The 112,122-nt window shown below is 67.2% G+C and carries 106 protein-coding genes and 2 tRNA genes; 52 read left to right on the top strand and 56 right to left on the bottom strand.

Translation table 11 applies throughout. The features are described from left to right. Positions 1-136 precede the first annotated feature (136 nt). Together GOY17_RS13435 and GOY17_RS13440 are read left to right on the top strand one after the other, a co-directional pair. Positions 137-706 carry a HupB gene (locus tag GOY17_RS13435; RefSeq protein WP_157031731.1) on the top strand — a complete coding sequence of 190 codons (570 nt, stop codon included), beginning with the start codon at positions 137-139 and terminating at the stop codon, positions 704-706. Between the two features lie 190 nt (positions 707-896). Then, on the top strand, positions 897-1,922 hold the full coding sequence (locus GOY17_RS13440) for a peptidylprolyl isomerase (protein WP_157031732.1): 1,026 nt from the start codon (positions 897-899) through the stop codon (positions 1,920-1,922). Positions 1,923-2,446: 524 nt separating this feature from the next. Here the strand turns inward: GOY17_RS13440 and speG are convergent. After that, positions 2,447-3,031: a spermidine N1-acetyltransferase gene (gene speG, locus GOY17_RS13445; RefSeq protein ID WP_115844836.1), complete on the bottom strand. Its 585-nt coding sequence runs from the start codon at positions 3,029-3,031 to the stop codon at positions 2,447-2,449. Positions 3,032-3,145: 114 nt separating this feature from the next. On the opposite strand from speG, the gene GOY17_RS13450 reads away from it, so the two are divergent. Further along, on the top strand, positions 3,146-3,439 hold the full coding sequence (locus GOY17_RS13450; protein WP_115844834.1) for a hypothetical protein: 294 nt from the start codon (positions 3,146-3,148) through the stop codon (positions 3,437-3,439). 27 nt (positions 3,440-3,466) lie between these two features. Here the strand turns inward: GOY17_RS13450 and GOY17_RS13455 are convergent, their stop codons facing one another. Continuing rightward, positions 3,467-3,925 (bottom strand): hypothetical protein, encoded by a 459-nt coding sequence (locus GOY17_RS13455; RefSeq protein ID WP_157030778.1) that lies wholly within the window; start codon positions 3,923-3,925, stop codon positions 3,467-3,469. Positions 3,926-4,020: 95 nt separating this feature from the next. Next, complete coding sequence (locus GOY17_RS13460; RefSeq protein WP_157030779.1) at positions 4,021-4,920, bottom strand: DUF2785 domain-containing protein; 900 nt, start codon at positions 4,918-4,920, stop codon at positions 4,021-4,023. 169 nt (positions 4,921-5,089) lie between these two features. Between GOY17_RS13460 and GOY17_RS13465 the strand changes: the two genes are divergently transcribed. The 3 genes from GOY17_RS13465 to fdhD are packed head-to-tail and all read left to right on the top strand — an operon-like array spanning position 5,090 to position 8,357. Beyond that, positions 5,090-7,330 carry an FdhF/YdeP family oxidoreductase gene (locus GOY17_RS13465; protein ID WP_157030780.1) on the top strand — a complete coding sequence of 747 codons (2,241 nt, stop codon included), beginning with the start codon at positions 5,090-5,092 and terminating at the stop codon, positions 7,328-7,330. Beyond that, positions 7,327-7,563, top strand: a complete 237-nt coding sequence (locus GOY17_RS13470) for a helix-turn-helix domain-containing protein (protein ID WP_157030781.1) — start codon at positions 7,327-7,329, stop codon at positions 7,561-7,563. Before GOY17_RS13465 ends, GOY17_RS13470 begins: the two co-directional genes overlap by 4 nt. After that, positions 7,560-8,357, top strand: a complete 798-nt coding sequence (gene fdhD / locus GOY17_RS13475; RefSeq protein WP_157030782.1) for a formate dehydrogenase accessory sulfurtransferase FdhD — start codon at positions 7,560-7,562, stop codon at positions 8,355-8,357. The genes GOY17_RS13470 and fdhD overlap by 4 nt, the downstream gene beginning before the upstream one ends. On the opposite strand, the gene GOY17_RS13480 is transcribed toward fdhD, so the two are convergent. Then, positions 8,310-10,238 carry an alpha/beta hydrolase family protein gene (locus tag GOY17_RS13480; RefSeq protein WP_157030783.1) on the bottom strand — a complete coding sequence of 643 codons (1,929 nt, stop codon included), beginning with the start codon at positions 10,236-10,238 and terminating at the stop codon, positions 8,310-8,312. The genes fdhD and GOY17_RS13480 overlap by 48 nt on opposite strands. Before the next feature lie 186 nt (positions 10,239-10,424). Between GOY17_RS13480 and GOY17_RS13485 the strand changes: the two genes are divergently transcribed. Further along, complete coding sequence (locus GOY17_RS13485) at positions 10,425-12,239, top strand: DUF885 domain-containing protein (protein WP_157030784.1); 1,815 nt, start codon at positions 10,425-10,427, stop codon at positions 12,237-12,239. A 170-nt stretch (positions 12,240-12,409) separates the two neighbouring features. Here the strand turns inward: GOY17_RS13485 and GOY17_RS13490 are convergent, their stop codons facing one another. Next, entirely contained in the window at positions 12,410-12,760 is a 351-nt protein-coding gene (locus GOY17_RS13490; protein ID WP_115844822.1) for a GFA family protein, read from the bottom strand. A 146-nt stretch (positions 12,761-12,906) separates the two neighbouring features. Here GOY17_RS13490 and GOY17_RS13495 point away from each other — a divergent pair, with 146 nt between their 5' ends. The 4 genes from GOY17_RS13495 (at position 12,907) to GOY17_RS13510 (ending at position 16,822) form a co-directional block, all read left to right on the top strand. Next, a complete protein-coding gene (locus tag GOY17_RS13495) occupies positions 12,907-13,344 on the top strand; it encodes a VOC family protein (protein WP_115844820.1) in 438 nt (145 codons plus the stop codon). A gap of 2 nt (positions 13,345-13,346) precedes the next feature. Then, positions 13,347-14,162 (top strand): DUF72 domain-containing protein, encoded by an 816-nt coding sequence (locus tag GOY17_RS13500; RefSeq protein ID WP_157030785.1) that lies wholly within the window; start codon positions 13,347-13,349, stop codon positions 14,160-14,162. Between the two features lie 358 nt (positions 14,163-14,520). Further along, entirely contained in the window at positions 14,521-15,489 is a 969-nt protein-coding gene (locus GOY17_RS13505) for an aldo/keto reductase (protein WP_157030786.1), read from the top strand. 13 nt (positions 15,490-15,502) lie between these two features. Continuing rightward, positions 15,503-16,822, top strand: a complete 1,320-nt coding sequence (locus GOY17_RS13510; RefSeq protein ID WP_157030787.1) for an NTP/NDP exchange transporter — start codon at positions 15,503-15,505, stop codon at positions 16,820-16,822. 12 nt (positions 16,823-16,834) lie between these two features. Here GOY17_RS13510 and GOY17_RS13515 read toward each other — a convergent pair whose 3' ends face one another. The 3 genes from GOY17_RS13515 to GOY17_RS13525 form a co-directional block, all read right to left on the bottom strand. Further along, positions 16,835-17,740, bottom strand: coding sequence for a cyclase family protein (locus GOY17_RS13515; RefSeq protein ID WP_157030788.1), 906 nt, complete (start codon positions 17,738-17,740; stop codon positions 16,835-16,837). A gap of 186 nt (positions 17,741-17,926) precedes the next feature. Beyond that, positions 17,927-18,826 carry a DMT family transporter gene (locus GOY17_RS13520; RefSeq protein WP_157030789.1) on the bottom strand — a complete coding sequence of 300 codons (900 nt, stop codon included), beginning with the start codon at positions 18,824-18,826 and terminating at the stop codon, positions 17,927-17,929. A gap of 51 nt (positions 18,827-18,877) precedes the next feature. Then, complete coding sequence (locus GOY17_RS13525; protein ID WP_157030790.1) at positions 18,878-19,324, bottom strand: cupin domain-containing protein; 447 nt, start codon at positions 19,322-19,324, stop codon at positions 18,878-18,880. 114 nt (positions 19,325-19,438) lie between these two features. On the opposite strand from GOY17_RS13525, the gene GOY17_RS13530 reads away from it, so the two are divergent. The 7 genes from GOY17_RS13530 (at position 19,439) to GOY17_RS13560 (ending at position 24,453) form a co-directional block, all read left to right on the top strand. Next, on the top strand, positions 19,439-20,326 hold the full coding sequence (locus tag GOY17_RS13530; protein ID WP_157030791.1) for a LysR substrate-binding domain-containing protein: 888 nt from the start codon (positions 19,439-19,441) through the stop codon (positions 20,324-20,326). A 114-nt stretch (positions 20,327-20,440) separates the two neighbouring features. Continuing rightward, the gene (locus GOY17_RS13535; protein ID WP_157030792.1) at positions 20,441-20,869 is read left to right on the top strand and encodes a YciI family protein; all 429 of its coding nucleotides are present in this window, start codon (positions 20,441-20,443) and stop codon (positions 20,867-20,869) included. A 30-nt stretch (positions 20,870-20,899) separates the two neighbouring features. Further along, positions 20,900-21,310, top strand: coding sequence for a VOC family protein (locus GOY17_RS13540; protein ID WP_157030793.1), 411 nt, complete (start codon positions 20,900-20,902; stop codon positions 21,308-21,310). 51 nt (positions 21,311-21,361) lie between these two features. After that, a complete protein-coding gene (locus tag GOY17_RS13545; RefSeq protein WP_157030794.1) occupies positions 21,362-21,766 on the top strand; it encodes a VOC family protein in 405 nt (134 codons plus the stop codon). A 32-nt stretch (positions 21,767-21,798) separates the two neighbouring features. Then, complete coding sequence (locus GOY17_RS13550; protein WP_157030795.1) at positions 21,799-22,224, top strand: YciI family protein; 426 nt, start codon at positions 21,799-21,801, stop codon at positions 22,222-22,224. Between the two features lie 10 nt (positions 22,225-22,234). After that, complete coding sequence (locus GOY17_RS13555) at positions 22,235-22,768, top strand: SRPBCC family protein (RefSeq protein WP_157030796.1); 534 nt, start codon at positions 22,235-22,237, stop codon at positions 22,766-22,768. A 356-nt stretch (positions 22,769-23,124) separates the two neighbouring features. Then, positions 23,125-24,453: an RNA polymerase sigma factor gene (locus tag GOY17_RS13560; protein WP_157031733.1), complete on the top strand. Its 1,329-nt coding sequence runs from the start codon at positions 23,125-23,127 to the stop codon at positions 24,451-24,453. On the opposite strand, the gene GOY17_RS13565 is transcribed toward GOY17_RS13560, so the two are convergent. The 4 genes from GOY17_RS13565 to GOY17_RS13580 all read right to left on the bottom strand — a co-directional run bounded on the left by GOY17_RS13565 (position 24,422) and on the right by GOY17_RS13580 (position 28,906). Further along, on the bottom strand, positions 24,422-24,790 hold the full coding sequence (locus tag GOY17_RS13565; protein WP_157030797.1) for a DUF1428 domain-containing protein: 369 nt from the start codon (positions 24,788-24,790) through the stop codon (positions 24,422-24,424). The two genes, GOY17_RS13560 and GOY17_RS13565, sit on opposite strands and share 32 nt — an antisense overlap. Positions 24,791-24,858: 68 nt before the next feature. Further along, a complete protein-coding gene (locus GOY17_RS13570) occupies positions 24,859-25,449 on the bottom strand; it encodes a YceI family protein (protein ID WP_157030798.1) in 591 nt (196 codons plus the stop codon). 500 nt (positions 25,450-25,949) lie between these two features. Continuing rightward, positions 25,950-26,282, bottom strand: a complete 333-nt coding sequence (locus tag GOY17_RS13575) for a TfoX/Sxy family protein (RefSeq protein ID WP_157030799.1) — start codon at positions 26,280-26,282, stop codon at positions 25,950-25,952. 176 nt (positions 26,283-26,458) lie between these two features. Next, positions 26,459-28,906: a TonB-dependent receptor plug domain-containing protein gene (locus tag GOY17_RS13580; protein ID WP_157030800.1), complete on the bottom strand. Its 2,448-nt coding sequence runs from the start codon at positions 28,904-28,906 to the stop codon at positions 26,459-26,461. Between the two features lie 182 nt (positions 28,907-29,088). On the opposite strand from GOY17_RS13580, the gene GOY17_RS13585 reads away from it, so the two are divergent. The 5 genes from GOY17_RS13585 (at position 29,089) to GOY17_RS13605 (ending at position 33,926) form a co-directional block, all read left to right on the top strand. Next, positions 29,089-30,018, top strand: coding sequence for a DMT family transporter (locus GOY17_RS13585; protein WP_115844781.1), 930 nt, complete (start codon positions 29,089-29,091; stop codon positions 30,016-30,018). Positions 30,019-30,096: 78 nt separating this feature from the next. Further along, a complete protein-coding gene (locus GOY17_RS13590) occupies positions 30,097-31,398 on the top strand; it encodes an ExeA family protein (protein WP_157030801.1) in 1,302 nt (433 codons plus the stop codon). Positions 31,399-31,402: 4 nt separating this feature from the next. Beyond that, entirely contained in the window at positions 31,403-32,245 is an 843-nt protein-coding gene (locus GOY17_RS13595) for a general secretion pathway protein GspB (protein WP_157030802.1), read from the top strand. Positions 32,246-32,367: 122 nt separating this feature from the next. Beyond that, on the top strand, positions 32,368-32,763 hold the full coding sequence (locus GOY17_RS13600) for a DoxX family protein (protein WP_157030803.1): 396 nt from the start codon (positions 32,368-32,370) through the stop codon (positions 32,761-32,763). Between the two features lie 581 nt (positions 32,764-33,344). Further along, on the top strand, positions 33,345-33,926 hold the full coding sequence (locus tag GOY17_RS13605) for a hypothetical protein (RefSeq protein WP_157030804.1): 582 nt from the start codon (positions 33,345-33,347) through the stop codon (positions 33,924-33,926). 26 nt (positions 33,927-33,952) lie between these two features. On the opposite strand, the gene dbpA is transcribed toward GOY17_RS13605, so the two are convergent. Then, positions 33,953-35,359 (bottom strand): ATP-dependent RNA helicase DbpA, encoded by a 1,407-nt coding sequence (gene dbpA, locus GOY17_RS13610; RefSeq protein ID WP_157030805.1) that lies wholly within the window; start codon positions 35,357-35,359, stop codon positions 33,953-33,955. A gap of 89 nt (positions 35,360-35,448) precedes the next feature. On the opposite strand from dbpA, the gene GOY17_RS13615 reads away from it, so the two are divergent. Genes GOY17_RS13615 through GOY17_RS13625 form a run of 3 tightly spaced genes read left to right on the top strand, consistent with a single transcriptional unit; the run spans position 35,449 to position 36,569 of the window. Further along, positions 35,449-36,042, top strand: a complete 594-nt coding sequence (locus tag GOY17_RS13615) for a hypothetical protein (RefSeq protein WP_157030806.1) — start codon at positions 35,449-35,451, stop codon at positions 36,040-36,042. Continuing rightward, positions 36,039-36,308 carry a GIY-YIG nuclease family protein gene (locus GOY17_RS13620; protein ID WP_157030807.1) on the top strand — a complete coding sequence of 90 codons (270 nt, stop codon included), beginning with the start codon at positions 36,039-36,041 and terminating at the stop codon, positions 36,306-36,308. Before GOY17_RS13615 ends, GOY17_RS13620 begins: the two co-directional genes overlap by 4 nt. Before the next feature lie 36 nt (positions 36,309-36,344). After that, entirely contained in the window at positions 36,345-36,569 is a 225-nt protein-coding gene (locus tag GOY17_RS13625; RefSeq protein WP_157030808.1) for an RNA-binding S4 domain-containing protein, read from the top strand. On the opposite strand, the gene GOY17_RS13630 is transcribed toward GOY17_RS13625, so the two are convergent. Together GOY17_RS13630 and GOY17_RS13635 are read right to left on the bottom strand one after the other, a co-directional pair. After that, on the bottom strand, positions 36,570-37,715 hold the full coding sequence (locus tag GOY17_RS13630) for a hypothetical protein (RefSeq protein ID WP_157030809.1): 1,146 nt from the start codon (positions 37,713-37,715) through the stop codon (positions 36,570-36,572). A gap of 78 nt (positions 37,716-37,793) precedes the next feature. After that, complete coding sequence (locus GOY17_RS13635) at positions 37,794-38,243, bottom strand: CopD family protein (RefSeq protein ID WP_157030810.1); 450 nt, start codon at positions 38,241-38,243, stop codon at positions 37,794-37,796. A 102-nt stretch (positions 38,244-38,345) separates the two neighbouring features. Between GOY17_RS13635 and GOY17_RS13640 the strand changes: the two genes are divergently transcribed. From GOY17_RS13640 to GOY17_RS13650, 3 genes are all read left to right on the top strand, one after another. After that, positions 38,346-38,954, top strand: coding sequence for a class I SAM-dependent DNA methyltransferase (locus tag GOY17_RS13640; RefSeq protein ID WP_157030811.1), 609 nt, complete (start codon positions 38,346-38,348; stop codon positions 38,952-38,954). Positions 38,955-39,062: 108 nt separating this feature from the next. Beyond that, entirely contained in the window at positions 39,063-40,328 is a 1,266-nt protein-coding gene (locus GOY17_RS13645) for a polyhydroxyalkanoate depolymerase (protein ID WP_157030812.1), read from the top strand. A gap of 54 nt (positions 40,329-40,382) precedes the next feature. After that, the gene (locus GOY17_RS13650) at positions 40,383-40,685 is read left to right on the top strand and encodes a TFIIB-type zinc ribbon-containing protein (protein WP_157030813.1); all 303 of its coding nucleotides are present in this window, start codon (positions 40,383-40,385) and stop codon (positions 40,683-40,685) included. A gap of 758 nt (positions 40,686-41,443) precedes the next feature. On the opposite strand, the gene GOY17_RS13655 is transcribed toward GOY17_RS13650, so the two are convergent. From GOY17_RS13655 to GOY17_RS13665, 3 genes are all read right to left on the bottom strand, one after another. After that, the gene (locus tag GOY17_RS13655) at positions 41,444-43,570 is read right to left on the bottom strand and encodes a putative bifunctional diguanylate cyclase/phosphodiesterase (protein ID WP_115842373.1); all 2,127 of its coding nucleotides are present in this window, start codon (positions 43,568-43,570) and stop codon (positions 41,444-41,446) included. Further along, on the bottom strand, positions 43,567-44,454 hold the full coding sequence (locus tag GOY17_RS13660) for a phosphate/phosphite/phosphonate ABC transporter substrate-binding protein (RefSeq protein WP_425482271.1): 888 nt from the start codon (positions 44,452-44,454) through the stop codon (positions 43,567-43,569). The genes GOY17_RS13655 and GOY17_RS13660 overlap by 4 nt, the downstream gene beginning before the upstream one ends. 127 nt (positions 44,455-44,581) lie before the next feature. Further along, positions 44,582-45,376, bottom strand: a complete 795-nt coding sequence (locus tag GOY17_RS13665) for an RNA methyltransferase (protein WP_157030814.1) — start codon at positions 45,374-45,376, stop codon at positions 44,582-44,584. A 103-nt stretch (positions 45,377-45,479) separates the two neighbouring features. Here GOY17_RS13665 and GOY17_RS13670 point away from each other — a divergent pair, with 103 nt between their 5' ends. Continuing rightward, positions 45,480-46,298 carry an inositol monophosphatase family protein gene (locus GOY17_RS13670; RefSeq protein WP_157030815.1) on the top strand — a complete coding sequence of 273 codons (819 nt, stop codon included), beginning with the start codon at positions 45,480-45,482 and terminating at the stop codon, positions 46,296-46,298. A gap of 630 nt (positions 46,299-46,928) precedes the next feature. Then, on the top strand, positions 46,929-47,243 hold the full coding sequence (locus GOY17_RS18810; protein ID WP_198173686.1) for a hypothetical protein: 315 nt from the start codon (positions 46,929-46,931) through the stop codon (positions 47,241-47,243). A gap of 228 nt (positions 47,244-47,471) precedes the next feature. Here GOY17_RS18810 and GOY17_RS13680 read toward each other — a convergent pair whose 3' ends face one another. The 7 genes from GOY17_RS13680 to GOY17_RS13710 all read right to left on the bottom strand — a co-directional run bounded on the left by GOY17_RS13680 (position 47,472) and on the right by GOY17_RS13710 (position 56,485). Next, positions 47,472-50,057: a Cache 3/Cache 2 fusion domain-containing protein gene (locus GOY17_RS13680; RefSeq protein ID WP_198173687.1), complete on the bottom strand. Its 2,586-nt coding sequence runs from the start codon at positions 50,055-50,057 to the stop codon at positions 47,472-47,474. 238 nt (positions 50,058-50,295) lie between these two features. Beyond that, the gene (gene secF / locus GOY17_RS13685; RefSeq protein ID WP_157030817.1) at positions 50,296-51,270 is read right to left on the bottom strand and encodes a protein translocase subunit SecF; all 975 of its coding nucleotides are present in this window, start codon (positions 51,268-51,270) and stop codon (positions 50,296-50,298) included. A gap of 18 nt (positions 51,271-51,288) precedes the next feature. Beyond that, the gene (gene secD, locus GOY17_RS13690; RefSeq protein WP_157030818.1) at positions 51,289-53,133 is read right to left on the bottom strand and encodes a protein translocase subunit SecD; all 1,845 of its coding nucleotides are present in this window, start codon (positions 53,131-53,133) and stop codon (positions 51,289-51,291) included. A gap of 57 nt (positions 53,134-53,190) precedes the next feature. Then, on the bottom strand, positions 53,191-53,532 hold the full coding sequence (yajC, locus tag GOY17_RS13695; protein WP_115842381.1) for a preprotein translocase subunit YajC: 342 nt from the start codon (positions 53,530-53,532) through the stop codon (positions 53,191-53,193). Between the two features lie 145 nt (positions 53,533-53,677). Further along, positions 53,678-54,790, bottom strand: a complete 1,113-nt coding sequence (gene tgt, locus GOY17_RS13700; protein ID WP_157030819.1) for a tRNA guanosine(34) transglycosylase Tgt — start codon at positions 54,788-54,790, stop codon at positions 53,678-53,680. Beyond that, positions 54,787-55,869, bottom strand: a complete 1,083-nt coding sequence (queA, locus tag GOY17_RS13705; protein ID WP_115842383.1) for a tRNA preQ1(34) S-adenosylmethionine ribosyltransferase-isomerase QueA — start codon at positions 55,867-55,869, stop codon at positions 54,787-54,789. The genes tgt and queA overlap by 4 nt, the downstream gene beginning before the upstream one ends. A 184-nt stretch (positions 55,870-56,053) precedes the next feature. After that, on the bottom strand, positions 56,054-56,485 hold the full coding sequence (locus GOY17_RS13710) for an Lrp/AsnC family transcriptional regulator (RefSeq protein ID WP_115842384.1): 432 nt from the start codon (positions 56,483-56,485) through the stop codon (positions 56,054-56,056). A gap of 126 nt (positions 56,486-56,611) precedes the next feature. Here GOY17_RS13710 and GOY17_RS13715 point away from each other — a divergent pair, with 126 nt between their 5' ends. Further along, a complete protein-coding gene (locus tag GOY17_RS13715) occupies positions 56,612-58,108 on the top strand; it encodes an aminotransferase class III-fold pyridoxal phosphate-dependent enzyme (RefSeq protein WP_157030820.1) in 1,497 nt (498 codons plus the stop codon). 274 nt (positions 58,109-58,382) lie between these two features. Here GOY17_RS13715 and GOY17_RS13720 read toward each other — a convergent pair whose 3' ends face one another. Continuing rightward, on the bottom strand, positions 58,383-59,504 hold the full coding sequence (locus tag GOY17_RS13720; protein ID WP_157031735.1) for an NHL repeat-containing protein: 1,122 nt from the start codon (positions 59,502-59,504) through the stop codon (positions 58,383-58,385). A gap of 202 nt (positions 59,505-59,706) precedes the next feature. Between GOY17_RS13720 and GOY17_RS13725 the strand changes: the two genes are divergently transcribed. Continuing rightward, on the top strand, positions 59,707-62,052 hold the full coding sequence (locus GOY17_RS13725) for a TonB-dependent receptor plug domain-containing protein (protein WP_157030821.1): 2,346 nt from the start codon (positions 59,707-59,709) through the stop codon (positions 62,050-62,052). A gap of 99 nt (positions 62,053-62,151) precedes the next feature. After that, positions 62,152-62,784, top strand: coding sequence for a uracil phosphoribosyltransferase (gene upp / locus GOY17_RS13730; RefSeq protein ID WP_157030822.1), 633 nt, complete (start codon positions 62,152-62,154; stop codon positions 62,782-62,784). 480 nt (positions 62,785-63,264) lie between these two features. Here the strand turns inward: upp and GOY17_RS13735 are convergent, their stop codons facing one another. The 8 genes from GOY17_RS13735 to GOY17_RS13770 form a co-directional block, all read right to left on the bottom strand. Then, the gene (locus GOY17_RS13735) at positions 63,265-63,666 is read right to left on the bottom strand and encodes a GFA family protein (RefSeq protein WP_157030823.1); all 402 of its coding nucleotides are present in this window, start codon (positions 63,664-63,666) and stop codon (positions 63,265-63,267) included. A gap of 88 nt (positions 63,667-63,754) precedes the next feature. Beyond that, on the bottom strand, positions 63,755-65,359 hold the full coding sequence (locus GOY17_RS13740) for a serine hydrolase (protein WP_157030824.1): 1,605 nt from the start codon (positions 65,357-65,359) through the stop codon (positions 63,755-63,757). 20 nt (positions 65,360-65,379) lie between these two features. Further along, the gene (locus tag GOY17_RS13745) at positions 65,380-66,399 is read right to left on the bottom strand and encodes an N-acetyltransferase DgcN family protein (RefSeq protein WP_425482272.1); all 1,020 of its coding nucleotides are present in this window, start codon (positions 66,397-66,399) and stop codon (positions 65,380-65,382) included. An 80-nt stretch (positions 66,400-66,479) separates the two neighbouring features. Then, the gene (locus GOY17_RS13750) at positions 66,480-68,828 is read right to left on the bottom strand and encodes a TonB-dependent receptor (RefSeq protein ID WP_157030826.1); all 2,349 of its coding nucleotides are present in this window, start codon (positions 68,826-68,828) and stop codon (positions 66,480-66,482) included. A gap of 38 nt (positions 68,829-68,866) precedes the next feature. Then, positions 68,867-69,079 carry a hypothetical protein gene (locus tag GOY17_RS13755; RefSeq protein ID WP_157030827.1) on the bottom strand — a complete coding sequence of 71 codons (213 nt, stop codon included), beginning with the start codon at positions 69,077-69,079 and terminating at the stop codon, positions 68,867-68,869. Between the two features lie 52 nt (positions 69,080-69,131). Then, positions 69,132-70,472 (bottom strand): peptide MFS transporter, encoded by a 1,341-nt coding sequence (locus GOY17_RS13760; protein ID WP_198173688.1) that lies wholly within the window; start codon positions 70,470-70,472, stop codon positions 69,132-69,134. Continuing rightward, complete coding sequence (locus GOY17_RS13765; protein WP_332310572.1) at positions 70,469-71,488, bottom strand: dipeptide epimerase; 1,020 nt, start codon at positions 71,486-71,488, stop codon at positions 70,469-70,471. The genes GOY17_RS13760 and GOY17_RS13765 overlap by 4 nt, the downstream gene beginning before the upstream one ends. A gap of 54 nt (positions 71,489-71,542) precedes the next feature. Then, complete coding sequence (locus GOY17_RS13770) at positions 71,543-73,588, bottom strand: serine hydrolase domain-containing protein (protein ID WP_157030830.1); 2,046 nt, start codon at positions 73,586-73,588, stop codon at positions 71,543-71,545. Between the two features lie 195 nt (positions 73,589-73,783). Between GOY17_RS13770 and GOY17_RS13775 the strand changes: the two genes are divergently transcribed. Continuing rightward, the gene (locus GOY17_RS13775) at positions 73,784-74,428 is read left to right on the top strand and encodes a helix-turn-helix domain-containing protein (protein WP_115842395.1); all 645 of its coding nucleotides are present in this window, start codon (positions 73,784-73,786) and stop codon (positions 74,426-74,428) included. Between the two features lie 57 nt (positions 74,429-74,485). On the opposite strand, the gene GOY17_RS13780 is transcribed toward GOY17_RS13775, so the two are convergent. The 7 genes from GOY17_RS13780 to rsmD all read right to left on the bottom strand — a co-directional run bounded on the left by GOY17_RS13780 (position 74,486) and on the right by rsmD (position 80,280). Beyond that, complete coding sequence (locus GOY17_RS13780) at positions 74,486-75,217, bottom strand: TMEM43 family protein (RefSeq protein ID WP_157030831.1); 732 nt, start codon at positions 75,215-75,217, stop codon at positions 74,486-74,488. Beyond that, positions 75,214-76,104 carry an MBL fold metallo-hydrolase gene (locus tag GOY17_RS13785; protein WP_157030832.1) on the bottom strand — a complete coding sequence of 297 codons (891 nt, stop codon included), beginning with the start codon at positions 76,102-76,104 and terminating at the stop codon, positions 75,214-75,216. The genes GOY17_RS13780 and GOY17_RS13785 overlap by 4 nt, the downstream gene beginning before the upstream one ends. Positions 76,105-76,362: 258 nt before the next feature. After that, positions 76,363-78,096: a gamma-glutamyltransferase gene (gene ggt, locus GOY17_RS13790; protein ID WP_157030833.1), complete on the bottom strand. Its 1,734-nt coding sequence runs from the start codon at positions 78,094-78,096 to the stop codon at positions 76,363-76,365. Beyond that, positions 78,096-78,350: a YfhL family 4Fe-4S dicluster ferredoxin gene (locus GOY17_RS13795; RefSeq protein ID WP_115842399.1), complete on the bottom strand. Its 255-nt coding sequence runs from the start codon at positions 78,348-78,350 to the stop codon at positions 78,096-78,098. The genes ggt and GOY17_RS13795 overlap by 1 nt, the downstream gene beginning before the upstream one ends. A gap of 173 nt (positions 78,351-78,523) precedes the next feature. Next, complete coding sequence (locus GOY17_RS13800) at positions 78,524-79,015, bottom strand: hypothetical protein (RefSeq protein WP_115842400.1); 492 nt, start codon at positions 79,013-79,015, stop codon at positions 78,524-78,526. A 64-nt stretch (positions 79,016-79,079) separates the two neighbouring features. Beyond that, the gene (gene coaD, locus GOY17_RS13805; protein ID WP_115842401.1) at positions 79,080-79,583 is read right to left on the bottom strand and encodes a pantetheine-phosphate adenylyltransferase; all 504 of its coding nucleotides are present in this window, start codon (positions 79,581-79,583) and stop codon (positions 79,080-79,082) included. 7 nt (positions 79,584-79,590) lie between these two features. Then, the gene (rsmD, locus tag GOY17_RS13810) at positions 79,591-80,280 is read right to left on the bottom strand and encodes a 16S rRNA (guanine(966)-N(2))-methyltransferase RsmD (protein ID WP_157030834.1); all 690 of its coding nucleotides are present in this window, start codon (positions 80,278-80,280) and stop codon (positions 79,591-79,593) included. Between the two features lie 64 nt (positions 80,281-80,344). On the opposite strand from rsmD, the gene ftsY reads away from it, so the two are divergent. Genes ftsY through GOY17_RS13830 form a run of 4 tightly spaced genes read left to right on the top strand, consistent with a single transcriptional unit; the run spans position 80,345 to position 84,252 of the window. Then, positions 80,345-81,634, top strand: coding sequence for a signal recognition particle-docking protein FtsY (ftsY, locus tag GOY17_RS13815; RefSeq protein WP_157030835.1), 1,290 nt, complete (start codon positions 80,345-80,347; stop codon positions 81,632-81,634). A 17-nt stretch (positions 81,635-81,651) separates the two neighbouring features. Continuing rightward, positions 81,652-82,914, top strand: a complete 1,263-nt coding sequence (locus tag GOY17_RS13820; protein WP_157030836.1) for an AsmA family protein — start codon at positions 81,652-81,654, stop codon at positions 82,912-82,914. Next, a complete protein-coding gene (mutY, locus tag GOY17_RS13825; protein ID WP_157030837.1) occupies positions 82,911-83,981 on the top strand; it encodes an A/G-specific adenine glycosylase in 1,071 nt (356 codons plus the stop codon). The genes GOY17_RS13820 and mutY overlap by 4 nt, the downstream gene beginning before the upstream one ends. A 1-nt stretch (position 83,982) precedes the next feature. After that, positions 83,983-84,252, top strand: a complete 270-nt coding sequence (locus GOY17_RS13830; RefSeq protein ID WP_157030838.1) for an oxidative damage protection protein — start codon at positions 83,983-83,985, stop codon at positions 84,250-84,252. A gap of 8 nt (positions 84,253-84,260) precedes the next feature. Here the strand turns inward: GOY17_RS13830 and GOY17_RS13835 are convergent, their stop codons facing one another. Beyond that, positions 84,261-84,704, bottom strand: coding sequence for a DUF6491 family protein (locus GOY17_RS13835; RefSeq protein WP_157030839.1), 444 nt, complete (start codon positions 84,702-84,704; stop codon positions 84,261-84,263). 172 nt (positions 84,705-84,876) lie between these two features. On the opposite strand from GOY17_RS13835, the gene GOY17_RS13840 reads away from it, so the two are divergent. The 8 genes from GOY17_RS13840 (at position 84,877) to dxs (ending at position 93,399) form a co-directional block, all read left to right on the top strand. Next, positions 84,877-84,952: transfer RNA gene (locus tag GOY17_RS13840), tRNA-Phe, on the top strand. A gap of 342 nt (positions 84,953-85,294) precedes the next feature. After that, complete coding sequence (locus GOY17_RS13845) at positions 85,295-86,065, top strand: class I SAM-dependent methyltransferase (protein ID WP_157030840.1); 771 nt, start codon at positions 85,295-85,297, stop codon at positions 86,063-86,065. A 489-nt stretch (positions 86,066-86,554) separates the two neighbouring features. Then, positions 86,555-86,848, top strand: a complete 294-nt coding sequence (locus tag GOY17_RS13850) for a hypothetical protein (RefSeq protein WP_157030841.1) — start codon at positions 86,555-86,557, stop codon at positions 86,846-86,848. 155 nt (positions 86,849-87,003) lie between these two features. After that, positions 87,004-87,477, top strand: coding sequence for an LEA/WHy family protein (locus GOY17_RS13855; RefSeq protein ID WP_157031736.1), 474 nt, complete (start codon positions 87,004-87,006; stop codon positions 87,475-87,477). A gap of 56 nt (positions 87,478-87,533) precedes the next feature. Beyond that, positions 87,534-89,318: an acyl-CoA dehydrogenase C-terminal domain-containing protein gene (locus tag GOY17_RS13860; protein ID WP_157030842.1), complete on the top strand. Its 1,785-nt coding sequence runs from the start codon at positions 87,534-87,536 to the stop codon at positions 89,316-89,318. Positions 89,319-89,401: 83 nt separating this feature from the next. Beyond that, a complete protein-coding gene (locus GOY17_RS13865; protein ID WP_157030843.1) occupies positions 89,402-90,064 on the top strand; it encodes an HNH endonuclease in 663 nt (220 codons plus the stop codon). Between the two features lie 172 nt (positions 90,065-90,236). Then, positions 90,237-91,361 (top strand): hypothetical protein, encoded by a 1,125-nt coding sequence (locus GOY17_RS18815; protein ID WP_198173689.1) that lies wholly within the window; start codon positions 90,237-90,239, stop codon positions 91,359-91,361. A gap of 130 nt (positions 91,362-91,491) precedes the next feature. Further along, positions 91,492-93,399 carry a 1-deoxy-D-xylulose-5-phosphate synthase gene (dxs, locus tag GOY17_RS13875; RefSeq protein WP_157031737.1) on the top strand — a complete coding sequence of 636 codons (1,908 nt, stop codon included), beginning with the start codon at positions 91,492-91,494 and terminating at the stop codon, positions 93,397-93,399. A gap of 244 nt (positions 93,400-93,643) precedes the next feature. Here dxs and GOY17_RS13880 read toward each other — a convergent pair whose 3' ends face one another. Both GOY17_RS13880 and GOY17_RS13885 read right to left on the bottom strand, forming a co-directional pair. Beyond that, complete coding sequence (locus tag GOY17_RS13880) at positions 93,644-94,711, bottom strand: TraB/GumN family protein (protein ID WP_157030844.1); 1,068 nt, start codon at positions 94,709-94,711, stop codon at positions 93,644-93,646. 99 nt (positions 94,712-94,810) lie between these two features. After that, entirely contained in the window at positions 94,811-95,284 is a 474-nt protein-coding gene (locus tag GOY17_RS13885; protein ID WP_157030845.1) for a cupin domain-containing protein, read from the bottom strand. Between the two features lie 73 nt (positions 95,285-95,357). Between GOY17_RS13885 and GOY17_RS13890 the strand changes: the two genes are divergently transcribed. The 4 genes from GOY17_RS13890 (at position 95,358) to GOY17_RS13905 (ending at position 98,907) form a co-directional block, all read left to right on the top strand. After that, entirely contained in the window at positions 95,358-97,385 is a 2,028-nt protein-coding gene (locus GOY17_RS13890; RefSeq protein WP_157030846.1) for a PAS domain-containing sensor histidine kinase, read from the top strand. Between the two features lie 164 nt (positions 97,386-97,549). Further along, the gene (locus tag GOY17_RS13895; RefSeq protein ID WP_115842426.1) at positions 97,550-97,735 is read left to right on the top strand and encodes a hypothetical protein; all 186 of its coding nucleotides are present in this window, start codon (positions 97,550-97,552) and stop codon (positions 97,733-97,735) included. 158 nt (positions 97,736-97,893) lie between these two features. Beyond that, on the top strand, positions 97,894-98,433 hold the full coding sequence (locus GOY17_RS18970; protein WP_157030847.1) for a DUF1801 domain-containing protein: 540 nt from the start codon (positions 97,894-97,896) through the stop codon (positions 98,431-98,433). A 33-nt stretch (positions 98,434-98,466) separates the two neighbouring features. Then, complete coding sequence (locus tag GOY17_RS13905; RefSeq protein WP_157030848.1) at positions 98,467-98,907, top strand: DUF1801 domain-containing protein; 441 nt, start codon at positions 98,467-98,469, stop codon at positions 98,905-98,907. Between the two features lie 75 nt (positions 98,908-98,982). On the opposite strand, the gene GOY17_RS13910 is transcribed toward GOY17_RS13905, so the two are convergent. The 12 genes from GOY17_RS13910 to GOY17_RS13965 form a co-directional block, all read right to left on the bottom strand. Next, complete coding sequence (locus GOY17_RS13910; protein WP_157030849.1) at positions 98,983-100,152, bottom strand: right-handed parallel beta-helix repeat-containing protein; 1,170 nt, start codon at positions 100,150-100,152, stop codon at positions 98,983-98,985. A gap of 754 nt (positions 100,153-100,906) precedes the next feature. Then, positions 100,907-100,983, bottom strand: a tRNA-Pro gene (locus GOY17_RS13915). Positions 100,984-101,067: 84 nt separating this feature from the next. After that, positions 101,068-101,424, bottom strand: a complete 357-nt coding sequence (locus tag GOY17_RS13920; protein ID WP_115842430.1) for a MerR family transcriptional regulator — start codon at positions 101,422-101,424, stop codon at positions 101,068-101,070. Further along, positions 101,417-101,719, bottom strand: a complete 303-nt coding sequence (gene ihfA, locus GOY17_RS13925) for an integration host factor subunit alpha (protein ID WP_115842431.1) — start codon at positions 101,717-101,719, stop codon at positions 101,417-101,419. The genes GOY17_RS13920 and ihfA overlap by 8 nt, the downstream gene beginning before the upstream one ends. A 16-nt stretch (positions 101,720-101,735) precedes the next feature. After that, entirely contained in the window at positions 101,736-104,123 is a 2,388-nt protein-coding gene (pheT, locus tag GOY17_RS13930) for a phenylalanine--tRNA ligase subunit beta (protein ID WP_157030850.1), read from the bottom strand. Between the two features lie 25 nt (positions 104,124-104,148). After that, positions 104,149-105,144, bottom strand: coding sequence for a phenylalanine--tRNA ligase subunit alpha (pheS, locus tag GOY17_RS13935; protein WP_157030851.1), 996 nt, complete (start codon positions 105,142-105,144; stop codon positions 104,149-104,151). Between the two features lie 213 nt (positions 105,145-105,357). After that, the gene (gene rplT / locus GOY17_RS13940) at positions 105,358-105,717 is read right to left on the bottom strand and encodes a 50S ribosomal protein L20 (protein WP_115842434.1); all 360 of its coding nucleotides are present in this window, start codon (positions 105,715-105,717) and stop codon (positions 105,358-105,360) included. Between the two features lie 13 nt (positions 105,718-105,730). Continuing rightward, on the bottom strand, positions 105,731-105,928 hold the full coding sequence (gene rpmI / locus GOY17_RS13945; protein ID WP_027083463.1) for a 50S ribosomal protein L35: 198 nt from the start codon (positions 105,926-105,928) through the stop codon (positions 105,731-105,733). Between the two features lie 203 nt (positions 105,929-106,131). Further along, positions 106,132-106,830: a hypothetical protein gene (locus GOY17_RS13950; RefSeq protein ID WP_157030852.1), complete on the bottom strand. Its 699-nt coding sequence runs from the start codon at positions 106,828-106,830 to the stop codon at positions 106,132-106,134. 60 nt (positions 106,831-106,890) lie between these two features. Further along, positions 106,891-107,415, bottom strand: coding sequence for a translation initiation factor IF-3 (gene infC / locus GOY17_RS13955; RefSeq protein WP_232338614.1), 525 nt, complete (start codon positions 107,413-107,415; stop codon positions 106,891-106,893). A gap of 67 nt (positions 107,416-107,482) precedes the next feature. Further along, a complete protein-coding gene (gene thrS, locus GOY17_RS13960) occupies positions 107,483-109,384 on the bottom strand; it encodes a threonine--tRNA ligase (protein WP_115842436.1) in 1,902 nt (633 codons plus the stop codon). Between the two features lie 502 nt (positions 109,385-109,886). Continuing rightward, entirely contained in the window at positions 109,887-110,753 is an 867-nt protein-coding gene (locus GOY17_RS13965; RefSeq protein WP_157030853.1) for a DUF4760 domain-containing protein, read from the bottom strand. A 713-nt stretch (positions 110,754-111,466) separates the two neighbouring features. Between GOY17_RS13965 and GOY17_RS13970 the strand changes: the two genes are divergently transcribed. Further along, positions 111,467-111,649 (top strand): DUF3606 domain-containing protein, encoded by a 183-nt coding sequence (locus tag GOY17_RS13970; RefSeq protein ID WP_157030854.1) that lies wholly within the window; start codon positions 111,467-111,469, stop codon positions 111,647-111,649. Positions 111,650-112,122 lie beyond the last annotated feature (473 nt).

The following is a 112,122-nucleotide window of genomic DNA, read 5'->3' on the forward strand; positions in this document are numbered from 1 at the left end:
GTAGGCTGGACTCAACACTACTGTGAACTTCCATATACCGAACCTGCCATTAGTCACGCGCCTTGCCGGGATCTCCACCGCGCGGCTGCTATGACCGAATCCGGTGCCGCATGCCCCGCGGCCGAGGAGCGACGTGATGCCCAGAGGCGACAAATCCGCTTACACCGACAAACAGCAGCGACAGGCCGAGCACATCGAGGAGAGCGAGCGCAAGGAAGGCCGCTCCGAGGAAGCCGCCGAGCGCATCGCTTGGGCGACGGTCAACAAGCAGGACGGTGGTGGCAAGCGCAGCGGTTCGGGCCGCAAGAAGTCGGCGAAGAAAGCGACGAAGAAGGCCACCAAGAAGGCCGCGAAGAAGACTGCTCGCAAGAGTCCGGCGAAAAAGGCGACGAAGAAGGCTGCCAAGAAGACGGCGAAGAAGACCGCCAGGAAGGCTGCCAAGAAGACCGGCGCCCGCAAAACGGCGAAGAAAGCGACCAAGAAGGCCGCGAAGAAGACCGGCGCCCGCAAGGCGGCCAGGAAGACCAGCGGCAGGAAGACCACGGCAAGGAAGGCGACGAAGAAGGCTGCGAAGAAGACCGCCGGCCGCAAGACCGCGAAGAAGGCGGCGAAGAAGTCGACCCGCACCTCCGCCTCGCGCAGCGCCGCGGCGAAGAAGGCCGCCCGGACCCGCGCCCGCAAGGGCACGAACGGCGCTTCGTCCTGATGGCCCGTCACGATCCGCCTGACGGCGGGTCGTGATGTCCGGTCACGCAACGGCCATCACGTTCCCACGGCATGGGGCTGGCCGCCCGGAGGGGCGGTGAGCCAGAATCCGCGTGTTCAGCGATCCGGATCCAAGGGGGATTTCCGTCGTGCGCAAACCCGTTCTGTCGAAGCCTGTCGCGTTGGAATCCATGGCGTCCAAGCCCGGCGCGCGCCGCTGGCGCCCTGCCCTGCTCGTCGCCCTGCTCGCTGTCCTGCCCGTGGCGCAGGTCGCCGCCGAGGACGCCGTGCCCGGCAAGCCGCGGTCGATGCAGGAAATCCTCGACGCCTCCCAGCCGACGGACTGGCGCACGCCGGACAACAAGAACCTGCTGTACCTGGACCTGGATTCCGGTCGCGTGCTCATCGAACTGGCGCCCGCCTTCGCGCCGGCACACGTGGCCAACATCCGTGCGCTGGCGAAGAACGGCTACTGGAACGGCATGAGCATCAACCGCTCGCAGGACAACTTCGTCGTGCAATGGGGCGATCCGGCGCAGGAGGAGAAGGACCGCAAGCCGCTCGGTCGCGGCGCCAAGGCGAAGCTGCCGGCGGAATTCGCGCGCAAGACCAAGGGCCTGCCCTTCGACAAGCTGCCTGACGTCGACGGCTGGGCGCCGGAAGTGGGCTTCTCCAGCGGTTTCCCGGCCGGGCGCGATCCGGGCGCCGATGCCGCGTGGATGGCGCACTGCTACGGCACCGTGGGCGCTGGCCGCGACATGGCCGCCGATTCGAGCAACGGCACCGAGCTGTATGTCGTGATCGGCCAGTCGCCGCGCCAGCTCGACCGCAACATCACCGTGGTCGGTCGCGTGCTGCAGGGCATGGAGTTGCTGTCGGTCCTGCCGCGCGGCACCGGCCCGCTGGGTTTCTACGAACAGCCGTCGCAGCGCACGCCGATCAAGTCGATCCGTCTGGCGTCGGAAGTGCCGAAGAAGGAGCGCGTCGGCATCGAAGTGCTGCGCACCGACACGCCACTGTTCGCCGAACTCGTCGAAGCGCGGCGTAACCGTCGCGACGAGTGGTACAAGCACATGGCCGGCCACATCGACCTGTGCAACGTCCCGCTCCCGACGCGCGCACCGCCGCCGAAGCCGGTGGCCGAAAAGGCGAAGGCCAAGCCGCGTGCGAAGAAGCCGCGTTCGGGTGCGAAGCCGGCGGGTGCTACGAAGTCGTAGCGGTTTGTCGCGGGGCGATGAGCGACGTCGTTGCACCGAAAGCTGGATTTCGCATCTTCTAGGCACGAAGTAACGGCGCGGCGCTGTACGGCACGGTTCGTTCACCGGTACGGCTTCGTTACCCCTCACCCCAACCCCTCTCCCGATGGGAGAGGGGCTAAAGCGCGCACCGTCATCGAGCGGAAGCTGGGATCCATGTTGTGGTTGTTGCTGTCGAACAGCCGATCCGTCACTAGCCCCAACGGGCGCCGCACAGGATGTGCGGCGGTGAGCGCTGAGCCATGGATGGCGAATCGCGAACGCGCCCTTTCTCGCCCCGGTCGCAGGATTGGGTTGGACTTGTACGCACTTTCTTTGGGTTACTTTTCTTTGTGCGAGCAAAGAAAAGTGACCCGAGCGCCGCAGGCGATCGGAAGCTTGGATCGTGATTCTTCTTTGCTCTTACGGGTTGCCGGGAAAGCATGGAAAGTCCATGGATTCCCGCCTTCGCGGGAATGACGAGCAAGAGCCAGACGCTATCCGTACTACGGCGGCGCCGTGCGCTCCTCAACTCCGACGCCCGCCTCCCTGCGCCCCGCATCCTCACGCAGCACATCGCGCTGGAACAGGCACATCCGCACCACGTCGTGATAGCGACCGTCGCTGAAGAACTCGTCGACCAGCACGCCTTCGCGACGGAACCCCGCGTCCTCGTAGATCCGGATCGCACGCGTGTTGTCCACGTCGACCAGCAGATACAGCTTGTAGAGGTTGAGCACGCGGAACGCGTAGTTGATCGCCAGCCGCGTCGCCGCGCGCGCATAACCGCGGCCCTGCTGGTCGGGCGAGATCATGATCAGGAACTCCGCGCGCCGGTGCAGGTGGTCGATCTCCACCAGTTCGACCAGTCCCACGCGTTCGTGCGCCGTGTCCTCGACGATGAAACGCCGTTCGGACTGGTCGTGGATGTGCTTGCGGTACAGCTCTTCCAGCTCGACGAACGACTCGTACGGTTCCTCGAACCAATAGCCCATCACGCTGCGGTTGTTGTTGAGCACATGCACGAAATGCAGGTCGCCGCGTTCGAGCGGGCGAAGGGTGACGCCGGGCACGGGAAGCTTCGCATTCATGCGCCCAACCCTACTCCTCGCGCATGACACGCGCACGCCGGGCGCCATCACGCCGCCTTGCCCGGCCGCTCAATAGCCTGCCTCCAACGGCCACACCGACGAAGGTTCGACCCCATGCCCCTGATGCGCCTGCGCGTGACCGGCAGCGACGACGACGTCCGCGCCATCGCCAACCTCCTCACCAGCCTGGACGGCATCGAGCACATCGAGGAAGTCGACGACCTCATGCCGCACATGGACGACGACGATTCCAGTTCCGCCGGCCTGCCCGACGACCAGGGCCCGGGCCAGCACGCGCTGGAAATCGACGCGCCCAACCAGGCCACCGCCAACCGCGTGCGCGATGCGGTCGAAGCGCTCGCGTTCGACCTGGATGTGCTGGTGGAATTCGACAACGACGAAGGCTGACCCGCATCGTCGTTTGCGGCGGGAACGTCAGCCCAGCGCCACCGGACTCAGTCGCCGCACGGTGAAGCACACGCGCCATTGCCCCTGGTCGATGGCGACCAGATGCGACGTGAAGCGCTTCACGCGCTTGAGCAGCCACTGGTGCGCCGGCCACGCGAAATTGCGCAAGACCGACTCCGGCGCACCATGTTCGGCGACCAGTTCGGCGATCGAGCGCGACGTCAGTTCGATCCCGCCCATCATCGTGCCCGCGCCGAGGATCAGGAAGATCATGCCTTCCATGGCATCGCGATCGTCTTCCGGCAGGGCATCGATTCCAGCGAGGCCATCGAGTTTCCCCTGCTCGTCGTAGCCCTCGGGCACGTTCTCGTAGCGATAACCGCAGCCGGTGCACTGGTGATGCCGCACCGGCTTGCCGGCGAGCTGCAGCGTGCGCACGTTCGCGCCGCAGCGCGGGCAGGTTTCGCGAGGTTGGGTATGGCGCATCCGGCCGTCGTCCCTGTCCGAACAAACGGCCATGGTCGGCAGATCCCGGAGGCGCTTGAATCGGACGGGTCCGAATTACGCCGTCGCGCGATGCCTCAAGGCAGCGCTTTCAGCGCCGCGACGACGCCGGGAATGACCGTACGCGTCCGTTTGTCGGTGGACTGGTTGGCTTCCACGTACACGGCCTGCAGGAACGCGACCAGATCGTGCCGGCGTGCGAGCCACGCCGGATCCTTCCACGCCTGCGACGGATCGCCCAGGCGCGGCACCAGCGCGGCGAACCACGCCGTCCAGCCGGCCTCGTCGCGCACGCCGCGCTGCGCCGCGTACACGATGGGCGCCGCGAGCCGCTGCGGTTCACCGAACACGTACGCAACGCCGGTCGCCGGCACGACCTGCGCCGCCACCGCATCGACGATGCGATGCAGCTGCGGCGCATCCAGCGAGGGATTCAACGTGAGCTGCATCAGCCAGTCGGCGCCGTGCGCGACGCCGTGCCGCCAGCCTTCGCCCGGTTCGAAGCCGCGGTAGTCGCGCACCGATTCCAGGTACGTCACCGCGCGCAGCACCATCGCCGTGCGTTCGGCCGGCGTCATCCACGGCGAAATGCGGTCGGTGCGCGCCACTTCCGACAGCGCCAGCGCCGCGAACGGCCACGCGACGCCGTCCGGATCGGGCTCGCCGAGCATCGCGTAGAAGCGGTCCCGCAACGCGCGCAGCGTGTCGGGCGCAAGCTCGCCCTTGCGCATCCACGTCGACAGCGCTTCGTACGCCAGTTCGTCGCGCAGTTGCGGATCGCTCGCCGCGAGGCAGTTCGACAGCGCATACGCCAGCGTCGCGCGCTCGCCCGGATCGGCGACGACGAAACCGCTCTGGCGCAAGGCTTCCAGCCGTTCGAGCGGCCAGCCCTCCGGCGGGCAGGCCGGCGCCGCCAACGCGGGCGCGGCGAGGCCGAGGGTGAACAGCAACGCGAGCAAACGCAGCGAAAGGCGCATGTGGTGGGTCCGTGCGGAGGGCGACCCGCGAAAACGCGAATCCAGCCGGAAAGTGCGGTGACTATGCCACTGCTTCGCGCCCGCCGGCACCCGCCGGACGTCATCGCCGCCGCGAGCGCGCGGGCCTATGATGCTGGCGTGCGCCTTCGCGGCCCTTCTGCAGCATCCGATGTCAGACAAGAAATCCATCGAACTCTACGTGAAGCCCGCCGGCGGCTGGGATGCGCTGCGCAGCTCCTGGCAGGCGCTGCGCGACCAGCAGGTCGTGATGAAGGGCGCCAGCACGCTGCTGCGCGCCAACCAGCCCAGCGGCTTCGACTGCCCCGGCTGCGCGTGGCCGGACCGCAACGTGCATTCGACGTTCGAATTCTGCGAGAACGGCGTCAAGGCCGTGGCGAACGAGGCAACGTCCCGTCGCGTCACGCCCGGGTTCTTCGCGCAACACACGGTCGCGTGGTTGAACGAGCAGGACGACCGCTTCCTCGAAGCGCAGGGCCGCCTCACCGAACCGATGGCGTACGACGCCGCGAGCGACACCTATCGGCCGATCGCCTGGAGCGAGGCGTTCGCGACGATCGCACGCGCCCTGAATTCACTCGCGTCGCCGAACGAAGCGATCTTCTACACCTCCGGCCGCACGTCGAACGAGGCGGCGTTCCTGTACCAGCTGTTCGTGCGCGAATACGGCACCAACAACCTGCCCGACTGCTCGAACATGTGCCACGAAGCCTCGGGCGTGGCGCTCACCGAACAGCTCGGCAGCGGCAAGGGCTCGGTGACGCTGGAGGATTTCGAACACGCGCAGGCGATCTTCATCTTCGGGCAGAACCCCGGCACCAACCATCCGCGCATGCTCGGCGAACTGCGCAGTGCAGCGAAACGCGGGTGCCGAATCGTCGCGTTCAATCCGTTGCGCGAGCGCGGGTTGGAGCGTTTCGCCGATCCCAAGGCGCCAGCCGAAATGCTCGGCGCCAGCACGCGCATCGCCTCGGAGTATTACCAGCCGCGCATCGGTGGCGACCTCGCCGTCGCCACGGCGCTGTGCAAGGTGGTGATCGAATCGGGCGCGGTGGATCACACGTTCGTGGCGAGGCACACGCACGGTTACGACGACTTCGCCGACAGCGTGCGCGCGACGCCGTGGGCAGAGCTGGAACGCGAATCGGGCCTGTCGCGCGCGGACCTCGAACAGGCCGGCCGCACGTACCTCGACAGCAACGCGACCATCGTCTGCTGGGGCATGGGCATCACGCAGCACGCGCGGAGCGTGGCGACGATCCAGATGCTAGGCAACCTGCTGCTGTTGCGCGGCAACATCGGCAAGGCGGGCGCCGGACCGTGCCCGGTACGCGGGCATTCCAACGTGCAGGGCGACCGCACGATGGGCATCTACGAGCAGCCCTCGCCCGCCTTCCTCGATCGCCTCGGCGCGGCGTTCGATTTCCAGCCGCCGCGTGAACACGGCTACGACACCGTCGCCGCCATCGAGGCGATGTTCGACCGCCGCGCGAAGGTGTTCTTCGCGATGGGCGGCAACTTCGCCGCGGCCACGCCCGACACCGCGCATACGCACGAAGCGCTGCGTCGCTGCGAACTCACCGTGCACGTGAGCACCAAGCTCAACCGCTCGCACCTGGTGCACGGGCGCGACGCGCTCATCCTGCCGTGCCTGGGCCGCACCGAGATCGACGTACAGGCCAGCGGCCCGCAGGCGGTGACGGTGGAGGATTCGATGAGCATGGTGCATCTGTCGTCGGGCATGAATCCGCCGGCGTCTGAGCACCTGATGTCGGAGCCGGCCATCGTCGCGCACCTCGCGGCCGCCACGTTGCCGCGCAGTCGCACGCCATGGCTGGCGCTGATCGAGGATTACGACCGCATCCGCGACCGCGTCGCGCAGGTGGTCGACGGCTTCGCCGATTTCAACGCGCGCGTGCGCACCGACGGCGGGTTCCACCTTCACCATCCGGGGCGTGAGCGCGTGTTCCCGACCCGGCGCGGCAAGGCGGGCTTCTACGCGCACGCGCTGGATGATCGCAAGCCACAGGCCGACGTGCTGCAACTGATGACCGTGCGCTCGCACGACCAGTACAACACCACCGTGTACGGCATGGACGACCGCTACCGCGGCGTGCACGGCCTGCGTCGCGTGGTGTTCATCTCGCGCGACGATCTCGAACGATTGCAGCTGCGCGACGGCGAGCACGTCGACATCGCCTCCGTCTGGCACGACGGCGAACGCATCGTGCGCGATTTCCGGCTGGTCGAATACGACATCCCGCCCGGTTGCCTCGCCGCGTATTTCCCCGAGACCAATCCGCTCGTTCCGCTGGACCATCACGCCGAACGCGCACGCACGCCGGCGTCGAAATCCATTCCCGTGCGACTGCTGCGCCGGAGCGCGGCATGAGCGAGGAATCGGCGCTCGCCGTGCTGCGCCTGCTGCGCGAGGAAGACGGCCAGTCGATCCATCGGGTCGCCAAGCGATTGCAGCTGGGCCTGAGCGAACTGCAGCGCGTGCTCGCCGCGCTCGGCGACGATCCGAGGTTCGACGGACTCGACCTGGTTGAACGCCGCCAGGACGGCGAACGCACGCTGCTCTGGCTCACCGAGAAAGGACGCAGCCTGGTGGAGTCGGCATGAACGGACCGCTGCAACCGGTGCAGGCGCTGCGCCTGCGTGCGGGCGATCGCGCGCCACACGACGATCGCGTGATCGTGGAGGCGCCCGTCGCGCTGCTCTACAACGGCGAGTCCTTCGCCGTGATGATGGCCACGCCCGACTCGCTGGAGGATTTCGCGCTCGGCTTCGCGCTGGGCGAAGGCATCGTCGGCGATGCGTCCGAGTTCCGTCTCGTCGACGTCGTGCGCCATGACGAAGGCGTCGCATTGCACGCCGCGATCCCGCAAGCGCGTTTCGATGCGCTGGCCGAACGCCGGCGCGGCATGGAAGGCCGCAGCGGCTGCGGCCTGTGCGGCGTGGAAAGCCTGCAGGCGGCGCTGCGACCGGTGCCGCGCGTCACGTCATCCACGCGCGTGGACGTCGGGTCGATCCGCGCCGCGCTCGATGCCCTCGCCGCGCAGCAGCCGTTGAACGCGCTCAGCGGCGGCGTTCACGCGGCCGGCTTCGCGCACGAGGGCGGCCTGCTGGTGCGCGAGGACGTCGGCCGGCACAACGCGCTCGACAAACTCATCGGCGCGATGGCGCGCAACGTGATCGCGCCGGACTCGGGATTCGTCGTGATCACCTCGCGCGCGTCGTACGAGATCGTGCACAAGGCGGCGACGGCCGGCATTGGACTGGTCGTGGCGATCTCCGCGCCGACGGACCTGGCCATCCGCACCGCGGACGCCGCCGGCGTGACGCTGGCGGCGTTCGCGCGCGGCGACTCACTCAACCTTTACAGCCACCCCGGCCGTGTCGCCGCTGCCGGCTGACCGCGCCGGTGCAATGTTGCGGTTGAGGAACCGCAGCACCGAGTCGTAATACTTCAGGCGCGATTTCTCGTCGAAGAAACCGTGCGTCTCGTCGGAGGGAAAATACCCCTCGTACCTGACGCCGCCGTCGTCGAGCGCCTTGCGCAGGATGCGCAGGTGTTCCGGCGAGACGCGGTAATCGCGCATGCCCTGCACGAGCATGACGTCCGCCCGGATCTTGCCGACATTGGCCGTCGGCGAATCCTCGCGCAGGCGCGCCATGTCGTCGCCCAGCGCGCGCGTGAGGTAGGCCCGGCCCCACTTGGAGCGATGGGTGTCGCCCCAGCGGAACATCGTCGGAAGATCGTACGGCCCCGCCATGCCGACCACGCAGCGATACAGCGCCGGCTCGCGCACCGCGCCCATCAACGCCGCGTAGCCGCCATAGCTTTCGCCCCACATGCAGATGCGCGACGCATCGATGCCGGCATGTTCGATCGCCCAGCGCGTGGCATCGGTGACGTCGTCCTGCATCGCGCGGCCCCACTGGCGGTAGCCCGCTTCGACGAAGTCGCGCCCGCGTCCGCCCGAGCCGCGGAAGTTCACGCGCAATACGGCGTAACCGCGCGTGGCGAGCATCTGCACGTCTTCGGAGAACGCCCAGCTGTCGCTGACGTCGAACGGCCCGCCGTGCGGCATCACCACCAGCGGATGCGGTCCGTTGCCCGCAGGCGTGGTCAGCCAGCCGCGCAGCGAGAGGCCATCGCGCGCCTTGAATTCGAACGCCTGCACCGGACGCATGCTGCGCGCCGACAGCCACGGCCGGCTGCGCGCCAGCAGCTTCAGGTCGCCGCTGGCGGTGTCGAGCAGGTAGAAGCGCGGCGGCTCGACCGGGCTGGTCACCGTCACCACGGCGCGGCGTCCATCGCGACTGGCGCTGGTCACGCGCGCGAACTCGCCTGGAAACGCCGTGACCAGATCGCGCGTCAGTGCGGCGTGCGGGTGCTTGTCGTCGAAGAAGCGCACCTCCGGTTGCACGCCACCGTAAACGGCGCCGATGGGTTCGTGCCCGTCGAACGACCACACCAGCGCCTGCGGGCTGGCATTGGCATCGCTGGCAACGATCGTCCGCTCGCCGGTCGCCAGGTCGATGCGCTCGATCACGTCAGGCCCCTGCTTGCGCTCGCTGCGCAGGAAACCGTAGCGGCGGTCGAAGCTGGTGCCGATGGGCGTGACTTCCACGCCGCTGGCGGCCTCATCGTTGATCGGGTCCCATTTTTCGCCGCGCAGCAGGAAGGCCTGCTGGCGATCGTCGTTGTCGCGGGCCCAGGCGAAGCGCACCGTGCCCGCGCGATCGGCCAGGAACGACGAATCCGGCACCGGTCCGTCGACCAGGTCCTCGCGCTTGCCCAGGCCGTCCTTGCGCATCCTGCGCACGCGCGTCAGGCACTCGTTCTTCTGGACCTTGTAGCAGTAGGCGGTGAGCACGTAGTCGGGATCGTCCGGCAGCGGATCGATCAGGTACGCGCCGAACGCCGCGCCGCTGCGTCCGTCCACGTCGAGCGGATGCAGGTTCGGCAGCTGGTACGGCTGCGCCAGGGTCCCGAACTTCATCGATGCGGACGCGAGCACGCGCGTGCTGGAAATCCACTGCTCCGCTTCGATGAAGCCGTCGCGGCCCGGATCGAGCTTGGCGGTGACCTTCATGTCGCTCACGCGCAGGATCGCGAGCAGCGTGCGGTCGTCGAAGGGAATCCGCGCGGCGAGGTAATCCCCGCCCGGCGAGATCGTCATCGACTCGAACTCCGGCTTGCGGAGGAAGTCCTCCAGCGGCGGCGCCTTCTGCGCATCCGCCGTCCACGCCGCGAGCGCGAGCCCCGCGGCCATCATCCAACGCTTCATGGTTCCCCCGTTCATCCCTGCGCCGTCTCCCCCGGCAAACGCACGATATGCCAATGCCCGATCGGCACGCCAGAACCGGCAAGACGCGCCCGCCCTCCGGCCCATGCGGTGGCGGGCACGCAGGCGATATCCTCGGCCGACCCGCGGCCACGCCGCCTGATCCGAGCCCCAGAGAACATGCCCTCGTTGCGTCCCACCCTCCTCGCCGTCGCCGTGCTCAGCGCCGGCCTCGCCGCCTGCCAGCCGCAGACCACGCCCGCGCCCGCCGACACGAAGGCCACCGCCGCCGCGCCGGCGTCGGACGCCGCGACCGACGCGCGCCTGGCCGAAGTGTCCCAGCAGTGGCTCGACGGCTGGCTGCGCCTGAACCCGGTGTCCGCCACGCAGATCGGCAAGCACGATTTCGACAGCGAGGTCGACGACCTTTCGGCCGCCGGCCGGCAGGCGCAGGTGGATTTCGCGAAGAAGACGCTGGCGGCGCTCGACGGCATCGACACCACCAAGCTCTCGCGCGAGAACCAGATCGACGCGGCGATCCTGCGCAACCAGGTGCAGGGCGATATCTGGAACGTCGAGACGCTGCAGAGCTGGGCGTGGGATCCGCAGGTGTACAGCGGTCTGGCCGGCGGCGCGATCTACAACCTGATGGCGCGCGAGTTCGCGCCGATGCCGCAGCGCCTGAAGTCGGCGACCGCGCGCATGCAGAAGATCCCGAACATCTACGCGCAGATGCGCGAGAACCTCGATCCGGCGCGCGTGCCGAAGATCCACGCCGAAACGGTCGCCAGGCAGAACGCCGGCATCCTGAGCCTGATCGACACCTTCATCACGCCCAACGCCGACCAGCTGCAGGGCGAGGACCGCAAGCAGCTCGACGAGGCCGTGACGAACCTGCGCAAGGCCGTCGCCGAACAACAGACGTGGCTCGACAAGACGCTGGTGCCGAACGCGAAGGGCGACTTCCGCATCGGCCAGAAGCTGTACGACGAGAAGCTGCAGTTCTCGCTGAATTCGTCGCTGTCGCGCGCGGAGATCAAGCAGCGTGCCGAAGGCGAACTCAAGCGCGTGCGCGGCGAGATGTACGCCATCGCGCAGACGGTGCTGAAGGACAAGCCGAACGCGCCGGAGATGCCGGCCAATCCGTCGCCGGAGCAGCAGCAGAAGGCGATCGAGGCCGCGCTCGAGCTGGCCTACGCCGACAAGCCCGCACGCGACCAGGTGGTCGATTTCGCGAAGAAGACGCTCGAGCAGGCGACCGATTTCACGCGCAAGCACGACCTGGTCACCGTGCCGAACGATCCGGTGAAGATCATCCTGATGCCGGAATTCCAGCGCGGCGTCGCGGTGGCGTACTGCGATTCGCCGGGTCCGCTCGACAAGGGCCTGGACACGTACTACGCGATTTCGCCGATCCCCGACGACTGGGACGCCAAGCAGGTCGATTCGTTCCTGCGCGAATACAACAGCCGCATGATCCACCTGCTGTCGATCCACGAGGCGATGCCGGGCCACTACCTGGAAGGCGCGCATTCGGTGAAGTCGCATTCGACGCTGCGTTCGGTGCTGCGCTCGGGCCTGTTCGCCGAAGGCTGGGCGGTCTACACCGAAGACATGATGGCCGACGCGGGCTACCTCGATAACGACCCGCTGTTCCGCCTGGTGCAGCTGAAGTTCTACCTGCGCACCATCGCCAACGCGATCCTCGACCAGGGCGTCCATGTCGACAACTGGACGCAGGAACAGGCGATGGAACTGATGACGAAGCAGGCCTTCCAGCAGGAGCGCGAAGCCGCCGGCAAGTGGGTCCGCGCGCAGCTGACCAGCGCGCAGCTGCCGACGTACTTCGTCGGCGCGCAGGAGCACTTCGACATGCGCAAGGCCGTGGAAGCCAAGCTGGGCGACAAGTTCAACGCCAAGGCCTACCACGACCAGGTGCTGAGCTACGGCGCCCCGCCGGTGCGCTACGTGCGCGAGATGATGCTGGACGAGCCGATCCAGTAAGGCGTGTTGAAGCCCCTCTCCCGCTGGCGGGAGAGGGGTTGGGGTGAGGGCAGGCGAGCATCAACTTCGACGCCGTGCCCTCTTCCGCCTGCCGGCACCTTCTCCCGCAAGCGGGAGAAGGGCTCCTCCAGAGAGGGCCGCGCGTTTGACGGGCCGCAAAGGCAATTCGCTCAGCGCGAACGCCCATCGAAATGCACCACTTTCAGCGACGCCGGATCCACGCCCTCCAGGCAGCGCGCGTTGATCGCCACCATCGGCGTGCCGTCGGGCATCTGGCCCTCGGTAAACGGCGAGATGCCGCACTCGGGGCAGAAGTGATGCTGCAGCTTGTGCGTGTTGAAGGTGTAGGTGCGGTAGTTCGATTCGGGCGTCTTCAGTTCGAATGCCGTTCGCGGCACGAACCAGAGCAGGCCGCCGCGCTTGGCGCACAGCGAGCAGTTGCAGTCCAGGACCTGGTCGATGTCGCCGTCGACCTCGTAGGCGATGCCGCCGCAGTGACAACCGCCGCTGTAATGCGCCATGACGCGTGCTCCATGCTGGTGAAGGTGGAAGGCCCGATTGTGCCCCAGCGCGGCGCTGATCGAATGTGCCCGAAGCGACATCGGCTTAACCCGTCGGCGCTATGCTTCGCCCCCACCCCGCCCCTCTGCGCCGAACCGGAGTCGCCATGCCTTCGCCACGCCACGGCAGCACCGTCGTCCCCACCCTGAGCTATCGCGACGCCCCGGCGATGATCGACTGGCTCGTGCGCGCGTTCGGCTTCACGAAGCAGGCCGTCTACATGGACGGCGACGTCGTGCTGCATGCGCAGCTGACGTATCGCGATACCGGCATGATCATGCTCGGCTCGGCGAACAAGGACGGCGACTGGGCGAAGCTGATGGCACAGCCCGACGACATCGGCGGCCGTTCGACGCACGGCGTGTGCGTGATCGTCGACGACGCCGATGCGCATTACGCCCGCGCGAAGGCCGCCGGCGCGGCGATCGTCATCGACATCGCCGACCAGCACTACGGCGGTCGCGGCTACGCGGCGCGCGATCCGGAAGGCTACGTGTGGTGGTTCGGCACCTACGATCCGTGGAACGAAAGCGAGAACGCCTGAGCATGGAACTGTTCGACGAACATCCCCGGCCCGTCGAGGGCATCCGCGTCGGCATCGGCGGCTGGACGTTCGCGCCGTGGCGCGACAACTTTTATCCGAAGGGCCTGGTGCAGCGCCGCGAGCTGGAATACGCCAGCCGCAAGCTCACCGCGATCGAGGTCAACGGCACCTACTACGGCGCGCAGAAGCCGGCGACCTACGCCAAGTGGGCGGCGGAAACGCCGGAAGGCTTCGTGTTCTCCGCGAAGGCGCCGATGCGCATCATGCAGTCGCGCGCGCTCGCGAAGACCGGGCCGCAGATCGAGGATTTCCTCGGCGGCATCGCCTCGCTCGGCGATCGCCTCGGGCCGATCGTGTGGCAGTTCGATGCGAACCAGAAGATCCAGCGCGAGAGCTTCACGGAGTTCCTGTCGCTGCTCCCGCGCGAGATCGAGGGCCGTGCGCTGCGCCATGTGCTGGACGTGCGCGATCCCAATTTCGTCGACGCCGATTACGTCGCCCTCGCCCGCAAGCACAACATGGCGACGGTGTTCACCGATTCGGACGAACACCCGTCCTTCGGCGACGTCACCGCCGATTTCGTCTACGCGCGCCTGATGCGCTCCCGCAGCGATGTGCCGACCGGCTACACCGACAGCGAGCTGTCGACGTGGGCGAAGCGTGCGCACGAATGGGCGAAAGGCGGCCAGCCGGACGCGTTGCCGACGCTGGCGAAGAATGCCGCACCCAAGCGCAAGCGCGATGTCTTCGTCTTCTTCATCAGCGCGGCGAAGGAGCGCAACCCGGCGGCGGCGATGGCGTTGATCGGGAAGTTGTGAGGGATTCGGGACACGCCGGACCCGGGAACCGCCTGGACTCGAAGCTCGAAGGAGCGTGTCCGCTTTCTGATCGTCATTCCCGCGAAGGCGGGAATCCATCTCTCCGACCCGATTCCGGCCTTCGAAGGCGTTGACGCTCGCAAGCATGGATCCCCGCCTTCGCGGGGATGACAGCATTCGCGGGATGGCAGCCCTTCGCGGGGATGACAGCCGGAAAGACACAACGCCCCACCGCACATTCCCGGCGCTTCGTCGCAAACCCCTACACCGGACCGTGCCGAACGGCACTCCCGTGCGCACGCCCACGACACTATCAACGTCACTATCGACGTTCCTGTCGCCGTGAAGGGAGATCGCCATGACCAGCCGTCGCGAATTCATTTCCACCGCCACCCTGGCCGCCGCGGGCGTCGCACTCGCGCCGCTCGCCGCCTGCAGCCAGGAGCGCCCGCCCGCGGCAACGCCCGCCGCCAGCGCCGCGCCGCCGAAGCCGTTCAGCGGCACGCTGATCACGCGCACGATCCCGTCCAGCGGCGAGAAGATCCCCGTCATCGGCATGGGCACGTCGGGCAGTTTCGAAGTCGGTGCGGATGCGGGCGAACGCGGGCCGCTACGCGACGTGCTGCAGGCGTTCGTCGCCGCGGGCGGCTCGCTCATCGACACTGCGCCCACCTACTCCACGGCCGAGGACGTACTGGGTGACCTCATCGCACAGACCAACACGCGCGGCAAGCTCTTCCTTGCGACGAAGCTGTCCGGCGTGACCGGGCGGGACGAAGGGCTCAAGCAGTTCAACGATTCGCTGCGCCGCCTGCGCACCGACAAGGTCGAGCTGCTGCAGGTACACAACCTTCGCGATACGGCGACGCAGATCGCGCTCGCGCGCGAGCTCAAGCAGCAGGGCAAGACGAAGTACACCGGCCTCACGCATTACCGCGAGGACGGCCAGGCGCAGCTCGCCGACGAGATGCGCAAGCACAAGCCCGATTTCATCCAGATCAACTACTCACCGGTTTCGCGCGGCGCGGAACAGACGATTTTCCCGCTCGCGCAGGAGCTCGGTTGCGCCGTGATGATCAACCGCGCGTTCGAGGACGGCCGCCTGATCACGCAGGTGCGCGACAAGCCGCTGCCGCCGTGGGCGAAGGACGTCGGCGCCGATTCGTGGGCGCAGCTGTTCCTGAAGTTCGTGCTGAGCCATCCGGCCGTGACGGTGGTGATTCCCGCGACGTCGAAGGTCAAGCACCAGGTCGACAACCTGCGTGCGGGCACCGGCGCGCTGCTGGATGCGAAGCAGCGGCAGGCGCTGATCGCCGCGCTGGCCTGAGCACGGATCCCGCATGAGCCTGTCCGCGCGCATCGCCCGCACCTTCGGCATCACCGAAGGCGAATCCCGTCCGGTCCTCATCGGCGCCACGCTGTTCTTCGTGATGTTCGCCGGCTATTTCATGCTGCGGCCGGTGCGCGAGACGATGGGCGTCGCCGGCGGCGTGGACAACCTGCAATGGCTGTTCACCGGCACGTTCCTGGCGACGCTGGCGGCGATGCCGCTGTTCGGGTGGATCGCATCGAAGGTGCCGCGCCGTCGCATCCTGCCGTGGACGTTCGGCTTCTTCGCGGTGAACCTCGCGCTGTTCGCCATCGCGTTCCAGCGCGATCCGGAGAACGCGTGGATCGCGCGCACGTTCTACATCTGGATCTCGGTGTTCAACCTGATCGCGATCTCGGTGATCTGGAGCGTGTGTGTCGACCTGTTCCCCAGCGCGCAGGCCAAGCGCCTGTTCGCGCTGATGGCCGCCGGCGCGAGCATCGGCGGCCTGGTCGGGCCGCTGCTGGGCATCGCGCTGGTCGGACCGATCGGGCACGCCGGTCTGCTTTGGCTTGCCGCGGCGTTCCTGGTGGTCGGCATCTTCATCGCGCGGCATCTGCAGCGATGGCGCGACGCGCAGCCGGCGGGCGAGAACCTCAGCGCGCAGGCCCGCGCGCGGCCACTGGGCGGGCATCCGTTCGCAGGCATCACCACGGTGATGCGCTCGCCCTATCTGCTCAGCATTTCGCTGTTCGTGCTGCTGCTGGCGAGCGTGACCACGTTCCTGTACTTCGAGCAGGCGCGGCTGGTCGAAATGAAGTTCCCCGATCGCGCCGACCAGACGCGCGTGTTCGGCACGATCGACGTGATCGTGCAGAGCCTGACGATCCTCTCGCAGGTGTTCATCACCGGCCGGCTGGTGCAGCGCCTGGGCATGGCGGCGTTGCTGGTCGCCGTCCCGGTGGTGACGATGCTGGGCTTCGTGTGGCTCGCGTTCGCGCCGACCTTCGCGGTGCTGGCGGTGGTGATGGTGGTCCGTCGCGCCGGCGAGTACGCCTTCGTGCGACCGGGCCGCGAGATGCTGTTCACCGTCGTGCCGACGGAAGCCAAGTACAAGGCGAAGAACTTCATCGACTCGGTCGTGTACCGCGGTGCCGACGCCGTGAGCGGCTGGGCGAAGGCGCTGGTCGACATGCTGGCGCAGCAGCCGGCGATCGCGGCCTTGCTGGGCGCGGCGATCGCGCTGGCATGGGCACTGACCGGCGCAGGCCTGGCGCGTGCACAGGCCCGCGTGGAGAAGGAACCGCTGCCGGAAGGTCTCGACGTGGCGGGCGAAGGACTGCGTCGCTGACGCCGCGAACGGCTAGCCCCGCAGCCGCGCCATCGCCCGCACCGGGAACGTCCCCGCGCCTTTGACCTTCGGCGACATCGCGCTGAACTCGAAGCCTTCGTCCGGCAGTGCGGCGAGGTTGCACAGGTGTTCGACGATGAGGATGTCCGCGCCCAGCAGGATCGAATGCACCGGCCGCGACTTGCCGCCTTCACCGTCCCGCGAGGTGTCGTCGATGTTCATCGAATCGATGCCGACGAGTTTGACGCCGCAATCGCGCAGGTATTCGGCCGCGTCCTGCGTCACGAACGGATGCTCGACTGCGTACGCCTCCTCGCGCCAGAACGCGTCCCAGCCCGTGTGCACCAGCACCGCGCGGCCGCGCAGTTCGCGATCGCGGAAGTACGAGGCGTCGATCGCGCGCACCTGCCGGTGGTCGGCGCGGATCACGATCGTGTCGAGATCGCAGAACGACTCCGGCCCGATCTGCGACAGGTCGTGGCCGTGTTCGTAGCGATGCGACGGGCAATCGAGGTAGGTGCCGGTGTTGGCGACGATCTCGATCGTCGCGATCTGGAATTCCGTGCCCGCCTCGTAGATCTCGCGCGAACGCTCGCGGCTGAGGTAGTCGCAGATGCGCGCGGCCGGAAGACCGGGATAGGTCACCATCCCGTCCTCGATGTCGTGGCTGAGTTCGACGTACACGCGACGACCACCATCGGCCTGCGCCTTGCGCTTGTGCGCCTCGACGATGATCTTCTTGTTGAGGATGCGCGCGGGTCCGACCATCAGCAGGCGCAGGTCGCGCACGATGTAGTCGACGAGCGCGGCGTCGTCGATGTCGTCGCCGTCGATGTCGAGGCGGAAATCCTGCCCCTGGATGCCGCCGCCGTTGGTGAACTGCAGGTCGAAGTCGAAGACGACGCGTTTCTGGGTCATGGGGCGATGTGTCGAGGTCAGGGGAATGGATCCGGTTTTTGCCGGATGCTTCTTTTCGAACGCGGTCTAGCGCTGGATTCCGGCCGTCGCCGGGGTCCTTGGTTCTGATGCGATACGGGCCTGGATCCCGGCCTTCGCCGGGATGACGAGCCGGCAAAGGCGAAGCCGCGTGGCGGCTTCGCGCCGTCACTTCGAAGCGCGCTGACTGAAGGCCACGCTGCCCAGGATCATCGCGCCGGCAATGCCCATCTTGATCGTCAGCGGCTCGTCGAGCAGCAACCACGCCCACGCGACGCCGAACACCGGGATCAGGTACGTCACCGTGGAGGCGCGGCTCGCGCCGATGCGCGCGATCAGGCGGTAGTACATGACGAACGCCAGGCCCGTGCAGACCACGCCGAGCATGCCGACCGAGAACCACGACTTCGCGGGAATCGCATGCGTCGGCCACGTCGCGAGCGCGAACGGCAGCGTCAGCAGCGCCGCGGCGCCGAGCGTCGCCGAGGCCACGGCCGCCGGCGGAAGGCCGGTCAGATGGCGGCGCACCAGGTTGATGCCGATGCCGTACAGGAACGACGCCGTGGCGCCCGCGGCCACCGCCCAGCCGACCTGATCGCCACCGGCGGTCTTGTCGCTCGCCAGCACGACCACGCCCGCGAAGCCGATCACCAGCGCGATGGCGCGGCGCGCGCCGATCTTCTCGTGGAAGAACAGCGCGCCGACCAGCGCGGTGAACAGAACGGTCATCGCGTTCGAAATGGCGCCGATGCCGGCCGGCGCACGCTGCGCGGCCCACGCGAAGAGCATGAACGGCGCGGCCGAATTGATCGCGCCGATGATCGCCAGCTTCGGCCACAGCTTCAGCGGGAATTGCGAACGCGCGCGCAGCAGGAACGGCAGCAGCACCAGCGAGCCGAGCCCCAGTCGCAGTTCGACCAGCGGCATCGCGCCGAAGTCCTTCGCCGCCACGCGCATGAAGAGGAACGAGGCGCCCCAGATCGCGCCCAGCAGCGCGAGTTCCAGCGGCGTCAGCCAACCGCCTTCGCGGGCGTCGGGTAGTGCGGGTGCGGTCACGGCGGTGTTCATCGCAAGCCTCGTGGGGGAGGAAGTGTGGCGCAGGGCCAGGTCCTGCGGGCATCAGCCCTGTGTGGGGTGGTAGCAGTGCGTGATCGATTCGGGGCTGCCGCCGGCCGCAAGGAACGCCGAGTAGCCCAGGTTCATGCCGATGAGCCGCACGCCGGTTTCGGTATGCGGGCGATGACGGCTGTCCGGCGCGAAGTACACGTACGTGCCGGGGCCGAAACGCGCCTGCCCTTCGATCACTTCGCCGGCGATGACGTAGTACGACTCGCCGGTCTCGTGGTGATCCAGCACCGGCCACTGCGCGCCCGGCGCCATGTCGACCACCCACACGCGCACGCCGGGGCCGGCGGGCAGGTCGCGACGCGTGCAGCCTTCGCCGACCTGCAGCGCCGGCACGGCGTCGATGGCCCAGGCCTGCATCGCCGGAGGTGCGGGGGCCGGCGCCTCGAACGGAGCGTCGTTCGGGACGTCCTGTGGCCCGGTGTCGTTGGAACGATCCATGCGTTGCTCCGCGATCAAGAGTGTGGCTCAGCCCGAACCGTCATTGTCGTTACGCCACAAGGCCTTACAAGCGCATACTTTCGAAGGCAGACACAAATCAAATTTGAGGCTCGCATGGCCCTTCGCGCGGACTGGCTCCCGGCCCTCACGGCGTTCGAATCGGCGGCGCGGCACCAGAATTTCGCCCACGCCGCGGAGGAACTGCACCTCACCGCGAGCGCGGTCAGCCACCACGTGCGCAAGCTGGAATCGCGCCTGGGCGTGGCGTTGTTCCAGCGCCACGCGCGCGGGGTCTCGCTCACCGCCGAAGGCCGCCAGCTCGCCGACGCCGCCGGCACCGCGCTGGCCGACGTGGATGGCGTGCTGCGCAGCCTGCGCGGGGCACGCGATGACGAAGGCCGCGTGCGCATCACCACGCTGCACTCGCTGACCTACACCTGGCTGCTGCCGCGGTTGCCGACCTTCACGCAGGCGCACCCGGGCATCGCGCTGAGCGTGGACACCGAGATCGCCCTCACCCGCTTCGACGACGGCGGCCCGGACCTGGGCATCCGCCACGGGCCGGGCCACTGGCCGGGGCTGACGGCGCATTTCCTGATGGACGAAGCGCTGTTCCCGGTCACCTCACCCGACTACGCCGCGGCGGCCGGGATCGCCTGCGCGGCCGACCTCACGCGGCATCCGCTGATCGCCGACCACGCCCGCCAAGGCTGGCACGACTGGTTCCGCGCGGCGCACGTGCATGGCGCGAAGTTCGAGGAGCGCTACACCTTCAGCGACACCACCGACGCCATGAAGGCCGCCGCCGCGGGGCTCGGCATCGCACTGGCGCGGTCGTGGATCGCCGTGCCGTACCTGCAAGGCGGCGAGCTGGTGCGACTGCCCGTGCCGTCGATGCCGGCGCGGTGGGGCTACTACGCGGTGTATCCGGCGCACCGGCGCCTGCGGCCGGCGGCGCAGGCGTTCCTGGACTGGTTGCTGGATACGGCGCGGGACGGATAACGACCGGGCGCAGGGCGCCGAAAAAAATTTCCGGGACCGTGTCGATTTACCCCGCGTCCCTTCGTCGTCTCCACAGATGCGCGCAAAACGGCGCGCCAAAACGGAGACACGACAATGAAATTCATGGTGATCGTCCATGCCACGCCGGAAAGCGAAGCCGGCGCGCCGCCGAGCGCCGAACTGATCGAGCAGATGGGCCACTACAACGAGCAGCTGGCCAAGGCCGGCGTGCTGCTCGACGCCGCGGGGCTGTACGCCAGCTCGCACGGCGCGCGCGTTCGTTTCGACGGCGATCGTCGCAGCGTGATCGACGGCCCCTTCACCGAATCGAAGGAACTCATCGCCGGTTACTGGCTGTTCCAGACGGCGTCGCTGCAGGAAGCGATCGAATGGGTGAAGCGCTGTCCGAATCCCGGCTGCGGCCCGAGCCAGATCGAAATCCGCCAGGTCTACGAAGGCCACGCCTGCGGCGGTGAAGTCACGCCGGAACTCAAGGCGCAGGGCGAACGCATCCGCGCGCAGATCGACGCGCGCGCCCAGTAATCGCCGATCCAACATCAGGAAACCACCACGATGAAGATCAACGCCTACCTGTCCTTCGACGACCAGTGCGAAGCCGCGTTCCGCTTCTACCACCAGTGCCTGGGCGGAACGCTCGAGCAGCTGAGCCGCTTCGGCGACACGCCCGCCTGCGACCACGTGCCCGCATCGCATCGCGACCGGATCATGCACGCGCGGCTGGTCGTTGGCGACCAGGCGATCATGGGCTCGGACTCGGTGCCCGAGCATCCGTACGAAGGCATCAAGGGCGTTTCGATTGCCCTCAATGTCGACTCGGCAAGCGAAGCCGAACGCGTGTTCGCCGCGATGAGCGAAGGCGGCCACGTGATCATGCCGCTCGGCGCCACGTTCTGGGCCGCGCGATTCGGCATGTTCGTCGACCGCTTCGGCGTGTCGTGGATGGTGAACTGCGAGAAGAAATGAGCCGCTCGCGCCCCCGTTTCGAACCTACAGAACACCACACAGGAACAGACCATGTCGACCCAGATCTTCGTCAACCTCCCCTGCCATGACCTTCCGAAGGCCAAGGCCTTCTACGAAGCGATCGGTTACACGAACAACCCGCAGTTCACCGACGACAAGGCCGCCTGCATGGTCGTCGACGACACCATCCACGTGATGCTGCTCACGCGCGAGTTCTTCGGCTCGTTCGTGAAAAAGCCCGTCGCCGATACACGCCAGGTCGTCGGCGCGATCAACTGCCTTTCGCTGGACAGCCGCGAAGCGGTCGACGATATCCATTCAAAGGCGGTGAAGGCTGGCGCGAAGTCGGGCGGCGATCCGCAGGACATGGGCTTCATGTACTCGCGCGCGTTCGAGGACCTCGACGGAAATCACTGGGAATTCGTGCACATGAGCGGCATGCCGGACCAGGCCTGATTCCACGCATCCATCGAACAGGAGAGACGACCATGCGTTTCATGATGCTGATGATCCCCAAGGGCTACGAAGACGCGACGCCAGGCACGATGCCGCCTGCCGACCGCGTCGCGGCGATGATGAAATACAACGAGTCGCTGCAGAAGGCGGGCGTACTGCTCGCGCTGGACGGCCTGCACCCGCCCTCGATGGGCGCGCGCGTGAGCTTCGAGGGCGGCCGCCCGCATGTCACCGACGGCCCCTTCGCCGAGGCGAAGGAAGTGCTCGGCGGCTACTGGATGATCCAGGTGAAATCGCGCGAGGACGCCATCGCGTGGGCGTCGCGTTGCCCGGGTTCGGAGAACGAGGTCATCGAGATCCGCCAGGTGCAGGAGTTCGACGATTTCCCCGCCGACGTGCAGGAAGCGGCGGCCGGCTTCGAACAGATGCAGCAATCCACCCAACGGCCGAAGAACTGAGGACGCGCGCATGTGGAAGATCATCGGACTCATCGTGCTGGTGGCCATCGTGGCCGTGCTGGTATTCGCCGCGACGCGACCAGACACGTTCCGCATCGAGCGCAGCATCGTCGTCAACGCGCCACCGCAGCGCGTGTTCGAACAGGTCAACGATTTCAATCGCTGGCGCGCATGGTCGCCGTTCGAGACGCTGGATCCGGCGATGAAGCGCGAGATCGCCGGCGCGCAGTGCGGCACCGGCGCGGTGTATACGTGGGATGGAAACTCGAAGGCCGGCGCGGGGCGCATGGAGATCGTCGAGTCGGTGCCCGCGTCGAAGGTCGGCATCAAGCTCGACTTCACGCGCCCGATGGAAGCGCACAACACGGCGGAGTTCGTGATCGTCCCCGAAGGAACCAATGCAAGCCGCGTCACCTGGGCGATGCACGGTCCGCAGCCTTACATCGGCAAGGTGATGTCATTGGTATTCAGCATGGACCGCATGGTCGGCAAGGACTTCGAGCGCGGGTTGGCGAATCTGAAGAAGCTGGCTGAGCAGGGGTGAGTGCCGTTGCTCTTAGCCCCTCTCCCGTCGGCGACCGAAGGGAGTGCAGAGCTGAGAGGGGTTGGGGTGAGGGGTAACGGAGCGAATAGGGTGAACAACGCTAGCCGCACAGCGCTGCGCTGCTGCTCTTCGAGGACATCGGAGTGGATTCGCTTCGCGAACGCCGGCGTCAAAACGATACGGGTCTGGGTCCCGGCTTCCGCCGGGATGACGTTACTCATGACGCGCTCGCGCCGATCACCTGAATGACATTTCCTTAACCCCGACAACCCCCTCCGCGCCTCGGCACACACCCCGCCGCAAAACACACTCTCCGCACTTGCACCGCACAGCCCGCGATGCTCTCATCCGTCGCCATGACGGCGACCGACATCCATCGCACCATCGATGCTGTATGGCGCATCGAATCCGCCCGGCTCATCGCCTCGCTCGCGCGCATGCTGCGCGACGTGGGGCTGGCCGAGGAACTGGCCCAGGACGCGCTCGTCGCGGCGCTGGAAAAATGGCCGGAAAGCGGCGTGCCCGACCAGCCCGGCGCGTGGCTCATGGCCACCGCCAAGCATCGCGCGATCGACCGCCTGCGCCGCAGCAAGCTGCAGCAGCGCAAGCACGAGGAGATCGCGCGCGAACTCGAAGACGAACAGGCGCACGCGGACGACGCGCACCTGGACGCGCTCGACAACCCGTTCAACGACGACCTGCTGCGGCTGGTCTTCACCGCCTGCCATCCGGTGCTGCCCACGCACGCACAGGTCGCGCTGACGCTGCGCCTGCTCGGCGGCCTCACCACCGACGAGATCGCGCGCGCCTTCCTCGTGCCGGAACCCACCATCGCCCAGCGCATCGTGCGTGCCAAGCGCACGCTGGCCGAGAAGCAGGTGCCGTACGAAATGCCGCGCGGCGACGAGCTCAACGAGCGTTTGGCGTCGGTGCTCGCGGTGATCTACCTGATCTTCAACGAAGGCTATGCGGCCACCGCGGGCGACGACTGGATGCGCCCGGGCCTGTGCGAGGACGCGCTGCGCCTCGGACGCATGCTTGCGGAGCTGATGCCGAACGAGCCGGAAGTGCACGGCCTCGTCGCGCTGATGGAAATCCAGGCGTCGCGTTCGGCCGCGCGCGTCGCGCCCGACGGCGAGCCGGTGCTGCTGCTGGAACAGAACCGCGCGCGGTGGGACCAGTTGCTGATCCATCGCGGGCTGGCGGCGCTCGATCGCGCGCAGAAGCAGAGCGCCGCGCGCGGTACGACGCCCGGCGGCCCGTACACGTTGCAGGCCGCGATCGCCGCGTGCCACGCGCGTGCGGTCACGGCAGACGAAACCGACTGGGCCGCGATCGTCGGCCTGTATGGCGCGCTCGCGCGCATCACGCCTTCGCCAGTGATCGAGCTCAATCGCGCGGTGGCCTTGTCGATGCTGTTCGGTCCCGAATCGGGCCTCGCGGTGGTCGATGCGCTGACCGACGAGCCGGCGTTGAAGGACTATCACCTGCTGCCGGCCGTGCGCGGCGATCTTCTGAAGAAGCTCGAACGCTGGAGCGAGGCACGCGATGCGTTCGAGCGCGCCGCGCAGATGACGCGCAATGCACGCGAACAGGCGCTGTTGCGCCGGCGCGCCGCCGAGTGCGAGGCGGCGGCCGGCGCGAACGACGTGGTTATTCCGCCGTCATCGAAACGATCGGCTTGAAGCCGCCCCAGAACATGCGCTTGCCGTCGAACGGCAGCGACTTGGGATCCATGCCGGCCAGGCGCGGATCCTTCATCACCTGCGCATTGATCTTGTCGCGCTGCCTGCGCGACTTGTAGACGATCCACGAGAAGACCACGACTTCATCCGGCTTGAGCTTCACCGCCTGCGGGAAGGAGGTGACCTTGCCGGGCTGCACGTCGTCGGCGAGGCACTCGTGGTATTCCAGCGCGCCGTACTCCAGCCAGATCTTGCCGGCCATGCGTGCGAGCTTCTTGTAGTCGTCCACCTTGTCGCGCGGGACGGGCAGTACGAATCCATCGACGTAGAAAGCCATCGTTCACTCCTGTGGTGTCGCGGCGGGAAGCCGCAGCTTGGGGGAAGCGGTGTTAGCGGCACGGAAAATCAGGGCTTGCGCGTCGCCTCGACCTGGATGCGCAGCGACACGGTCATGTCGAAGCCGTAATCCTTACCGGCGTCGATGCCGAACGCATCGCGCTGGAAATCGCCGTAGGCATCGGCGCCGCAGAGCTCGCGCTTGTTCAGCGGATGCGGAATGCACTTGAACCGCCTGATCGTCAGGTCCACGGGCCTGGTCACGCCGTGCAGCGTCAGCTCGCCCTTCACGCGCGTCGGCGCGCCGTCGCGGAAATCCGCGAGCGTGCCCTTGTAGGTGGCCTGCGGGAACTTCGTCGTGTCCAGCAGCGTGTCCTTGCGCGCTTCGGTGTTCATCGCGTCCAGGCCGTAGTCGACGCTGGCGGTGTCGATGACGACGTTCACGCTGCCGGTCTGCTTCTCGCGATCGAGCGTGATCTCGCCGCTGCTGCGATCGAACTTGCCGCGCCACACGGAAATGCCCATGTGGTCGGCTTCGAAACTGGGAAACGTGTGCGCCGGATCGATCTCGTACACGGCCGGTGCGGCGACGGTGGCGGCGGCGGACAGCGACAGCGCGGCGGCGAGCAGGAGCTGCGGAAACGGCTTGCGGGTGGACATGCGATTCCTCGTCAAAGGTGGCCGCGCTTTGCGGCCTTCATGGGTTCGACGAATGGGGAGGTCGGAAATCGACATTCCGATGAGGCTGCGAGCCTGAGTCCCGGCTTTCGCCGGGATGACGGTTGAAGCCCCTCTCCCATAGGGAGAGGGGTTGGGGTGAGGGGCAACGGAGAGGAACCGGGGGCCGACCGCTGTCCCACAGCGCTGCGCTGTTGCTTCGTCGGCCGCGCGCAGAAAAGCCAAATGGATTCCCGCTTTCGCTGGAATGACGGTGAGGTGGTTCGCCGCGACCGGAGTGCCCGTGCGTTACAGGCCTGGATCCCGGCTTTCGCCGGGATGACGGTTGAAGCCCCTCTCCCATCGGGAGAGGGGTTGGGGTGAGGGGCAACGGAGAGGTGGCGGTGACCCGTTGCTGCCGCGCAGCGCTGCGGTGTTGCTTTCCGCAATGCATGCGGAAAAGCCCAAATGGACTCCAGCTTTCGCCGGGATGACGGAGGAGGTTACCGCCCCCGCCCCGCCCGATGCGCCGCCGCGCGCGCCAGTTCCGCCCACGGCCGCATCGCCTCGGCCGAATCCATCGCCGATTCGGGAACCGACCAGTAGCTCAGCGTGATCGGCTCCGCCTGGCCCAGATACACGTACGGCTCGCAGCCGGCGGCTTCGAAGTGCAGGCGGGTTTCGGTGTCGACCTTGAGGTACAGCGCCTCGCCCATCACCACGCCGATCAGTTCGCCCTCCAGGTACACGCCGTGTCCGCCGAACATCGCGCGCGTGGAGACCGCACCGAGGGGATCGAGCAGGTCGTGGACGTGGGCGAGGAAGGCGTTGGTCATGCGTGGTCGGCGATGGCAGTACGAGCGGAACGTCGCGGGCACCTCGCCCTCACCCCTACCCTCTCCCGCAAGCGGGAGAGGGGGTTACTGCGAGGGCCTCTCCCGCAGGCGGGATGGGTTGCTGCAAGCTCCCTCCCGCACGTGGGAGAAGGGCTTGCACGGCGCTCAAACTCCCATCAGAACTTGTGCCACAACCGCACGTACCACGCGGCGCCGTTCAGGCCGAACTGCACGCTCTCGTAGATGTGGCCGTTGTCGGTCTCGTCGGGGTTCTGCTTCGTCGGGAAGGTATCGAACACGTTCGAGCCGCCCACGGTGAGCTTGGTGTTCTCGGCGAAGGCGTAGGTGACGCTCACGTCGGCCGAGGCCTTGCTCGCGTAATGCTGGTTCGGCACGCCCGCTTCGGTGCCGGAGAACGTGCCCAGCTCCTGCTCGCCGAAGTAGATGCCCTTCGCGCTGGCCGACCACGAACCGCGCGTGTAGTCCACGCCGAGCACCGCCTTGCTGCGCGGCGCGCCGTTCTCGATGAAGAGGCGGTCGCGTTCGGGCAACAGCGTGTCCTCGCGTCCGGCCAGCGCCGGCGGCGTGTTCACGCGCGTGACTTCGGTCTTGTTCCAGTTCGCGCCGAGGTAGGTGCTCCACTTCGCGTCGGCCCAGTCGAAGTCGTAGGTGACGGTGAGGTCCGCGCCTTCGGTCTTGGTGTCCACCGCGTTGAAGAAGAAGCGCGCCAGGCCGACGTCCATCGCTTCCAGGATCGGCCCGATCGCCGGGTCGCTGGTGTCGAAGTCGCCGCTGAGCACGACGCGGTCGTCGATGTCGATGCGGTACAGGTCCAGCGTCAGCGACACGTTGTCGCGCGGCGTCCACGTCAGGCCCAGCGTGGCGCTCTCCGAGGTTTCCTCGGTGAGGTTCGGCACGCCGGCAAGGGCGGCCAGTTCGCTGTCGTTGGAGGCGATCACCACGTCCACCGGCTCGCCGCTGATGAAATCGGTGATCGTGGAGGAGAAATACTTCTGCTGCAGCGACGGCGCGCGGAAGCCGGTGCTGACCGAACCGCGCAGCATCACGGTGTCGGTGGCGCGGAAGCCGGCGGCGATCTTGCCGTCGAGCGTGCTGCCGAAGTCGCTGTAGTCCTCGTAGCGCACCGCGTAATCCATCATGAAGCGGTCGGTGAAGTTCACTTCCACGTCGACGTAACCGGCGGTGCTGTCGCGCGACTTGTCGGTGACGTCGCCCGGCTGGAAGCCCGGGAAGCCCTGGCTGCCCGGATTGCCGCCCTCGCCTGCGCCGTCGTAGTCCAGGTACGAGCCTTCCTCGCCCTCGCGGATGCGGTAGCGCTCTTCGCGCTGCTCCAGGCCGAAGGCGACGTTGACGCCGGCCAGCGCGCTGTCGAAATAGCGCGAGACGTCGAAGTTGCTGGTCTTCTGCTGGAACGAGAAACCGCCCGCGTCGAAGCTGGTCGGGCTGATGCCCGCGCCGCCGTTCAGCAGGTCGAGGTTCGCCAGCGAGGCGTTGAGCGTGCCGTTGATCGTGTAGCGCAGCTCGTTGTAGCCGTAGGTGTGCGACAGGTCCCAGTGCCACTGCGACACGTCGCCGCGCAGGCCGAGGATGCCGTAGCGGTCTTCGAGCACGCCGTCGATGAAGGGCACGAAGCCGTCCGGGTACATCGCGGCCGAATTGCGCGACGGGATGTCTTCCGAGCCGATGCCTTCGCGCGCGAACGCGGCCGAAGACGCATCGCGCGACTGCATGCCGGCGGTGAAGTAGACCTCGGCGGCCTCGCCCAGCGGCGAATCGCCGTTGAGGTAGACGGTGCGGTTGGTCACCTCCGAGTCGCCGATGATGCGCGGGCTGCCCTTGGGCACGGAGCGGTCGGAGCGGCCGCGGTCCTGCCATTCGCCGGTGACGGCGAACATGCCGCCGGTGGCGAGCTCCGCGCCGCAGTAGGCGGTGGCGAGCCAGTTCTCGCCGTCGCCGCGGGTGTATTCGCCATAGCCGGCGACGGCCTCGCAGCCCTTGCTGCGCTTGAGCGAGATGTTCATGACGCCGGCGATCGCGTCGGAGCCGTATTGGGCCGCGGCACCGTCGCGCAGCACTTCGACCGCGTCGATCGCCATGAGCGGGAGCGAGTTGAGGTCGGTGCCGGTGTTGCCGCGGTTGCGCGCGCCGTAGATGTTCACCAGCGACACGGTGTGGCGGCGCTTGCCGTTGACCAGCACCAGCGTCTGGTCGGAGCCCAGGCCGCGCAGCGCGGCGCCGTCGATCAGGTCCGCGCCGTCGGCGCCGGTCTGGCGCGTCGAGGTGAAAGAGGGCGAGGCGTACTGCAGCGTCTGCGCAAGGTCGAACTGCGCGCCTTCCTCGACCGCCTGGTCCATCGGCAGCACGTCGACCGGAGACATCGAGGCGGTATCGGACGAGCGCTGGATGCGGCGCGAACCCAGCACGGAGACGGTGTCGAGCGTCTTGGCGCGGGCGTCCTCCGCGCGCTCCTCGGCCGGAGTCTGGGGCTCGCCGGTGACTGGCGGCGCCTGCTGCGCGGCGGCCGCGGCGCTGACCAGCAGCCCGCCTCCAAGCCAGAGGGCGGTCGTGACTGCGGTGAACAGACGGCTGCGGTGCTGGCTCATGGGCACTCCCTGCGGTGGCGGATGGCCCCAGCCTAAAACGGGTTGTTAAGAATTTGCTAGGGGTTTCGCCTGACTCGGCAAATACCGTGCCGCCCGTCCGGTTTCGACAGCCGCCTTGGGAAGCACACCGCCCCCGCCACTGCGGCGACAATGCGCACCCGTCCCGCCGCGCATCGCCCCGCATGACCCCGACCCGCAAGGCCCACCTGCAAATCCATTTCTGCGTGCTGCTGTGGGGCTTCACGGCGATCCTGGGCAAGCTGATCACCCTGCCCGCGCTGCCGCTGGTGTGGTGGCGCATGTTGCTGGTGGTCGCGGCGCTCGCGCTGGTGCCGCGCGTCTGGCGCGGGCTGCGCGCGATGTCAGGCCGCACGATGCTCGCCTACGCCGGCATCGGTGCGCTGGTCGCGCTGCACTGGCTCACCTTCTACGGCGCGATCAAGCTCTCGAACGCCTCGGTCGGCGCGACCTGCATGGCGCTCGGCACGGTGTTCGTGGCGATGATCGAACCGTGGCTGACGCGCACGCGGTTTTCCAAGCGCGAACTCGCGCTCGGCCTGATGGTGCTGCCCGGCGTGGCGATGGTGGTCGGCGGCGTGCCCGCGGGCATGCGCGCGGGCATCGCGGTGGGCGCGGTGTCGGCGCTGCTGGTGGCGATCTTCGGCTCGCTCAACAAGCGCATGGTCGAACACGGCGATCCGCTGACCGTCACCGCGCTCGAACTCGGCGCGGGCGTGCTCACGCTGAGCCTGCTCGCGCCGCTGATGCCGCTGGTGTTTCCGGCGTTCGCCGGCCCGCTGCTGGTGACGCCGTCGGCGCACGACGCCTGGCTGCTGCTGGGCCTGGCGCTGGCCTGCACGCTGCTCCCGTTCAGTCTGTCGCTGGTGGCGCTGCGCCACATGAGCGCCTTCGCGCAGCAACTGGCGGTGAACCTGGAACCGGTGTACGCGATCGTCCTCGCCGCGCTGCTGCTGGGCGAACAGCGCGAACTGACCACGCTGTTCTACGTCGGCGTGGTCATCATCCTCGCCGCCGTGTTCATCCATCCGCTGCTGGGACGGCCGCATCGCGTCGATCCGGAGCTGCTGGGTACGGCGGAAGCCAAAAGCTGACGCGGGGTTGCGGCCGGCGGCGACCGCGCCGGGCCGTTTCTCGCTTACCCTGACGCCAACGCCGCCAGACCGTCGCCCATGTACCTGGAGCACTACGGCCTGATCGAGCCCCCGTTCTCGATCACGCCGGACCCGCGCTTCGTCTTCCTCAGCGAACGCCATCGCGATGCGCTGGCGCACCTGCTGTTCGGGATCACGCAGGGCGGCGGCGGCGGCTTCGTGCAGCTGACAGGCGAGGTGGGCACGGGCAAGACGACGCTGTGCCGCCTGCTGCTGGAACAGGTGCCCGAAAACACGCGCGTCGCGCTGGTGCTCAACCCGCGCGTCACGCCCGTCGAACTGCTCGAATCGATCTGCGAAGAACTGCACATCGACCTGGAAGGCCGGCGCGGCAGCACGAAGGCGCTGGTCGACGCGCTCAATGCCTACCTGCTGGATGCCTACGCGCAGGGCCTGCGCGTGGTGCTGGTGATCGACGAGGCGCAGAACCTGTCGGTCGAAGCGCTGGAACAGGTGCGCCTGCTCACCAACCTGGAAACACCGACGCAGAAGCTGCTGCAGATCGTGCTGCTGGCGCAGCCGGAACTGCGCGCGATGCTCGCGCGCGAGGACATGCGCCAGCTCGCGCAGCGCATCACCGCGCGCTTCCACCTGACGCCGCTGGACGCGTCGGAAACCGGCGAATACCTGCGCCATCGCTACCGCGTCGCCGGCGGCACGCGCTTTCCGTTCGATGCATCGGCGGTGAAGCGCATCCACGTGCATTCCGGCGGCGTGCCGCGGTTGATCAACGTGATCGCCGAACGCAGTCTGCTCGCCGGCTTCGCGCACGACGTGCCGATGCTGGATGCGCGCTGGGTGGATCGCGCCGCCGCCGAAGTGCTGCCCGCCCGGGTGCGCCGCACGCGACGGTGGCTCTTCGCGGTACCGGTGGCCGCGCTGTTGCTGGCGTCGATGGGCATGGCCGCATGGTGGTGGCCGCGCGCGCCGGTACAGGCGAAGCCCGCGACGACGCCGGTTGCGCCGACGAAGCCGGTGGTCGTGACGAAGCCGGCGGTCGTTTCGCCCGTTGCGAAGCCCGATGTCGCGCAACTCGACGCGGAAGCCTTCGCCGCCGCGTTGCGCGACGCGCCGCTGAAGCCCGGCGCGAGCGGCGCGGTGGTCGAATGGATTTCGCGGCGCCTGCATCCCGCCTACCTGACGACGTCCGGCGCGCCGGCGGTATTCGATGCCGCGATGCAGGAGGCCGTCCGGCGTTTCCAGCGCGATGCGGGCCTCGCCGCCGATGGCGTGGTCGGCCCGGCCACGCTGATGGCGCTGGCCGCGCACGGGGCGCCGGTTCGAACCGCCGCGCTTGAATCCGATACGGGAGCGCAGTGACGCGATGTCGTTGATCCTCGACGCCCTGCGCAAGTCCGAAGCGCAACGCCGACGTGGCGAGATGCCCGACCTTCGCGCCGAACTTCCGCCCGTCGCGCGCAATGTCGCGCCGCGTCGCCGCTGGCCGTTCTGGTTCGCAGGCATTGCGGTGCTGATCGCGATCGTCGCGCTCGGCTGGGGGTTCTGGAACCGCACGCCGGACGCGCCGCGAGCGGTGGAAGCGGTCGCGATTCCGGCCGATGCTCCGCCTCCGTCGGACACGGCGGAGCTTCCCGTCGAACCGGCCGTGGTCGACGCGCCGCCCGCCGCCTCGCCGCTTCCGAAGTCGAAACCCTTGCCCGGCGCGGAGCCGGAACCGACCCAGCCTGTCGAAGACGACGTCTACGCCGCGGCGTCCGCCGCCTACCCGACACCGACGGCGCAGACGCCGACCGCGCCCACGCCGACGGACGCAGCACCGCCGGTGCAGGCGCCTGCGACGCAGGCGCCTGCACCGGCGCGCCAGAACGAGCGGTACCAACAGGCCGTCGCCAATGCCGCGACGGCCTCGGCGCCGCGCTCGCCCGCGGCCACGCCGGTGCCCGTCGCCCCGCTGCCGGCTCCGCCGCCCGCCACGGGCGCGCCGGTGCGGCTGTCCGACCTGTCGCCAGGCGAACGCGAACAGCTGCCCGCGCTGAAGATCAGCATGCACATGTTCGGGCCCACGCCCTCGCAGCGGTTCGCGATCATCGACGGCGCCCGCGTCGGCCAGGGCGACCGCGTCGGCGAGGCGGTGGTGGAGGAGATCGCCGCCGACGGCGTGGTGCTCAACTGGCACGGCCGCCGCGTCGCCCTGCCCCTGCGTTGACGGTTGCGCCGGACGCGGCGGCAGCGGACGATCCGCCTGTTCCTTCCAAGCACGCCTTCAACGCACGACTCCGCAGCACGCGAATCCAGAAAAGCACGCACGTCCAACCGAGGGGGTACCGCATGAACGGCAGCACCCAGCAAGACGCAGGCAAGCTGATCCTCCGCATCGCGCTCGGCGTACTGGTTTTCCTGCATGGCCTGAGCAAGCTCGAAGGTGGCCTGGACGGCATCGTCGGCCTGGTCGAAACGCAGGGCTTTCCCGGCTTTTTCGCCTACGGCGTGATCATCGGCGAGGTGATCGCCCCGCTGCTGGTCATCGCCGGCTTCTTCTCGCGCATCGGCGCGATCCTGATCGTGATCAACATGCTGTTCGCGCTGTACCTGGTGCACCTGGGCGACATCGGGCACCTCAACCAGCAGGGCGGCTGGGCGATCGAGCTGCAGGTGATGTTCCTGGCGACGGCAGCGGCGATTGCGCTGTTGGGGCCGGGGAAGTGGGCGTTCAATCAGAGGTGAGTTGTGGGTCGGTTGCAGCGGCGGCTGCAGCCGACCGCCCCCCGTTCGCGGGATTGTGCAGAAGCAAGATCAAGAGCTTCCGCTCGTAAACGAGCGGGTTACTTTTGTTTCGGCAAAAGTAACCAAAACCACTCGCTCCTGACGCGATCCGCCGCTCCGCGGCGGTTCCCTGCGCTCCTCACTGGAAAGGGAGCGCCGCGCGAACTCGCTCCGCTTCGCTACGCTCAGACAGCGCGCGGCTCTTCGTCCCTTTCCAGCTGCGGTGCTCGGCTCGCTTTAAGTCGCTGGAAGATCACGAGCGTGAAGCGCAGAGCCAAAGCAGGAGCGCAAAGCGCAAAGCCAGGTCGCCATCCCGGCGAAGGCCGGGATCCAGGCCCGTACGCTCGGGCACACTTCAACAACAAACGATCACATCGTCATTCCAGCGAATGCTGGAATTCATTTGCTGTTGCTTCCGCGTGGTGGCGAAGAGCACCGCGAGTGCCATCGTGAACGCTCGCCCCAACCCTCACCCCAGCCCCTCTCCCGGTGGGACAGGGGCTAAAACGCGCACCGTCATTCCAGCGAAGGTCTGAATCCATATGATCTTGCTGTTGCTGTTGCTGTTGCTGTTGCTGTTGCTGTTGCTGTTGCTGTTGCTGTTGCTGTTGCTGTTGCTGTTGCTGTCGACCAGCCTATTCGTCGCTAGCCCCGGAGGGCGCCGCACAGGATGTGCGGCGGTGAGCGCTGAGCCATGGATGGCGAATCGCGAACGCGCCCTTTCTCCCTCCGGTCGTAGGACTGGGTTGGACTTGTACGCACTTTCTTTGGGTTACTTTTCTTTGTGCGAGCAAAGAAAAGTGACCCGAGCGCCGCAGGCGATCGGAAGCTTGGCTCGTGATTCTTCTTTGCTCTTCGAACGTCACAGGGAACGCATGAAACGTCCCTGGATTCCCGCCTTCGCGGGAATGACGAGCAAGAGCAAGAGCAACGGCAAGATGGATTCCAGCTTTCGCTGGAATGACGGAGAGGTGGGGAACCGCCATCGCAGTGCCCGGATGATACGGTCCTGGGTCCCGGCGTTCGCCGGGATGACGGTGAGGTGCGGAAACGTCGAGAGGAACGATAGGGGCTTGGGTCCCGGCCTTCGCCGGGATGACGATGAAGGGCGGCATGACGCGTGAGATTGGCCGGACGACGGCCAGCCGCCTCACATCCGGTTGACCCGGAACTTCCGCCCCTTGATCTTCCCCTCTCGCAAACGCGACAGCGCGTGCGTTGCCTGCCCGCGTGCAACCGCGACGTAGGAGCGCGTCGGGAACACGTCGATCTTGCCGACGGAATCGGCCTTCAGGCCCGCGTCGCCCGTCAGCGCGCCGAGGATGTCGCCGGGTCGCAGCTTGTCGGTGCGGCCGGCGTCGATGCGCAGCGTCACCATCGCGGCGGGCGGCACGTTGTTCGGCTTGCCGGAAAGCGGCGTCGCCTTGAACCAGTCCAGCGGCGCGCCCTGCCGTTCCTCGATCGCCGACACGCGGCCCTGTTCGCGAGGGCCCACCAGCGTCAACGCGAGGCCATCGCGTCCGGCGCGTCCCGTGCGGCCGATGCGATGCACGTAGGTATCCGCATCGGAGGGCACGTCGAAGTTCACCACCATCGCCAGTTCCTTCACGTCGAGCCCGCGCGCGGCGACGTCGCTGGCGACGAGCACGTTGCAGCTGCGATTGGCGAACTGCACGAACACTTCGTCGCGATCGCGCTGCTCCATGTCGCCGTGCAGCGCGAGCGCGGTGAAGCCGTAATGCGACAGCGAGCCGGCGACCTCGTCCACGTCGCGGCGCATGTTGCAAAACACGACGCACGATTCCGGTTTCTCCTGCAGCAGCAGCGCAGCCAGCAATTGCACCTTGCGCGCGGGATCGACCTCGTAGAAACGCTGTTCGATCGCGGCATGACGTTCGCCGCCCTCGACCGTGACTTCCACCGGATCGCGCAGCATCGCGCGGCTGATCTCGCGCACGGCATCCGGGAACGTCGCCGAGAACAGCAGGCCCTGTCGCGATGCGGGCGTGGCGCGGACGATCTCGCGGATGGGTTCCTCGAAGCCCATGTCGAGCATGCGATCGGCTTCGTCGAACACGAGCGTGCGCACGTTCTTCAGGTCCAGTGCGCGCTTGCGCAGCAGTTCCTGCAATCGGCCCGGCGTGCCGACGACGATCTGCGGCGCGTGCTGCGCCAGCGAATCCAGCTGCGGCTGCAACGGCATGCCGCCGCACAGGATCGACAGCTTGAGGTTCGGAATCGCGAACGCGAGCTTGCGCAGCTGGCGGCCGACCTGGTCGGCGAGTTCGCGCGTGGGGCACAGCACCAGCGCCTGGGTCGCGGTGGACGCAGGATCGAGGCGGTGCAGCAGGCCCAGGCCGAAGGCGGCGGTCTTGCCGCTGCCGGTAGGCGCCTGCGCGATGAGGTCGCGGCCATCGAGGATCGCCGGCAACGCCTGCGCCTGCACCGGCGTCATCTGCGTGTAGCCCAGCGCCTGCACGCCCTGCAGCAGCGCGGGCGTGAGCGGGAGGCGGTCGAAGGCGGCCGCCGGGGCCGCGGTGTCGGGGTAATCGGTCATGCCGCCATGATCGCAGCTGGCGGCGTGAATGCGCCACGCGGCGGCGGTGTTTATCCTCGCGGCATCGGCTACAGGCCCTCGCACGCGCCATGGAAACGACCGTCGCCGCCAGCGATCCGCAGTTCGCGCACATCCGCATCGTGCTGGGCATCGTGCTGGGCCTGGCGCTCACCACCCTGCTCAAGGGAATGGCGAAGTTCGTCCAGCACCCGGGACGCGAGCGCATCTACGGCGTGCACCTGGGCTGGGCGCTGTCGATGTTCATCCTGCTGGTGCATTTCTGGTGGTGGGAATTCGGGCTGGTGCGCGTGCACCCGTGGAGCTTCACGTCCTACGCGTTCCTGGTCCTCTACGTGGTGGTGCTGTTCCTGCTGTGCACGCTGCTGTTCCCGGACGACCTGGCCGATTACAGCGGGTGGCGCGATTACTTCCAGTCACGACGCAGCTGGTTCTTCGGGATCATGGCCGCGCTGTACGTGATCGACTTCGTCGACACGCTGATCAAGGGCAAGCCCTACTACGAGCACTTCGGCATCGAATACCCGATCCGCAACGCGCTCATGGTCGTACTCAGCCTCGTCGCGATGAAGGTACGCAGCGAGCGGTTCCACCGTGCGTTCGTGATCTTCGCGATCGTCTACGAGCTGTCGTGGATCTACCGGCTGTACGATTACCTGCCATGAGTTCCGACGCCGACATCGCCGCGCCTTGGTACGTCTACCTGCTGGAATGCCGCGACGGCAGCCTGTACACGGGCATCACCACCGATGTCGCGCGCCGCTACGCGCAGCATGTGGCGGGAAAAGGCGCGCGCTACACGCGCTCGCGCCCGCCGGTGCGGTTGCTGGGGCAGTTCCCGCATCCGGACCGCGCATCGGCCAGCCGCGCCGAACACGCGATCAAGCAGCTTCGCCCCGAGCAGAAACGTGCGCTCTGCGCGGGCGCATGAGCGTATCCTGAGCGCCCTCGCACGCCGGCCCTTTCCATGCAGCACATCGATTTCGAACTCGACCGCGACCACGACCACGTCGAACTCAACCAACTGCTCAAGCTGGTCGGCCTGTGCGACAGCGGCGGCGCGGGCAAGGCGATCGTCGCCAGCGGCGCGGTGACGGTGGACGGCGAGGTCGAGCTGCGCAAGACCGCCAAGATCCGCGCGGGGCAGACGGTGGTCCTGGACGACGTGGAAATCCGCGTCCGCGGCGCCTGATCAGACCAGCATCGAGAACAGTTTCCGCACCAGGTCTTCCAGCGGCATCACCAGCAACCCGAGCGGCAGCAGCGGGATCACCGTCGCGCCGATGAACTGCAGCAGGATCCAGCGCTGCACCGGCACCGTCCCCATGCTGCTCGCCGTGGCGTAGACGGCGGTGAGGTCGGCCAGCGCCGAGGGATCGCCGCCATCGAGGATCGGCGCCGCCTTCCGCCGCGCAAGGCCGAGCCAGCGGTGTTCGAACTCCTCCGACGAATCGGTCCCCAGCGCGCCGTAGGCGAGCAGGCTGTTGCGCTTGAGCGCGGCGAGCTTCGGCGTGAGCAGCAGCAGCGGCGCGAGCATCACGCTCAGCACGAGCACGGCGTAACCGCCGAGCAGCATGTGCAGGCTGGCGAAGGGAACGCCGAGGTATTTGACCTCCACCGCGCAGCTGCCGGCGACGAGCAGGCTCGCGACCAGCGGCATCACCAGGAACGCCGCATGCGCATAGCCGAGGAAACCGACGCCGCCGCAACCGTCGGGATGCGACGCATGCAGCGAGAGGTTCAACCGCGAGAAACGCGTGAGCAGGACGACCCACAGCACGAAACGCCACAGCCACAGGAACGCGAGGAACCGGAACACCGGGAAACCGACCCACCACAGCCACGCGCCCGCACGCGTGAACTGCGGGCCGTCGTTGCGCCAGTTGGTGGCCTGCTCGTACAGCGGCAGCGAGGGCGCGCCTAGCGAGGCGCCGATCGCCAGCGCGAACAGGATCAGCTCAGGCCACGGCGAATCGCGCCAGCGCCGCAGCGTCGAGAGTGCGCGTTCGAAGTTCGCGTTGTCGCCTGGCTCCACCAGGTTGCGCAGGTGTTCGAGCGAACGCCACATGCGCTCGTCCGCGAGCGGTGCGGCGAGAATGAGCATCGGCAGCGCCAGCACGAACCGCGCCCAGACGTTGTAGTCGCGCAGCAGCGGCACCGATACGCCACGCAGGAGGCGCCCATCCACCGCGCTGAGCACGACCACCGGAAGCAGCACGATCAGCAGCAGCGCACCGGCGATCCACGGCGCGTACGCGCGCGCGGTCCACGCGACGCCTCCGGCATGCGACAGCCGGTACAGCAGGCCGCCGCGCATCAACGACAGACGCTCGTCCATTCGCGCACCACGCGGGTGGGTGGATTGCGGCGAACCTTAGCAGGCGCGGGTTGACGCGGAGTGAGAACGTCCCCGCCGTCAGAACGGCTTGGCGAGCACCAGGAAGACGATCGCCACCAGCAGCAGCACCGGCAATTCGTTGAACCAGCGCAGGGCCTTGGAAGACGGCAGCGTGCGGCCCGCATCCACGCCCTTCAGCCACCGCCCGGCGACGGTGAAATGGGCCAGCATCAGCACGACCAGCGCCAGCTTCGCGTGCAGCCAGCCGGCACCGTGGCCGACCATCGTCGGGAAGCCCGGGAAAACCTTGTAGCCCAGCCACAGCACCAGCCCGAACGCGAACGCCAGCCCGAACATCATGTGCCCGAAGCGGTACAGGCGGCGGCCCATCAGCACCAGCCGCGCACGCACCGCGGGCTCGTTTCCGGCTTCGGCGATGTTCACCAGGATGCGCGGCAGGTAGAACACCCCGCCCATCCAGGCCATCACGAACACGAGGTGGGCGGTCTTGATCCAGAAATAGGCCATGGGAATCCTCGGCGGATGGCAGGTGGCTGTCGCGAGCGGCGCACAGGATCGCACAGCGTGCGCGCAGGTCGCTCACGGTGACCACGCCCGTACAATCGCCCGATGACCAAACACTACGACCAGGCCTACTTCGAACGCTGGTATCGCGAATCCTCGAAGAAGGACCACGCCGTCGGCAGCGCCGCGCGGCTCACGCGCAAGGTGGCGCTCGCCGTGGCCACTGCCGAATACCACCTCGAACGCCCGATCCGCACCGTGCTCGACATCGGCTGCGGCGAAGGCGCATGGCGTGCGCCGCTGCTGAAGCTTCGGCCGAAGGCGTCCTACCTCGGCTTCGACAGCAGCGAGTACGCGGTGCGTCGCTTCGGCGCGCCACGCAACCTGCACTTCGCGCGTTTCGCCGATTTCGCGCAGTTGCGCCCCTGCCCGCCAGTCGACCTGCTGGTCTGCAGCGACGTCATGCACTACCTGGAAACCCGTGAGCTCGATCGCGGCCTGCCGGGTCTCGCGGAGTTGTGCGGCGGCGTCGCGTTCCTGGAGACCTTCACCGGCGAGGACGAGACCGACGGCGACAACGTCGATTTCCATCCTCGCCCGGCCCGGTTCTATCGCCAGCGATTCGCGAAGGCGGGTTTCGTGCCGCTGGGCTCGCACCTGTGGCTGTCGCCGGCCCTGACCGACCGCCTGGTCGCGCTCGAACGACCGGCCTGAGGCGCCTCACGCCCATTCAGCCGCCCCATTAACGTGTCGCCCGGACCGTTCCGTTATGCTGCGACGCAGCATGCGGCCCGACCCGGGCCCGCCACCGGATTCGAACCGATGCTCTATCAGATGCACGAACTGGGCCGCGCGTGGATGGCCCCGATGACGTACTGGGCTGAGGCGTGCGCCAAGATGTTCGGCGCGCAAGGCGGTTGGCTTTCGTCCCTGCCCGGCGCCGCGCAGACCGCGGCCGGATGCGAGCTGCTGTACCGCATCGGCAAGGACTACGAGAAGCCCGAGTTCGGCATTCACTCCATCGACATCGACGGCACCGTGTATCCGGTGATCGAACGCGAGATGGCGCGCAAGCCGTTCTGCCGGCTGCTGCGCTTCAAGCGTTACGCCGACGACGCCGGCAACCTGCGCGACCTGAAGGAGCAGCAGCCTGTCCTGGTCGTCGCGCCGCTGTCCGGGCATCACGCGACGCTGCTGCGCGACACCGTGCGCACGCTGCTGCGCGACCACAAGGTCTACATCACCGACTGGGTCGACGCACGCATGGTGCCGGTGGGCGACGGCGAGTTCTCGCTCGACGATTACATCGAGTACGTGCAGGACTTCATCCGCCAGATCGGCGCCGAGACGCTGCACGTGGTGAGCGTGTGCCAGCCGACGGTGCCGGTGCTCGCCGCGATCTCGCTGATGGCGGCACGCGGCGAAACGACGCCGCGCTCGATGGTGATGATGGGCGGCCCCATCGACACGCGCCAGAACCCGACGAAGGTCAACGACCTGGCCACGCACGAGCCGCTGTCGTGGTTCGAGGACAATTTGATCCAGCACGTGCCGGCGAACTATCCCGGCCACGGTCGCCGCGTGTATCCCGGTTTCCTGCAGCACGGCGGCTTCGTCGCGATGAATCCCGAGCGGCATTTCCAGTCGCACTGGGATTTCTACATGCACCTGGTGAAGGGCGACCTCGACGACGCCGCCGCGCATCGCCGCTTCTACGACGAATACAACGCGGTGCTCGACATGCCCGCCGAGTACTACCTGCAGACGGTGCGCATCGTCTTCCAGGAACACCTGCTGCCGCGCGGCGAGTGGGACGTGCGCGGCGAGCGCGTGGATCCGTCGAAGATCCACCGCACCGCGCTGCTCACGATCGAGGGCGAGCTGGACGACATCTCCGGCCAAGGCCAGACGCGCGCCGCGCACACGCTGTGCACGGGCATCGCGGAGGAGGATCGCGAACACCTCACCGTGGACGGCGCCGGCCATTACGGCATCTTCAGCGGCCGCCGCTGGCGCACGCAGGTGTACCCGCAGGTGCGCGACTTCATCGCCCGCCATGCTGAACGGCGCGTTCCGGAAGCGCCTTGACGTAGCGGCCGCGCGCCCTGAAAACAGGGGTTCCCCCGACGTGAGGAACCCCGCATGGATTGTCCCGTCTGCCGTGACGTGACACTGGCGATGACCGATCGCCAGGGCATCGAAATCGACTACTGCCCGCAATGCCGCGGCGTCTGGCTGGATCGCGGCGAGCTCGACAAGCTGATCGAACGCGCCTCCGCAGATGCGCCGCCGTCGCGCGCGCAGGCCGCGCCACCTCCGCCGCCTCCGATGCGCGAGCAGCCGCGTGGCTACGGACATTCGGACGAGTACAAGTCCGGACACTACAAGTCCGACTACAAGTACAAGAAGAAGAAAAATCTGCTCGGCGAGTTGTTCGATTTTTGAGTGCAGGCTGCGGTGGAGATGCGCGCATCCTTCGCCCCGGCCCTCACCCCAACCCCTCTCCCGTTAACGGGAGAGGGGCTTAATGGCAGCGGTCGCCGAGCCCTTTTCGCTCGTCATCCCGGCGAAGGCCGGGACCCAGGCTAGTAGGGCCTGGGCACTCCATCATCGGCGAACAACCCCACCGTCATTCCAGCGAAAGCTGGAATCCATTTGCTGTTGCTTTGCTATCGAACAGCCTATCCGTCACTAGCCCCAACGGGCGCCGCACAGGATGTGCGGCGGTGAGCGCTGAGCCATGGATGGCGAATCGCGAACGCGCCCTTACGCTTTCCAGCCGTGGGATTGATTTGTCGGGGAACTGCCCTTTCTTTTGGTTACTTTTGACCGAAGGGAATCCAGTCGGACTTTGGGCAAGCAAAGAAAAGTGACCCGAGCGCCGTAGGCGATCGGAAGCTTAGCGGGTGATTCTTCTTTTGCTCTTCCAAGCTTCCGCTAAAGCGTGGAAAGTCCCTGGATTCCCGCCTTCGCGGGAATGACGAGCAACAGCAAGAGCAACGCTAACGGCCAACGGCAACGGCGACGGCGACGGCGACGGCAAGATCAAGGTGGATTCCAGCTTTCGCTGGAATGACGGTGAGGTGCAGATCCGTCAAGAGAGTGCCCGGACGCTGCGGGCCTGGGTCCCGGCCTTCGCCGGGATGACGGGAACGTTGGATGCCGTTACAAGCGCGTCCGGAGCAAATCCCAGACCGCCAGACTCACGCCCGCAACTGCAGGAACTCATCCACCGTCACCGGATGCCCCAGCCAGTAGCCCTGCGCGAAATCGCATCCGCGTTCGCGCAGGATCGCGTACTGGCCTTCCTTCTCCACGCCCTCGGCGACGACCAGGATGCCCAGCGAATGCGCCATCGCGATGATCGCGGTCGTCAGCGCCAGGTCGTCCGGATCGCGCAACACGTCGGCGACGAAGCTGCGGTCGATCTTCACGCCGTCGACCGGCACGCGGCGCAGGTGGCTCAGGCCCGAGAAGCCCGTGCCGAAATCGTCCAGCCACACGCGCACGCCCATGCCGCGCAGCTCCGACAGCAGCGCGCTCGCGTGCAGTTCGTCGCCGATGACGGCCGTCTCGGTGAGTTCCAGATGCAGCAGGTCGGCGGCCAGTCCCGTGTCGCGCAGGCACGCCGATACGACGTTCGGCAAATCGCCGTTGCGCAGCTGGCGCGGCGAGACGTTCACCGCGACGAACAGCGGCTCGGCGTCCTTGCGCACCTTCTGCCACGCCACCGCGTCCGAGCACGCCGCATGCAGCACCTGCGGGCCGAGCACCTCGATCAGGCCGCTCTGCTCGGCCACGTCGATGAAGACCGACGGCGCGACGAAACCCAGTTCCGGATGGCGCCAGCGCAGCAGCGCTTCGGCGCCGATCATCGCGCCATCGACCAGGCGGAACACCGGCTGGTACACCAGACTCAGTTCGCCGCGATCCCACGCGCCGCGCAGTTCCTGTTCCAGGTGCACGCGGCGTTCCACCGCCTGGTTCATCGCGCGGCTGTAGAAGCGGAAGCAGTTCTTGCCGGCGACCTTCGCCTGGTACATCGCGATGTCGCCGTTCTTCATCAGCGTGGTACCGCTGGCGGCGTCCTCGGGAAAGAGCGTGATGCCGATGGACGTGCCGAGGAACACCTGCCGCCCCTGCACTTCCACCGGTGCGCCGAGGTCGACGACCAGCGTTTCGGCGAGCTTCGTCGCCAGCGTGCGCACGTCGTCCTGCGGGTCGTCCTTGCCCTGCACGAGGATCACGAACTCGTCGCCGCCGAAGCGGGCCAGCAGCGCATCCTCGCCGCCCACGCGCGCGACCGCGCTTTCGATGCGGTGCGCGCACTCGAGCAGGACGTCGTCGCCGGCATCGTGGCCGAGCGTGTCGTTCACGCGCTTGAAGTCGTCGATGTCGGCGAACAGCAGCGCGAGCTGGCGGCTGTCGCTCTGCGCGAGGCGTTCGTCGAGCGATTCGCGGAACGCGAGCCGGTTCGCCAGCCCCGTCAGCGCATCGGTGTAGGCCATGCGGCGGATCTCGCGATCGTGCCGCGCGAGGCTGCGGCTCATGCGATCGAAGGCGCGCATCAGGTCGCCGACTTCGTCGTTGCGGCCGTCGGCCGGCGTCGTGGTGTCGAAGTGGCCGGCTTCGATTTCCTGCGCCGATTCGGCCAGTCGCCGGATCGGTCGCACCAGCAGGCGCTGGATCAGCCACAGCGAAAGCGCGCCGAACACCAGCAGGCCCACGCCGAGCAGGCCGATCCAGATCACGTGCCGCTGGCCCAACGTATCCAGCCGCGAGCGCAGCCGGTCGACGGACTGGTCCTGCAGCCGGCGCATCGCCTGCATGTCGTAGCCGATGCGCACGCCGCCCACGCGCTGCTGGCCGATGAGGATCGGCATCGACACGTCCATGACGCGATCGTCGAACTGCGTATGCAGCGCGGTCGATGCGATGACCTGCTTCGCCATCGCGTCGTCCATGTGGCGACCGTAATGCGCGATGTCCTCGCTGCCGTCGTGCACGACCTTGCCGTCCTCGTCGTAGACGATGACGTAGCGCACGTCGGGCGCGGCCAGCGTCGAGCGCGCGAGCGCGCCGACGGCATCGAGGTCGGAGTAATACAGCGGGTTGGTCAGGCCGGCGGCGAGCTGCGTGACGGCCGCTTCGCCCTGACGGCGCAGGCTCTGGCCGACCATCGTGCGCATGGCCTGGCGGCTGACGCCTTCGACCTCGCGGCGCATCTGTTCCTGCCGGTTGAGCAGCAGGGCGACCAGCGCGATGACCACCAGCATCGCCACGCCCATCAGGGCAAGGAAGCGCGCCTGCAGCCCCATGCGCAGCTTCATTCGACCTCCGCGCGCACGCGTGCAACGCCTTCGGAAATGCCGTCGAGCGCCTTCTGCGACGCCGGATCCACCGGCATGAAGCGCGTGGTGTTGAAGAAGCGCAGCAGCGCGTCGCCGGCATCGGGATCGCCGGCGGCGTCGATCAGCACCTCGCGAAGGCGGGCCTGGACGCGCGGATCCAGGCCGTCGCGCACCATCTCCACCGCGCGGGGGTAATCGACGGTCTCGCCGATCACCATCAGGTCGTCGCGGAACGACGGCGGCATGCGGTGCGGGTTGGCCCAGTCGAGGTTGCTCATCACGCCCACGTCGGCCAGGCCCTTGTGCACCCAGGTCGAGATGTTGAGTTCCGACCAGGCGAACAGGTAACCGACCTCGTCGCTTGCGATGCGGTCTTCCGGCGACAGCAGGATTTCCAGCGAGAACCCGCGGCGCAGCAGTTCGGCTGCCGGCACGAAGTACGCGCTGGTGGAGTTGGGGCGCTGGAAGGCGATGCTGTGTCCGCGCAGATCGTCCAGCGAAGTCAGCCCGCTGTCGCGGCGGGCGAAGAAGACGCTGCGGTAGTGGCTCACGCCATCGCGCTCGGTCAGCAGCAGCGTGCGTGCGCCGGCGCGCTGTCGCAGCAGCATCGCGGTGCCGGCGGTCTCGGTGACCCAGTCGACGCGGCCGCGGCGCAGGTAGCTGGCCATCTGCTGCGTGTCCTTGGCCATCAGGATCCGGCCCTCGCGGATGCCCACGTCGGCCAGGCGCGGAACCACGTAGTCCAGCAGCGGCTTGAGCTGCTCGTAGTTCTTCTTTGGATCGTCGCTGATGCGGCCAAGCACGAGCACGCCGGAGTCGTCGGCCGCCAGCACCGAAAGCGGGGCCGCGGCCATGGCCAGCATGCAAAGGGTCAGCAGGGCGGTACGACGCAGGCTGGCGATCAAGAACGACGACCCATCGGGATGCCGTCCGGCAGCGTAATCGAAAGGCGTGCGACCCGAAACGGCAAACCGCCCGGCCATCAGCAGATCAGCGTTTTGACCCGGCGAGCATCGCCATACGCTGCGCGTCGGCCAGGATCCCGCGCAGGATCCGGACCTCGCGCGCATCCAGACCCGCGCGCAGGTACAGCCGGCGCAGCTTGCGCATCGCCGACTCGGGCGCGCGGCCCTTGTGGAAATCGATCGCGTCCAGGGTTTCGGCCAGCTGCGCGAAGAAGCCTTCCATCTCGGCGTGCGAGGCCGGCAGGTCGCGCGGGTCTTCGGTGCCTGCGCTTTCCCCTTCGGCCGAGGCGCCTTCAAGCAGCGCCAGTCGCAGCTCGTAACTGAGCACCTGCACGGCGGCGGCAAGATTCAGCGAGCTGTAGTCCGGATTGGCGGGGATGTGCACGGCAGCGTGGCAGAGCTGGAGCTCCTCGTTGGTCAGGCCCGTACGTTCGCGGCCGAAGACCAGCGCAACCTCCGCCCCGCCGGCGGCCTGCGCCACGGCGCGGCCCGCGGCGTCGCGGGGCATCAGTTCCTCCAGTTGGACGCGGCGGCTGCGCGCGGTGCAGCCCAGGACCAGGCGGCAGTCGGCGACGGCTTCGGCCAGCGTCTCGCAGATCACCGCGTCGCCCAGCACGTCGTCGGCGCCGGCGGCCAGCGCGTAGGACTCCTCGTTGGGACGCTTTTCCGGGGCGACCAGGACCAGCCGGGCCAGGCCCATCGTCTTCATGGCCCGGGCGGCGGAGCCCATGTTGCCGGGATGCTGGGTGCCGACCAGGACGATGCGCAGGCGCTGTGCGGGCGTATGGGAAGGATTCACGGATTTCGATTCGGAACTCATGGCGCGCAATGGTAAACTCCGCGCCCCGGCCACAGCGCCGGCGACGCTCTTTCACCCCCGCCAGTCCATTCTCTCCCCGTCCCCCGAACGAGGCGCCGTACCCATGCAGAAACCCGCAGTCACCCTCATGGTCAAGGCCGCCCGCTCCGCCGGCAACGTCCTGTTGCGCCACATGAACAAGCTCGACGCCCTGAACATCGTCGAGAAGGACCGGATGGACTACGCCAGCGAAGTCGACGGCCTGGCGGAGAAGGAGATCATCAAGGAATTCCGCCGCTCCACGCCGGATTACGCGATCCTCGGCGAGGAAACCGGCTCGATCGGCCACAACCGCTTCACCTGGGTGATCGATCCGCTCGACGGCACCAGCAACTACCTGCACGGCATCCCGCATTTCTGCGTGTCGATCGCGCTGGTGGAAAACGGCGAGCCGATCCACGCGGTCATCTTCGACCCGCTGCGCAACGACCTGTTCACCGCCAGCCGCGGCAGCGGCGCGACGCTCAACGAGCGCCGCATCCGCGTGGCCGACCGCAAGGACCTCGGCGGCGCGATGGTGCTGACCGGCTTCCCGCCGCGCGAACGCGAGCGCGTCTCCGCGCAGCTCAAGTGCATCGACAACCTGCTGCTGGAGGCGGAGGACATCCGCCGCACCGGTTCGGCCGCTCTGGATCTGGCGTACGTCGCCTGCGGTCGCGCCGACGCGTACTTCGAGGCCGGCGTGAAGCCGTGGGACATCGCCGCCGGCGTGCTGCTGGTGCGCGAGGCGGGCGGCAAGGTGAGCGACTTCCGCGGCCGCACCACCGGCCCGATGGACAACCGCGGCCTGGCCACGCGCCAGCTCGTCGCGGGCAACCTGAAGGTCGCCGACCTGCTGCAGCAGAAAATCGTCAACACGGGGTATGCGGCGGCGTTTGATTGATTGGTCGCATCCGTTCGTGTCGTAACGAAAAGCCGCGCATTGCGCGGCTTTTTATTTGGTCGGGATGCAGTTCGGGAATATTTTGGCGCGCACCTCTGCGCCGTCTTCCAGAAAACTGGAGTCCATTTCGTTCTTGCATTCGCGACGGGAAGCAGCAGCGCAGCGCTGTAAGGCACGGTTAGTTCACCGCTACGGCTTCGTTGCCCCTCATCCCAACCCCTCTCCCGCTGGGAGAGGGGCTCAAGCCAAGTCCCGTCCAGCCCTGCAGAGGCTGGGTTTCAGGCTTGCAACGTTCAGGTACGCCATCAACGGCGAACCATCTCACCGTCATTCCAGCGAAAGCTGGAATCCATCTGCTGTTGCTGTTGCTGTCGAACAGCCTATCCGTCGCTAGCCCCGAAGGGCGCCGCACAGGATGTGCGGCGGTAAGCGCTGAGCCATGGATGGCGAATCGCGAACGCGCCCTTTTGCTTTCCGGTCGTAGGACTGGGTTGGACTTGTACGCACTTTCTTTGGGTTACTTTTCTTTGTGCGAGCAAAGAAAAGTGACCCGAGCGCCGCAGGCGATCGGAAGCTTGGCGGGTGATTCTTCTTTGCTTTGCCGGACTACGGGGAAAGCGTGGAAAGTCCATGGATTCCCGCCTTCGCGGGAATGACGAGCAAGGGCAACAGCAACAGCAAGGCAACGGCAACGGCAGCGGCAGCGGCAGCGGCAGCGGCAGCGGCAGCGGCAAAGGCGAAGGCGAAGGCGAAGGCGAAGGCGAAGTCAACATCACGATGGATTCCAGCTTTCGCTGGAATGACGGTGAGGTCGGTCGCCGTAGTCGGAGTGCCCGAACATTACGGGTCTGGATCCCGGCCTTCGCCGGGATGACGGTGACGTGGATTACCGGCACAAGAGTGCCCTGGCGCTATGGGCCTGGGTCCCGGCCTTCGCCGGGATGACGGTGAAGTTGGGCGCCGTTACAAAGCGCTGTCACGCAGCGATGCGCCGCCGCCGATCCCGGCCATCGCGACGTTTCGGCCGGAATAGCGGTGACATGGTCACCGCGACCAAGTGCACTGCGCTACAGCGCACACCCAAACCGAACCCGCATCGCGAGCGCGCCTTCGCTCCCCAACGAAGGCGCGCTCCAGCGATGCGTGCCCGAAGGCTCCATTCCCCAACGTTGATCAGGCTGCCGCGCGCGTGACCGCCGGTGTATCGGCGAGCACGAACTGACGCACCGCGCCGGCGAGCGCCCGCGCCTGTTCCTCCATGCTGTGCGCCGATGCGGACGCTTCCTCGACCAGGGCCGCGTTCTGCTGCGTGCCCTCTTCCATGCTCGTGATCGCGCCGCTCACCAGATCGATGCCCGCGCTCTGTTCCTGCGACGCGGTGGAGATGTCGGCCATGATGTCGGTGACGCGGCGCACCGACGTGGTGATGTCGTCCATTGTCGCGCCAGCACGATTCACCAGCGCCGAGCCGTCGTTGACCTTTTCCACCGACGCTTCGATCAGCGTCTTGATCTCCTTCGCCGCGTTGGCCGAACGCTGCGCCAGCGCGCGCACTTCCGAGGCGACGACCGCGAAGCCGCGACCGCTCTCGCCGGCGCGCGCGGCTTCCACCGCGGCGTTGAGCGCGAGGATGTTGGTCTGGAACGCGATGCCGTCGATGGTGCCGATGATTTCGGCGATGCGGTGCGAAGCCGTTTCGATCTCGCGCATGGTCGTCACCGCCTGGCCGACCACCTCGCTGCCCTGCGCGGCGACGCTGGCGGCGTCGATCGCGAACTGGTTGGCTTGGCGCGCGGATTCGGCGTTCTGGCGGACGGTCGAAGTCAGTTCCTCCATCGACGCGGCCGTTTCCTCCAGGCTTGCGGCCTGCTGCTCGGTGCGACGCGACAGGTCGGCGTTGCCGGCGGCGATTTCCGCCGCGGCGCCGTCGATCGCGTCGGAGGCGTGCTGGATGCGCCCGACGATGCCCGTCAGCTGCGCGACGGTCGCGTCCGCATCATCGCGCATGCGGGCGAACACGCCATGGAACTCGCCGTGCATGCGCGCGGTGAGGTCGCCGCGCGCGATGGCACGCAGCAGGCGCGAGACCTGATCGAGGTTCGCATCGCTCACCGACATCATCGCGTTGAGGCCGTCGACCATCGCGCGGAAGTCGTGCTCGAAGCGCGCGGCATCGCCACGCACGCCGAACTCGCCCGCGGCGGCGGCGGCGGCCAGGCGCTTGATCTCGTCGTTGATCGCCGACAGGTTGGCCTTCACCGTGTCCATGGTCTGCGTGAGCACGGCCTTCTCGCCGGGCAGGCGGTCCATGTCGATGGACAGGTCGCCCACGGCGTAGTGCCGCATGACGTCCACCAGCTGCATCTTCACCTCGATGTGCGCGGCGACGAGCGCGTTGGTGTCGCGCACCATTTCGCCGTACTGGCCCGGGAACGCGGCGTCGTCCATGCGGAAGCTGATCTGGCCGACCTCGTGGCGCTGCGACATCTCGCGCTGCGCGGCAATGACCGACTGCACGCGCTCGCGCATGCGGCCCATCGCCTGCTGGAGACGGCCGAGTTCGTCATGCCGCGGCGGCGGCATCGCGCCATCGAAGCGGCCCTGCGCGACGTCGTCGGCGAGCCGCGCCACCTGCTCCAGCGGCTGCGTGACGATGCGGCGCACGCACCACCACGACACCGCGAGGATGACCAGCAGCGTGATGAGCGACGCCACTGCGATCATCGCCACCAGCGCGTGCGTGGAGGCGGCGATCTGCGAGACCGGCTCGGCGGCCACGACGGCCCACTTCCAGTCGGGGAAGGTTTCCACGGCGACGAGGGTCGGCTCCGCCGCGGCGGTCGGCTTCGCCGAGAGGTCGACGGTGGCGATGCCGCGACCGGCCGCGATCGCCTCGCGCAACGACTTCAGGCCCGCGGCATCGACGAGGTCGGAGAGCGCGGCGCCCTCGGCGGCGGGATGGATCGCGAGCGTTTCCACGCCGTCCTTCGAGGTTTCCACCACGAGGAAATGGCCGTGCTCGCCGATGTGCATGGCGCGCGTGCGTTCCTTCAACGCGGTCAGCTCGGCACCGTATTCCTTGCCGACGAACAGCACGCCGACGAGCGCGCCGGCGTCGTCGAGCAGCGGGCGGTAATGGACCATGTAGTCGCGCCCGAACAGGCGCGTCTTGCCGGTGTACGGCTGGTTCTTCGCGATCGGCGCGTAGGCGGGCGAATCGTGCGCGAGCTTGGTGCCGATGACGCGCTCGCCCTTCTCGTTGCGCAGCGAGGTCGAGACGCGGACGAAGTCGTCGCCGTCGCGGGCGAAGATCGTCACGACGGCGCCGGTGTCGGCGGTGAAGCGATCGACGGCGGCGAAGGTCGCGTCGACCGTCTGGCCCTGCAGCGACAGCAGCGGCGCGCCGTCCTTCGATTGCGTCAGCGCCACCGGCCCGCCGGACAGCGCGGCCTGCAACGCGCCGCCCAGGGTCGCCGTCGATTCGGTCAGGCTCTGCTCGTAGGTCGCGATGTTGTCGCGCAGGATCGAGGCGGCCGAGCGCAGGTCGTCGCGGGCGCGCGTCTCGACGGCCTGCGCGGCGTAGTGGCTGACCATCACGGTCAGGCCCGCCATCATCAGGACCATCGTGGCGACCAGCGGCAGCCCGATCCGCCGGCCCAGCGAGCCGCGCAGTCCTTGCCAGGCGCTGGCGGACGCCGTCGAGCTGCGGTGTGGAGAGGCGGCGGTTGCGGCGGCGCGGTGGGCGTCGGGCAGTGGCATCGGGGCGAGTCGGTGTGGGTTCGACTCGGTATCGGCCGTCTTTGATGTGACTTGAGTCTCAGTTTTCCCGGCCGCCCGATCGGGGCAGATCGGGGGCATCAGGGTGCCCCGGGACGGTGACGCTTCGATGACGCGACGACGCCATCCCGAAAAGAAAAGGGCCGCACAAGGCGGCGGAGTCCCGAAAAAGAAAGGGCCGCACAAGGCGGCCCTTTCCCGGAACGGCTTCGCAGCAGGCTTACGGACGACGCGCCAGCGCGGCCTCGTCCTTCGCCTTGGGCAGCAGGTCCTGCTTGCTGACCTTGAACGGGCCGATGGCGAGCATCGGCACCGCCACCAGGATCGTCGAGAAGACCACGATCGCCGCGCCGATCATGTGCGTCAGCGCGAGGCCTTCCATGGACGAGCCGCCGTACAGGTACAGCGCGTAGGCCGACAGGAAGAACATCACCGCAGTGATCACCGTTCGCGACAGCGTCTGGTTGATCGAACGGTTCAGCACTTCGATCGAATCCACGCGCAGCGTGCGGAAGTTCTCTCGCACGCGGTCGAAGACCACGATGATGTCGTTGATCGCGAAGCCCATCACCGACAGCAGGCCGGCCAGCACGGTCAGGTCGAATTCGCGGCCGCTGATGTAGATGTAGGCCGCGGTGACGATCAGGTCGAAGAACGCGGTCAGGCTCGCCACCACCGCGAACTTCCACTCGAAGCGGAACGCGATGTAGATCAGGAAGCCGATGAGCATGAACGCCGTGGCGTAGATGCCGTCGCGCACCAGGTCGGCGCCGACCTGCGGGCCGATGAACTCGCTGCGCTGCACGCGCGCCGGGTTCTCCTCGGTGGACACTGCCTTGACCACCTGGTTAGCAATCGACTGGCTGCCGGTGGCGTTGTTGCTCTCGCCGTGCGGCTGCAGGCGGATCATCAGGCCATTGCCGCCGCCGAACGCCTGCACCTGGGCGTTCTCGAAGCCGGCTTTGGCCAGGTTCTCGCGGACCTGGTCGACGTCGGCCGGCTTCTGGAACGTGGTTTCCACCAGCGTGCCGCCGGTGAACTCCAGCGCATAGGCCTCCTTCTTGAAGCCGTACGTGCCGATGACCACCAGCGAGGCGATGAACAGAAGCACCGTGATCGTCATCGACACGTAGCGCGTACGCAGGAAGTCGATCTTGGTGTCGTTGGGGATGAGATGAAGCGGGAAAAGTTTCATTGATTCGTTCTCACCCGGTCAGATGGCCACGGACTTGAGCTTCTTGCGGTTGCCGTAGATCAGCTGCGCCAGCGCGCGCGACACGGTGATCGCGGTGAACATCGACGCGAAGATGCCGATGATCATGGTCAGCGCGAAGCCCTTCAGCGGGCCGGTGCCGAACACGTACAGCGCCACGCCCACGATCAGGCCGGTCAGGTTGGCGTCCATGATGGTGCCGCCCGCCTTCTCGTAACCGGCCGCGATCGCCGCCTTCGGCGGCACGCCGTGGCGCAGCTCTTCGCGGATTCGCTCGTTGATCAGCACGTTCGCGTCGACCGAGAGGCCGACCGACAGCGCGAGGCCGGCGAAGCCCGGCAGCGTCATCGTCGCGCCGAACATCGACATCACCGCCACCACGATCAGCAGGTTCATCAGCAGCGCGACCGAGGTGATCACGCCGAACATGCGGTAGTAGATGGTGAAGAACGCCAGCGTGAACACGAAGGCGTACAGCACGGCGGTGATGCCGCGCTCGACGTTCTCCGCGCCCAGGCTCGGGCCGATGATGCGTTCCTCGACGAAGTCCATCGGCGCGGCGAGCGAACCGGCGCTGAGCAGCTTGGCCAGCGTCTCGGCCTCGACCTTCTCGAGACCGGTGGTCTGGAAGTTCTTGCCGAACACGCCGGCGATGCGCGTCGGCGACAGCGCTTCTTCCTGCACGCGCACGCTGCGCACTTCCTGGCCGTTGACCATGGTCACGGTCGGGATGCGCTCGATGTACACCACCGACATCAGCTTGCCGACGTTCTCGCTGGTGAAGTCGAACATGCGCTGGCCGGCGATGCTGTTGAGCGTGATGTCCACCGCCGGCAGGCCGTTCTGGTCGCGGCCGACCTTCGCGCCGACCATCTGGTCACCCGAGGCCAGCACGCGCTTGCTCAGCAGCACCGGCTGGTCGGTGTTCCGGATGGTGTACAGGCGCGCGCCCGGGGGCATGACGCCGGTGCGCTTGGCTTCCATGGCGTCGCCATCGACGACGGCGCGGAACTCCAGCGTCGCGGTGGCGCCGATCAGGCGCTTGGCTTCGGCCGTGTCCTGCACGCCCGGCAGCTGGACGACGATGCGGTCTTCGCCCTGGCGCTGGATGATCGGCTCGGCCACGCCCAGCTGGTTGACGCGGTTGCGCAGCGTGGTGACGTTCTGCTCGATCGCGCCGGCGGCGATGGCACGCAGCTCCGCCTCGGGGATCGTGACCGCCACGTTGTTGCCGGTGACGTCGAAGTTGAGCACCGGCATCAGGCGGGCGAGCTCGTTGCGCGCGCGCTCGGCGTCCTGTCCCGGGGCGAGCATCGCCAGGATGCTGTTGTCCGGACGACGCTCGACCGACTGGTAGGCGATCTTGGCGTCGCGCAGGCTCACGCGGATGTCTTCGGCGTAGGCGTCGACGCGCTTTTCCAGCGCGGCGCGCTGGTCGACCTGCATCACGAAGTGCACGCCGCCCTGGAGGTCCAGGCCCAGCACCATCGGCTTGCCGCCGAGATTGGCCAGCCAGTCCGGCACCGTCGAGGCGAGGTTCAGCGCGACGGTGTAGTTCTCGCCGAGCGAGGTGCGCAAGGCGTTGTTGGCCTTGCTCTGCGCGTCCAGCGACGGCAGGCGAACCATCAGGTTGTCGCCTTCGATCTCCACCGAGCGCGGCGTGATGCCGGCCTGGGCGAGCTCGGCCTTGACGCGCGTGCGCAGGGCTTCATCGAGCTGGCCGCTGCGGTTGGCCGTGATCTGTACGGAAGGATCCTTCTGGTAGACGTTGGGCAGCGCGTACAGCACGCCCAGGCCGAGTACGAGCAGGATCAGGAAATATTTCCACTTAGGAAATTCAAGCATCGCGGCATTCCGCGCGCGCCCGGGAGCGCACGCTCAGGTGGGATCGGGAAAGCGGGCTTACGCCGACTTCAGGGTGCCCTTGGGCAGCACGTTGGCGATGGCGCCCTTCTGCACGCGGATGCGCACGTTGTCGGCGATCTCCACGGTGATGAAGTTCTCGCCGATGTCGCTCACCGTGCCGGCGATGCCGCCGTTGGTGATGACTTCATCGCCCTTGGAGAGCTTCTCCAGCATCGCGCGGTGTTCCTTCTGGCGCTTCATCTGCGGGCGGATCATGAGGAAGTACATGACCGCAATCAGCAGGATGGGGAACAGCAGCGACATGCCGAAGCCGCCGGCGCCAGCCTGCGGGGCGGCCTGGGCGTAGGCGGGGGAAATCACGAGGTCGAGCAGATTCATGACGGTCGTCCTGATCGAAAAATAGCGGGGGATTATGCCACGGGGCGGCAGGTGGGCCCCGGACGGCCGGAAGATCCGTCCCGCCCCTGCCCTGCGCTGCTCCCGCCCTCCCCGTGCGGGTCATGCGCAAACCGTACGCGGATCCCTATTCCGGCGTCCGCGCGGCGTAGAAGGACTCGCGGAAGGCGGCGAAGGTTCCCTGCGCGATGGCCTCGCGCATCTGCGCCATCAGGCGCTGGTAGTAGCGCAGGTTGTGGAGGGTGCCCAGCATCGGCCCGAGCATCTCGTTGCAGCGATCCAGGTGGCGCAGGTAGCTGCGGCTGAATCCGTTGCGGCAGGCGTAGCAGTCGCAGCCCTCCTCGATCGGGCGCAGGTCGCGCTCGTACTTGGCGTTGCGCACGCGCACCGTGCCGAAGGAGGTGAAGTAGTGGCCGTTGCGGGCGTTGCGGGTGGGCATCACGCAATCGAACATGTCGATGCCGCGCGCGACGCCTTCGACCAGGTCTTCCGGGCGGCCCACGCCCATCAGGTAGCGCGGCTGGTCGGCCGGCAGCTGCGGGCAGGTGTGTTCGAGCATGTGGTTGCGCTCGGCTTCCGGCTCGCCCACGGCGAGGCCGCCGATGGCGTAGCCGTCGAACCCGATGTCGACGAGCGCCGCCGCCGATCGCGTGCGCAGCGCTTCATGCACCCCGCCCTGCACGATGCCGAACAGCGCCGCGTCGTTGCCCTCGTGCGCGCGCTTGCTGCGCTCGGCCCAGCGCAGGCTCAGTTCCATCGAGCGCCGCGCGACGTCCTCCGTCGCCGGGTACGGCGTGCACTCGTCGAAGATCATGACCACGTCCGAATCCAGCACCTTCTGGATCCGCATGCTTTCCTCCGGCCCGAGGAAGACCTTGCTGCCGTCGGTCGGCGCGGCGAAGGTCACGCCCTGCTCGGTGATCTTGCGCTTGTGCGCCAGCGAGAAGACCTGGAATCCGCCCGAGTCGGTCAGGATCGGCCCGTTCCAGCCGGTGAAGCGATGCAGCCCGCCGTGGTCGCCGATGACGTCCAGGCCCGGTCGCAAGTAGAGGTGGAAGGTGTTGCCGAGGATCATTTCTGCGCCGAGTTCGCGGACCTGCTCGGGCAGCACGCCCTTGACCGAGCCGTAGGTGCCCACCGGCATGAACGTCGGCGTTTCCACCGTGCCGCGCGGGAAGGTCAGGCGGCCGCGGCGCGCGGCGCCATCGGTACGCAGCAGTTCGAAGGACAGCCGGCTCATTCGGCCTGCTCCCTTTCATCGTGCGACTGCGGGAACAGCAGCATCGCGTCGCCGTAGGAGAAGAAGCGGTAGCGCTCCGCAATGGCGTGGTCGTAGGCGGCGAACACGCGCGCCTTGCCGGCGAAGGCGGAAACAAGCATCAGCAGGGTGCTCTCGGGCAGGTGGAAATTGGTGATCAGCGCATCCACCGAGCGGATGCGGTAGCCGGGCAGGATGAACAGGCGCGTCTCGCCGGCATACGGCTGCAGTTCGCCTTCGCCGTCGTCGTTGCGGCGCATCGCACTTTCCAGCGCGCGCACCACCGTCGTGCCGACCGCGATAACGCGACCGCCCGCAGCGCGCGTGCGACGGATCTGTTCGATCAGCGCCGCGCCGACGTTCAGCCATTCGCTGTGCATGACGTGCTGGTCGAGTTCGTCCACGCGCACCGGCTGGAACGTGCCGGCGCCGACGTGCAGCGTCACGTGGCCGAACTCGACGCCGCGCGCCTTCAGCGCGTCCAGCAGCGCTTCGTCGAAATGCAGCCCGGCGGTGGGCGCGGCGACGGCGCCGACCTCGCGCGCGAAGACGGTCTGATAGCGCGTGTCGTCGTCCGTGCCGGCCTCGCGCTGGATGTACGGCGGCAGCGGCAGGCGGCCGGCATGCAGCAGGTACTTCTCCAGCGATTCGTCGATGTGGAACCGCAGGCGGTAGAACTCGCCGTCGCGACCGAGCACTTCCGCCTCGCCGCCGGCGTCGAGCGCGATGCGCGCGCCTTCCTTCGGCGACTTGCTCACGCCCAGCTGCGCGCGGACCTCGAAACCGCCGAGCATGCGCTCGATCAGGATTTCCACGCGGCCGCCGGTGGTCTTCTGCCCGTACAGGCGCGCCGGGATCACGCGGGTGTCGTTGAACACCAGCAGATCGCCGGGCTGCAGCAGGTCGGGCAGGTCGCGGAAGACGCGATCCTGGAAGCCGCTGTCGAAGGCGTTGCCGCGCGTGGGCGGCACCACCAGCAGGCGGCTGGCCGAACGCTCGGGCAGCGGCGCCTGGGCGATCAGCTCCGGCGGCAGGTCGTAATGGAAGTCGGATTTCTTCAAGGCGTTGGGCCGGCGAGACAGGCCGGGCCGGGCGAGCGGGGATCGCACATTGTAGAAGGAAGGCGCCCGGGCAACCGGACACTCAGTCACGCCCAATCCCCCTGGCCCAAAGCACCGTCATCCCGGCGAAAGCCGGGATCCAGGCCAGTGACGCATCCGCTCGAAGCCGCCGCTGCTCAAACCCTCACCGCTCGAACTTCGCCGACAGCACGATCGCCGACGTCGTCCGCTCCACGCCGTCGATGGCGCCGATGCGGTCGGTCAACTCGTCCATCGCCTCCACCGACGGCGCCACGCCCAGCGCCACCAGGTCGAAGGGCCCGCTCACCGAATGCAGCGCACGCACTTCCGGCATCGCGTGCAGCGCGGCGGCGACAGACGGCGCCCGCTTGGGCAGGACGGTGATCATGATGTGGGCGCGGAGGTAGCCGCGCTCGGCGGCGTCGTGGACGCGCACCGTGTAGCCCTGGATGACGCCCTCGCGTTCCAGGCGATCGATCCGGCTGTGGACGGTGGTGCGCGAGAGCTTCAGCCGTCGCGCGATGTCCGCCGTCGAGGCGCGGGCGTTCTCGCGCAGGACCGAGAGCACTTGCTGGTCGGCATCGGTGATCTTCACGATTCGCCTTCACATTTCGTCGAAACGACGAAATTATCCACGAATTCGTACAAATCCGTACTGTCTATCGACGATTTAATCCAGATAATGGACGGGTTACCCCCTGTTTCGACCCCGGAGGACCTCATGGCCGTCATCGACCGTCTCGCCCCCCTGCGCGCCCATGGTGGCCGCCGCCGTACCCACGGCCTGGATGACGCGACCATCGCGCGCTTCGCCCACACGCACGCCGAGCTGATCGAGGCGATCGAAGCGGCCGAGCAGGAATACCAGCGCGTGAAGGACGACTTCGCCGACCTGCTGGAACTCGATGAAGACGCCCAGGTGCACGCCGTCCAAAGCGGTTACGTCAATTTCTATCCCGACGACGCGGTGAACCCCTACGTCGCGCTGGTCGCGCGCGGCCCGTGGGTGGTCACGATGAAGGGCGCCGTGCTGCACGATTCGGGCGGCTACGGAATGCTCGGCTTCGGCCATGCGCCCAAGCCCGTGCTTGCCGCGATGGCCCGCCCGCAGGCGATGGCCAACATCATGACGCCGTCGCTGTCGCAGCTGCGCTTCGATCAGGCGCTGCGCGCTGCGATCGGCGCCGAACGCGGCGGCTGCCCGTACGAGAAGTTCTTCTGCCTGAATTCCGGTTCGGAGTCGGTCTCGCTCGCCGCGCGCATCGCCGATGCCAACACCAAGCTGATGACCGACACCGGCGGTCGCCATGCGGGGCGCACGATCAAGCGCGTCGTCGTGAAGGGCAGCTTCCACGGCCGTACCGAGCGTCCGGCGCTGTATTCGGACTCCTCGCGCAAGACCTATCTGCAGCACCTGGCGAGCTTCCGCGGCGAGGATTCGGTGCTCACCGTCGAGCCCTACGACGTCGACGCGCTGAAGAAGGTCTTCGCCGATGCCGACGCGAACGGCTGGTTCATCGAGGCGATGTTCCTGGAACCGGTCATGGGCGAAGGCGATCCGGGCCGCAGCGTGCCGCCGGCGTTCTACGCCGCGGCGCGGGAGCTCACGCGTTCGCATGGCGCGCTGTTGCTGGTGGATTCGATCCAGGCCGGCCTGCGCGCACATGGCGTACTGTCGATCATCGATTACCCCGGCTTCGAGCAGCTCGATCCGCCGGACATGGAAACCTATTCGAAGGCGCTCAACGCCGGCCAGTACCCGCTGTCGGTGCTCGCCGTCGGAGCGCAGGCCGCGCAGCTCTACAAGAAGGGCCTGTACGGCAACACGATGACGACCAATCCGCGTGCGCTCGATGTCGCCTGCGCGGTGCTGGCGCAGGTGACGCCGCAACTTCGCGAGAACATCCGCGCGCGCGGCGCCGAGTCGCTGCAGAAGCTGGAAAAGCTCAAGGCCGAACTCGGCGGCATGATCACCAAGGTGCAGGGAACCGGCTTGCTGTTCTCGTGCGAACTCTCGCCGCAGTTCAAGTGCTACGGCACCGGTTCGACGGAAGAGTGGCTGCGCGAACAGGGCATCGGCGTCATCCACGGCGGCGCGAATTCGCTGCGCTTCACGCCCACCTTCACCATCACCAGCGAGGAAATCGACCTGCTGGTCGCGATGGTCGCTCGTGCGCTGCGGGAAGGCCCCCGCGCGCAGCAGGCAGCGGCGGCCTGACCTCCCCCGGACGCCGCCGCGAAGGCGGCGGGTGCCCCCACACCCGCCGTCTTCGCCTGCTTTTACGCACTACTCTTTCTTCCCCGTCATTCCCACGATGGCGGCAATCCATCGCCCAGCGATGGCAGCCTTTCCGCAGCCGTGATGACGCGGATGGATGGATCCCCGCCTTCGCGGGGATGACAGCAAACGACTTCGTCCCGCACCCGCGCCGCCAGCGCACTGCTCGCGAACGCCATGTGCGCGAGCAGCTGCCTGACATCGCCGACGGACGTCACTCCGCCTTGCACGCCGGCAGCGACAGCGCACGCGCGATGTCGCGCCAGTCGAACGCCGCGACCGCCTGGTCGTCGTCCACCGCGTAGAACACGCCCTGCGGGAAGCGCTTGTCGCCGCGCTGGTCGAGCCACACGCCGTCGGTGTTGGCGGTCTTGTTGCCGGCGAACGCGCCCAGGTGCTGCAGCGTCACGCGGTCGAATACGTGGAACAGGCTGCGGTCCTTGAACTGGTCGGTGGCGATCCAGTAACCCGCGCCGCCCTCGCAGCGATGCAGCGCCATGCCTTCGGCCTGCGCCTTGAACAGGTCGGCTCCGATATCGCGACCGCGGTAGGTGCCGTCGAGGCCGTACTCGCGAATGCGCGTGCCCGTGGCGATGTCCTCTTCGGCCAGCAGCAGGCGATCGTGGCGGATGTCGCCGAACACCGACTCGGCGATGCGGATCGCGCCAGCCTCACCCGTGTCGCCGAAGGTTTCCATCAGCCGCGCCTGCCAGCCCTCCGGCACGCGGCGCAGCTGGTAACGCTTGAAGCGCTTGTCGAGTTCGGCCAGCGGCGGCGGCACGTCCTCGTTCTGCGGTGACATGTAGTTGTCGCTCACGATGACCTCGTAGCTGTCGCGCTGCGCACGCACCCACAGCCCGTACGGGTGCTTCAGGTCGTCGGCGCCGAACGCCAGCAGCGGCCTGAAGTCCGGCAGCTGGAACATCTGCACGCGATGGTTGTCGCGTTCGACGACGAGCACGTAGTGGTCGATCACGCTGATGCCGTTGGGCCGTTGCAACTGGCCCAGCGCGGTGCCTGGGCCGCCGACCGTGCGCAGCGTCGCGCCGGTGTCGCCGTCGTACACGATGAGGCGGTCGCTCGCCTTGCCCGTCGCGATCAGCCAGCGCTTGCCGTCCGGCGTGCGCCAGCTGGCGGGCGAATCGACGTTCTCATCCGGCGTGGACGCAGTGAGGAACGCTTCGGCCACGATCTGGTGCGCGATGCCCGCCTGCGCGAGCAGCGGATCGACTTCCATCGCCTCATCAGGCTCGCGATCGTGCTGCGCCACCGGTGCGGTGCCCGTCGTCGCACACGCGGTCAAACCAAACGCGAGCGCCATTGCGGCCCATCGCATCTTCATCGAATCGGACATGCCTTCCCCTGAGCCGTCGTAACAAACCGCGAATTTCTACGCGCGCATTGTGACGCTCCCGTGTCATGCGGCGCGTGCGCACGTTGTCATGTTTCCGCCATGCGCCGCGGCTACAAAACGCGGCTTGGGCGGCCGCAGGGGGCGTGTCGCCTGCCGCCTTCCATTACCTGGGGATGCCACTTCGATGAAACGTAACGTGCTGGCCGCGGCGATGTCGCGTGCGCTGGTGTGCACAGTGATCGCGCCGATGAGCCTTGCTGCCGCCTTCAATACCGCCGTCGCCGCCGAGGCGCCGGCCGATGCGTCGCCGGATCCGAAGCAGCTGGATTCGGTCGTCGTGCAGGCGGACATCGCGTACCGCAACCGCACCGATTCGGTCGCGCCGGTGCTCTCGTATGACCTTGAGTACTTCCAGCGATTCGAACCGCTGACCGTCGGCGACATGCTCAAGCGCGTGCCGAGCGTGGCGTTCGTGTCCGACGTGCTCGAGTACGACGGCGCCCAGCTGCGCGGCCTGGATCCGGGCTATACGCAGATCCTCATCAACGGCAAGAAGGTGCCGGGCGCGGGCAACGACCGCTCGTTCTTCGTCGACCGCATCCCGGCCGAACTGGTCGAGCGCATCGAGATCATCCGCAGTACCAGCGCGAACCGCTCCGGCGACGCGGTCGCGGGCGCGCTGAACATCGTGCTGCGCGACGCCTACGAGTTCGACGGAAGGTACGTGCGCCTGGGCGCGCTGCGCTTCGACGACGGCGAGGTCAAGCCGACCTACGGCGCCGTCGCCAGCGGGGAAGTCGGCGGCGGCCGCCTGCTCGGCGGCTTCAACGTGCAGGGCCGCTACAACCCGAAGGTCAAGCGCAGCGACCGCTTCGAAGAGCCCGGCGGCGACTTCGTCGATCGCGAGGACCAGGACGACACGCGCGACGGCGACGACTATTCGGCCAACCTGTCGTACACGCGCGACATCGACACGGGCCGTCTGTCGGTCGACGGCTTCTACGTGCGCACCGACCGCACCGAGACCGAACATTCGGTCGAGTACAACGATCCGACCAGCACCAGCCGCGACAATCTGCTGTCGATCAACGACCAGGTCGAGACGATCAGGCAGGACAACTGGTCGCTCGGCGTGGAGTACGCGTTCGACATGGCCGGCGGCCGTACGGAGTTCGACGTCGATTACGCGAGCTTCGACGACGACACGCGCTCGACGGAGGAAGAGAGCGGTTTCGACGACGAGGACGCGCCGCCGTCGTTCGACGAACGCGAAGGCACGCGCACGCTGACCGACACGCGCGACAGCGAAGGCTCGTTCAAGCTCGCGCACAAGCGCGGCGTGGGTGGCGCGACGATGGAGTTCGGCGTGGATTATCTGGACAAGCGCCGCGAAACCACGCTTCAGGTCAGCGAGGTCGACACCGACGAGGAAGGCGCCGCGCTGCCGCCGTACGAGGACTTCGACCGCAACGACAGCCGCATCGACGAAACGCGCGTCGATCCGTACCTGATGTTCTCCGGCACCGCGGGCGCGCTGGCGTGGGAGGCGGGCCTGCGTTACGAGACGACCGACGTGGACGTGGCGTTCGATGACGACACCGCGAGCAACGACTACAACACGCTGCTGCCGTCGGCGCACCTGAAGTGGGATTTCACCAGCGCCGACCGCCTGCTGTTCTCCGTCGGCCGCACGGTGCGTCGTCCGAACTTCGACCAGATCCTGCCGCTCACGCTCGAAGAGGAATTCGGCGACAACGACTTCACCGGCAATCCGACGCTCGATCCCGAGCGCGCCTGGGGCGTGGATTTCGGCTACGAACGTCGCCTCGGCGCGCGCGGCGTGTTCGGCGTGAACGTGTTCTATCGCGACGTGAAGGACCTGATCGAGATCGTCAACACGGGCGAGCCGAGTTCGACCGCGATCGGCGACTACGAAGATGAAGTGGAGGAATTCCTCGACGAGAATCCGGGCGCGACGCCGACCACGCCCGGCTATCCGGAATTCGATCCGGACAGCTTCGTCTACACCGCGCGCAACGTCGGCGACGGCAGCGTGTACGGCATCGAGTTCGACCTGTCCACGCCGCTCACCGCACTCGGACTGCCGGACACGGGCCTGTTCGTGAACTACTCGTGGCTTGACAGCGACGTGAAGGACGACTTCGGCGAGCGCCGTTTCAACAACCAGGCGAAGTACGTCTACAACGTCGGCTTCATCCAGGACATCCGCGACTGGGGCATGTCCTTCGGTGCGAGCTACCGCCGCCAGGGCGATGCGTTCTCGCGCATGCTCGCCGAGGAGGTGAGCACGCATTACGACGGCGACCTGGAAGTCTTCATCGAGAAGCGCTTCGGCGACGACCTGTCGCTGCGCCTGACCGGCTCGAACCTTCTGGACGCGCACAAGGACGAGGTCTTCCACAAGTTCGACAACGCCGCCGACCAGTTCGACCGCGACTACGACGAGTTCGAGCTTGAGACCGAGTCGTCCGGCCGGGTTTACCAGCTGATCATGCGGTACTCGTTCTGATCGGATGGGGCGTTCGCCCGTGCCCCTTCCATCCCGAAGGGGCTTCGACGATCACGGCGCGTGAGGCACACTGACGGCTTCCCGCGCCCGGTATCGCCCATGAAAGTCGTCGAAGTCCGTCACCCGCTGGTGCAGCACAAACTCGGCCTGATGCGCGTGGGCGACATCAGCACGAAGGCGTTTCGCGAACTCGCCTCCGAAGTCGCCACGCTGCTCACCTACGAGGCCACGGCCGACCTGGAAACCGAAGAGGCCGTCGTGGAAGGCTGGGCCGGCCCGGTCACGACGCGCCGCATCAAGGGCGCGAAGGTCACGCTGGTGCCGATCCTGCGCGCGGGCCTGGGCATGCTGCCCGGCGTGCTCGAACTGATTCCCGCCGCGAAAGTCGGCGTGGTCGGCCTGCAGCGCGACGAGCGCACGCTGCAACCGGTGGGCTATTACGAGAAGCTCACCGGCCGCATGGACGAACGCACGGCGCTGATCCTCGACCCGATGCTCGCCACCGGCGGCACGCTCGTCGCAACGGTGGACATGCTCAAGGCCGCCGGCTGCAAGCGCATCAAGGGCCTGTTCCTGGTCGCCGCGCCGGAAGGCCTGCGCGTGCTGGAAGCCAGGCATCCGGACGTCGAGGTCTACACGGCCTCCGTCGATGAACGCCTGAACGACGTGGGCTACATCCTTCCGGGCCTGGGGGATGCGGGCGACAAGATCTTTGGGACGCGGCACGGGTAAGACGGGCTTCACCTGCAGCGCATCCGCCCCTTTTACGTGCTTCACGCGCAGGCGAGGATCCATGCGTCAGCTGCATCACGTCCTCCGTCGGGCCTAAGCGTTCTGACAGATGGATTCCCGCCTTCGCGGGAATGACAGCATGGGTGAGCGCGGCGCTTCGCGTCGCCGCGTCACCTCTCCGCCGCGTCGCCGGCTGCCCGCTCTGCCGCTTCGTCGCTCCACCGCTTCGCCGTTCCGTCTCTCCACCGTCATCCCGGCGAAGGCCGGGATCCAGGCCGACAGCGCATCCGCCGTTCTCACGTCATCCCCGCGAAGGCGGGGATCCATGCGTCAGGTGCATCACGTCTTCCGTCGGGCCTCAGGGTTCTGACAGATGGATTCCCGCCTTCGCGGGAATGACAGCAAAAAAGACCCTGTTGAACTGCTTCCGCTGCTGGTCGTAATGACCGCCTAAGGAGAACGCCGCGCTCCTGAACGCGCCTACCAGTTGTTCCGACCATCCATCTGTTCGATGGCGATCTTCGACCAGTCCAGGTCGTCGACGAGCCGCAGGTTGACCGCATAGATGCGCTGCGTCGGCATCGTGCCGGGCGTGAAGCCTTCCTTCGCGCTGCCGTCGGCGTTGTACGCGGACGCCCAGTCCGGCGAATCTCCCCAGGTCTGCATGCCGCAGACACCGCAGAAATGGTGCTGGTTCATGCCGCGCGCCGAATACGTGCGCTCGTCGTCCTGCGACAGGAACGTCAGCTCGCCCGGCGCGTAGTACGCCCACACCGCGCCGGTGCGCGCGCAGAAACTGCAGTTGCACTGCTTGGCCGAACGCGGCGTTTCGGCCGCCTGGATCTTCGTGGCACCGCAGTGGCAGGACGCGATCATCGACATGGCACGGCTCCTTTCCGATGGAGCCGCGATCATGGCACGGGCCACTGACAGGTTCTGGCAGCAGCGCGCGGCCGGCCGCGTCAACCGCTCATTTCGGCGCGTCGGCGAGCGGAGTGAACAGCAGGTCCTGGTAGTCGTAGCTGAAATCCGCAATGGGCGAGGCGGCCTTCAGCGTGATGCGCTCCACCCTGCCCTCCGCGCCCAAGCCGAAGGTGAGGAACGCGGGCTCGATGGTCGCGTCGCCCCACACGGTGCGGAAGGTGTCGTGGTGAACATGCTCGAGGCGGCCGGCCATGCCGGGCGTCTGCGTGAAGTCGATGCGCAGCCCGCCCTTGCCATTCGTGATGCCGATGGGCCCGTACCAGGCATCGCTGTAACGCCCGGCGTACTGCGCGATCGGCAGCGACGGCTTGCCGCCCGACGCCGTCTTCGTTTTCGCCGCCGCATCCAGTGCCTTGAGGCCGCCTTCGATGCGAAGGTCCATGAACTCGTCGAACGCCGCAACCCAATCGGTTTCCGGCAAGCCGAGCGCGTGGTCGATGATTTCCAGCGCGACGCCGCGCATCGCCTGCGTGTCTTCCGAATTCATCAGCACCGCGACGCCGAAGTTCCGGTCCGGGATCATCGCCACGTAGGCCTGCACGCCGAACACCGCGCCGCCGTGATCGAGCATCTTCTCGCCGCGGTAGTCGCGCACGTTCCAGCCCAGTGCGTACGACGAGAACTTCGGCGCCGCGGACGCGAGCTTGCCGGGCCACGTCGGTGCGGGCGTGAGCACCGCGGGCGTCCACATCTGCTTCGACTGCGCCTCGCTGAAGACCTTCACCGGCGCGCCGGCGTCGTTCGTCCACGTGCCCTTGCCCAGCTGCACCTGCAGCCAGTGCGCCATGTCGTTCGCGCTGGACGACAGACCGCCGGCAGGCGCGCCGTTGTCGCCCAGCGTTTTGCGTTCGTCGAGCACCGCCTGCGGCCCCATGCCGCGCATCACGCCGCTGGTGCGCGCATGCGGCCACGCGCGGTTCGGATTCGCGAAGCGCGCCGCCTGTTCGGTGACCGAATCGACCATGCCCGCAGGCTTGAGCACGCGTTCGCGCGTGAAGACTTCCCACGTCTGCCCGCTGACTTCCTCGATCAGCTGGCCGGCCACCGCATACAGCAGGTTGTCGTAGGCGTAGCCGCTGCGGAAGCTCGTCGCAGGCTTGAGGTGACGCAGCGCGCGCACCGTGTCGGCGCGGCTGCGCGAGGACGACGGCACGAACATCAGGTCGCCCGCGCCGAGGCCGAGTCCGCTGCGATGCACGAGCAGGTCGCGCACGGTCATCTCGCTGGTGACCCACGGGTCGTACATGCGGAACCACGGCATGTGGTCGATGACCTTGTCGTCCCAGCCTAGCTTGCCGTCGTCGACGAGGACGGCCAGCGCCGCGGCCGTGATCGCCTTTCCGGTCGAACCGGTCGGGAAGATCGTGTCGGCGTCCACGCGTTCGGTCCCGCCGAGCTTGCGCACGCCATAGCCCTTCGCGAGCACCGGCTTGCCGTTCTCGACGATGGCGATCGCCATGCCGGGCACGCCGTGTTCGCGCATCGCGGCATCGACGCGCGCGTCGAGATCCGGCGGCGGTGCGGCGAAGGCAGGAAGCGAGCACAACGCCACGGCAAGCGCGGCGAGCCGAACCGGTGCGAACAGGGTCATGGTGGATGTCCTTGTGGAGTTCACGACAGGCACGCGTCGACCAGTTGCCCGAATGCGTCGCCGCCGCGCATCGGATCGGCGACGGGCAATCCGAGGCGATCGGATTCATGCGCGATCACGCGCGCCGCGGCGTCGGCACCGAGGCGCGCCGTGTTGAGGCTGACGCCGCCGCAGCGGATGCGCGGGTTCGTTCGCGACCCAAGGCGCAACGCGAGGTCGATGGTGTCCTGGATCGACGGAAGCGCGTAACCGGGATGGCCGAGCACGCGCTCGCGCCCGGGCTCGTGGCAGACGACGATCACGTCCGGCTGGCTGCCGTGCAGCAGCGCGAGCGACACGCCGGCGTAGGCCGGATGGAATAGCGAACCCTGCCCTTCGATGACGTCCCAGTGGTTTTCAGCCGCATCGGGCGACAGCATCTCTGCGGCACCGGCGGCGAAATCGGCGATCACCGCGTCCATCGGAATGCCGCCGCCGGCGATGAGGATGCCGGTCTGCCCGGTCGCGCGGAATGTCGCGTCGACGCCGCGGGCATTCATCGCGCGCGTCAATGCGAGCGCGGTGTACTTCTTGCCGAGCGCGCAATCGGTGCCGAGCGTCAGCAGGCGCTTGCCCGTACGCGGCTTGCCGGTGGCGATCGGGATGTTCGCGGGCGGCTCGCGCACGTCGATCAGGCGTCGCCCGAGGCGCTGCGCCGCATCGCGCAGCACGTCGATATCGCGAAGACGCGCGTGCATGCCGCTGACGATGTCGAGCCCGGCTTCCATCGCGCGCACCAGCGCGGGCCACCATGTCGGCGGAATGAAACCGCCCGCGTTGGCGACACCGATCACGATGGCCTTCGCGCCCATCGTCGCGGCCCGTTCGGGCGTGAGCGATGCAAGGCCGGTGGTGACGGTCGCACCGGCGATGGCGAACTCGCCGACGCAGCGCTCGCCGGCCCAGTCGCGCAGGCCGAAGGCGGTTTTCGCGTAGCCGGGCTCGGTCGTGTCGCCGAGGAACAACAGATACGGTTGCGGCAGAACAACGTCGGACTTCAAGTGATTCACCCCAATGGACGCCCGCGCGGGCGCGCCGCAACGCGCGGGCGACCGTTGCGGCCGCCCGCGTCCCACAGGCTTCAGAAGCGGTAATCGACTTCCACGCCGAACGTGCGCGGCTGGATCGGCGTCGCCGCGGTGTGGTGCGTTTCGTCGGTGACCTGGTTGACGATGTCGTTCATCGTCGAATACGCGCGCTCGTCGGTGGCGTTCTTCAGGTACGCGCGCAGCGTCCAGTTGTCGTTGGAGAACGAGGCGTACAGGTCGAACGCGGTGTAGCTGTCGATGACCAGCGGCTCGGTGATGGTTTCGTCGAGCACGGTCGGCGGATCGAGCAGGCGCACGATCTGGCGTTCGGTCGTGGCGTTGGTGCGGTCATCCACCCAGCGCACGCCGCCACCGAAATTCGCGCTCCAGTTGCCGCCCAGCGGGACGTACCAGTCGGCGGTGAGCGACCAGGTCAGGTCCGGCACGTACGGCATGCGGTCGTTCTTCAGGCCCGTGTTGACCTCGACCTGTGCGGGGCCGGCGGGCACGACGATCGTCGGGAAGTCCTCGTCGATCTTCGCGTCGTTGTAGGCGGCGTTGAGGCCGAGCGTCAGACCGTCGATGGGTCGAACCTGCAACGAGGCCTCGATGCCGCGGCTCGTCGCTTCGCCGCCGTTGACCAGGCCGCTGACGCCGTTGACCTGCGAGGCGACCTGGATGTCTTCCCAGTCGATCTGGTACGCGGTGAGGTCCAGCGCGACGCGGTTGTCGGCGAAGGCGGACTTCATGCCGATCTCGTAGCTGGTGAGCATCGAGGAATCGACCACCGGCGGCAGGCCCGGCGCGAGCACGTTCGGGCCGCCGGGCTGATAGCCGGTCGCGGCCTTCGCGTACACCATCACGTCCTCGTTGAGCTGGAACTGCGGCGTGATGCTCCAGGTGAAGACGTCCTCGCTGGAGGAGTTCACGTTGGTGCCGATGGGCAGCAACACGCCGTCGGTGACGATCTGCGCGAAATCCTGCTCGTTGCGCGAGAAGCGCACGCCGGCGCCGAGCTTGAACCAGTCGTTGAACTTGTAGGAACCGTTGGCGAAGACCGCCGTTTCCTCGTACGTGCTGGGGATCGACAGGTCGCCCAGCGTGCTCAGCCCCGGGATCGGCGAGCCATCGGCCTGCATGATCGGCACGGTCTGGAAGTTGTCGCCGTCCTCGTCGGAATAGAACGTGCCGACCAGCCATTCGAACGGCTGCCCGGACTTGGACGTGAGGCGGAATTCCTGCGTGAACTGGTCGAGGTCCAGCGTGTAGTTCAGCCGCGCCCTGCCCGCTTCCGGCAGCCCGAGCACCTGCGTGAACGGCCCGTAGGTCAGCGTCTGGTCGGTGGTGATGCTGGTATGCGTCTCGGAGTAGCTCGTCGCCGAGACGAAGTCGGCGAAGCCCAGGTCCCAGTCGACCGTCAGCGAGTAATGATCGAGGTCCTTGATGAACGGCTCGTTCTCGTAGACGTAGTTGCTCAGGCCGGCGATGGGTTCATGCGTTTCCGGATCCAGCGCGATGATCGCGTTGTTCTTGCTGTCGATCTCCTGCCGCATGGCGGCGAACTGCACGTCGACGACGTCGCTTTCCCACGCGAGCGCGGCGCGTGCGCTGGTCTGGTCGCCTTCGTTGATGTCCTTTCGTCCATCGACGAGGTTGTCGACGTAGCCGGCGATGTCGTTGCGCGCGTAGCTCACGCGCAGCGCGAGGCTGTCCTGCACCAGCGGCAGGTTCATGCCGACGCGGTAGTTGGTGCCCAGGTCGCCCGCGCCTTCGGTGTCGGACACGCCGCCACCGATGCGGAACTCGGTCTTCGACGTGTCGGGCTTGCGCGTCATGTACTTCAGCAGGCCGCCCATCGCGCCGGCGCCGTACAGCGTGCCCTGCGGTCCGCGCAGCACTTCAATGCGCTCGATGTCGTACGGGAACAGGTCGAGGGAAAACAGCGTCGCCTGCTGGTAAAGACTGTTGGAGCCGACAGGCGTTTCGTCGAGGTACGTGCCGATCGTGGAGCCGGGCGACAGCGCCGCGATGCCGCGCATCGAGACCTGCGTCTGCCCCGGCGTGCCGCTGGACTGCAGCTGCAACCCGGGCACGTAACTGGCGTAGTCGGACATCTGCGTCGCGCCGAGGTTTTCCAACTGCTCGCCGCCCAGCACGGTGATGGCGGTGGCGACCTCGCGGATGTTTTCCACGCGCTTGTTCGCGGTGACGGTCATGTTGTCGAGCGTGGTGATCGCCTGCTGCGATCCGACGTCGTCGGCCGGCGCCTGCGTCGCGCCCTGCTGCGCCATGGCCGGTGCGGCGAGCGCGACGGCCAGCGTCGTCACCGCCAGCGACCGGGTGATCGCCTTCGTCAGCGGGCGACGTCGCATCGCCATCTCGCGCGTGTCGTGCATGTGCATTCCCCTCTCCCCAGAGTTCGCCGGTTTCGACCGGTCTGTCAGCCCAAGACGTCGCGATGCGGGCGGTTCTGGCCGCCCGGCACGGATGCGAAGTCGACGTAGGAACGACCGCGGGCGTGCGCCCGGGCCGGATCGTGTTGGTGGTCTTGCGGAAGCGCGGGGCGCTCGATCAATGGCCCGGGCTGCGACGCCGCGGCGCCCATCACTTCGGGCCGCTGGCGTCTGTCATTGAAGGGAAACCCGGTCGCCATGTCGCGCTCCTCTACTCCCTTTCAGGATATAAACATCCTGATTGGAAACATGTCAATCCGATTGGGCGCGTTCAGGCGCAAGTTTCGATACCATCGTTGCCGTGGCGTTTCCCGCCTCAGCCCGGCCGACCGCGCCGTCCAGCAGGCGCAGCAGCGTCCCCGCCGCCGCGGCGACGAGTGCCATCGCGCCGAAGAACGCCGACGGGCCGAACGAGGTCCACAGCATTCCCAGCGCACCGGCCAGCAGGTTTCCGCCGAAGGAGGTGAAGAACCAGCCGGCGATGGTCGTTGCGCCATGCCCCTTCGGTGCGAGCCGCGCGAACAGGCCCAGCCCGATCGGGAGGATGAAGAGCTCGCCGGTGGTGAGCACGAGAAAGAACAGCGCGAGCCAGACCCAGTTCGCCTGCCCGTGCGCGGAGGCATCGACGACGGCGAGCATCGCGAACGCCGCGCCCACGCCGAACGCGCCCATCGCCATCTTTCGCGCCGGCGTCGGTTCGCGGCCGCGGCGCGCCTGCCGCACCCAGTGCGCGACGAGCACCGGCGTCAGCGCGATCACCAGCAACGGGTTCAACGCCTGGAACCACGTCATCGGGATCACCAGGCCGAGGAAGTTCCGGTCGATGCCCGCATCGGCCCACAGCGCGATGGTGTTGCCGGTCTGCTCGTACGCGCCGCGGAAGACCATCACGCAGAGCGCGACGGCGACCAGCGCCATCACGCGTTGCTTCAAGGCGTCGCGCGGCGTGGCGTCGGTGGTCTTTTCCACGACGCGTGCCGAACGCGGCGGCTCCTGCGGCAGCCAGCGCTGGCCGAACACGTACAGCAGCAATCCGCCGAGCATGCCGATGCCCGCGGCACCGAAACCCCAGTGCCAGCCATACACCTCGCCCAGCGTGCCGCACACCAGCGGCGCAAGCAGGCCGCCGAGGTTCAGGCCGACGTAGTAGAAGTTGTAGGCCGAACCGCGACGCGGATCGTCTTTCGCATACAGCCCGTCGATCTGGCTCGGCAGGCTCGGCAGGAACAGGCCATTGCCCAGCGCGATGGCGGCGAGCGCGAAGAAGAACAGCGATTCGGATGCCATCAGGAAATGGCCGAACGCCATGATCGCGCCGCCGATGATCACGGCGCGGCGCCGGCCAAGCCAGCGATCGGCGATGACGCCGCCGACGATCGGCGTGAAGTACACCGTCGCGGTGTACACGCCGTAGATCATCGACGCCTGCTGCTGGCCGATGAGCAGCTGCTTGGTCATGTAATAGACCAGCAGCGCGCGCATGCCGAAGTAGGAGAACGTCTCCCACATCTGCGTGAGGAACAGGATCGCCAGCCCCGGCGGCTGGTTGAAGAACCAGCGCACACCATCGCGCGGGGCGGCCGGCGCGCTCACGCGATCACCGCATCCGGCGTGCCCCACACCGTATCGGGGCAATCGACATGGCCGTCGGCGTAGACCACGCCCGGCTTTCGGTCGTGGTCGAGGAAGAGCGGACCATCGAGATCGACGATGTCGCAGAACTGGCCGAGCAGGAACGCCGGCGCCATCGCCAGGCTCGTTCCGACCATGTTGCCGACCATCACGCGCTTGCCGAGTTCGCGCGCGCGGCGGGCCATCATCAGGCCTTCGGTAAGGCCGCCGCACTTGTCGAGCTTGATGTTCACCACGTCGAACCAGTGCGCGCGTTCTTCCAGTTCGTCCAGGTCGAGGATGCTTTCGTCTGCGGCGATCGGCACCGCGCGATCGACGCCATCGAGTTCGGCTTCGTAACCGCGACGACACGGTTGTTCCAGCAGCGACACGCCTTCGTCGACCAGCGCAGGCAGCAGCTGCGAGAGCGTGTCGGGCACGTAGCCCTGGTTCGCGTCCACGCCGATCCAGACTTCAGGTCGCGCCGCACGCACCGCACGCAGCCGCGCGATGTCGAGATCGGCTTCTCCGGTGAGCTTGAGCTTGATCGCGCGCGCATGCGTGTAGGCGCGGGCGCGCTCGGCCATCACGCCGGGATCGTCCGCGCCGACGGTGAAGGTCGTGAGCAGCGGCTTGGGCTTCTCCATCTTCGCCAGTTCCCACGCAGGCACGCCGGCGATGGCGGCTTCGAGTTCCCACAATGCGCAATCGACCGCGTTGCGAGCACCACCGGACGGCAGCAGCGTGCGCAGTTCCTGCCGGCCGATGCCGCGTTCGAGCACATCGCGCAGTTTCTCGATCATCAGCAGCATCAGCGCGGGCGTGTCGCGCGTGTAATACACGCCGGCCGCTTCGCCGCGCCCCGTGCGCCCGTTTTTCTGCAGGGTGACCAGCGTCACCGGCGATACTTCGAAGACGTGTCCGGAGATGCGGAACGGTGCGGACAGGCGCAGGTCCTCGTTCCGCAGTCCGAGCTGGACGCGGGCGGTCTTGGTCACGGCAATGCTCCCTGGAGTGCGCGGCGACATCGCGCCGCCGCGCAGGTGGGTTCGTCAGTAGTTGGCGGTGAAGCCGATGAGGTGCGTGGCGAAACCAATCCACAGCAGCGACAGGCAGGCCGCCGCGAGCGCCAGGCTCCACAACTTCGCCCACCACGAACGCGGGCTGCGCAGCGCGACCCACGCATTCCACAGTGCGATGAGCGCACCCAGCGGCAGCACGATGGTGCAGAGCAGGCGCAGCGCGATCACGTACGCGTCGCTGGCCGGCGACATCATCGACAGGTCGGACATCATCGCGAAGACCATGCCGATCATCGCGCCCACCGACACCAGCACCGCGAGCGAGGCGATGCGGACCCAGCGATGCGCGCGGGCGTCCTGTCCGGCCAGCGGATAGCGCGCGCCATAGTGGCGACGCACCATCGCCGAAACCGGCCACGCGAGCACCGTGAACAGCAGCGCGGCAAGGCTGCCGAAGAGCATCGTCAGGAACACGCCCGGCGTCTGCCACCACGCGGCGCGCTGGAAGACCATGATCGCGGCGATGGGTTCGGCGCTGAAGCGCACCACGCGCCCGTCGACGACTTCCGCCGCGAGGCGGTCGCCGCTGCCGGTGTCCTGCCACACGACCGGGGCGATCTCGCGCCACTTCTTCGGCGCGCCGCTGTAGCCGGCGAGCATCGGCACGCTGATGGTGCCGTCCTCGTTCGCGACGACCTTGGTCTGCCCCAGCATGTAGACCAGGTTCATGAAGTTGGAATCGGCGCGGCGGCTGCTGTTGTACGAGCCGGCCATCAGTTGGGCGTGTTCCTTCGCGGTCGCCTCGTCGATGCCCTTCGCGACGTTCGCCGGACCCGGCAGGTAGCGGTTGACGAAACCGGTGACCAGACCGTCGCGGATCAGGCGTGCGCTGCCGTCCTTGCCGGCGCTGTTGGTCGACACGTAGATGCCGATGTTGTCGTCGGGGAACAGCTGCAGGTCGCTGTGGAACCACTGCGTGTCGCCTCCGTGCGCGATCGCGCGATGGCCGTTCACGCTGGTCTCGTAAAAGCCCAGCATCATGCGGTTGAGCGGCTTGATCGACTCCTGCCCGGTCTCGTGCATCTGGCGCGCGGTGGCTTCACCGAGAATGCGCGCGTCACCGAACGCGCCATTGTTCAGGTGCGCGATCATGAAGTTGCCCATGTCCGCGCCCGTCGACGCCAGGCTGCCGGCCGGCGCCAGGTTGATGTATTCGTACGGCTGCGGCTTGCCGTCGGACGCGGTCTTGTAGCCCTTTGACACCATCGGCTGCAGGTTCTTCTCCAGCGGCTGCGAGAAGCTGGAGTGCTGCATCTGCAGCGGCGCGAAGATGTGGTTGGCGACGTACTTCTCGAACGGTTCGCCCGACACGCGCTGGACGATGTAGCCGGCCAGCGCGGTGGCGTAATTCGAATAGGCCGGCGTGCTGCCGGGTTCGTAGATGCGCTCGGGAATCCAGTGCTTGAGCGTGGCATCCAGCGGCGCGATTTCCTTCTCGTTGTTCGCGATGAGGCCGCGGATCACCTCTTCCATGCCCGAGGTGTGGGTCATCACGTTGCGCAGCGTGACCGGCTTGCCGTCGTACGGCGGAATCTTGAAGTCGAGGTAGGTGTTGATGTCCTTGTCGAGGTCGAGCTTGCCCTGCTCGACCAGCTGCATCACCGCGGTCCAGGTGAACAGCTTGGACACCGAGCCCGGGCGGAACAGCGTCTGCGCCGGATCGACCGGCTTGCGCGTGGCGAGGTCCGAGTAGCCGTAGCCCTTCTGGAACAGCACCTTGCCGTCCTTCACCACGACGACCACGGAGCCGGCGACGTCGGTCTGCTCCAGCGCGTACGGCATGAAGCCGTCGACCCAGGCCTCCAGATCGGCGGCGGTCAGGCGTTCGTTGGCGGCAGGCACCGGCACGGCGACCGAGGTGGCGTCACCCGGCGGCAGCGGCAGTGCGGGTTCGGCCTTGGGCGGAACCGGCGCCTGCCCGGCGGGCCCGGCCGCGATGGCGGACATCGACATGGCCAGCGACAGCAGCGCCGCGGCGACGGGACGCGAGACACCGCGCCTGTTCGGACTCTTCATCAAGGAAAAACTCCCCACCCAGTGATTGCAGCCCCGTGCGGCAGGCACGGCCCGACACCAACCAACCCCGTTGGAGATAATGATCCTGATTGGAAAATTGTCAACCGAGTCCGGACGTCACCTAGAATTGCAGGCATTCGGCTTCGGCCGACCGGACGCCGGCCCCACGCCGGCCCTGCAGGAGCGTTCACCGGCATGACCCAGCAGCACCCGACCATCGGCAGCCTCCTGCGCGCCCTTCGCGCGCGCAACGACTGGACGCTCAAGGAAATGAGCCAGCGCTGCGGCATTCCGCTGTCGACGTTGTCGAAGGTCGAGAACGACCGCCTGACGCTCACCTACGACAAGCTCCAGCAGATCAGCCAGCGGCTCAACATCCGCATGTCGGAGTTGTTCGCCGAGGACGACAACACGCCCGAACCGCCGGTCACGGCGCGCCGGAGCATCGGCCGCATCGAGGACGCGGTGCGTGTCACCACGCCCAATTACGACTACTTCTATCTGTGCCCCGAACTGCGCCGCAAGCGCATGATCCCGGTGATCACGCGCGTGCGCGCCAAGAGCATCGAGGAATTCGGCGAGCTCGTGCACCACTCGGGCGAGGAATACATCCACGTGCTCGAAGGCCGCGCGGAAGTGCACACGGAGTTCTACGACCCGATCATCCTGGAAGCCGGGCAATCGGTGTACATCGACTCGAACATGGGCCACGCCTACATCGCCGCAGACGGCTGCGAGGAAGTGGTGCTGCTCGGCGTGTGTTCGAGCGCGGACGAGGCGCTGATGGAATCGCTGATGCACCTGCACGGCGACACCAACCTGCGCACCGGCACGCGCTGACGCGCGTTGCTTTCGCAGCCCGGGTAAGCGAAGCGCACCCGGGGAAGAGCGGCGGTGCTACGCCTCGCGCCGACGCCGTAAGCGACGCCAGATCAACCCCGCGATCACCACTACGGTCGCGCCGCCCAGCAACCACGGCAGCAACGCGCGGTCCTGGTTCTCGGGCAGTTCCACCGCATTGGACGCGTTCGCCGCGCTGAGCGCCGCCTGCGCCGCGCTCGACGACAGGCGCCAGCGGCCGTCGCGCAATTCGACCTTGCCTTCCAGCGGCGGCAGCTGGAGTTCGCGCCAGTGGATGCGCAGATCGCCCACGCGCGGTTCCAGTGGATTCTCCGCGCTGCCCAGGCCATCACCTTCCGGCTGGAACGACGCCGCGAGATTCGCGGGCAGGCGCGAGAAGTTCGGACGGAACACGCGCCACTGCCCTAGCGTCTGTAGCACGCTCGCATCGATGGGGTGGCCGTCGAGCGTGGCCTCGGTCGCCCACCAGCGGCGGCTTTCGATCGGCAGTTTCGGCGGATTGGCGCGGTCGGGCGCGAAGCCGCGCGAATCGATCGGCGCAGCGTTCCACACCTGCGTGTAGCCGTCGCCGCTGGCGCGCCACTGGTACATCTCGACCTGCCGGTCGAGGCCGAATTGGCGCGTGACCACGCCGAAATCGCGATCGCGCAGACCTGCGCCGGATTGCGGAATGCCGATGGGTTCCTCGGCCTCCACCTGTGCGAATGCGACGCCAGCGGCCAGCGCGCAGAAGCACGACAGCGCGAACGCCGCCCGCATCAACCTCATGCCGCCAGCGCCCTCGCGTGCAGCGCCGGCACTTCGTGCGCGGTGCCGAACTTGCCCTTCTCGTCTCGCACGACCTGCGCGAGCGCGCACTGCGGATCGTGGGTGAAGAACAGATGCACGTTGCGGCGCAGCTTGTCGGCGAGGAAAGCCTTCTTCTCGTCGATGAGAAGTTCGGCGTTGCGGTCGTACCCCATCGTGATCGGCACGTGCACCCACGGGCGGCCCGGGATGAGATCGGCGCAGAACACCACGCCGCCGTGCGTCTCGCCGCCCACGCGGTCGGGGCCGACGATCTCGGCCAGCATCAGCCCCGGCGTATGGCCGTCGCTGTAGTGGAAACGCACGGTATCGCCGAGCGCGTTCGAGTATTCGCCATCGACCAGTTCCAGCCGGCCGGTGGCTTCCAGCAGCGCGGGCAGTTCGGGAATGAAGCTGGCGCGGTCGCGCGCGTGCGGTTCCAGCGCGCGTTCGTAATGACGGCGACCGACGATGTAGGTCGCGTTCGGGAACAGCAGCGCCGGCGACTGGCCTTCGCTCCACGGCGCGAGCAGTCCGCCGGCGTGGTCGAAATGCAGGTGCGAGAGGACGACGACGTCGATGTCCTCGGGCTTGAAGCCCGCCGCGGCCAGCGAGTCCACCAGCACGTGGCGGTCTTCCACCACGCCGTAGCGTTCGCGCAGCTTGGGTTCGAAGAACGCACCGATGCCGGTCTCGAACAGCACGGTCTTGCCGTTCAGCGGCGAGGCGAGCAGCGCGCGGCACGCGAGATCGATGCGGTTTTCGTCGTCCGGCGACGCCCATCGCGCCCACATCGCACGCGGCGCGTTGCCGAACATCGCACCGCCGTCGAGCTTCTGGCTGTTGCCGAGGATGGACCAGAGTTTCATGGCGTCACCGTTGCGTCAGACGGGTCGATTTTAGCGCTGGCGGCGTTGAATTCGAATGGAGCTTCGCTCAAGCCCCTCTCCCGCCGGGAGAGGGGTTGGGGTGAGGGGCAACGAAGGGGAAGCATCGGATCGCCAGTGCAAAAAAAAGCGCTGTCGATTAGTGGTTGCTTTGCGGCGAGCGCCAGACGTCCCAGCCCGGATTCCGGCCTTCGCTGAATCATGCTCCGCCAAAGCCGCGACGCCACGCGGGCCGGAGCGTCACTTCACCAGCACGTCCGCCTTGCCCACCGGATTGCGCGGATCGGTGCCGCCTTCCAGCGTGTTGGCGCGCTTGTCCCACGACACCGTCTGCAGGTTGCCCCACGGCTTCTCGCCGGCGTTGACCTTGTGGCCCATCGCTTCCAGCGCCTTCACCGTTTCGGGCGACAGGGCGCCCTGTTCGGCGGAGATCACGTCGGGCATCCACTGGTGGTGGATGCGAGGCTTCGCGGCGACCTGCTGCGCGTTCAGGCCGTCGTCGTAACCGAGGATGCCCAGCAGCACCTCGGTGATGATGCGGCTGCCGCCCGGCGCGCCGAGCACGGCCAGTTCGTCCTTCGACTCGATGAAGCTCGGCGTCATCGAGCTGAGCATGCGCTTGCCCGGTGCAGGCGCGTTGGCCTCGAAGCCCATCACGCCGAACGCGTTCGGCGTGCCCGGGCGCAGCGCGAAGTCGTCCATCTCGTCGTTCAGCAGCACGCCGGTGCCGGGCGCGACCAGGCCCGAGCCGTACAGCAGGTTCACTGTCTGCGTGGTCGAAACGCGATTGCCGTCGGCATCGATGATCGAGTAATGCGTCGTCTCGTCGTCTTCCAGCGGCGCCGGCTGGCCCGGCAGCAGGTCGCTCGGCGTCGCCTTCGAGGGATGGATGCTCGAACGCTGGCCGGCGGCGTAATCGGCGCTGATCAGGCGGGCAAGCGGCATCTTCACGAAATCCGGATCGCCGAGGTAGATCGTGCGATCGCGGAAGGCGCGCCGCATGGATTCGACGATCAGATGCGTGCGCGTGGCTTCATCGAGCGTCTTGAGGTCCCAGCCCGAAAGCATCTGCAGCATCTGCGCGATCGCCACGCCGCCCGACGACGGCGGCGGCGCGGTGGTGATGTCCCAGCCGCGATACTTCAGACGCAGCGGTTCACGTTCCTTCACGCGGTAACCGCTCAGTTCCTCGGCGCGCCAGCGGCCGCCTTCTTCCTTCACCGCGGCCAGCAGCTTCTTCGCCACCTCGCCCTTGTAGAAGCCGTCGAAACCCTTGTCGGCGAGCAACTGCAGCGTGTTCGCCAGGTCCGGCTGCTTGAGGATCTCGCCGGCCTTGGGCGGCGTGCCGTCGGCGAGGAACACCTCGCGCGTGCCGCGGTAGCGCTCCATCACTTCACGACGACTGGCGTAGCCGCGCTCCAGGCGCGGGTAGATCTCGAAGCCCTCGCGCGCGACACGGATCGCCGGGGCCAGCGCGGTCTTCAGCGGCAGGCGGCCGTACTTCTGCGAGACGTGCACCAGCGCGGCGGGCAGGCCCGGAATGCCGGCCGACCACGGGCCATTGGTCGCGCGATCGTTGTCGAGCTGGCCGTCCTTCGTGAGGAAGGCCTGCGGCGTGGCGGATTCCGGCGCGGTTTCGCGCGCGTCGACGAATACGTCCTTGCCGGTCCTCGCATCGTGCAGCAGGAAGAAGCCGCCGCCGCCGATACCGGAGCTGATGGGCTCGACGACCGAGAGCATCGCCGACACCGCGACGGCGGCGTCGAAGGCGTTGCCGCCCTGGCGGATCATCTCCATGCCGGCATCCGTCGCGAGCGCGTGCGCGCTGGCGATGGCCGCGCCCGGCGGATGCTGCGCCGCGGTTTTCGCCGGCGCGGTCTTCGGCGCGGCCTGGAGCGGGGATGTCGTCGCGAGGAACAACAGGCTTGCGGTCAACAGGGTCCGGCCGGCCAGCACGCGCAACGCATTCCGCATCAGGGGTTCTCCAGTCGCAGTCCGGCCAGCTTGGCCAGCAGTTGTTGTTCGGTCTCGGGATGGTCCGGATCGGGATCGATGCACTCGACCGGACAGACGACCACGCATTGCGGTTCGTCGAAATGGCCGACGCATTCGGTGCAGCGCGCCGGATCGATCACGTAGATCGTCTCGCCCTGCGCGATGGCCTGGTTCGGGCAGGCCGGTTCGCAGACGTCGCAATTGACGCAGAGCTCGTTGATCTTCAGGGACATGCGGGCATTGTCGCATGAGGGGATGCGTAGGGCTTTTCGCGGGCGGGCACGCTGTGTCCCATCGCGCCCCGAAAAAGCACGGGCCCGCTTTCGCGGGCCCGTTCTGGATTCCGGCTTTCGCCGGGGTGACGTTTCGGCAAAGCCCCGTCCGCGAACGGACGCAGGCCGGAACGTCACTTCGCTTCGACGAACTCGAACTTGGCGCCCGACGGCTCGACGGCAGCCTTGACGCGATCGGCATCGGCCTGCGCGCCGATGAACATCACGCGCACGCCCTTCATCGTGCCCGGCTGGGCCTGGGCGAACGACGCGATGGCGAGGTCGGCCGACTTGGCCGAGTTCTGCGAGCCGAACGCCAGCAGCGTGCCGTCCACGCCGCCGCGGGCGACGTCGCCCTGCGCCTTCTCCAGCTGGCGGTCGTACTCGCCCTGGAAGTTGGCGCCGGCCGGATCGGGCAGCGTGTACAGGTAGACGTTGGTCGCGCCTTCGATCTTCTGCGTGACCACCTTCGTCAGGTACGTATCCCACGCCGTGCTGTCGTTGGAGGTCGGCGCGGCCAGCGGGGCCTCGGCGACGGCTTCGGTCTTCTCTTCCTGCTTGTTGCAGGCGGCCAGCAGCGGCATCGACAGGCAGGCGATCAACAGCAAACGGGTGGTGGTCTTCATCGGGTTCCCCTCGGTTTGTTCCGGGTGTTGGTGGTGATGGAGCGTCTGTTCCGGCGGCGCCGGATCAGCGTGGAGCGCGTTGCCACTGCGCCTGGAGCGCGGCGTCGACCGCCGGCGGCACGAAGCCGGAGACATCGCCGCCGAGGCGGGAGATCTCGCGCACAAGCGACGAGGAAATGAAGCCGTACTGTTCCGCGGGGGTGAGGAACAGCGTCTCCACGTCCGGGATGAGATGGCGATTCATGCTGGCCAGCTGGAATTCGTATTCGAAGTCCGACACCGCGCGCAGCCCGCGCAGCAGGACGCCCGCGCCGACCTGCGCGACGAAATGCGCCAGCAGGCAGTCGAAGCCGCGGACTTCGACGTTGTCGTGGTGGGCGGTGGCCTTCTTCGCCAGTTCCACGCGCAGCGCCAACGGGAGCGCGGGGCCCTTCGCCGGGCTTTCGGCCACGCCGATGATCAGGCGTTCGAACAACGGGGCGGCGCGGTCGACCAGGTCGATGTGGCCGTTGGTGATCGGGTCGAAGGTGCCGGGGTAGACGGCGATTCGGTTTCGGGCCGCGGTCATTCGAAGGTCAGGCAAGGGCGCCGGAATCCGGGCTGGCCGGCGCGGCCGGCAGTGTAGCAGTGGCGGAACCGGGCGCGGGCGCGGCCGTCGCGGGGCCGCCGGGAGCGCGCCGATAGAGCGCGTAGCGCACCTCGCGGGTGCGGCCTTCGCGATGCGGACGCCAGTCCTGCGGCAGGTCGAAGGCGGCCTCGTGCGGAGCTTCGACGTAGAGCCAGCCGTCCGGCTTCACGACCCGCGCGATGCCGGGAAGCACCGCATCCCACAGCCCGGCCGCGAACGGCGGATCGACGAAGGCGAGGTCGAAGCCGCCCGCCGGCTGCGAGGTCAGCCACGTGAGTGCGTCGGATTGCGCGACCGTCGCGGCCTCGCCGCCGGGCAGGCGTGCGGCCGTGGCGCGCAACGCGGCGGCAAGCGTCGGATCGCGTTCGACGAGCATGGCGCTGGCGGCGCCACGCGACAGCGCTTCGAGTCCGAGCGCACCGCTGCCGGCGAACAGGTCCAGCACGCGCGCACCGGGCAGCATCGGCATGAGCCAGTTGAACAAGGTTTCGCGCACGCGATCGGATGTCGGCCGAAGACCCGCGACGTCCGGCACGCCCAGCCGGGTGCCACGCCAACGCCCGCCGATGATGCGGACCTTGCCGGCATTGGCGGACGTGCTGGCCGCGCCGGGCGGGCGTCGGGGCGCTTTGTTCATCGGGGGCTCGCTGGGGCCGGTGCTAGCATGTGCGCATTCTCGCGCATTCCCCCACGCCGCCTCGATGTTCGACATTTTCCGTCGCAAGAAAGCCCAGTCCCCGACCGATGCGGCAAAGTCCGGTGCGCAGGAACGCTACAGCGTCGAGGAACTGGCGGCGGCGTTCCCGTCGCGTCAGGCCGAAAGCGACACCGTCGAACGCGATGTCGTCGAACAGGTGGAACCGGCTCCAGTAACGCCGGCTCCCGGGGCGGTCGAAGCCGCAGCGCCGCGCGCGGTCGAACCGGTCGCCGAGCCCGCCCGCCCCGCCGCCCCGGAACCCGTTCCCGCCGAAGTAATCGCCGCCGCGCTCGAGGTCGAGCCGGTCGCGGTCGTCGCCGAGGCCGACGTCGCCCCGATCGCGTTCGATCATCCCGTCGCCGAACCGGCCGCACCGGGCAAGACCGGCTGGCGTGATCGCCTGCGCGGTTCGGCCTTCGCGCGCAGCTTCAGCGGGCTGTTCTCGCGTCATCCGCGCCTGGACGACGACCTGCTCGACGAGATCGAAACCGCGCTGATCACCGCCGACGTCGGCGTGGGCGCGACCACGCAGCTGGTCGAATCGCTGCGCAAGCGAATGAAGGCGCGCGAGTTCGCCGACGCCGGCGCGCTGCTCGCCGCGCTGCGCAGCGACCTGGTCGCGATGCTCAAGCCGGTCGCGCAGCCGCTTCAGATCGACGTCGACGCCAAGCCTTTCGTCCTGCTGACCGTCGGCGTGAACGGCGTGGGCAAGACCACGACCATCGGCAAGCTCGCCAAGCGCTTCAAGGACGAGAACCGTCCGCTGATGCTCGCCGCCGGCGACACCTTCCGCGCCGCCGCCGTCGCGCAGTTGCAGGCGTGGGGCGATCGCAACGGCGTGCCCGTCGTCGCGCAGGGGCAGAACGCCGATGCGGCGTCCGTCGCGTTCGATGCTTTGCAGGCTGCGAAGGCACGCGGCACGCAGGTGCTGATCGCCGACACCGCCGGCCGCCTGCATACGCAGCAGGGCCTGATGGCCGAACTGGGCAAGATCAAGCGCGTGCTGCAGAAACTCGACACCGCCGCGCCGCATGAGGTGTTGATGGTGATCGACGGCACGACCGGCCAGAACGCGCTGTCGCAGCTGCGCCAGTTCCATGCGGCCGTCGGCGTGACCGGCCTGGTGGTGACCAAGCTCGATGGCACGGCGAAGGGCGGCGTGGTGTTCGCGCTCGCGCGCGAGTTCGGCATCCCGATCCGTTTCGCCGGCATTGGCGAACGTCCGGAAGACCTGCGCGTGTTCGACGCCGAAGCCTTCGTCGACGCGCTGTTGCCCGAATCGCTCGGCGCCTGACGCGACGCCGGCACCGCATGGCCGCGCCGGAGCCCGAAACCCCACCGCGCCGCCGCCGCTTCGGGCTGCTGGCGCTGCTGGTCGCGCTGGCGATGCTGGCGCTCGCGTTGCATTGGATATCCCAGCCCGAACGCGTGGCCCGGCTGATCCTCGCGCAGGTCGGCAACGCGCTCGGACTGGAAATCACGTCGAGTGGCGCCAGCGAATACCGCCTGCGCGGTACGCCGATGCTGACGATCCGCGGTGTCGTCGCGCGCAAGCCGGGCGATGCGACACCGCTGCTGCGCGCCGATCGAATCCGGCTCGAGCTGCCGTGGTCGACGATCCGCGCACGCGGCGCCGACCTCACCGTGCGCCGCATCGAACTGGACGCGCCGCAACTCGACCTGCCCGCCTTGCAACGCTGGCTCGCGACGCGTCCGCCATCGAAGGAACCGCGCCTGCCGACGCTGACCGACGGCCTGCGCATCGTGCGTGGCAATGTCGCGGGCGATGGTTGGCGCGTCGAACAGATCCACGTCGACGTGCCGTCGTTCCATCCCGATCGCGCGGTGCGTGCGCGCCTGCTCGGTCGCTTCGCCACCGGCGAGCTGCGCGTGCCGTTCGACGTGCGCGCCGCGCTGACGCGCCCGGCGGCGCAAGCGGGACTTGGCGTGGTCGGTAACGTCAATGTGCTCTCGCCACCGTGGACGATGCCGATGCGCATGCGGCTTTCCGGGCGACTGCACAACGGGGCCGACGGCATCGGCCTCGACGGCATGCGCGTGGGCGCCGACGCGACGTATCGCAACGGAGAGACCGATCTTGCATTCACCTACGGCCTCGCCGGCCCGCTGCGCGTGCGCGATGGCACGCTTCGCATCGCGCCGCTCGGTGCAGTCGTGTACGGCAGCGGTGCGGTGCCGAACCTGCAGGGCACTGGCGCGTTCGCGTTCGGCGATTCGCTGAGCCTGCAGCTCGACGGCACGCTGTCGTCGTGGCCGCGCGCCTGGCCGGCGCTGCCGTCGCCGCTGGGCGAATCCACCTCGCCCCTGCCCTTCGCGCTCGACTATCGTGGGCGCGCGGATCTGTCTTCCCGCACCGCGCTGAAACTGCGGCGCGACACGACGGATTTCGACGGCGAATTCCGCCTGCCCTCGATCCTGCACTGGATCGACACGTTCGATCGTGCGTCGCCGCTGCCGCCATTGAAGGGACACCTGAGCACCCCGAAGCTGGAGATCGCCGGTGCCACGCTGGAAGGCGTGGAAGTCGAGTTCGGCGAAGACGAAACGCCATGACCGAACGACATACCAAAGACTTCGCCGCCCGCCTGCTCGCCTGGTTCGACGTCAGCGGCCGCCACGACCTGCCCTGGCAGCATCCGCGCACGCCGTACCGCGTGTGGTTGTCGGAAATCATGCTGCAGCAGACGCAGGTGAAAACCGCCGCGCCGTATTTCGAACGCTTCGTCCAGGCATTGCCGACGCTGCGCGATCTCGCCGCGGCGCCGCTCGACGACGTGCTCGCGCTGTGGTCGGGCCTCGGCTACTACGCGCGTGCCCGCAACCTGCATGCGGCGGCGAAGCGTTGCGTCGAACTGCATGGCGGCGAGCTGCCGCGCGATCTGGATGCACTTACCGCGCTGCCAGGCGTGGGACGCAGCACGGCAGCGGCGATCGCATCGCAGGCATGGAACGACCGGCACGCGATCCTCGATGGCAACGTCAAGCGTGTGATGAGCCGCTACCATGGCGTCGAGGGCTATCCCGGCCTTCCGGCAGTCGAGAAAAAGCTGTGGGCGCTGGTCGATGCGCACGTCGCCAGCCCGCAATTGCCCGACACGCGACTGGCCGACTACACGCAGGCGCAGATGGACCTCGGCGCAACGCTCTGCACGCGCAGCGACCCGGCGTGCGTACTGTGTCCGCTGCAGGACGAGTGCGTCGCGCGTCGCGAAGGTCGCGTCGCCGAACTGCCGACGCCCAAGCCCGGCAAGACGCCGCCGCAGAAATACGCTCACGTCCTGTGGGCCGAAGACGCGCAGGGCCGCATCCTGATGCTGCGCCGCCCACCGACCGGCATCTGGGCATCGTTGTGGACGCTGCCCCAGGCCGATGACGCGGATGCGGCGCGCCAGTGGTTCGACGAGCATCTTTCCGGCGATTACGCCGGCGCTCAGGCGTTGTCGCCGATCGACCACGCCTTCAGCCACTACAAGCTGCAATTGCAGCCGCTGCGCGTGCGTGCCGAATCGCGTGCGCGCATCGGCGACAATGACGACCTGCGCTGGGTCGCGCGCGACGAACTGACTTCGCTCGGCATTCCGGCGCCGATCCGCAAACTGCTAACGAATCAAGGCACCTGACATGCCCCGTACCGTCTACTGCGAATACGAGAAGCGCGAAACCGAAGGCCTGGACTTTGTCCCTTGGCCCGGCGAACTGGGCAAGCGCGTGTTCGCCCACATCGGCAAGGCCGCATGGGCGGCGTGGCTCGCGCACCAGACGATGCTCATCAACGAAAACCGCCTCTCGCCGATGAACCCGGAGCACCGCGCCTTCCTCGAAGGCGAGATGCAGAAGTTCCTCTTCGGCGGCGACGCGGCCAAGCCTGCCGGCTACGTGCCCGAAGGTTAGGGCGAAAGCTAGGTCGTCTTCTCGCGCTCGGCCGTCTGCGCCTGGCGCTTTTCCTGCTCGGCGGCCTTTAGCGCCTTGACGTCGATCGGGCGCATTTCCTTGATCCAGCACGGCATCTGGTTCATCCCCCGGCCGAGGACGATGACCTTGTCGAAGTTCGCGTACACGCGGCCGGACTGGTTGGTGACGGTAATGGCGTTGGCGAAGTCGAGATCCTGGCAGGTGCCCTTCAGTTCGATCAGGTAAGCCGTGCTCGGCTTCGTCCATACGGCGAGCGCGGAATCGCCCAGCGGTGTCCAGCCGTCGAGCCGTCCGAAGTATTGGAAGTTCGCGACCGGCTGCCCCGCATTGGCGCGATAGAGCGCGAGGCGATCGGCGTCGCTGACGCGCGCATCGGCCGCGCACGCGCTGAAGGCCAGGGTGGAAAGAACCGCGAAAACAAGCGCTTTCATGGGATTTCCTTGCAGCCCGCACGGCTGCGGCATGGACTGTCGGCCCATCATGCACCCGCCACAAGCACGCGCCAGACGCCCCGCCCTGACCCGTTCAGCGCATATCCGGCTTGCGCACTCCGCCGCCCGTCCGTATCATTCCGCTTCTCGCACGGCCTGCCCGTTGCGGAATGGCCGGGTAGCTCAGTTGGTAGAGCAGGGGATTGAAAATCCCCGTGTCGGGGGTTCGATTCCCTCCCCGGCCACCATGATCAAACGCAAGCCCAGTAAGGCTCTCAGGCCTTACTGGGCTTTTTTGTTTGGGCCCGCTCCCCGAAGGCGGGGGAGCACCGGGGGAGCGCGCCGCTACCATCAGCGGCTTTCGTACAGCGCGACCTGATCCTCGTGGAGTGCGCCAATGCATCCACAGACCGCGATTGGCAAGCAGAGCGGCGGCGAAATCATCAGGACCGGATTGAAAGACGGCCAGGGGCTGCCTGTTAAGCGCTCTTGCGGCCATGCAATTCGCTGCAGGTACGCTGACATCCATCTGCCGCCATGCGATGACTGTTTGCGTGCTAGGGTCATATCCCGTGCCTACGGAGCGTTTCATGAAACCTGCCGTCATGAAGGACATGGTGAGTCTTGGCAGCGAGTTCGAAGGCGCCCTCGCTGAAGCCCGACGTGCAAATCCGGATATCCGCTGGTATCCGTATCGAATCCTTTCAAACCTCGGCCATCTCCAGCAGATCCTGCCCGACGATGTCCAGCAAACGGTCGGACTAGGCAGCCTGAAGTGGTCGGTGCTGGATGTAGGCGCGGCGGATGGCGACCTAGGTTTCTTCTTCGAGTCCCGCGGTGCGCTGGTCGACTTCATGGATTTCCCGGCCACGAACTTCAACGATCTTGAAGCATTGCGATACCTGCGTGCCCAGCGGCGTAGCCCCGGGGCGCTGTTGGAGCAAGACATTGACCGGGGGATCGTGCTCAATCGCACTTACAACCTGGTGATCGCGCTCGGGTTGCTTTACCACCTGCGCAATCCGATGAACTTCCTTATGACGCTCGCCCAGCACGGCGAGCGAATGGTGCTCTCGACGCGTGTCGCCACGCAGTTGCCAGATGGAACCGATGTGGCCAAGGCCTCGCTGGCCTATTTCCTGAGCTGCCGCGAGTCCAATAATGACCCCACGAACTTCTGGGTGTTCTCCCCCCTTGGACTTAGTGCATTGCTCAAGCGGTCGGGCTGGATTCTAAAAAAGAGCATTATTGTCGGCGCTACCCCCTCGAATCCCGTGGATCCGGACAAAGATGCGCGCATGTTCGCTTATTGCGAACGCGTCCCAAATTGGGACGACCTCTGGCGTCACCACGACTTCTAGAGCGTTTCGCCCTCACCGCGTTCGCAGTCAACATCGCGCGAACCACAGCCGCACCGCGAGCAGCGAAGCGCAACCGGCCTCGCTTCACTGCCGGGAAGTTCCGCCGATTCCAAAACTACGCCAAATCGGCGGCAAGCAACGATTGGACCGGACCGACGGCGCCGAGCGCCCCAGAGACGAGTCTGACGATCCACTGATATCCGTTGTTATCAATGGCGGCTGGCCGCCCTGCATGACAGAACGCCGCCTCCTGTGGTCACACTTGTCCACACATGTCCACGATGCTGCCTCGGGACCTTACGAGCCATTCCAGCGAGGCGAGACGCACGCGTGAAGTCGCTCGCCGCCGATTTGGCGCCCGGGCGAAGGGTAGGAAAAGTCTTACCCCTAAAAGCGCGATTACCCGATGGCATCACGGCTGGTTCAGGCGCGATTCTGTCATCCGCCCCGGCAGCCCGGTCAATGCGCAAGCAAGGATGCTGCTCAGCAATGGAATCAGGCCGTCACCGTGAGCGGGTGAGCTTGCTGGGCCGGGGCGCTTCTTCTTTTCGGCACGACATCGGACACGCGTCCAAGGGGCTCAGGGTGGGATCGACTTACGCCAGCGGTTCCTCGCGGGACTCGTATGCCAACGGCGCCGTCAACCCCAACGTGTCCGACTCACATCGGGACTATCGCCGCAAGCGCGCCCGTCGGGCGGCCCTGCGGTACGTCGTGGTCTGGAGCACGGTCGCCGCGCTGGCATTGATCGCCCAGGTCATCGCGCCTGCCGCCGCCACCTGACGGCACATTCCGATCAGCCTGCGTTCGGGTCGCCGAACGCCCTTTCACGCTCGACAACGCTAGCCGGCATTTCACCGTTGCCAGACGCTGGCAGCCCCCACCGTGCGCCGTAGTATGCTCGCCGTCCCATCATTCGGAGCGGCGGCATGAAGGCGATGCACTGGACACGTTGGACCGGACTGGCCTTGCTTGCGCTGCTTCTGGCCGGTTGTTCCAGTGGACCCGTCCGCCGCGTCTCCGAGCCCTCCGCACGCATCCAGCAACTCACCGTCCGCGCCGACGGCAGCTGGTCGACGGAGCTGCGCATCGAGAACTTCAGCAGCATCCCGATGCGGTTCGGGAACGTCGACCTGGCCGTCAAGGTTGCCGATGCCGAGACCGGCCGCCTGCGCGCACAGCCGAACCTGACGATCGGACCGGAGTCGGCCGACGTCATCACCGTCACCGTGATGCCCGATGCCGCCGGCAAGTTCGCCGCGGCCGACGCGCTCGCCTCGGGCCGCAGCCTGGCGTATTCGCTCAGCGGGCGCATCGACGCCACGCCGGACGAAGGCAAGCAGCGCAGCTTCGACCTCGACCGCAACGGCGTGCTCAGCCCCGCCCCGGGTTTGCCCGGCGTCCTGCGCTGATCGCCCCGCCCTTCTTTCTTATCGACCGCCGCAGCGCGTCCCGCACGGAATCCTTCATGAGCAGTTACAAAGCCCCCCTCGCCGACATGCGCTTCGCGCTGTTCGATGTCCTCGACGCCGAAGCGCAGTTCCAGCGCCTGGGTTTCACCGACGCCCCGCGCGACGTGCTCGACGCCGTGCTCGACGAAGCCGGTCGCTTCACCGAGACGGTGCTCGCGCCGCTCAATCCGGTGGGGGATAGCGAAGGCTGCAGGCTCGACGTGTCCACCGGTGCAGTGACCACGCCGACCGGTTTCCGTCAGGCGTACGCGCAGTTCGTCGATGGCGGATGGGCGGGCCTGACCTCGCCGGTGCAGTTCGGCGGACAGGGCCTGCCGCAGTTGGTCGGCGTGCCGCTGAAGGAAATGATCGACGCGGCGAATCTTGCGTGGGGCAACTTCCCGCTGCTCTCGCACGGAGCGATCGAAGCGCTGCTGCATCACGGCGAGGCCTGGCAGCAGGAAGCGTTCCTCAAGCCGCTGGTCGAAGGCCGCTGGACCGGCACGATGTGCCTGACCGAACCGCATTGCGGCAGCGACCTCGGCCTGCTGAAGACGCGCGCGGAGCCCAACGGCGACGGCAGCTATTCGATCACGGGCACGAAGATCTTCATCACCGCCGGCGAGCACGATTTCACCGACAACATCGTGCACCTGGTGCTGGCGCGCCTTCCCGATGCGCCGGCTGGAAGCAAGGGCATTTCGCTGTTCGTCGTGCCGCGCGAACGCGTGGCGCAGGACGGTTCGACCGGCGAGCGCAACGCCGTGCGCTGCGGCAGCCTCGAACACAAGATGGGCATCCACGGTTCGGCCACGTGCGTGATGAACTTCGATGGCGCGCAGGGCTATCTGGTGGGCGCGCCGCACAAGGGGCTCATGGGGATGTTCACCATGATGAACTCCGCGCGCCTTGGCGTCGGTTTGCAAGGTCTCGGCCTGTCCGAACGCGCGTTGCAGAATGCGCTGCGTTATTCGCGCGAACGCCTGCAGATGCGCGCGCTGTCCGGCGCGAAGTTCCCCGACAAGCCGGCCGATCCGATCATCGTGCATCCCGACGTGCGTCGCATGCTGCTGACCTGCAAGGCGCTGATCGAAGGCGGCCGCCTGATGGGTTACGACGCGGCGATGCAGGGCGACATCGCGGCCAGTTCGAATGACGCCGCCGAACGCGAACTGGCCGACGCGCAGGCGGGTTTCCTCACGCCGATCGTCAAGGCCTGCCTCACCGAGTGGGGCGTGGAATGCACGTACAACGCGCTGCAGTGCTTCGGTGGCCACGGCTACATCGCGGAGCACGGCATGGAGCAGCTCGCGCGCGATGCCCGCATCACCACGCTGTACGAGGGTACGACCGGCATCCAGGCGCTCGACCTGCTGGGCCGCAAGATTCTCGCGATGAAGGGCGCGGGCTTGAAGGCGTTCCTCGCCCGCGTGCACGCGTTCTGCGAAGAGAATGCGGGCAACGAATCGCTGGCCGAATTCGTGGGCCCGCTGCGCGAAACCGCCACGCGCTGGCAGCAGATGACGATGCAGATCGGCCAGCGCGCAGCCGGCAACGCCGACGAAATCGGCGCGGCGTCGTTCGATTACCTGATGTACTCCGGCTATGCGGTGCTCGCCTACTGGTGGGCGCGCAGCGTGGCGGCGGCCGATGCGTCGACGCACCCGCAGGCGTTCAAGGACGACAAGCGCGCGACCGCACGCTTCTATTTTGCGCGGATCCTGCCGCGCACGCTCACGCATTCGGCCGCGATCGAAAGCGGCGTGGCCGGGCTGCCGGAGCTGGCCGTCGAGGCGGTTTGAGCCAAATGCGACCTGCGCGATAACAAACCGCGCAGGTCGCATGTACACAAAACGTAAACAATGGCGTATAAGCTGGTTTCCCAATGGAGACCGATAGAGCGAATCTGCGCCTGGTCCGAACTGGAACCGATCTGGATCCGGTGTCCGCTCCCTTCGTGCCTCGTGGCGCGATAGACCGACTGAATTCGGTCCGACTGCTCTCGCTGGATGCGCACGGCCGCGTCCTCGACTGGATGAGCTGGCAGGACGCAACCTGTCTTTATGTACGCGGTGCGGTCGCCTGGACGCTGGGCGATCCCTGCCTGCAGGTGCACGGCGGCATCAGCCGTTTCACCGGCGAGCAGAGCGTGATCGAACTGCATCCGATCGTCGCCGCGCGCAGCCACGCGCGCGCCCATGCACTCGACCCCACGCCCGCGCTGACCAACGCCGCGCTGTTCGCCCGCGACGGCTACCTGTGCATGTACTGCGGCCACGACTTCAGCCGCCCGCACCTCACGCGCGATCACGTCATCCCCGTTTCCAAGGGCGGGCGCGACCTCTGGGAGAACGTGGTCGCCGCCTGCTTCCACTGCAATTCGCGAAAGGGCAACCGCACGCCGCAGCAGGCGGGCATGCCGCTGCTGGCCGTGCCGTACCGGCCGAGCTGGGTCGAGCACCTGATCCTGTCCAACCGCAACATCCTCGCCGACCAGATGGCCTTCCTCCGGAGCCATCTGCCGAAGAACGCGCGCATGCAGGCGTGAATCCGCGAAGACGGGACGCAGCGCGTGATGGCGTTGGCGTTTTGACGGGGTCGCGCTTCCGGCTACCGGTCAGCTGACATAAAACGTTCAGATGCGACGCTCTGCGCGCGTTGACGACCGTCAGGGCGTCCACGACACTCGCCATCCATTGCAAATTCACGACGGATTCACGATGCGCCTGACCCTCGGCCTGACCGGCATGGACCCGAACACGGAGTCCGCCCTGCAGGCAGCCATACAGGCGGCCAACAGCCGCATGGGCAATGCGTGGAGCCTCGTGCCCGACGCCGACGCCGAATACGTCATCGTCGACATGGACAGCATGTACGGCCCGATGAGCTGGCTGCGCCTGCACGCCGCCGGCAAGAGCGTGGTCGCGCTGACCGCCGCGCAGCGCACGCAGGCCGATTTCCGCCTGGGCCAGCCGTTCGACGCAAACACGGTCGCCAACCTGCTCCGCGAGATCGCCACGCAGGCCGGCGTGACGATCGAAGCACCCGCCGCGCCGGAACCGAAGCCGGCTCCGGCTCCGGCTCCGGCTGCGCCTGCGCCTGTCGCGCCCACGCCCACGCCGGTGGCTGCGACGCCCGCGCCGGCACCGGAACCTGCGCCCGCCCAGGCTCCCGCACCCGCGCCGGTCGCAGCCGCACCCGTCGTCGAAAAGCCCGTCGTCGAAGCGCCCGTCGAAACTCCCGCCGCTGCCGAGCCGGTCGCCGCGCGTCCGGCGTCGTCGATCGTCGAAGGCTCGCTGCTGGACTGGATCGTCAACGACCGCCTGAAGGGCCGCGTCCGCCTTCGCAGCGCGACCGATGGCCTGCTGATCGATGTGGAGCAGCGCGTCTACCACGGCCCGGCGGCGCTCAAGCCACTGGCCGCGCATTTCGAAGGAAAGCTGGATTCGAGCGAATTCGTGCCCGTCGATGCCGCGACCTGGGCCAGCGAAAGCGCGCGACTGGGCGCTGCGATGCCGCTGTCGCGACTGGTGTGGTTCGGCAACCTGCTCGCCGGAAAGGGTTCGCTTGCGTCGGAACACGATCCGGCACGCCGCTACCTGATGGTGAAATGGCCGCAGACCGAGCGCGAATACCCCAAGCACTTCCGCATCGCCACGGTGATGATGAAGGGCCCGTCGCTGGTGTCGGAAATCGCCGAAGCCAGCGGCGTCACGCAGGCCGAAGTGGCCGACTTCATCAACGCCAATCTCGCCACGGGTTTCGCCGAGGTCGAGCGCGACCCCGAGCCGGTCGATCCGGGCAAGGCCGGCAGCGGCCTGTTCGGACGCCTGCGCGGTCGCTGATTCCAGCGCGCTTCGCCGGCGTCGTTCGCGCTGGCGACTGAACAGGGCGTCGTGAAGCGATCGGGGTCGATCCTTGCCCGCCCCGGACGACGGCGGGACAATGGAGAACTTGTCGCCTGACCCCGTCGTGATGATCGACCCGCAACGTTATCCGCGCCTGTCCCGAATCCAGGTCCCCGCCGACCTGCGCCAGTTCCCCGAAGAGGAACTGTCCGCGATCGCCGACGAACTGCGCGCTTACCTGATCGAACAGGTCGCCCTCGTCGGCGGCCACTTCGGCGCGGGCCTGGGCGTGATCGAACTGACCGTCGCGCTGCACTGGCTGTACGAGACGCCGGTGGACCGCCTGGTGTGGGACGTCGGCCACCAGACGTATCCGCACAAGATCCTGACCGGTCGCCGCGACATCATCCATACCGTCAAGCAGGCCGACGGCGTCGCGCCGTTCCCCAAGCGCGAGGAAAGCGAATACGACACCTTCGGCGTGGGCCATTCGTCCACGTCGATCTCCGCCGCGCTGGGCATGGCGATCGCGCTGCAGCAGCTGGGCGACGACCGCAAGGTCGTGGCGGTGATCGGCGACGGCGCGATGACCGCCGGCATGGCGTTCGAAGCGCTGAACCACGGCGGCGGCATGGATCCGGAGCCGAACCTGCTGGTGATCCTCAACGACAACCAGATGTCGATTTCCGAGAACGTCGGCGGCCTCACGCAGATGCTCGGGCGCCTCACCGGCAGCCGCACGCTCAACGCGATCCGCGAAGGCGGCAAGCGTCTGCTGGGCGACAAGAACAAGCCGGCGGCGAAATTCGTCAAGCGCTGGGAAGAACACTGGAAGGGCATGTTCGTGCCGTCCACGCTGTTCGAGGAAATGGGCTTCCACTACACCGGCCCGATCGATGGCCACGACCTGCCCGCCCTGCTCTCCGCGCTGAAGACGCTCAAGGGCCTGAAGGGCCCGCAGCTGCTCCACATCATCACGACCAAGGGCAAGGGCTACGAGCTCGCCGAAGGCGACCAGATCGGCTACCACGCCGTCGGTCCGTTCGATCCCGAGAAGGGCCTGATCAGCAAGCCGGGCGCGAAGAAGCCGACGTACACCGACGTCTTCGGCGACTGGCTGTGCGACATGGCCGCGGCCGAACCGCGCCTGCAGGGCATCACGCCGGCGATGCGCGAAGGCTCCGGCCTGGTGCGTTTCAGCCGCGAGTACCCGCAGCGCTATTTCGACGTCGCCATCGCCGAGCAGCACGCGGTGACGCTCGCCGCCGGCATGGCGTGCGAAGGCGCCAAGCCGGTGGTCGCCATCTATTCCACGTTCCTGCAGCGCGGCTACGACCAGCTCGTGCACGACGTGGCGATCCAGAACCTCGACGTGCTGTTCGCGATCGATCGCGGCGGCGTGGTCGGTCCGGACGGCGCCACGCACGGCGGTAACCTCGACCTGAGCTACCTGCGCTGCGTGCCGAACATGGTGGTGATGGCGCCAGCCGACGAGAACGAATGCCGGCAGATGCTGAGCACCGGCTACCACTACGAAGGTCCGGCCGCCGTGCGTTATCCGCGTGGCACCGGCCCGGGCGTCGCCGTGCTGCCCACGCTGGACACGCTGCCGATCGGTCGCGCCGAAGTGCGTCGCGACGGCTCCAAGCTGGCGCTGCTGGCGTTCGGTGCCGTCACGGCAGCCGCCGAAGCCGTCGGCGCCGAACTGGGCCTCACCGTGGTCAACATGCGCTTCGTGAAGCCGCTGGACCGCGCGCTCGTGCTCGAACTCACGCGTTCGCACGCGGGCTTCGTGACGATCGAGGACAACGTCGTTGCGGGCGGTGCGGGTTCCGGCGTGGCCGAACTGCTGGCCGCCGAAGGCATCACGCTGCCGATCCTGCACCTGGGCCTGCCGGACGCCTTCCAGCACCACGCCAGCCGCGAACAACTGCTGGCCGAAGCGGGCCTCGACGTCGCGGGAATTCGCGCGTCGGTTCTGAAGCGCTGGCCGGAGCTGGGTCGACCGAATGTCGCGGTGAGCGCGGCGGGCTGAGGGCCCGCCTTTTTGAAGATACCCGGGTGCGCGTGGGTTGCCCTGGCTACCACAGCCGCGCGAAGTCCTGGCGTAAGACCTTCCGTTTTCGAGCCCCTCTCCCGCCTGCGGGAGAGGGGTTGGGGTGAGGGCGTACGGCGCCGCGGCGCCTCGCTTGCCTTAGCCCTCATCCGCCTGCCGGCACCTTCTCCCGCAAGCGGGAGAAGGGTCGTTTACGGCAGCGCGCGCAGGCAACTGCCGCACTTCAGGGCGTCTGCGTCCCTGCCTCGGGAACGTCCTGCGCCCCCGGCGGCTGCGGTTCCTCCACCGCGTAGCCCTTCGCCTTCAATCGCGCCACGAAGCCGTCCGGCCGCAGCAGCTCGCGCATCGGCAGTACGGCGAAGGTGTTCGTGTTCTTCGCCAGCGCCGCCTCGGCTGCGCCCAACCAGCGCGTGGCGACCTGCGCCTCTATGTCGCTCGTGCGCTTGCGCAGCACGTCCGATTGCGCGGCGGCGCGCAGGCAGGCCTCGTTCTGGTCGGTATAGGGCAGCGCCTTGAGCGAAGCCAGGTCGCCGACGGCCCACGCGTTGGCGCGCTCGCGCATCGTGCCCAGGTCAGATTCCAGCCGCTGCAGCGTCTTGGCGAAGCAGTCGAGGTCTTCCAGCCGCGCGCTGCGCAGTTCCTTCAGTGCGACCTTGGGGTCTTCGATCATCACCTTCACCGTCGTTTCGGTGCGCGGCACCTTGTGGCGCTTCGCGATCTTCTCGACGACCGGCCACACCACCCCGCCCTGCTTCAGCCCGACGTCCTCGATGGCCTCCTGGTACAGCTCCATCGCGGCGAGGATCGGCCGGTAGGTTTCCACGCCGCGGTCGCTTCCCATGTACTTGCCCTTGAGCACCAGCCATCGCGCGTACATGTCCGGCGGCACGACGTCCTGCAAGGTCTGCCCGTCCGGGTTCCGCCGCGCGCCGAAGGCCTTCGGCGCGAGCGCGAGCTTCCCGAAGAACCCCAGGTCCGCGTCGATGTGCACGCCGGGCGGTTCGATCAGTTCCTGCGAGTTCGACAGCACCAGCTCGACCTCGCGCGATTCCCACTCCATGCGGCGCGGCAGCGGCGACACGGTGCCGAGCACCCATAGCGTGTGGTCGCCCTTGCGCACCTTCCACAAGCCGGGACCCGGCTGGATGCCGCTGACCACGAGCGGAGCGAGATCGCGGATCGGCGGCAATGTGTCGTCGGATGACGAAGGCGCGGTTTGCGCTGAGGCGATGCCGACGGCGGCCACCGACACAAGCATTCCCAAAGGCCAGCTGACGTTTCTACGACGCATCTGAATTCCTTGTCCGAATGGCGCGACGGGACGCGCCTGGCTGAACGACGTGGTGCGCTTGCCTGGCTTGGGACCTTCAGGCGCGTGCGCGAGTTCCGTTCAGTCCGGTGACCACGCGCCGGCACTGCGCAGCGCGTCGGTGATCTCGCTGCCCGGATCGAGCATCGCGAAGCCCTCCCACACGAACCCCGGCGCCACCGTGCAGGCGACCAGCGTATACGCCGCCAACGGCCGCGCCGCCTGCCAGCGTCCCGCGCGCACGACGTGCATCGCCGGGCCGCCTCGTGCGGCGCTGTCCAGCCGCACGGTCGCCAGCTCGCCGGTCGCGGCGTCGAACTCCTGCAGCTCCAGCGGCCCGCCGTCCTGCCAGTGCCAGGTTTCGTCGGCATCCACGCGATGCCAGCGGCTCGCTTCGCCCTGCGCGAGCAGGAAGTGGATCGCCGTCAGCGCCGGGCGCAGGTGGCCGCCGTGCTCGACGAAGATCGACGAGGCGTACACGCGCCGGTAGTGCCCGCCCTCGGGATGCGGCGAGAGTTGCAGTTCGTCGATCAGGCGCAACGCGGTCGGATTCATCGGCGCATCCTAGCCCTGCCGCGTTTCCTGCACACCGGTAGTGGATACTTGGCGCCAGCCCAGGGAGCTCCTCGTGTCCATCCAGTTCGATCGCCTCTTCCAGCACTCGCCGAACGCGTACATGGTGCTGGACCGGCAGATGCGCTTCGTCGAGGCGAACCACGCCTACGAACTGCTGACGGGGCTGTCGCGCGCGCAGCTGCTCGGGCGCGCCCTGTTCGACGTGTTTCCCGGTGCCACCAACGACGACGGCAGCCCGCAGGCCGACGTGTTGCGCGCCTCGCTCGAACGCGCGTTCGCCACCGGCGAGCGCGACGTGCTCGCGCTGATTCCCTACGCGATCGGATCCGACACGCCCGAAGGCCGCATCGTCGATGTCCGCTACTGGAGCGCCACGCACACGCCGCTGCGCGACGACGACGGCAATGTCGTGGCGGTGATGCAGCACACCACCGACGTCACCGAAGTGCATCGACTGCGCGAGGAAGTACGCCGCGCGCGCGAAGCCACCGGGCTCACCGCCGAACAGATGTCCGAAGGCGTGCTCTCGCGCGCGGCGGCGGTGCAGCGCGACAACGCGCGGCTGTCGGCGCGGCAGGCCTTCCTCACCGACCTGTTCGAACAGGCGCCGGGCTTCATGGCGGTGCTGCGCGGACCGGACAACGTGTTCGACCTGGCCAACGAAGCGTACGAACGATTGATCGGCCGCCGCGATTTCATCGGCGTTCCGCTGCGCGAAGTGTTGCCGGAGCTCAGGGACCAGGGCTTCTTCGAACTGCTCGATCAGGTGCGCGAAACCGGAAATCCCTTCGTCGGCCGCGGGATGCCGGTGATCCTGCGGGACGCCGGCGGGGAGGAGCGCACGCTCTTCGTCGACTTCATCTACCAGCCGGTGCGCGATTCGCACGGCCGCATCGAAGGCATCTTCGTGCAGGGCGCCGACGTCACCGGTCGCGAGGCCGCGTTGTCGGCCCTGCGCGAGAGCGAGGGGCGTTTCCGCACCATCGCCAACCTCGTCCCGCAGATGGTCTGGTCGGCGCGTGGGAATGGCGAGATCGATTACTGCAACCAGCGCTGGTACGACTTCACCGGCTTGCCTGAAGGCGCCACGCGTGGTCACGAGTGGGACGAGCCGCTGCACCCGGACGATCGCGATCGCGCCTGGGCGTTGTGGCGTCGCAGCCTTGCCACCGGTGAGCCGTACGACATCGAATACCGCATGCGCTTCCACACCGGCGAATACCGCTGGGTGCTCGGCCGCGCGTTGCCGATGCGCGATGCGTCGGGTTTGATCGTGCGGTGGATGGGCACCTGCACGGACATCCAGGACCAGAAGCGCGTGCAGGAGATGCTAGAGCGCAGCCAGGATGCGCTGCGTTCGGCGGATCGCCAGAAGGACCACTTCCTGGCGATGCTCGCGCACGAGCTGCGCAACCCGCTCGCGCCCATCGCCACGGCTGCGCAGTTGCTGAAGATGGCGCCCGACAGCGTCCAGAACGTGCTGCAGGCCAGCGAGATCATCGACCGCCAGGCCATCCACATGGGCAACCTGGTGGAGGACCTGATGGACGTCTCGCGGGTGACGCGCGGGCTCACCTCGCTCAAGCGGCGTCGGGTGCGGCTGTCGGAGATCGTCGATGCGGCGATCGAACAGACGATGCCGCTGATGACGCGTCGCGGCCACCGCTTCAGCCTCGCCGACCGCACCCACGGCGTGGAGCTGTGGGCCGACCGTTCGCGCCTCACGCAGATCCTCTCGAACCTGCTGAACAACGCCGCCAAGTACACGCCGCCCAACGGCACGGTCGCGCTGGAGATCGAACGCCAGGCCAGCGACGTGCTGCTGCGCGTGCGCGACAACGGCGTCGGCATCGAACCCGAGCTGCTGTCGCGGGTGTTCGAGCTGTTCGCGCAGGCCGAGTCCACGCCGGAGCGGCACGAAGGCGGCCTGGGCATCGGGTTGGCGCTGGCACGCAGCCTCACGCGTCTGCACGGGGGCACCCTCACCGCCCACAGCGCCGGCGCGGGCGAAGGCTCGACATTCGAACTGCGCCTGCCGGGCGAGGTTCCGCCGGGGCTGGATGACGAGGCGCTGGAGTAAGGCGTCCTCCGATCCTGCACGCGCGCACATGCCGTCGCGTGTCGTCGAACGATCCCAACCTGTCTGAGCCTCCGGCGTGATCGGGATGCATGGGGCGCCGACTTCACCGCCTCCTCACCGCGCATCCCGGAGATTGCGCCCCTTGACCGCTTGAGGGGCAGGAGATGGAGAAGTCGGCAGAACGAAATGCGTTGTGGCAGGAACGCCTCGCCGTCGGTTTCGACGTCGTGAACCGCGAAGGCATCCTGCAGGGCTACGCCTGCAACGCCCCGTTCGTCATTGGAGCTTTCGCCGACGAGCCGGCTCGGGAAAGCGCCTTCGTTGGGAGAGAGGCGCTGGCGCTTTCCTGAGCGGCGTGTTTCGGCCACGCGGCCTGAAGGCGTATGCCGGTCGATCCGCAGCCGCCTTTCATGGGCGGCCCATTTCCAGCCAGTGCTATCCTCCGCCGCGACCCCGCAGGTGCGACGCGAAACCACCGTCGTCCCGATGATCGACAGGACGCGCCGTGATGCCCGGTACGACGACGACCCCAAGGAAGGCGGCAGGCGCGGCGAAGCAGCCCGCCTCCAAGAAGGTCGCCCGCACGGCGACCACGAAGAAGCCTGCGAAGACGAAAGCGGCCAAAGCCGTCGCGAAGAAGACAGCGCCAACGCTGCTTTCAGGCGGCAATCCCCAGATCCCCAAAGGCTACGGCGACGCGCCGGTGCAGGCGTACATCGACGCGATGCCCGGCTGGAAGCGCGACGTGTGGCGTCGCCTCGACACGCTCATCGAGAAGACCATTCCCGGCGTGCGCAAGGCCGTGAAGTGGAACTCGCCGCTGTATGGTGCGCCCGGTGACGAAGGCTGGTTCCTCGGCGTGCACTGCTACACGCGCTACATCAAGGTGTCGTTCTTCCGCGGCGCATCGCTCAAGCCGATGCCGCCGGGCGAGTCGAAGATGGCGCACGTGCGTTACCTCGACATCCACGAAGACGAGCCCGTTCACGAAGCGCGCTTCGCGACGTGGCTGAAGCAGGCCAGCAAGCTCCCGGGCGAGAAGATGTAACGCCGCCCCTCACGCAATACCAGGCGATCGACCATGAAGAAGTCCAACGGAAACGGCAGCACGGATGCGGGCACCGAAGACGCCTCGCATCTGATCGATGAACGCATCGCGCAACTGGGCGACTGGCGCGGCAAGACGCTGGCGCGCGTGCGAAAGCTGATCCACCAGGCCGACCCGGACGTCGTCGAAGAAGTGAAATGGCGCGGCGTGCCGGTGTGGTCGCACGACGGCATCATCTGCACCGGCGAGAGCTACAAGCAGCACGTCAAGCTGACCTTCGCGAAGGGCGCGTCGCTCGATGACCCGGCGGGGCTGTTCAATTCGAGCCTGGACGGCAACGCGCGGCGCGCGATCGACCTGCATGAAGGCGACGAGATCGACGAAGCCGCATTGAAGGCCCTCATCCGCGCGGCCGTCGCGCTGAACACGACGAAGAAGGCGCGCAAGAAGACGACGTCGCCCCCGTCGAAATAAGCCGCCGAAAAAAAATCCGCCGCTATATGCACAGCGGCGGATCAAGTTCGAGCGTCGTGACTCGACGAGGATCGCTTACATCGCGTATTGGTTCGTCGTCACGCGGATGTTGGTGGCCGTGCTGGATTTCTGGATGTGCGGATCGTTGCCCCGCGGCATCGTGCCAGGGAGGATGCCGGTCATCGTCACCAGCGGGTTGATCACGGTGTTGAGGCCGATGGTCTTGGTGTAGTTGTTGCGGAACACGTTGCCGCTGGCCTGGTACGCGTCGGTCGTCGAGCTGAACATCAGGCCGCACAGCGCGTTGTGCTGGAAGCGGTTCTGCGCGACGTATCCCGAATTCGCACCGACGGTCAGCAGGCCGTAGCCGCCGTTGTATTCCATCGTGCACGACTTCACGGTCACGCCCTTGACGCGCTTGTACACCAGGATGCCGTTGCCCTTGTTGTTGCGGATCAGGCAGTTCTGGATATGCACGGTATCGGTCGTACGCAGGTCGTTGGCGTCCGGCTCGATGTCGATGCCGCATTGCGGCGCGATGCCATTGGAGTCGCTGAACTCGCTGTCGTAGACCTTCACGTTGCGCGAGCAGCCGATCGTCAAGCCCTGGCGACGGTTGTTGGTGCACACGATGTTGGAGATCGCCACGTCGACGCACGGAACCACGCCGGTCGGCTGCGCCGCGCCACCAATGGAGATGCCGTCGCCCCAGCCGTTGGAAACGTGGATGTCGCGCACCGTCACGCGGTTGGAACCGCGGATCATGATGCCGTGACCCCATTCGCCGGTCGTGCCCAGGTGGGCATCGCGGTCGCCGATGATGCGGCCACCGGAAATCTCCACGTCGTTGACCTGCATCACCATCAGCACATACGCGCGCTCGGCGGCGTTCGGCTTGGCCTTGAGGATCGCGTCGGGATCCAGTTGCAGGTGCATGCTGCTGCGCAGGCGCACATTCACGGTGGGGTCGATCAGGTAGGTCCCGGCCGGCACCTGCACGGTGCCACCGGTCGCGGGCAACGCGTTGATCGCGGCCTGGAACGACGCGGTGTCGTCGCGCACGCCGTCGCCGGCGGCGCCGTAGTTCTTCACGCTCAGCACGGCGGTGCCGCGTGCGCGCGTCGGCGGCGTCCACGTGAGGGCGGTGGTCGAGCCCGCGGCGAACACCTTGCCGATGCCGGTGAGGCCGAGGATCGGCGGCACCGAAAGGAGAAGCGTCTTCTGGATGAATTGGCGGCGCGGCATGGTGGCCGCATTCAAAGCACGGTGATCGTTCACGTTCGTTTCCGGGAGTGATTACTGAACAGCACGGAGACGAAGCGAAGAACCGAATGCATTCACACTGTCTTCGCTTGGTCATCACGTCACGATCATGTTCGTGACTGGAACGCACCTTAGCGTCACACCATCGTGACAGTGCTGAACAAGCGAAGCGACTTTGCGTATTTGTGGTTTAGCTCAACAAAATTGCGCCGAATGGTTCAGCACGGTGAATTCTTCAGGTTTCTGACTGCGATTTTCGCTGTGTTAGGCGATCGAGAGAATCGCGCGACGTGAAGTCGTTGCGCGGAATTGGCGAGCCAATGTGCGTGAACGCTGGTGCTGCGGCGCGTTCGGAAGCGAACTCAACCGGTCGATGTGATGGGCTGTCATCGACGTTGCACGCAAGGAGCTGTGAGGCCGCCGCCGCGCGACGAACGCGGTGTCCCGTAGCAGTCACGTGCCGCGCTTACCGTCCGTTCGGAACGCCATCGCCGTACGCGCCAATCTGCCCAACGCCATGGGCGCTAGCGGAGACAGTGGACGCGATGTCGGGAAAGGTCATTCAAGCGGCATTCGGCCAGCCCACGCGCGACCGGAAGAAGGACCGACGCACGCAGGAGCGCCAACCGCCGCACGTGGCGGCGATCTCCGCTTCGATCGTGATCGGCTTCTTCCCTTCCTGCCGGTGCGGCATGCGGCGCGGATTCGCGCGTGGAAGAACACCAGATTCGCAAGATGGTCGGGACGGCCGGATTCGAACCGACGACCCTCTGCCCCCCAGGCAGATGCGCTACCAGGCTGCGCTACGCCCCGACGTATTGCGTGTGCCGCCCTTGCGAGCGGGCGGCAAGTATAACGGTGGAACCTCGCCGCGGCCACCGCGGCGGCGCGCGGAACTCAGCGCCGCAGCAACTGCAGGACTTCTTCCAGCTCCATCCGCACCTGGCGGATGATCTGCGAACTCAGCGCGGACTCGTCCTTCGCCGTTTCGCCTTCCAGGCGCAGGCGCGCGCCACCGATGGTGTAGCCCTGCTCGTACAGCAGGCCGCGGATCTGGCGCACCATCAGCACTTCGTGGCGCTGGTAGTAGCGACGGTTGCCGCGGCGCTTGACCGGGTTGAGCATCGGGAACTCGGTTTCCCAATAGCGCAGCACGTGCGGCTTGACGTCGCACAGTTCGCTCACCTCACCGATGGTGAAGTAGCGCTTGGCCGGGATCGGCGGGAGTTCGCGATTGCTGCCGGGGTCAAGCATGCTCAGCTCCGGAATAGGCTTCCACGCGTTCCTTCAGTTTCTGGCCGGGGCGGAAGGTCACCACGGTACGGGCGGAGATCGGGATCTCCTCGCCGGTCTTCGGGTTGCGCCCCGGGCGCTGGTTCTTGCGCCGCAGATCGAAGTTGCCGAAACCGGAAAGCTTCACCTGGCGACCGTGCTCCAGCGCCTCGCGCAGCGCGTCGAAGAACGCGTCCACGAATTCCTTCGCCTCTCGCTTGTTCAGCCCGACTTCGTCGAACAGGCGTTCGGCCATCTCGGCCTTGGTCAATGCCATCGTTGCTTCCTCAACCTCAGCCGCGGATCGTTGCCCCGTACTCCCGCTGCAGCGCGCCGGTCACCGAAGCCACTGCGGTATCGACGTCACGGTCAGTCAGGGTGCGCGATTCATCCTGCAGAATCAAGCCCATAGCAAGACTTTTGAAACCCGGTTCAACGCCCTTGCCCTGGTAGCGATCGAACAGCACCAGATCGCGCAGGAACGGGCCCGCGGCCGCCTTCACGGCCCGCTCGATCGCCGCCCATTCCACGGTTTCCGGGACGACGAACGCGAGGTCCCGGCGGACGGACGGATACTTCGACAGCGCAGCGGCGCGCGGCACCGCGCGGCTGAACAGGGGCGCGACGTCGAGCTCGAACGCGACCACGTCGACATCCAGCTCCAGCGCGCGCTGCAGGCGCGGATGCAACTGGCCGATCCAGCCCAGGCGCACGCCGTCGCGGTACACGTCGGCCGAACGGCCGGGGTGCGCCCACGCGGGCTGCGAGGCGCGGTACTCGAGCGTCGCGCCCGCCAATGCGGCGAGGCTGTCCAGATCGCCCTTCAGGTCGTGGAAACCGATGGGGCGCGCGGCGATCCCCCACTGCTCCGCATGCACGTCGCCACACGCGGCCGCGGCGATGCGGCCGGTCTCGATCGGCGCCTCGCCCGGGTTGTCGCGGAACACGTTGCCCAGTTCGAACAGACGCACGCGCGGCTGCTGACGCGCGGCGTTGCGCGCGAGCGCAGCAACCAGACCCGGCAGCAGCGCGGTGCGCATGACGCCCAACTCGCCGCTGAGCGGATTGGCCAGCGGTACGCTGCCGTCGGTGAGGCTCCACTTCGACAGCAGGTCGGCGTCGACGAACGCGTAGTTCACCGCTTCCAGGAAGTCGCGCGAGGCCAGGTGACGACGCGCGGTCGATTCGTCGACGCGCGTTTCGCTCGGCGCGACCAGGCGCGCGGCACCGGCCGGCAGCGTGGTCGGGATCGCGTCATAGCCGTGGATGCGCGCGATTTCCTCGATGAGGTCTTCCTCGATCTCCAGATCGAAGCGGCGGCTCGGCGGCACGACGCGCCAGCCATCGGCCAGCGATTCGACCTGCAGGCCCAGCGCACGCAGGATGCGCTCGACTTCCGCGTCGGCAACGGTCAGGCCAAGCACGCGCGCCAGTCGCGCGCGACGCAGCACGATCGGTTGCGGCGCGCGCAGGTGCTCGGCCAGCGTGACGTCGACCGTCGGACCCGGCACGCCGCCGGCGATGTCGACGATCAGCTTCGTCGCGTATTCCACGGCGATGCGCGGCAGTTCCGGATCGACGCCGCGTTCAAAACGATGACCGGCGTCGGTGTGCAGGCCGAGCTTGCGGCTGCGCCCGATGATCGCCGAGGGAACCCAGTGCGCCGCTTCGAGGAACACGTTGCGCGTGGCGTCGGTCACGCGTGTATCGAAGCCGCCCATGATGCCGCCCAGCGCCACCGCACGCGCGGCCTTGCCGCCACGGCTGTCGGACACGACGAGGAAATCGTCGTCGAGTTCGACCGTGCGACCATCGAGCAGCTTGAGCGCTTCGCCAGCGCGCGCCGGGCGCACGACGACGTCGCCTTCCAGCGTGTCCTTGTCGAAGGCGTGCATCGGCTGGCCGAGTTCGAGCATCACGTACTGCGTGACGTCCACGAGGAAGCTGATCGGGCGCACGCCGCTGCGACGCAGGCATTCGGCCATCCACGCCGGCGTGGAGACGGTGGCGTCGACGCCGTCGATCACTCGACCGGCGAAGCGCGGCACGCGCGGGCCGGCGTCGAGTTCGACACGCATCGCCGCATCGCTGCCTGCCGCAACGGGCGCGGCATCGAGCGGCTTCACTTCCCCACCGAGCGCGGCGGCGACATCGAACGCGATGCCGCGCACGCTGAAGCAGTCGGCGCGGTTGGGCGTCAGCTTGATCTCGATGCTGGCATCCGGCAGGCCGAGGTACTGCGCGAGCGGCGTGCCGACCGGCGCGTCGTCGGGCAGTTCGAGCAGGCCGGACGCATCGGGATCCACGCCCAGTTCCTTCGCCGAACACAGCATGCCGAAGGATTCCACGCCGCGCAGTTTCGCGGCCTTGATCGCGATGCCGCCGGGCAACGTTGCCCCGACCGTCGCCAGCGGCGCGACCAGGCCCGCGCGCGCGTTCGGCGCGCCGCAGACGATCTGCACGGTGCCGTTGCCGGTGTCGACTTCGCACACCTGCAGGCGGTCGGCTTCGGGATGACGCGTCGCGCTGAGGATGCGCGCCACGACCACGCCGTCGAGCGAGTCGCCCAGCGGCGTGACCTCCTCGACTTCCAGGCCGATCGCGGTCAGCGTCGCAGCGAGTTCATCGCGCGTGGCAGTGGTCGGAACGTGGTGGCGGAGCCAGTTTTCGGAGAATTTCATTCGTGTCTATCCGGGACGCGACAGGTCAGGCGAACTGCTTCAGGAAACGCACGTCGTTGTCGAAGAAGCTGCGCAGGTCGTCGACGCCGTAACGCAGCATCGCGAAGCGCTCCACGCCCAGGCCGAAGGCGTAGCCGGTGTACTTCTCCGGATCGATGCCGACGTTGCGCAGCACGTTCGGATGCACCATGCCGCAGCCGAGCACTTCCAGCCAGCGCGTGGAGCCGTCGGGCTGCTGCCAGGCGATGTCCACTTCGGCCGACGGTTCGGTGAAGGGGAAATAGCTCGGGCGGAAGCGCATTTCGAAGTCGCGCTCGAAGAATGCGCGCACGAATTCGGCCAGCGTGCCCTTGAGGTCGGCGAAGCTCGCGTGCTCGTCGACGAGCAGGCCTTCGCACTGGTGGAACATCGGCGTGTGCGTCTGGTCGCTGTCGCTGCGGTACACCTTGCCCAGCGCGATCATGCGTAGCGGCGGCTGGTGTTCCTGCATGTAGCGCACCTGCACGCCGGAGGTGTGCGTGCGCAGCAGGCGGCCGTCGCCGAAGTAGAACGTGTCGTGCATCGCACGCGCCGGATGATGCGGCGGGAAGTTCAGCGCTTCGAAGTTGTGCCAGTCGTCCTCGATCTCCGGACCGTTGCTGAGCTCGAAGCCCAGGCGGCCGAAGATGTCGGCGATGCGCTCCATCGTGCGGCTGACCGGATGCAGACCGCCGCGCGCCGCATCGATGCCGGGCAGCGTGACGTCGACGCTTTCCGAGGACAGGCGCGCATCGAGCGCGGCGGCGTCGAGCACGGTGCGGCGTTCGCCAAGTGCAGCGGTGAGTTCGTCACGCGCCTTGTTGATCGCCTCGCCGGCGGTCTTGCGCTGGTCGGGGGGCAACGCGCCGAGCTGCTTGAGCTGCGCGGTGACGCTGCCGTTCTTGCCCAGCAGGGAGACTCGCAGGGCTTCGATCGCGTCCGGCGTTTCCGCCGCGGCGATATCGGCCAGCGCCTGCTGCGTCAGTGATTCGATTCCGGTCATGTGCTGCCGAACCTTTTCGATCGTTGTGTTGCGTTGAAGCCCGTCGTTCACCGCCATCAGCCGAACGCGCGGCCCTGGCGGGACCGGCGCGCGATTCGTGATACGGGCGCCCAAAACGAAACATGGGGAAGGACTTGCGCCCTTCCCCATGCGTGTATTGCGTTGTGCATCCGCCCGACGCCGACCTTGGGTCGACGTGGTGGTGCGAGCAACTTACGCCGCGAGCGCGCTCTTCGCCTTCTCTGCCAGCGCCGCAAAACCCTGCGCGTCGTGCACGGCGATGTCCGCCAGCACCTTGCGGTCGAGGGTGATGCCGGCCTTCATCAGGCCGTTGATGAAGCGGCTGTAGCTCAGGCCGTTGATGCGGGCCGCCGCATTGATGCGGGTGATCCACAGCGAACGGAAATTGCGCTTCTTCTGCTTGCGACCGATGTAGGCGTACTGCAGGGCCTTCGTGACCGCCTGCTTGGCGACGCGGAAAACCTTGCGACGGGCGTGGTAGTAGCCCTTGGCCTGCTTCAGGATCTTCTTGTGACGGCGGCGCGCCTGCACGCCACGCTTAACTCGTGCCATTGTTCAGCCCTCCTCAGAGATACGGCAGCATGCGATCGAGACGGCCAGCGTCCTCGGCACGAACGTGGTTCGTCTGCCGCAGGTTGCGCTTCCGCTTGGTCGCCTTCTTGGTGAGGATGTGGCTCTTGTTGGCGTGGCCGCACTTGTACTTGCCGGAAGCGGTCTTCCGGAAGCGCTTGGCCGCCGCCCGATTGGTCTTGATCTTGGGCATTGCGATGTCCTTTCGGATTTCGATGACTGGCCTGGGCGGTGGCATGCGCGCCTGATGTAGACGCAACCACTCTTTCCGTCCTGCCCGTGCCGGCTTGTAAGTCGTTGATCCGGAAAGGATCACGACAGGTTCCTGATACAACGAACTGCAAATCCCGGCGAGCCGGGCCGGCCATTATGCAGACAACTGGAAACCTTTGCAATTCAGGGCGTTAGTGGCGCCTCCGCCACGGCTCCGGGCGCCAGGCCGGCCTCCAGCTTGTCGGCAAGATCGGCGAGCGCCTGCGCCACCGCGGCGGCGACCGACGCATTCCAGGCGTCCTTGGCGGACTGCTCGGCCTTCTTGCGCGGCGGCGCCGGCACCTTGGCTTCAACGATGCCCCGGCCGAAGTACGTCTTTCCGTCCATATGGACGCTGACGGCGGCGATGATGGGGGCCATACCCGGCTGCACCTCGCCCACCGTATAGCCGCCGCTTAGGTCCTCGGCCGCGCAGCCGACCTTCTTCTTGTTCATCAGCGTGTCGACCAGACCGCCGTACATCGACGTCATCTGGTTGCGCAGCGCCAGCGCGTTGTTGAGGTGGACTGCGAAGCCGTCCAGCGTGATCTGCTTTCCGGCGAGCCGATCGCCGAAGCGGGCAGCCAGGGCGTCATCGAGCAGCACCGTCAGGTGCGGGTCGATGTCGTTGTCTCCCAGCCGCATGATCCCGTACGCGCAGTTGGTGATCATCAGCGACTCGAAGCCGGACTTCAGCGATTTCGGATCGCGTTTGTCGACCAGCGTGTAGGCGCGGGCTGGCGCCCGGGAAGGCGCGGGCAAACGGGTGGGCCAACTGGCGGCGGTGAGCATCCACACGCACGTAACCGCCAGCACTGCGCGCAGCAGGTCGTTCTTCTTCACGATCTCCCCCTCCCCAACGAAAACGGGCCGCATTGCGCGGCCCGTTCGAACAGCAACGCCTCAGCTCTTCTTCTTCGGCGCGATCATCATGACCATCTGGCGGCCTTCAAGGCGCGGGCGCGACTCGATGACGATGTCGTCGCCCAGGTCGGCCTCGATGCGTGCGGCCATCTCGCGGCCCAGCTCCTGGTGGCTCATCTCGCGGCCACGGAAGCGGATGTTCACCTTGACCTTGTCGCCCTCTTCCAGGAAGCGGCGCATGTTGCGCAGCTTGATCTGGTAGTCGCCCTCGTCGGTCACGGGGCGGAACTTGAGTTCCTTGATCTCGACCTGCTTGGTCTTCTTCTTGGCCTCGTTGGCCTTCTTCTGCATTTCGAAGCGGAACTTGCCGAAGTCCATGATCTTGCAGACCGGCGGATCGGCATTGGGCTGGATCTCCACCAGATCCAGGCCCTCGTCTTCGGCCATGCGCAGGGCTTCGTCGCGCGAAAGCACGCCGATCATTTCGCCATCGCTGCCGATCACGCGCACGCGCGGTACGCGGATTTCCTGGTTCTTGCGATTCGGCTTCTCGGGGGTACTGATGTTGCAATCTCCGGTTTGGAACGTGCCGGCCACCGGGGGCGGCCGGAGTCATGTCAGGCTGCAGGCGTTACTGTACGCCCTCACTGCGCAAACGCGAGGCGAAATCGGCGACGGACATCGTCCCCAGATCCTCCCCTCCCCGCGTCCGGACGGCGATCTGGCCGTTTTCCTTCTCGCGGTCGCCGATCACCAGCAGGTAAGGCACCCGCTGCAGCGTGTGCTCGCGGATCTTATAGCCGATCTTCTCGTTGCGCAAATCGGAATGGACCCGGAAGCCTTGATTTGCAAGGGATTTCCGGATCTCTTCGACGTAATCGGCCTGGGCGTCGGTGATGTTCATGACCACGGCCTGGACCGGGGCCAGCCATGCCGGGAACTGCCCGGCGTGATGCTCGATCAGGATGCCGATGAAGCGCTCCATCGAGCCGACGATGGCCCGGTGCAGCATCACCGGGTGGCGGCGCTGGCTGTGCTCGTCGACGTACTCGGCGCCGAGGCGGCCGGGCATCATGAAATCCACCTGCATCGTGCCCAGCTGCCAGGTGCGGCCGATGGCGTCCTGCAGGTGGTATTCGATCTTCGGGCCGTAGAAGGCGCCCTCGCCCGGCAGCTCCTGCCACTCCACGCCGGCAGCACTGAGCGCCGAACGCAGCGCGTTCTCAGCCTTGTCCCACGTGGCGTCGTCGCCCAGGCGGGAATCCGGCCGCAGCGCGATCTTGATCTGGATGTCGGTGAAGCCGAAATCGCCGTAGACCTTGAGCGCCTGCTCGTGGAAGGCGCGCACTTCGGACTCGATCTGGTCCTCGGTGCAGAAGATGTGGCCGTCGTCCTGCGTGAAGCCGCGCACGCGCAGGATGCCGTGCAGCGCGCCCGAGGGTTCGTTGCGATGGCACGCGCCGAACTCGCCGTAACGGATCGGCAGGTCGCGGTAGCTGTGCAGGCCCTGGTTGAACACCTGCACGTGGCCGGGGCAGTTCATGGGCTTCAGCGCGTAGGTCCGCTTCTCGGACTCGGTGAAGAACATATTGTCCTTGTAGTTGTCCCAGTGGCCGGACTTCTGCCACAGCGACACGTCGAGGATCTGCGGGCAGCGCACTTCGCCATAGCCCGTCTCGCGGTACACGCGGCGCATGTACTGCTCGACGACCTGCCAGATCGACCAGCCCTTCGGATGCCAGAAGATCAGGCCGGGGCCTTCTTCCTGCAGGTGGAACAGGTCCTGCGCCTTGGCGATCTTGCGGTGGTCGCGCTTCTCGGCTTCCTCCAGCTGCGTCAGGTACGCCTTGAGGTCCTTGTCGTTGAGCCACGAGGTGCCGTAGATGCGGCTCAGCATCTGGTTGTTGGAATCGCCGCGCCAGTACGCGCCGGCGACCTTCATCAGCTTGAACGCGCGCAGCTTGTCCGTGGACGGCACGTGCGGGCCGCGGCACAGGTCGGTGAATTCGCCTTGGCTGTAGAGCGAGAGGTCTTCGTTGGCCGGGATCGATTCGATGATCTCGGCCTTGTACGCCTCACCCAGCCCGCGGAAGAACGCCACCGCGTCGTCGCGCGACTTCACGCTGCGCGCGACGGGGAGCGATTCCTTGACGATCTTCTGCATCTCGGCCTCGATGGCCGGCAGGTCTTCGGGCGTGAACGGGCGCTCGTACGCGAAGTCGTAGTAGAAGCCGTTGTCGATCACCGGACCGATGGTGACCTGCGCGCCCGGATACAGGCGCTGCACGGCCTGCGCCAGCAGGTGCGCGGTGGAATGACGCAGGACGTCGAGCGCGTCGGGATGCTTGTCGGTGACGATCTCGAGCGAGGCGTCGTTGCCGATGCGGTAGCTCGTGTCGACAAGTTTGCCGTCGACCTTGCCGGCGAGCGCGGCCTTCGCCAGGCCGGCGCCGATGGATGCGGCCACTTCGGCCACGGAAACGGGGTTTTCGAACTCGCGGCGGCTGCCGTCGGGGAGCGTGATGGCGATCATGGGATGCGGGCGCGCGGTGCGCGGCTGGCTGTGTTGATGTCGGCGCCGCCGGAAGGGCTGCGCGGGGGGAAGAGCATTGGCTGAAACGAAAAACGGCGCCGCGGCGCCGTCTGGAAGGGGCGTCGAGGGCGTTCAGCAGTGGGCGGTGGTAGTGCTCATGTCGCACGCTCGGCCGGCGGTTTGCCGCGGGCCACCTTCGTTCGTGTTCCGGGCGATGCACCCGGCCTGACGAAAGTGTTGGGGCTGCAGCCGGCCAAGTCAACGCCGGCGATCGCGACGCGGACGCCGCGAAGAAAAACGGCGCAACCCGTGAGGATCGCGCCGTTCGAAACCACTGTGTAGTGGTGGGCGGTACAGGGTTCGAACCTGTGACCCCTACCATGTCAAGGTCAGGGAAGATCAACGGGGACAAGGACTAACGAGGTAGCTAGGATCGTTTCCCGATCTTGTGAAATCAGGTGCTTAGCAGCGCGGCGGGGTCAGTTTGGGGTCACCCATCCGGTCACCCTCCCGCGATTGCCGCCTTTGTCTTCCAACCTTGGACCAAATCCCGAAGGTCACAGTAGGTCTTGGGGTGGCTCCCGTTGTTGTCGGGATTCACGTTGTAGTTGACGAACGCCGTCGATCGCTCGAAGAGCTTCACTACGTGGTTGCTGATCGTGTCGAAGACGAGGGTTTCGTCGAGGTCCCCCACTCGAATGCCCACGGCCATGAACTCGTAATAGTTCAGGATGTACTTCAAAGAGGCGATCGCTTCCGCTTTTTCAAGATCCGCGTCGGCTACGGGTCGTCCCGCGGCCTTATCGTCCAGCAGCTTTTTCAGGGAGCCTGGATCGAAGTACTCGTGATACTCCTTCGGAATCGTACGGGTTCCTGGCGGGAAGTGCCTGCTCACCAGCTCGGCTCGCTTCAAGAACTCGCTGCTCTTCCGCGTCTCCATGATGATCGCGAAGGCGTTATTGGTCCGATGCGCCTTACTCGTGAGCTTGAAGTGGATTAGCCAGCCGACTGCAGCAGCCCAAATCGCGACAAAGACTGGCACCACATTCAACAGCTTGTCGTACTTAACATGTTCATCGCCAGCAATGGCGAAGAACGAGTAGAAGGAAGTCGCAATCCCCAGGATTACGAGTACGAAAGACCATATGACGACAGTCAAAAGGTGCCGGTGATCCTTGTGGGCCGCCGCCAACAAGCACGGCCAGAAGTAGATCGCGAGCGCGAGGTACGCGGCAATCGCTAGCCCCCCCCGAGCTTGCGGCGTTAGAACCGGGCTGAAAATTAGCGCTGCGAGAAGTACGCCGCAAACAATCAGGGCGATCCACGCCCAGGCCTGCGACACCTTCAAGTCCTTGAACACGTGCTCCATTTTCCCTCTCCCCCTCAAGCAGAAGGGCCCTCTCGGGCCCTTCGAAATAACTTAGCGGCTTTATTCTTCGGCGCCAATCTTCATAAGTTCACTCCATCGGCTGCGCGACGTATTGTCGCATTGGCCTACCCCATGTTCGCTCGGCCCGGATGGACCGCCGTGAACGAACAACCCCCTTCTAACCAACTACGACTCTCGACAGCGTGAACGGCCGGAAGTTGCAACTCTGAAGGCCTCGGTACCGCCTTCGGGGCGAACAGTAACAACTGGTTGCGCCCCGCGGAACCCAACTGATGAACCAGATCGTTCCGTTCGTCGGAAAATTCAGGCTTTGTTCATGCTTGTTCAGCTCGAAGCGGCCCAAGTGATTGATTAGCCCGCAGAACTTGCCTCAGGGCTCCTCTAGCCCGGCCGGCCCACCCAGTTCACTTGCCAGCTGGGTGACCACATCGATCGCTAACGGAGCTTCGGTGCTTAGGGCGGCGCTCGCCCCGTCAGGGGCTGTCACGAATATCCAGGCGCGCCCTTCTGCGTCGGCGTCCCTGGCTTGGACCCGCCATCCAGGGGGAAGTGTCTGAGCCGGCGCGTTCATCATTGTCACCGTGAAACGGGTCTTCGAGCATATGCCTGCCGTCGCCGCGGGGGCGTGACGCGGCCGTCGCAATGCGGTTACGGACAAGGGGCTAGCCTCGACGATCCATCGAGGGCTTGCCATGACTGACAGCAGTAAGGACCGGGGTGAACCAGACCGCTCCCGCATCAACGTCAACCAAGAGCACGAGGTCCGGTACTGGACGAAGGCCTTGGACGTCACGGAAGACGAGCTTCGCACCGCCGTTGATGCCGTGGGCCCAATGGCCGACAAGGTCCGCGAGTATTTCCAGCGGGGCGGGTAAAAGGGTCGCACTGGCGCCCACTGGATCAAGCCGGCATGATCGGCCTAGACCGGATCAGGGGCCGGACATACATGCAGATCGTCCTTACCCAAGTGGTTCCCACCTTGGCCCACGCGCTTGGTGGCTTTGCCGTGGCAGCGCTCGTCACGTCCGCGGCGGGGGCCGTTTGGGACGGATTGAGTGCCTTCCTGCTCCGCACTTGGCTCGACTAATTCGGCCGGCCAGCTGGCAGCTCCAGCCGTGGCACGCAGCCGCTGGTCGGCCGAACCTCCTTCGGCGCATCTCACGCGCGGCTGCTAATTTCCGCTTTCGACCCGAAGCAGACTCACCAGGACCGTCGGATCTTGTCCCGTAGCAGCTGGCTGCTTCCGATCACTCGGTCCGATATGTTCTTCAGGTTGCGGGATTTGTCACGATGCTCGCGTAGTGCATCGCGCTGTGCTGCGAGCTCAGCGAGCGCTTGTGCGAGCCTG

Origin of the sequence: Lysobacter soli (assembly GCF_009755585.1) — a bacterium.
Taxonomy (GTDB): Bacteria; Pseudomonadota; Gammaproteobacteria; order Xanthomonadales; family Xanthomonadaceae; genus Lysobacter_J; species Lysobacter_J soli.

Coding starts and splice junctions, on each gene's coding strand:
- GOY17_RS13580 (WP_157030800.1), bottom strand. CDS start 28,906: ATGAGCCAGCACCGCAGCCGTCTGTTCACCGCAGTCACGACCGCCCTC.
- GOY17_RS18815 (WP_198173689.1), top strand. CDS start 90,237: ATGCGCCTGACCCTCGGCCTGACCGGCATGGACCCGAACACGGAGTCC.
- GOY17_RS13505 (WP_157030786.1), top strand. CDS start 14,521: ATGACCAGCCGTCGCGAATTCATTTCCACCGCCACCCTGGCCGCCGCG.
- upp (WP_157030822.1), top strand. CDS start 62,152: ATGAAAGTCGTCGAAGTCCGTCACCCGCTGGTGCAGCACAAACTCGGC.
- fdhD (WP_157030782.1), top strand. CDS start 7,560: ATGAACGGACCGCTGCAACCGGTGCAGGCGCTGCGCCTGCGTGCGGGC.
- GOY17_RS13820 (WP_157030836.1), top strand. CDS start 81,652: ATGGCCGCGCCGGAGCCCGAAACCCCACCGCGCCGCCGCCGCTTCGGG.
- GOY17_RS13550 (WP_157030795.1), top strand. CDS start 21,799: ATGCGTTTCATGATGCTGATGATCCCCAAGGGCTACGAAGACGCGACG.
- rpmI (WP_027083463.1), bottom strand. CDS start 105,928: ATGCCCAAGATCAAGACCAATCGGGCGGCGGCCAAGCGCTTCCGGAAG.
- GOY17_RS13660 (WP_425482271.1), bottom strand. CDS start 44,454: ATGCTGGCCATGGCCGCGGCCCCGCTTTCGGTGCTGGCGGCCGACGAC.
- GOY17_RS13625 (WP_157030808.1), top strand. CDS start 36,345: ATGCAGCACATCGATTTCGAACTCGACCGCGACCACGACCACGTCGAA.
- GOY17_RS18810 (WP_198173686.1), top strand. CDS start 46,929: ATGGATTCCCGCCTTCGCGGGAATGACGAGCAAGGGCAACAGCAACAG.
- rsmD (WP_157030834.1), bottom strand. CDS start 80,280: ATGAACAAAGCGCCCCGACGCCCGCCCGGCGCGGCCAGCACGTCCGCC.
- GOY17_RS13755 (WP_157030827.1), bottom strand. CDS start 69,079: ATGGCGACCGGGTTTCCCTTCAATGACAGACGCCAGCGGCCCGAAGTG.
- GOY17_RS13575 (WP_157030799.1), bottom strand. CDS start 26,282: ATGACCAACGCCTTCCTCGCCCACGTCCACGACCTGCTCGATCCCCTC.
- GOY17_RS13680 (WP_198173687.1), bottom strand. CDS start 50,057: ATGCCACTGCCCGACGCCCACCGCGCCGCCGCAACCGCCGCCTCTCCA.
- GOY17_RS13555 (WP_157030796.1), top strand. CDS start 22,235: ATGTGGAAGATCATCGGACTCATCGTGCTGGTGGCCATCGTGGCCGTG.
- GOY17_RS13850 (WP_157030841.1), top strand. CDS start 86,555: ATGGAATCAGGCCGTCACCGTGAGCGGGTGAGCTTGCTGGGCCGGGGC.
- GOY17_RS13620 (WP_157030807.1), top strand. CDS start 36,039: ATGAGTTCCGACGCCGACATCGCCGCGCCTTGGTACGTCTACCTGCTG.
- GOY17_RS13565 (WP_157030797.1), bottom strand. CDS start 24,790: ATGGCTTTCTACGTCGATGGATTCGTACTGCCCGTCCCGCGCGACAAG.
- GOY17_RS13965 (WP_157030853.1), bottom strand. CDS start 110,753: ATGGAGCACGTGTTCAAGGACTTGAAGGTGTCGCAGGCCTGGGCGTGG.
- GOY17_RS13780 (WP_157030831.1), bottom strand. CDS start 75,217: ATGAGGTTGATGCGGGCGGCGTTCGCGCTGTCGTGCTTCTGCGCGCTG.
- GOY17_RS13525 (WP_157030790.1), bottom strand. CDS start 19,324: ATGGATCGTTCCAACGACACCGGGCCACAGGACGTCCCGAACGACGCT.
- GOY17_RS13560 (WP_157031733.1), top strand. CDS start 23,125: ATGACGGCGACCGACATCCATCGCACCATCGATGCTGTATGGCGCATC.
- GOY17_RS13615 (WP_157030806.1), top strand. CDS start 35,449: ATGGAAACGACCGTCGCCGCCAGCGATCCGCAGTTCGCGCACATCCGC.
- pheS (WP_157030851.1), bottom strand. CDS start 105,144: ATGACCGGAATCGAATCACTGACGCAGCAGGCGCTGGCCGATATCGCC.
- GOY17_RS13845 (WP_157030840.1), top strand. CDS start 85,295: ATGAAACCTGCCGTCATGAAGGACATGGTGAGTCTTGGCAGCGAGTTC.
- GOY17_RS13490 (WP_115844822.1), bottom strand. CDS start 12,760: ATGGCGCATTACAGCGGCGGTTGTCACTGCGGCGGCATCGCCTACGAG.
- GOY17_RS13465 (WP_157030780.1), top strand. CDS start 5,090: ATGTCAGACAAGAAATCCATCGAACTCTACGTGAAGCCCGCCGGCGGC.
- thrS (WP_115842436.1), bottom strand. CDS start 109,384: ATGATCGCCATCACGCTCCCCGACGGCAGCCGCCGCGAGTTCGAAAAC.
- GOY17_RS13785 (WP_157030832.1), bottom strand. CDS start 76,104: ATGAAACTCTGGTCCATCCTCGGCAACAGCCAGAAGCTCGACGGCGGT.
- GOY17_RS13600 (WP_157030803.1), top strand. CDS start 32,368: ATGAACGGCAGCACCCAGCAAGACGCAGGCAAGCTGATCCTCCGCATC.
- GOY17_RS13655 (WP_115842373.1), bottom strand. CDS start 43,570: ATGAAGCTGCGCATGGGGCTGCAGGCGCGCTTCCTTGCCCTGATGGGC.
- GOY17_RS13720 (WP_157031735.1), bottom strand. CDS start 59,504: ATGCGATGGGCCGCAATGGCGCTCGCGTTTGGTTTGACCGCGTGTGCG.
- GOY17_RS13970 (WP_157030854.1), top strand. CDS start 111,467: ATGACTGACAGCAGTAAGGACCGGGGTGAACCAGACCGCTCCCGCATC.
- GOY17_RS13750 (WP_157030826.1), bottom strand. CDS start 68,828: ATGCACATGCACGACACGCGCGAGATGGCGATGCGACGTCGCCCGCTG.
- mutY (WP_157030837.1), top strand. CDS start 82,911: ATGACCGAACGACATACCAAAGACTTCGCCGCCCGCCTGCTCGCCTGG.
- GOY17_RS13630 (WP_157030809.1), bottom strand. CDS start 37,715: ATGGACGAGCGTCTGTCGTTGATGCGCGGCGGCCTGCTGTACCGGCTG.
- dxs (WP_157031737.1), top strand. CDS start 91,492: ATGATCGACCCGCAACGTTATCCGCGCCTGTCCCGAATCCAGGTCCCC.
- GOY17_RS13595 (WP_157030802.1), top strand. CDS start 31,403: ATGTCGTTGATCCTCGACGCCCTGCGCAAGTCCGAAGCGCAACGCCGA.
- GOY17_RS13585 (WP_115844781.1), top strand. CDS start 29,089: ATGACCCCGACCCGCAAGGCCCACCTGCAAATCCATTTCTGCGTGCTG.
- ggt (WP_157030833.1), bottom strand. CDS start 78,096: ATGCGGAATGCGTTGCGCGTGCTGGCCGGCCGGACCCTGTTGACCGCA.
- GOY17_RS13910 (WP_157030849.1), bottom strand. CDS start 100,152: ATGCCGCGCCGCCAATTCATCCAGAAGACGCTTCTCCTTTCGGTGCCG.
- GOY17_RS13830 (WP_157030838.1), top strand. CDS start 83,983: ATGCCCCGTACCGTCTACTGCGAATACGAGAAGCGCGAAACCGAAGGC.
- GOY17_RS13770 (WP_157030830.1), bottom strand. CDS start 73,588: ATGAAGAGTCCGAACAGGCGCGGTGTCTCGCGTCCCGTCGCCGCGGCG.
- GOY17_RS13895 (WP_115842426.1), top strand. CDS start 97,550: ATGGAGAAGTCGGCAGAACGAAATGCGTTGTGGCAGGAACGCCTCGCC.
- GOY17_RS13545 (WP_157030794.1), top strand. CDS start 21,362: ATGTCGACCCAGATCTTCGTCAACCTCCCCTGCCATGACCTTCCGAAG.
- GOY17_RS13435 (WP_157031731.1), top strand. CDS start 137: ATGCCCAGAGGCGACAAATCCGCTTACACCGACAAACAGCAGCGACAG.
- GOY17_RS13735 (WP_157030823.1), bottom strand. CDS start 63,666: ATGTCGATGATCGCGTCCTGCCACTGCGGTGCCACGAAGATCCAGGCG.
- GOY17_RS13905 (WP_157030848.1), top strand. CDS start 98,467: ATGAAGAAGTCCAACGGAAACGGCAGCACGGATGCGGGCACCGAAGAC.
- GOY17_RS13740 (WP_157030824.1), bottom strand. CDS start 65,359: ATGACCCTGTTCGCACCGGTTCGGCTCGCCGCGCTTGCCGTGGCGTTG.
- GOY17_RS13500 (WP_157030785.1), top strand. CDS start 13,347: ATGGAACTGTTCGACGAACATCCCCGGCCCGTCGAGGGCATCCGCGTC.
- GOY17_RS13835 (WP_157030839.1), bottom strand. CDS start 84,704: ATGAAAGCGCTTGTTTTCGCGGTTCTTTCCACCCTGGCCTTCAGCGCG.
- GOY17_RS13725 (WP_157030821.1), top strand. CDS start 59,707: ATGAAACGTAACGTGCTGGCCGCGGCGATGTCGCGTGCGCTGGTGTGC.
- GOY17_RS13480 (WP_157030783.1), bottom strand. CDS start 10,238: ATGAAGCGTTGGATGATGGCCGCGGGGCTCGCGCTCGCGGCGTGGACG.
- secD (WP_157030818.1), bottom strand. CDS start 53,133: ATGCTTGAATTTCCTAAGTGGAAATATTTCCTGATCCTGCTCGTACTC.
- tgt (WP_157030819.1), bottom strand. CDS start 54,790: ATGAGCCGGCTGTCCTTCGAACTGCTGCGTACCGATGGCGCCGCGCGC.
- GOY17_RS13605 (WP_157030804.1), top strand. CDS start 33,345: ATGATCTTGCTGTTGCTGTTGCTGTTGCTGTTGCTGTTGCTGTTGCTG.
- GOY17_RS13645 (WP_157030812.1), top strand. CDS start 39,063: ATGCTCTATCAGATGCACGAACTGGGCCGCGCGTGGATGGCCCCGATG.
- pheT (WP_157030850.1), bottom strand. CDS start 104,123: ATGAAATTCTCCGAAAACTGGCTCCGCCACCACGTTCCGACCACTGCC.
- GOY17_RS13650 (WP_157030813.1), top strand. CDS start 40,383: ATGGATTGTCCCGTCTGCCGTGACGTGACACTGGCGATGACCGATCGC.
- GOY17_RS13570 (WP_157030798.1), bottom strand. CDS start 25,449: ATGTCCACCCGCAAGCCGTTTCCGCAGCTCCTGCTCGCCGCCGCGCTG.
- GOY17_RS13530 (WP_157030791.1), top strand. CDS start 19,439: ATGGCCCTTCGCGCGGACTGGCTCCCGGCCCTCACGGCGTTCGAATCG.
- GOY17_RS13670 (WP_157030815.1), top strand. CDS start 45,480: ATGCAGAAACCCGCAGTCACCCTCATGGTCAAGGCCGCCCGCTCCGCC.
- GOY17_RS13520 (WP_157030789.1), bottom strand. CDS start 18,826: ATGAACACCGCCGTGACCGCACCCGCACTACCCGACGCCCGCGAAGGC.
- GOY17_RS13450 (WP_115844834.1), top strand. CDS start 3,146: ATGCCCCTGATGCGCCTGCGCGTGACCGGCAGCGACGACGACGTCCGC.
- GOY17_RS13590 (WP_157030801.1), top strand. CDS start 30,097: ATGTACCTGGAGCACTACGGCCTGATCGAGCCCCCGTTCTCGATCACG.
- GOY17_RS13715 (WP_157030820.1), top strand. CDS start 56,612: ATGGCCGTCATCGACCGTCTCGCCCCCCTGCGCGCCCATGGTGGCCGC.
- GOY17_RS13775 (WP_115842395.1), top strand. CDS start 73,784: ATGACCCAGCAGCACCCGACCATCGGCAGCCTCCTGCGCGCCCTTCGC.
- GOY17_RS13455 (WP_157030778.1), bottom strand. CDS start 3,925: ATGCGCCATACCCAACCTCGCGAAACCTGCCCGCGCTGCGGCGCGAAC.
- rplT (WP_115842434.1), bottom strand. CDS start 105,717: ATGGCACGAGTTAAGCGTGGCGTGCAGGCGCGCCGCCGTCACAAGAAG.
- secF (WP_157030817.1), bottom strand. CDS start 51,270: ATGAAACTTTTCCCGCTTCATCTCATCCCCAACGACACCAAGATCGAC.
- GOY17_RS18970 (WP_157030847.1), top strand. CDS start 97,894: ATGCCCGGTACGACGACGACCCCAAGGAAGGCGGCAGGCGCGGCGAAG.
- GOY17_RS13640 (WP_157030811.1), top strand. CDS start 38,346: ATGACCAAACACTACGACCAGGCCTACTTCGAACGCTGGTATCGCGAA.
- GOY17_RS13535 (WP_157030792.1), top strand. CDS start 20,441: ATGAAATTCATGGTGATCGTCCATGCCACGCCGGAAAGCGAAGCCGGC.
- GOY17_RS13470 (WP_157030781.1), top strand. CDS start 7,327: ATGAGCGAGGAATCGGCGCTCGCCGTGCTGCGCCTGCTGCGCGAGGAA.
- ihfA (WP_115842431.1), bottom strand. CDS start 101,719: ATGGCATTGACCAAGGCCGAGATGGCCGAACGCCTGTTCGACGAAGTC.
- GOY17_RS13510 (WP_157030787.1), top strand. CDS start 15,503: ATGAGCCTGTCCGCGCGCATCGCCCGCACCTTCGGCATCACCGAAGGC.
- dbpA (WP_157030805.1), bottom strand. CDS start 35,359: ATGACCGATTACCCCGACACCGCGGCCCCGGCGGCCGCCTTCGACCGC.
- yajC (WP_115842381.1), bottom strand. CDS start 53,532: ATGAATCTGCTCGACCTCGTGATTTCCCCCGCCTACGCCCAGGCCGCC.
- GOY17_RS13440 (WP_157031732.1), top strand. CDS start 897: ATGGCGTCCAAGCCCGGCGCGCGCCGCTGGCGCCCTGCCCTGCTCGTC.
- GOY17_RS13865 (WP_157030843.1), top strand. CDS start 89,402: ATGGAGACCGATAGAGCGAATCTGCGCCTGGTCCGAACTGGAACCGAT.
- GOY17_RS13855 (WP_157031736.1), top strand. CDS start 87,004: ATGCACTGGACACGTTGGACCGGACTGGCCTTGCTTGCGCTGCTTCTG.
- GOY17_RS13885 (WP_157030845.1), bottom strand. CDS start 95,284: ATGAATCCGACCGCGTTGCGCCTGATCGACGAACTGCAACTCTCGCCG.
- GOY17_RS13880 (WP_157030844.1), bottom strand. CDS start 94,711: ATGCGTCGTAGAAACGTCAGCTGGCCTTTGGGAATGCTTGTGTCGGTG.
- speG (WP_115844836.1), bottom strand. CDS start 3,031: ATGAATGCGAAGCTTCCCGTGCCCGGCGTCACCCTTCGCCCGCTCGAA.
- GOY17_RS13635 (WP_157030810.1), bottom strand. CDS start 38,243: ATGGCCTATTTCTGGATCAAGACCGCCCACCTCGTGTTCGTGATGGCC.
- ftsY (WP_157030835.1), top strand. CDS start 80,345: ATGTTCGACATTTTCCGTCGCAAGAAAGCCCAGTCCCCGACCGATGCG.
- GOY17_RS13495 (WP_115844820.1), top strand. CDS start 12,907: ATGCCTTCGCCACGCCACGGCAGCACCGTCGTCCCCACCCTGAGCTAT.
- GOY17_RS13540 (WP_157030793.1), top strand. CDS start 20,900: ATGAAGATCAACGCCTACCTGTCCTTCGACGACCAGTGCGAAGCCGCG.
- GOY17_RS13665 (WP_157030814.1), bottom strand. CDS start 45,376: ATGAGTTCCGAATCGAAATCCGTGAATCCTTCCCATACGCCCGCACAG.
- GOY17_RS13460 (WP_157030779.1), bottom strand. CDS start 4,920: ATGCGCCTTTCGCTGCGTTTGCTCGCGTTGCTGTTCACCCTCGGCCTC.
- GOY17_RS13515 (WP_157030788.1), bottom strand. CDS start 17,740: ATGACCCAGAAACGCGTCGTCTTCGACTTCGACCTGCAGTTCACCAAC.
- coaD (WP_115842401.1), bottom strand. CDS start 79,583: ATGACCGCGGCCCGAAACCGAATCGCCGTCTACCCCGGCACCTTCGAC.
- GOY17_RS13795 (WP_115842399.1), bottom strand. CDS start 78,350: ATGTCCCTGAAGATCAACGAGCTCTGCGTCAATTGCGACGTCTGCGAA.
- GOY17_RS13920 (WP_115842430.1), bottom strand. CDS start 101,424: ATGCTTGACCCCGGCAGCAATCGCGAACTCCCGCCGATCCCGGCCAAG.
- GOY17_RS13800 (WP_115842400.1), bottom strand. CDS start 79,015: ATGAAGACCACCACCCGTTTGCTGTTGATCGCCTGCCTGTCGATGCCG.
- GOY17_RS13860 (WP_157030842.1), top strand. CDS start 87,534: ATGAGCAGTTACAAAGCCCCCCTCGCCGACATGCGCTTCGCGCTGTTC.